The sequence below is a fragment of the Streptomyces sp. NPDC094147 genome (assembly GCF_044764265.1).
Taxonomy (GTDB): domain Bacteria; phylum Actinomycetota; class Actinomycetes; order Streptomycetales; family Streptomycetaceae; genus Streptomyces.
Map to the genome: position 1 here is coordinate 1 of NZ_JBIWHT010000020.1, position 111,714 is coordinate 111,714.

Annotated in this window: 105 protein-coding genes and 2 pseudogenes (1 of these 107 only partly in view); 45 read left to right on the forward strand and 62 right to left on the reverse strand. The window is 71.8% G+C overall.

The window, feature by feature from the left end:
- Window positions 1-512 precede the first annotated feature (512 nt).
- Together ACIQ8J_RS25235 and ACIQ8J_RS25240 are read right to left on the reverse strand one after the other, a co-directional pair.
- Window positions 513-962 carry a hypothetical protein gene (locus tag ACIQ8J_RS25235; RefSeq protein ID WP_403274248.1) on the reverse strand — a complete coding sequence of 150 codons (450 nt, stop codon included), beginning with the start codon at window positions 960-962 and terminating at the stop codon, window positions 513-515.
- A 429-nt stretch (window positions 963-1,391) separates the two neighbouring features.
- The gene (locus tag ACIQ8J_RS25240) at window positions 1,392-1,655 is read right to left on the reverse strand and encodes a peptidase (protein ID WP_403274233.1); all 264 of its coding nucleotides are present in this window, start codon (window positions 1,653-1,655) and stop codon (window positions 1,392-1,394) included.
- A 110-nt stretch (window positions 1,656-1,765) separates the two neighbouring features.
- On the opposite strand from ACIQ8J_RS25240, the gene ACIQ8J_RS25245 reads away from it, so the two are divergent.
- Window positions 1,766-3,961: a PQQ-binding-like beta-propeller repeat protein gene (locus ACIQ8J_RS25245; protein WP_403274232.1), complete on the forward strand. Its 2,196-nt coding sequence runs from the start codon at window positions 1,766-1,768 to the stop codon at window positions 3,959-3,961.
- Window positions 3,962-3,991: 30 nt separating this feature from the next.
- On the opposite strand, the gene ilvD is transcribed toward ACIQ8J_RS25245, so the two are convergent.
- From ilvD to ACIQ8J_RS25265, 4 genes are all read right to left on the reverse strand, one after another.
- Window positions 3,992-5,842 carry a dihydroxy-acid dehydratase gene (gene ilvD, locus ACIQ8J_RS25250; protein WP_403274231.1) on the reverse strand — a complete coding sequence of 617 codons (1,851 nt, stop codon included), beginning with the start codon at window positions 5,840-5,842 and terminating at the stop codon, window positions 3,992-3,994.
- Between the two features lie 208 nt (window positions 5,843-6,050).
- Window positions 6,051-6,683, reverse strand: coding sequence for a TetR family transcriptional regulator (locus tag ACIQ8J_RS25255; protein WP_403274229.1), 633 nt, complete (start codon window positions 6,681-6,683; stop codon window positions 6,051-6,053).
- On the reverse strand, window positions 6,680-7,501 hold the full coding sequence (locus tag ACIQ8J_RS25260) for a sugar phosphate isomerase/epimerase family protein (protein WP_403274228.1): 822 nt from the start codon (window positions 7,499-7,501) through the stop codon (window positions 6,680-6,682). The genes ACIQ8J_RS25255 and ACIQ8J_RS25260 overlap by 4 nt, the downstream gene beginning before the upstream one ends.
- A gap of 111 nt (window positions 7,502-7,612) precedes the next feature.
- Window positions 7,613-8,545 (reverse strand): Ppx/GppA family phosphatase, encoded by a 933-nt coding sequence (locus tag ACIQ8J_RS25265; protein ID WP_403274227.1) that lies wholly within the window; start codon window positions 8,543-8,545, stop codon window positions 7,613-7,615.
- 52 nt (window positions 8,546-8,597) lie between these two features.
- Between ACIQ8J_RS25265 and ACIQ8J_RS25270 the strand changes: the two genes are divergently transcribed.
- Complete coding sequence (locus tag ACIQ8J_RS25270; protein ID WP_403274226.1) at window positions 8,598-9,413, forward strand: hypothetical protein; 816 nt, start codon at window positions 8,598-8,600, stop codon at window positions 9,411-9,413.
- A 36-nt stretch (window positions 9,414-9,449) separates the two neighbouring features.
- Here ACIQ8J_RS25270 and ACIQ8J_RS25275 read toward each other — a convergent pair whose 3' ends face one another.
- The gene (locus tag ACIQ8J_RS25275) at window positions 9,450-11,117 is read right to left on the reverse strand and encodes a hypothetical protein (protein ID WP_403274225.1); all 1,668 of its coding nucleotides are present in this window, start codon (window positions 11,115-11,117) and stop codon (window positions 9,450-9,452) included.
- A 305-nt stretch (window positions 11,118-11,422) separates the two neighbouring features.
- Here ACIQ8J_RS25275 and radA point away from each other — a divergent pair, with 305 nt between their 5' ends.
- Both radA and disA read left to right on the forward strand, forming a co-directional pair.
- Complete coding sequence (gene radA / locus ACIQ8J_RS25280; protein ID WP_403274224.1) at window positions 11,423-12,820, forward strand: DNA repair protein RadA; 1,398 nt, start codon at window positions 11,423-11,425, stop codon at window positions 12,818-12,820.
- Between the two features lie 90 nt (window positions 12,821-12,910).
- The gene (gene disA / locus ACIQ8J_RS25285; protein WP_403274222.1) at window positions 12,911-14,035 is read left to right on the forward strand and encodes a DNA integrity scanning diadenylate cyclase DisA; all 1,125 of its coding nucleotides are present in this window, start codon (window positions 12,911-12,913) and stop codon (window positions 14,033-14,035) included.
- Window positions 14,036-14,119: 84 nt separating this feature from the next.
- Here disA and ACIQ8J_RS25290 read toward each other — a convergent pair whose 3' ends face one another.
- Window positions 14,120-14,932 carry a hypothetical protein gene (locus ACIQ8J_RS25290; protein ID WP_403274220.1) on the reverse strand — a complete coding sequence of 271 codons (813 nt, stop codon included), beginning with the start codon at window positions 14,930-14,932 and terminating at the stop codon, window positions 14,120-14,122.
- A 161-nt stretch (window positions 14,933-15,093) separates the two neighbouring features.
- On the opposite strand from ACIQ8J_RS25290, the gene ACIQ8J_RS25295 reads away from it, so the two are divergent.
- The 6 genes from ACIQ8J_RS25295 (at window position 15,094) to cseC (ending at window position 20,278) form a co-directional block, all read left to right on the forward strand.
- Entirely contained in the window at window positions 15,094-15,720 is a 627-nt protein-coding gene (locus tag ACIQ8J_RS25295) for a phosphatase PAP2 family protein (RefSeq protein WP_403274218.1), read from the forward strand.
- 52 nt (window positions 15,721-15,772) lie between these two features.
- A complete protein-coding gene (locus tag ACIQ8J_RS25300; RefSeq protein WP_403274217.1) occupies window positions 15,773-16,696 on the forward strand; it encodes an A/G-specific adenine glycosylase in 924 nt (307 codons plus the stop codon).
- A gap of 218 nt (window positions 16,697-16,914) precedes the next feature.
- On the forward strand, window positions 16,915-17,472 hold the full coding sequence (locus tag ACIQ8J_RS25305) for a SigE family RNA polymerase sigma factor (RefSeq protein WP_329463728.1): 558 nt from the start codon (window positions 16,915-16,917) through the stop codon (window positions 17,470-17,472).
- Window positions 17,460-18,119 (forward strand): hypothetical protein, encoded by a 660-nt coding sequence (locus tag ACIQ8J_RS25310; RefSeq protein ID WP_403274216.1) that lies wholly within the window; start codon window positions 17,460-17,462, stop codon window positions 18,117-18,119. Before ACIQ8J_RS25305 ends, ACIQ8J_RS25310 begins: the two co-directional genes overlap by 13 nt.
- 121 nt (window positions 18,120-18,240) lie before the next feature.
- Window positions 18,241-18,945 (forward strand): two-component system response regulator CseB, encoded by a 705-nt coding sequence (cseB, locus tag ACIQ8J_RS25315; protein ID WP_403274214.1) that lies wholly within the window; start codon window positions 18,241-18,243, stop codon window positions 18,943-18,945.
- 7 nt (window positions 18,946-18,952) lie between these two features.
- The gene (cseC, locus tag ACIQ8J_RS25320; RefSeq protein WP_403274213.1) at window positions 18,953-20,278 is read left to right on the forward strand and encodes a two-component system sensor histidine kinase CseC; all 1,326 of its coding nucleotides are present in this window, start codon (window positions 18,953-18,955) and stop codon (window positions 20,276-20,278) included.
- 866 nt (window positions 20,279-21,144) lie between these two features.
- Here the strand turns inward: cseC and ACIQ8J_RS25325 are convergent.
- The 3 genes from ACIQ8J_RS25325 to ACIQ8J_RS25335 all read right to left on the reverse strand — a co-directional run bounded on the left by ACIQ8J_RS25325 (window position 21,145) and on the right by ACIQ8J_RS25335 (window position 24,026).
- On the reverse strand, window positions 21,145-21,555 hold the full coding sequence (locus ACIQ8J_RS25325; protein ID WP_403274211.1) for a VOC family protein: 411 nt from the start codon (window positions 21,553-21,555) through the stop codon (window positions 21,145-21,147).
- Window positions 21,556-21,565: 10 nt separating this feature from the next.
- On the reverse strand, window positions 21,566-22,006 hold the full coding sequence (locus ACIQ8J_RS25330; RefSeq protein WP_403274209.1) for a helix-turn-helix transcriptional regulator: 441 nt from the start codon (window positions 22,004-22,006) through the stop codon (window positions 21,566-21,568).
- 418 nt (window positions 22,007-22,424) lie between these two features.
- Complete coding sequence (locus ACIQ8J_RS25335; RefSeq protein WP_403274207.1) at window positions 22,425-24,026, reverse strand: MDR family MFS transporter; 1,602 nt, start codon at window positions 24,024-24,026, stop codon at window positions 22,425-22,427.
- Between the two features lie 179 nt (window positions 24,027-24,205).
- On the opposite strand from ACIQ8J_RS25335, the gene ACIQ8J_RS25340 reads away from it, so the two are divergent.
- Window positions 24,206-24,805 carry a TetR/AcrR family transcriptional regulator gene (locus ACIQ8J_RS25340; RefSeq protein ID WP_403274205.1) on the forward strand — a complete coding sequence of 200 codons (600 nt, stop codon included), beginning with the start codon at window positions 24,206-24,208 and terminating at the stop codon, window positions 24,803-24,805.
- Here ACIQ8J_RS25340 and ACIQ8J_RS25345 read toward each other — a convergent pair.
- Window positions 24,802-25,464, reverse strand: coding sequence for a M23 family metallopeptidase (locus tag ACIQ8J_RS25345; protein WP_403274203.1), 663 nt, complete (start codon window positions 25,462-25,464; stop codon window positions 24,802-24,804). The two genes, ACIQ8J_RS25340 and ACIQ8J_RS25345, sit on opposite strands and share 4 nt — an antisense overlap.
- 310 nt (window positions 25,465-25,774) lie before the next feature.
- Between ACIQ8J_RS25345 and ACIQ8J_RS25350 the strand changes: the two genes are divergently transcribed.
- From ACIQ8J_RS25350 to ACIQ8J_RS25360, 3 genes are all read left to right on the forward strand, one after another.
- A complete protein-coding gene (locus ACIQ8J_RS25350) occupies window positions 25,775-29,065 on the forward strand; it encodes an NACHT domain-containing protein (RefSeq protein ID WP_403274202.1) in 3,291 nt (1,096 codons plus the stop codon).
- 70 nt (window positions 29,066-29,135) lie between these two features.
- Entirely contained in the window at window positions 29,136-29,477 is a 342-nt protein-coding gene (locus ACIQ8J_RS25355; protein ID WP_403274201.1) for a trypco2 family protein, read from the forward strand.
- Window positions 29,474-32,707, forward strand: a complete 3,234-nt coding sequence (locus ACIQ8J_RS25360) for an NACHT domain-containing protein (protein WP_403274199.1) — start codon at window positions 29,474-29,476, stop codon at window positions 32,705-32,707. Before ACIQ8J_RS25355 ends, ACIQ8J_RS25360 begins: the two co-directional genes overlap by 4 nt.
- Window positions 32,708-32,806: 99 nt before the next feature.
- Here ACIQ8J_RS25360 and ACIQ8J_RS25365 read toward each other — a convergent pair whose 3' ends face one another.
- A complete protein-coding gene (locus ACIQ8J_RS25365; protein ID WP_403274197.1) occupies window positions 32,807-35,335 on the reverse strand; it encodes an ATP-dependent Clp protease ATP-binding subunit in 2,529 nt (842 codons plus the stop codon).
- A gap of 430 nt (window positions 35,336-35,765) precedes the next feature.
- On the opposite strand from ACIQ8J_RS25365, the gene ACIQ8J_RS25370 reads away from it, so the two are divergent.
- On the forward strand, window positions 35,766-36,482 hold the full coding sequence (locus ACIQ8J_RS25370; RefSeq protein ID WP_403274195.1) for an SCO3374 family protein: 717 nt from the start codon (window positions 35,766-35,768) through the stop codon (window positions 36,480-36,482).
- Here ACIQ8J_RS25370 and ACIQ8J_RS25375 read toward each other — a convergent pair.
- The 10 genes from ACIQ8J_RS25375 to ACIQ8J_RS25420 form a co-directional block, all read right to left on the reverse strand.
- Window positions 36,461-36,802: an Lsr2 family protein gene (locus ACIQ8J_RS25375; RefSeq protein WP_403274194.1), complete on the reverse strand. Its 342-nt coding sequence runs from the start codon at window positions 36,800-36,802 to the stop codon at window positions 36,461-36,463. The two genes, ACIQ8J_RS25370 and ACIQ8J_RS25375, sit on opposite strands and share 22 nt — an antisense overlap.
- 153 nt (window positions 36,803-36,955) lie before the next feature.
- Complete coding sequence (locus ACIQ8J_RS25380; RefSeq protein WP_403274193.1) at window positions 36,956-37,486, reverse strand: amino-acid N-acetyltransferase; 531 nt, start codon at window positions 37,484-37,486, stop codon at window positions 36,956-36,958.
- A gap of 9 nt (window positions 37,487-37,495) precedes the next feature.
- The gene (locus ACIQ8J_RS25385; protein ID WP_403274192.1) at window positions 37,496-37,936 is read right to left on the reverse strand and encodes a BlaI/MecI/CopY family transcriptional regulator; all 441 of its coding nucleotides are present in this window, start codon (window positions 37,934-37,936) and stop codon (window positions 37,496-37,498) included.
- A 131-nt stretch (window positions 37,937-38,067) separates the two neighbouring features.
- A complete protein-coding gene (locus tag ACIQ8J_RS25390) occupies window positions 38,068-38,238 on the reverse strand; it encodes a hypothetical protein (protein ID WP_403274190.1) in 171 nt (56 codons plus the stop codon).
- A 13-nt stretch (window positions 38,239-38,251) separates the two neighbouring features.
- Entirely contained in the window at window positions 38,252-38,827 is a 576-nt protein-coding gene (locus ACIQ8J_RS25395) for a hypothetical protein (RefSeq protein WP_403274246.1), read from the reverse strand.
- A 170-nt stretch (window positions 38,828-38,997) separates the two neighbouring features.
- A complete protein-coding gene (locus tag ACIQ8J_RS25400) occupies window positions 38,998-39,804 on the reverse strand; it encodes a type III pantothenate kinase (protein WP_403274188.1) in 807 nt (268 codons plus the stop codon).
- Window positions 39,804-40,829, reverse strand: a complete 1,026-nt coding sequence (gene nadC, locus ACIQ8J_RS25405) for a carboxylating nicotinate-nucleotide diphosphorylase (protein ID WP_403274187.1) — start codon at window positions 40,827-40,829, stop codon at window positions 39,804-39,806. The genes ACIQ8J_RS25400 and nadC overlap by 1 nt, the downstream gene beginning before the upstream one ends.
- A 2-nt stretch (window positions 40,830-40,831) precedes the next feature.
- Complete coding sequence (locus ACIQ8J_RS25410; protein ID WP_403274185.1) at window positions 40,832-42,517, reverse strand: L-aspartate oxidase; 1,686 nt, start codon at window positions 42,515-42,517, stop codon at window positions 40,832-40,834.
- Complete coding sequence (gene panC, locus ACIQ8J_RS25415) at window positions 42,514-43,500, reverse strand: pantoate--beta-alanine ligase (RefSeq protein WP_403274184.1); 987 nt, start codon at window positions 43,498-43,500, stop codon at window positions 42,514-42,516. The genes ACIQ8J_RS25410 and panC overlap by 4 nt, the downstream gene beginning before the upstream one ends.
- Window positions 43,497-44,420 (reverse strand): Rossmann-like and DUF2520 domain-containing protein, encoded by a 924-nt coding sequence (locus ACIQ8J_RS25420; protein ID WP_403274183.1) that lies wholly within the window; start codon window positions 44,418-44,420, stop codon window positions 43,497-43,499. The genes panC and ACIQ8J_RS25420 overlap by 4 nt, the downstream gene beginning before the upstream one ends.
- Before the next feature lie 131 nt (window positions 44,421-44,551).
- On the opposite strand from ACIQ8J_RS25420, the gene ACIQ8J_RS25425 reads away from it, so the two are divergent.
- On the forward strand, window positions 44,552-45,754 hold the full coding sequence (locus ACIQ8J_RS25425) for a threonine aldolase family protein (protein ID WP_403274182.1): 1,203 nt from the start codon (window positions 44,552-44,554) through the stop codon (window positions 45,752-45,754).
- 25 nt (window positions 45,755-45,779) lie between these two features.
- Here the strand turns inward: ACIQ8J_RS25425 and ACIQ8J_RS25430 are convergent, their stop codons facing one another.
- Window positions 45,780-46,010: a hypothetical protein gene (locus ACIQ8J_RS25430; protein WP_403274180.1), complete on the reverse strand. Its 231-nt coding sequence runs from the start codon at window positions 46,008-46,010 to the stop codon at window positions 45,780-45,782.
- Between the two features lie 185 nt (window positions 46,011-46,195).
- Between ACIQ8J_RS25430 and ACIQ8J_RS25435 the strand changes: the two genes are divergently transcribed.
- A complete protein-coding gene (locus ACIQ8J_RS25435) occupies window positions 46,196-47,308 on the forward strand; it encodes a DUF5937 family protein (RefSeq protein ID WP_403274245.1) in 1,113 nt (370 codons plus the stop codon).
- 109 nt (window positions 47,309-47,417) lie between these two features.
- Here the strand turns inward: ACIQ8J_RS25435 and ACIQ8J_RS25440 are convergent, their stop codons facing one another.
- The 4 genes from ACIQ8J_RS25440 to ACIQ8J_RS25455 all read right to left on the reverse strand — a co-directional run bounded on the left by ACIQ8J_RS25440 (window position 47,418) and on the right by ACIQ8J_RS25455 (window position 51,145).
- Entirely contained in the window at window positions 47,418-48,395 is a 978-nt protein-coding gene (locus ACIQ8J_RS25440) for a zinc-binding alcohol dehydrogenase family protein (protein ID WP_403274179.1), read from the reverse strand.
- A gap of 129 nt (window positions 48,396-48,524) precedes the next feature.
- On the reverse strand, window positions 48,525-49,130 hold the full coding sequence (locus ACIQ8J_RS25445; protein WP_403274177.1) for an AAA family ATPase: 606 nt from the start codon (window positions 49,128-49,130) through the stop codon (window positions 48,525-48,527).
- Window positions 49,131-49,210: 80 nt separating this feature from the next.
- The gene (locus tag ACIQ8J_RS25450) at window positions 49,211-49,885 is read right to left on the reverse strand and encodes a response regulator (protein ID WP_403274176.1); all 675 of its coding nucleotides are present in this window, start codon (window positions 49,883-49,885) and stop codon (window positions 49,211-49,213) included.
- A 54-nt stretch (window positions 49,886-49,939) separates the two neighbouring features.
- Entirely contained in the window at window positions 49,940-51,145 is a 1,206-nt protein-coding gene (locus ACIQ8J_RS25455) for a sensor histidine kinase (RefSeq protein ID WP_403274175.1), read from the reverse strand.
- Window positions 51,146-51,241: 96 nt separating this feature from the next.
- Between ACIQ8J_RS25455 and ACIQ8J_RS25460 the strand changes: the two genes are divergently transcribed.
- Together ACIQ8J_RS25460 and ACIQ8J_RS25465 are read left to right on the forward strand one after the other, a co-directional pair.
- Complete coding sequence (locus tag ACIQ8J_RS25460; protein WP_403274174.1) at window positions 51,242-52,240, forward strand: SAM-dependent methyltransferase; 999 nt, start codon at window positions 51,242-51,244, stop codon at window positions 52,238-52,240.
- Window positions 52,241-52,332: 92 nt separating this feature from the next.
- Window positions 52,333-53,475, forward strand: a complete 1,143-nt coding sequence (locus tag ACIQ8J_RS25465) for an NADH-quinone oxidoreductase subunit D (protein ID WP_403274173.1) — start codon at window positions 52,333-52,335, stop codon at window positions 53,473-53,475.
- A gap of 48 nt (window positions 53,476-53,523) precedes the next feature.
- Here the strand turns inward: ACIQ8J_RS25465 and ACIQ8J_RS25470 are convergent, their stop codons facing one another.
- The 5 genes from ACIQ8J_RS25470 to ACIQ8J_RS25490 form a co-directional block, all read right to left on the reverse strand.
- Window positions 53,524-54,543, reverse strand: coding sequence for a PhlD (locus ACIQ8J_RS25470; protein ID WP_403274171.1), 1,020 nt, complete (start codon window positions 54,541-54,543; stop codon window positions 53,524-53,526).
- 269 nt (window positions 54,544-54,812) lie between these two features.
- Entirely contained in the window at window positions 54,813-55,826 is a 1,014-nt protein-coding gene (locus ACIQ8J_RS25475) for a hypothetical protein (RefSeq protein WP_403274169.1), read from the reverse strand.
- A gap of 86 nt (window positions 55,827-55,912) precedes the next feature.
- Window positions 55,913-56,899: an ABC transporter substrate-binding protein gene (locus tag ACIQ8J_RS25480; RefSeq protein ID WP_403274167.1), complete on the reverse strand. Its 987-nt coding sequence runs from the start codon at window positions 56,897-56,899 to the stop codon at window positions 55,913-55,915.
- A gap of 74 nt (window positions 56,900-56,973) precedes the next feature.
- Entirely contained in the window at window positions 56,974-57,642 is a 669-nt protein-coding gene (locus ACIQ8J_RS25485) for an ABC transporter permease (protein ID WP_403274166.1), read from the reverse strand.
- Window positions 57,643-57,645: 3 nt separating this feature from the next.
- Window positions 57,646-58,326, reverse strand: a complete 681-nt coding sequence (locus tag ACIQ8J_RS25490; protein ID WP_403274164.1) for an ABC transporter permease — start codon at window positions 58,324-58,326, stop codon at window positions 57,646-57,648.
- A gap of 138 nt (window positions 58,327-58,464) precedes the next feature.
- On the opposite strand from ACIQ8J_RS25490, the gene ACIQ8J_RS25495 reads away from it, so the two are divergent.
- The gene (locus ACIQ8J_RS25495) at window positions 58,465-59,610 is read left to right on the forward strand and encodes an ABC transporter ATP-binding protein (protein ID WP_403274163.1); all 1,146 of its coding nucleotides are present in this window, start codon (window positions 58,465-58,467) and stop codon (window positions 59,608-59,610) included.
- Here the strand turns inward: ACIQ8J_RS25495 and ACIQ8J_RS25500 are convergent.
- A complete protein-coding gene (locus ACIQ8J_RS25500) occupies window positions 59,597-60,709 on the reverse strand; it encodes an alpha/beta hydrolase (RefSeq protein WP_403274161.1) in 1,113 nt (370 codons plus the stop codon). The two genes, ACIQ8J_RS25495 and ACIQ8J_RS25500, sit on opposite strands and share 14 nt — an antisense overlap.
- Before the next feature lie 150 nt (window positions 60,710-60,859).
- Here ACIQ8J_RS25500 and ACIQ8J_RS25505 point away from each other — a divergent pair, with 150 nt between their 5' ends.
- Entirely contained in the window at window positions 60,860-62,704 is a 1,845-nt protein-coding gene (locus tag ACIQ8J_RS25505; protein ID WP_403274159.1) for a phosphatidylglycerol lysyltransferase domain-containing protein, read from the forward strand.
- A 273-nt stretch (window positions 62,705-62,977) separates the two neighbouring features.
- Here ACIQ8J_RS25505 and ACIQ8J_RS25510 read toward each other — a convergent pair whose 3' ends face one another.
- Window positions 62,978-64,453 carry an MFS transporter gene (locus ACIQ8J_RS25510; RefSeq protein WP_403274158.1) on the reverse strand — a complete coding sequence of 492 codons (1,476 nt, stop codon included), beginning with the start codon at window positions 64,451-64,453 and terminating at the stop codon, window positions 62,978-62,980.
- A gap of 130 nt (window positions 64,454-64,583) precedes the next feature.
- On the opposite strand from ACIQ8J_RS25510, the gene ACIQ8J_RS25515 reads away from it, so the two are divergent.
- From ACIQ8J_RS25515 to ACIQ8J_RS25540, 6 genes are all read left to right on the forward strand, one after another.
- Window positions 64,584-65,042 (forward strand): MarR family winged helix-turn-helix transcriptional regulator, encoded by a 459-nt coding sequence (locus tag ACIQ8J_RS25515; RefSeq protein WP_403274157.1) that lies wholly within the window; start codon window positions 64,584-64,586, stop codon window positions 65,040-65,042.
- Between the two features lie 16 nt (window positions 65,043-65,058).
- Complete coding sequence (gene folP, locus ACIQ8J_RS25520) at window positions 65,059-65,919, forward strand: dihydropteroate synthase (RefSeq protein WP_403274156.1); 861 nt, start codon at window positions 65,059-65,061, stop codon at window positions 65,917-65,919.
- Window positions 65,916-66,377, forward strand: coding sequence for a nuclear transport factor 2 family protein (locus tag ACIQ8J_RS25525; RefSeq protein WP_403274155.1), 462 nt, complete (start codon window positions 65,916-65,918; stop codon window positions 66,375-66,377). The genes folP and ACIQ8J_RS25525 overlap by 4 nt, the downstream gene beginning before the upstream one ends.
- 197 nt (window positions 66,378-66,574) lie before the next feature.
- Entirely contained in the window at window positions 66,575-66,934 is a 360-nt protein-coding gene (gene folB / locus ACIQ8J_RS25530; protein WP_399052839.1) for a dihydroneopterin aldolase, read from the forward strand.
- Window positions 66,931-67,539 (forward strand): 2-amino-4-hydroxy-6-hydroxymethyldihydropteridine diphosphokinase, encoded by a 609-nt coding sequence (gene folK / locus ACIQ8J_RS25535; protein WP_403274154.1) that lies wholly within the window; start codon window positions 66,931-66,933, stop codon window positions 67,537-67,539. The genes folB and folK overlap by 4 nt, the downstream gene beginning before the upstream one ends.
- A gap of 49 nt (window positions 67,540-67,588) precedes the next feature.
- Entirely contained in the window at window positions 67,589-68,068 is a 480-nt protein-coding gene (locus tag ACIQ8J_RS25540; RefSeq protein WP_403274153.1) for a DUF3180 domain-containing protein, read from the forward strand.
- Window positions 68,069-68,199: 131 nt separating this feature from the next.
- On the opposite strand, the gene folE is transcribed toward ACIQ8J_RS25540, so the two are convergent.
- The 6 genes from folE to dacB all read right to left on the reverse strand — a co-directional run bounded on the left by folE (window position 68,200) and on the right by dacB (window position 75,625).
- Complete coding sequence (gene folE, locus ACIQ8J_RS25545; protein WP_403274152.1) at window positions 68,200-68,805, reverse strand: GTP cyclohydrolase I FolE; 606 nt, start codon at window positions 68,803-68,805, stop codon at window positions 68,200-68,202.
- Window positions 68,806-68,921: 116 nt separating this feature from the next.
- Window positions 68,922-70,946 (reverse strand): ATP-dependent zinc metalloprotease FtsH, encoded by a 2,025-nt coding sequence (gene ftsH / locus ACIQ8J_RS25550; protein WP_403274150.1) that lies wholly within the window; start codon window positions 70,944-70,946, stop codon window positions 68,922-68,924.
- Window positions 70,947-71,151: 205 nt separating this feature from the next.
- Window positions 71,152-71,691: a hypoxanthine phosphoribosyltransferase gene (hpt, locus tag ACIQ8J_RS25555; protein WP_399053050.1), complete on the reverse strand. Its 540-nt coding sequence runs from the start codon at window positions 71,689-71,691 to the stop codon at window positions 71,152-71,154.
- 75 nt (window positions 71,692-71,766) lie between these two features.
- Entirely contained in the window at window positions 71,767-72,807 is a 1,041-nt protein-coding gene (tilS, locus tag ACIQ8J_RS25560; RefSeq protein ID WP_403274149.1) for a tRNA lysidine(34) synthetase TilS, read from the reverse strand.
- A gap of 219 nt (window positions 72,808-73,026) precedes the next feature.
- A complete protein-coding gene (locus ACIQ8J_RS25565) occupies window positions 73,027-74,166 on the reverse strand; it encodes a zinc-dependent metalloprotease (protein ID WP_403274148.1) in 1,140 nt (379 codons plus the stop codon).
- Window positions 74,167-74,215: 49 nt separating this feature from the next.
- Window positions 74,216-75,625 carry a D-alanyl-D-alanine carboxypeptidase/D-alanyl-D-alanine-endopeptidase gene (dacB, locus tag ACIQ8J_RS25570; RefSeq protein WP_403274146.1) on the reverse strand — a complete coding sequence of 470 codons (1,410 nt, stop codon included), beginning with the start codon at window positions 75,623-75,625 and terminating at the stop codon, window positions 74,216-74,218.
- A gap of 134 nt (window positions 75,626-75,759) precedes the next feature.
- On the opposite strand from dacB, the gene ACIQ8J_RS25575 reads away from it, so the two are divergent.
- Both ACIQ8J_RS25575 and ACIQ8J_RS25580 read left to right on the forward strand, forming a co-directional pair.
- Window positions 75,760-76,254, forward strand: coding sequence for an inorganic diphosphatase (locus ACIQ8J_RS25575; RefSeq protein WP_100577700.1), 495 nt, complete (start codon window positions 75,760-75,762; stop codon window positions 76,252-76,254).
- 128 nt (window positions 76,255-76,382) lie between these two features.
- Window positions 76,383-78,032: a threonine/serine exporter ThrE family protein gene (locus ACIQ8J_RS25580; RefSeq protein WP_403274145.1), complete on the forward strand. Its 1,650-nt coding sequence runs from the start codon at window positions 76,383-76,385 to the stop codon at window positions 78,030-78,032.
- An 18-nt stretch (window positions 78,033-78,050) separates the two neighbouring features.
- Here ACIQ8J_RS25580 and ACIQ8J_RS25585 read toward each other — a convergent pair whose 3' ends face one another.
- Complete coding sequence (locus tag ACIQ8J_RS25585; protein ID WP_403274143.1) at window positions 78,051-78,740, reverse strand: DedA family protein; 690 nt, start codon at window positions 78,738-78,740, stop codon at window positions 78,051-78,053.
- A gap of 139 nt (window positions 78,741-78,879) precedes the next feature.
- Here ACIQ8J_RS25585 and ACIQ8J_RS25590 point away from each other — a divergent pair, with 139 nt between their 5' ends.
- Together ACIQ8J_RS25590 and ACIQ8J_RS25595 are read left to right on the forward strand one after the other, a co-directional pair.
- Complete coding sequence (locus ACIQ8J_RS25590; RefSeq protein WP_403274142.1) at window positions 78,880-79,245, forward strand: YbjQ family protein; 366 nt, start codon at window positions 78,880-78,882, stop codon at window positions 79,243-79,245.
- 92 nt (window positions 79,246-79,337) lie between these two features.
- Complete coding sequence (locus tag ACIQ8J_RS25595) at window positions 79,338-80,768, forward strand: glutamate decarboxylase (protein WP_403274141.1); 1,431 nt, start codon at window positions 79,338-79,340, stop codon at window positions 80,766-80,768.
- A gap of 138 nt (window positions 80,769-80,906) precedes the next feature.
- Here the strand turns inward: ACIQ8J_RS25595 and ACIQ8J_RS25600 are convergent, their stop codons facing one another.
- The 4 genes from ACIQ8J_RS25600 to ACIQ8J_RS25615 form a co-directional block, all read right to left on the reverse strand.
- Window positions 80,907-81,515, reverse strand: a complete 609-nt coding sequence (locus tag ACIQ8J_RS25600) for a PadR family transcriptional regulator (RefSeq protein ID WP_403274139.1) — start codon at window positions 81,513-81,515, stop codon at window positions 80,907-80,909.
- 17 nt (window positions 81,516-81,532) lie between these two features.
- Window positions 81,533-82,069 carry a DinB family protein gene (locus tag ACIQ8J_RS25605; protein ID WP_403274138.1) on the reverse strand — a complete coding sequence of 179 codons (537 nt, stop codon included), beginning with the start codon at window positions 82,067-82,069 and terminating at the stop codon, window positions 81,533-81,535.
- A 102-nt stretch (window positions 82,070-82,171) separates the two neighbouring features.
- On the reverse strand, window positions 82,172-83,629 hold the full coding sequence (locus tag ACIQ8J_RS25610; RefSeq protein ID WP_403274137.1) for an aldehyde dehydrogenase family protein: 1,458 nt from the start codon (window positions 83,627-83,629) through the stop codon (window positions 82,172-82,174).
- 46 nt (window positions 83,630-83,675) lie between these two features.
- Window positions 83,676-84,575 (reverse strand): helix-turn-helix domain-containing protein, encoded by a 900-nt coding sequence (locus tag ACIQ8J_RS25615; protein ID WP_403274136.1) that lies wholly within the window; start codon window positions 84,573-84,575, stop codon window positions 83,676-83,678.
- Window positions 84,576-84,866: 291 nt separating this feature from the next.
- Between ACIQ8J_RS25615 and ACIQ8J_RS25620 the strand changes: the two genes are divergently transcribed.
- Window positions 84,867-85,367 (forward strand): ATP-binding protein, encoded by a 501-nt coding sequence (locus ACIQ8J_RS25620; protein WP_403274133.1) that lies wholly within the window; start codon window positions 84,867-84,869, stop codon window positions 85,365-85,367.
- Between the two features lie 104 nt (window positions 85,368-85,471).
- Here the strand turns inward: ACIQ8J_RS25620 and ACIQ8J_RS25625 are convergent, their stop codons facing one another.
- From ACIQ8J_RS25625 to rpmG, 7 genes and pseudogenes are all read right to left on the reverse strand, one after another.
- Window positions 85,472-85,711 carry a DUF397 domain-containing protein gene (locus tag ACIQ8J_RS25625; protein ID WP_403274132.1) on the reverse strand — a complete coding sequence of 80 codons (240 nt, stop codon included), beginning with the start codon at window positions 85,709-85,711 and terminating at the stop codon, window positions 85,472-85,474.
- Window positions 85,712-85,827: 116 nt separating this feature from the next.
- Window positions 85,828-86,015: pseudogene (locus ACIQ8J_RS25630) on the reverse strand (SRPBCC domain-containing protein); the annotation flags it as partial.
- Window positions 86,016-86,088: 73 nt separating this feature from the next.
- Window positions 86,089-86,294 (reverse strand): annotated as a pseudogene (locus ACIQ8J_RS25635) (helix-turn-helix domain-containing protein); the annotation flags it as partial.
- A gap of 5 nt (window positions 86,295-86,299) precedes the next feature.
- Window positions 86,300-86,536 carry a 30S ribosomal protein S18 gene (gene rpsR / locus ACIQ8J_RS25640; RefSeq protein WP_403274131.1) on the reverse strand — a complete coding sequence of 79 codons (237 nt, stop codon included), beginning with the start codon at window positions 86,534-86,536 and terminating at the stop codon, window positions 86,300-86,302.
- 3 nt (window positions 86,537-86,539) lie between these two features.
- The gene (locus ACIQ8J_RS25645; RefSeq protein ID WP_403274130.1) at window positions 86,540-87,682 is read right to left on the reverse strand and encodes a CobW family GTP-binding protein; all 1,143 of its coding nucleotides are present in this window, start codon (window positions 87,680-87,682) and stop codon (window positions 86,540-86,542) included.
- On the reverse strand, window positions 87,679-87,930 hold the full coding sequence (locus ACIQ8J_RS25650; protein ID WP_403274128.1) for a type B 50S ribosomal protein L31: 252 nt from the start codon (window positions 87,928-87,930) through the stop codon (window positions 87,679-87,681). The genes ACIQ8J_RS25645 and ACIQ8J_RS25650 overlap by 4 nt, the downstream gene beginning before the upstream one ends.
- A gap of 6 nt (window positions 87,931-87,936) precedes the next feature.
- On the reverse strand, window positions 87,937-88,101 hold the full coding sequence (gene rpmG, locus ACIQ8J_RS25655; protein WP_399052861.1) for a 50S ribosomal protein L33: 165 nt from the start codon (window positions 88,099-88,101) through the stop codon (window positions 87,937-87,939).
- Window positions 88,102-88,213: 112 nt separating this feature from the next.
- Here rpmG and rpmB point away from each other — a divergent pair, with 112 nt between their 5' ends.
- The 3 genes from rpmB to ACIQ8J_RS25670 all read left to right on the forward strand — a co-directional run bounded on the left by rpmB (window position 88,214) and on the right by ACIQ8J_RS25670 (window position 89,306).
- Window positions 88,214-88,450 carry a 50S ribosomal protein L28 gene (gene rpmB / locus ACIQ8J_RS25660; RefSeq protein ID WP_403274127.1) on the forward strand — a complete coding sequence of 79 codons (237 nt, stop codon included), beginning with the start codon at window positions 88,214-88,216 and terminating at the stop codon, window positions 88,448-88,450.
- Window positions 88,450-88,755 (forward strand): 30S ribosomal protein S14, encoded by a 306-nt coding sequence (gene rpsN / locus ACIQ8J_RS25665; protein ID WP_403274125.1) that lies wholly within the window; start codon window positions 88,450-88,452, stop codon window positions 88,753-88,755. The genes rpmB and rpsN overlap by 1 nt, the downstream gene beginning before the upstream one ends.
- Before the next feature lie 65 nt (window positions 88,756-88,820).
- Complete coding sequence (locus tag ACIQ8J_RS25670) at window positions 88,821-89,306, forward strand: hypothetical protein (protein ID WP_403274124.1); 486 nt, start codon at window positions 88,821-88,823, stop codon at window positions 89,304-89,306.
- Window positions 89,307-89,317: 11 nt separating this feature from the next.
- Here ACIQ8J_RS25670 and ACIQ8J_RS25675 read toward each other — a convergent pair whose 3' ends face one another.
- Window positions 89,318-91,372, reverse strand: coding sequence for an FUSC family protein (locus tag ACIQ8J_RS25675; protein WP_403274123.1), 2,055 nt, complete (start codon window positions 91,370-91,372; stop codon window positions 89,318-89,320).
- A gap of 64 nt (window positions 91,373-91,436) precedes the next feature.
- Window positions 91,437-92,585, reverse strand: a complete 1,149-nt coding sequence (locus ACIQ8J_RS25680; RefSeq protein WP_403607947.1) for a DUF2786 domain-containing protein — start codon at window positions 92,583-92,585, stop codon at window positions 91,437-91,439.
- A gap of 441 nt (window positions 92,586-93,026) precedes the next feature.
- Between ACIQ8J_RS25680 and ACIQ8J_RS25685 the strand changes: the two genes are divergently transcribed.
- The gene (locus ACIQ8J_RS25685; protein ID WP_403274120.1) at window positions 93,027-93,686 is read left to right on the forward strand and encodes a DUF4232 domain-containing protein; all 660 of its coding nucleotides are present in this window, start codon (window positions 93,027-93,029) and stop codon (window positions 93,684-93,686) included.
- Between the two features lie 25 nt (window positions 93,687-93,711).
- Here the strand turns inward: ACIQ8J_RS25685 and ACIQ8J_RS25690 are convergent, their stop codons facing one another.
- On the reverse strand, window positions 93,712-94,224 hold the full coding sequence (locus ACIQ8J_RS25690; RefSeq protein WP_403274119.1) for a carboxymuconolactone decarboxylase family protein: 513 nt from the start codon (window positions 94,222-94,224) through the stop codon (window positions 93,712-93,714).
- Between the two features lie 54 nt (window positions 94,225-94,278).
- On the opposite strand from ACIQ8J_RS25690, the gene ACIQ8J_RS25695 reads away from it, so the two are divergent.
- From ACIQ8J_RS25695 to ACIQ8J_RS25705, 3 genes are all read left to right on the forward strand, one after another.
- Window positions 94,279-94,848 carry a MarR family winged helix-turn-helix transcriptional regulator gene (locus tag ACIQ8J_RS25695; RefSeq protein WP_403274117.1) on the forward strand — a complete coding sequence of 190 codons (570 nt, stop codon included), beginning with the start codon at window positions 94,279-94,281 and terminating at the stop codon, window positions 94,846-94,848.
- A 46-nt stretch (window positions 94,849-94,894) separates the two neighbouring features.
- Window positions 94,895-95,902 (forward strand): aldo/keto reductase, encoded by a 1,008-nt coding sequence (locus ACIQ8J_RS25700; protein WP_403274116.1) that lies wholly within the window; start codon window positions 94,895-94,897, stop codon window positions 95,900-95,902.
- Between the two features lie 86 nt (window positions 95,903-95,988).
- Window positions 95,989-96,981 (forward strand): aldo/keto reductase, encoded by a 993-nt coding sequence (locus ACIQ8J_RS25705; RefSeq protein WP_403274114.1) that lies wholly within the window; start codon window positions 95,989-95,991, stop codon window positions 96,979-96,981.
- Between the two features lie 119 nt (window positions 96,982-97,100).
- Here the strand turns inward: ACIQ8J_RS25705 and thpR are convergent, their stop codons facing one another.
- From thpR to ACIQ8J_RS25720, 3 genes are all read right to left on the reverse strand, one after another.
- The gene (thpR, locus tag ACIQ8J_RS25710; RefSeq protein ID WP_403274112.1) at window positions 97,101-97,670 is read right to left on the reverse strand and encodes an RNA 2',3'-cyclic phosphodiesterase; all 570 of its coding nucleotides are present in this window, start codon (window positions 97,668-97,670) and stop codon (window positions 97,101-97,103) included.
- A gap of 128 nt (window positions 97,671-97,798) precedes the next feature.
- Entirely contained in the window at window positions 97,799-99,136 is a 1,338-nt protein-coding gene (locus tag ACIQ8J_RS25715) for an MFS transporter (RefSeq protein ID WP_403274110.1), read from the reverse strand.
- Between the two features lie 27 nt (window positions 99,137-99,163).
- A complete protein-coding gene (locus tag ACIQ8J_RS25720; RefSeq protein WP_403274109.1) occupies window positions 99,164-99,607 on the reverse strand; it encodes a MarR family winged helix-turn-helix transcriptional regulator in 444 nt (147 codons plus the stop codon).
- A gap of 156 nt (window positions 99,608-99,763) precedes the next feature.
- Here ACIQ8J_RS25720 and ACIQ8J_RS25725 point away from each other — a divergent pair, with 156 nt between their 5' ends.
- A complete protein-coding gene (locus ACIQ8J_RS25725; protein WP_403274107.1) occupies window positions 99,764-99,946 on the forward strand; it encodes a ribbon-helix-helix protein, CopG family in 183 nt (60 codons plus the stop codon).
- A 1-nt stretch (window position 99,947) separates the two neighbouring features.
- On the opposite strand, the gene ACIQ8J_RS25730 is transcribed toward ACIQ8J_RS25725, so the two are convergent.
- Window positions 99,948-101,339: an NCS2 family permease gene (locus ACIQ8J_RS25730; protein WP_403274105.1), complete on the reverse strand. Its 1,392-nt coding sequence runs from the start codon at window positions 101,337-101,339 to the stop codon at window positions 99,948-99,950.
- A gap of 205 nt (window positions 101,340-101,544) precedes the next feature.
- Between ACIQ8J_RS25730 and ACIQ8J_RS25735 the strand changes: the two genes are divergently transcribed.
- Together ACIQ8J_RS25735 and ACIQ8J_RS25740 are read left to right on the forward strand one after the other, a co-directional pair.
- Complete coding sequence (locus ACIQ8J_RS25735; RefSeq protein WP_403274104.1) at window positions 101,545-101,820, forward strand: DUF2530 domain-containing protein; 276 nt, start codon at window positions 101,545-101,547, stop codon at window positions 101,818-101,820.
- Window positions 101,821-101,950: 130 nt separating this feature from the next.
- A complete protein-coding gene (locus ACIQ8J_RS25740) occupies window positions 101,951-104,368 on the forward strand; it encodes a cation-translocating P-type ATPase (RefSeq protein WP_403274103.1) in 2,418 nt (805 codons plus the stop codon).
- 165 nt (window positions 104,369-104,533) lie between these two features.
- Here ACIQ8J_RS25740 and ACIQ8J_RS25745 read toward each other — a convergent pair whose 3' ends face one another.
- Together ACIQ8J_RS25745 and ACIQ8J_RS25750 are read right to left on the reverse strand one after the other, a co-directional pair.
- Window positions 104,534-107,623, reverse strand: a complete 3,090-nt coding sequence (locus tag ACIQ8J_RS25745; RefSeq protein ID WP_403274244.1) for a sacsin N-terminal ATP-binding-like domain-containing protein — start codon at window positions 107,621-107,623, stop codon at window positions 104,534-104,536.
- Between the two features lie 771 nt (window positions 107,624-108,394).
- The gene (locus ACIQ8J_RS25750) at window positions 108,395-109,303 is read right to left on the reverse strand and encodes a DUF3027 domain-containing protein (RefSeq protein ID WP_403274102.1); all 909 of its coding nucleotides are present in this window, start codon (window positions 109,301-109,303) and stop codon (window positions 108,395-108,397) included.
- A gap of 318 nt (window positions 109,304-109,621) precedes the next feature.
- On the opposite strand from ACIQ8J_RS25750, the gene ACIQ8J_RS25755 reads away from it, so the two are divergent.
- The 3 genes from ACIQ8J_RS25755 to ACIQ8J_RS25765 all read left to right on the forward strand — a co-directional run.
- Window positions 109,622-110,995 (forward strand): MFS transporter, encoded by a 1,374-nt coding sequence (locus ACIQ8J_RS25755; protein WP_403274100.1) that lies wholly within the window; start codon window positions 109,622-109,624, stop codon window positions 110,993-110,995.
- A 93-nt stretch (window positions 110,996-111,088) separates the two neighbouring features.
- Window positions 111,089-111,583, forward strand: coding sequence for a DUF2771 domain-containing protein (locus ACIQ8J_RS25760; protein ID WP_403274099.1), 495 nt, complete (start codon window positions 111,089-111,091; stop codon window positions 111,581-111,583).
- A 17-nt stretch (window positions 111,584-111,600) separates the two neighbouring features.
- Window positions 111,601-111,714: the start of a futalosine hydrolase gene (locus ACIQ8J_RS25765; RefSeq protein WP_403274098.1), read on the forward strand. The gene runs 666 nt beyond the window's last position; only the first 114 of its 780 coding nucleotides appear in the window; its start codon is at window positions 111,601-111,603; the stop codon falls past the right edge of the window.

The window sequence follows — 111,714 nt, forward strand, 5'->3', positions numbered from 1 at the left end:
AGACCCTCACCGAAGCCACCCGCTTCACCGACACCTGGGTCGACTTCGCCATCACCCGCAAGTCCTGGGGCTACGACGCCGACCAGCGGCCCTCCCCCCCCCCCCCCCCCCCCCCCCCCCCCCCCCGCCCCCCCCCCCCCCCCCCCCGGCCGGGGGGGGGGGGGCGGGGTGGGTGTTTTCCCACCCGCCCGCCCGTTCTGCCCGCTGCCTGGGTGAGGGACCAGTGGGTGGTGGCCCGCCGTTGACGGCGTGCGCGCCATGCATGGACGCCCACCTTCGGCGAGCCTCGCTTCCCACCCCACCCGCCCGTCCTGCCCCCTGACACAAGCCGAGCAACCACTGGGTAGCGGACCGCCATCGGCCACCCGCGCGCCATGCATGGACGCCCACCTTCGGCCGGCCTCGCTTCCCACCCCGCCCGCCCGTCCTGCCCCCTGACACAAGCCGAGCAACCACTGGGTGATGCCCCGCCATTGGCCACCCGCGCGCCGTGCGAGGGCTCGCGGGGCTGCCTACTTTCGCTTTGGCTTTTTGCGTGCCGCCGGGTTCCCCGTGCGGGTGCCTCGGCGGCGTTCGTACTGGGTTCGGGCCGTTTCGTATTCCGTGCGGTGCAGGGCTTCGCCGGGGGCCTCTGTGAACGTACGGAAGAAGTAGGCCAGCAGCGAGCCGATGAAGCCGATGGCCTTCAGGCCCTGGAGCGAGCGGTCCGCGTCGGGGTCGGCGGGGCGGGTCGAGAAGCCCTCCCAGGTCTTGCGGAACGCCAGCGCGCTGCAGATCGCGAACATCACCACGACCAGCACGTTCACGAATCCGCCGGTGTTCGCGATCTGCAGGCCCTCGTACGCGAGGCGCAGCACGAAGCACGCCGCCACCGCCGCGGCCAGCGAGCCGATCGCCGCGCCGGCTCGGCGCAGGCCGTATCCGTTGTCGTGGTCGACCCACGTCGTGCCGAAGAAACGGATCGGCTCGGGCTGCGGTCCGGTCGCGGCAGTCGCAGCGGGTGCCGCCTTGCCGTTTCGGGCATCGGCCGCGTTGCCTTCGTCGGCCCCGCTCCGGTCGACGGCGCCGCTGCCGGAAACGGCCTCCCTGCCGTCACCAGGCCCCTTCCGGCCGACGGCCCGCCCGCCGTCACCGAGCCCCGTCCCGGCACCGGCCCCGTTCCCGCCGTCCTCGGCCCCCTTGCCGCCCGCGGCGCTGTTCTCGCTCATGGGGTCGATTATCCCGGACCGGGGCGGCCGGAAGGCGCGGGGCGCAAGGCGCTTCGCGGGAAGTGGGGTTCGTCGGCTGCGGGCCGGTCGTGACTGATCGTGCCCATCGCGGCGGAGCCGCACGATGTCACAGCCCCGCGCCCCTTCAGGGCGCGGTATCGCACCGGACTTCCACAAGACCCCTCAGCCGCAGCGCGCCGCCACGTACCCGTCGCTTCCCGTCTTCACGTACGCGTCCGACACAAAGCGGCCGTTGCCGATATTGTCCCAGATGTTCGAGGTGCCGTACGGGCCCGAGACCGTCGTGCCCGGGGTCTGGCAGTTCACCGGGACCGTTGCGCCCTGGGGCAGGACGTCGACCACGGCGTAACCCGTGCCGGGGCCGCTGCGTACGTTCAGTTCGCAGCCCGGCGCCACCGGATAACGTGACATTTGCATCTCCCCCATCCGCTTCACTCTGTGTGCAACACGCAGGCTAGCAAGCCCCTCGGACCCGTACGCCCCATCGACTAGGCTCCGTCGGACGCGGGCGTACAACGGACACATGGGGGTGGGCCATGGCGTCGCCTCGCAGTATCGGGTTCGGGGCGGAGAGTGCCGAGGATCCGGAATCCGTCGGGGCCTACCGGCTCGAATCCGTACTCGGGTCGGGCGGCATGGGTGTGGTGCATCTGGCCACCTCCCCCTCCGGCATGCGGCTCGCCGTCAAGGTCGTGCACGCCCAGCACGCCGCCGATCCGGAATTCCGGGCGCGGTTCCGGCAGGAGGTGTCGGCGGCCCGGCGGGTCAGCGGGGCCTTCACCGCCTCCGTCGTGGACGCCGATCCGGATGCCGCCCGGCCCTGGATGGCCACCCTGCACATTCCGGGGCCCACCCTCGCCGAACGGGTCAAGGACAGCGGGCCGTTGGCCGCCGCGGAGGTGCGCCGGCTCGGGGCCGGGCTCGCCGAGGCGCTGCGCGACATCCACCGGGCCGGGGTGGTGCACCGCGACCTCAAGCCGAGCAACGTGCTGCTCGCCGCCGACGGGCCCAAGGTCATCGACTTCGGGATCTCGCGTCCGTACGACAGTGATCTGCGGACGGAGACCGGAAAGCTGATCGGTACGCCGCCGTTCATGGCTCCCGAGCAGTTCCAGCGGCCCCGCGAGGTCGGGCCCGCCGCGGACGTGTTCGCCATGGGGGCGGTACTCGTGCACGCCGCCACCGGCAGCGGGCCCTTCGACTCGGAGTCGCCGTACGTCGTCGCGTACCAAGTGGTGCACAACGAGCCGGACTTGGGCGGCGTGCCCGAGGATCTCGTACCGGTGCTCCGCGGCTGCCTCGCCAAGAATCCCGCCGACCGGCCCACCCCGGACGAGCTGATGTCCGCACTGCGGTCCGCCGCGTACGGGTCAGAGGCCTCCATCCCGACGCAGCGGTTCCAGAACCCGGTGCGGGACGAGGGTTCCTCCGGCGAGGAACGTTCCTCCGGTGGCGGCAGGAAGGGGCCGGCACGCCGTCGTACCCGCTGGGTCCTCGCCGCGCTCGCGCTCGTAGGGGTCGCCGGCGCAGGTCTGGCGGGCGTGCAGGCGCTGCCCGACGGGACCGGTACCGAGACCGCGGCCGCCGCCCCCAAGCAGGCCGGTGCTCCTCAATTCCGGCCCTGGACAGTGCAGTTGCCCGGAAGCGGTGGCGAGAACCGGGTGGCCTTCTGCTCCGTCGGCGGCCATGGCGACGACGGCCGCTCGCTCTACTGCGCCGCGCCCGGCGTCTCCGTCGCCCGGCTCGATCCCTTCAGCGGGAAGGTGCTGTGGTCCGTGCCCGGGGCGGGCGCCGCCATACTCTCCGACGACCTCGCCCCGGTCGTCGCCGGCGGCCGGGTGCTCGTGCGGGTTCCCGGGGGCGGGGCCCTGCGCGCCTACGACCCCGGCACCGGGAAGCAGGTGTGGTCCGCGGACGTTTCGGCGTACTCCGGAGTGCATCCCGCGGGCGACACCGTGCTGCTGTCCACCGCCGACGGGCAGGTCACCGCGCTCAACTCCCTTACCGGGGTGGAGAAATGGCGGAAGCGGGTCGGGGACCGGCGGTCGCAGTGGCTGATGTCCGGCGAAGGTGAGGGGGGTACGCCCGGCAACGGCAAGGCGGCCGGGGCCCAGACCGGCGACGGCAAGGGGCTCGCGTTCGTCGCCACGCCCTCCGCCGACGGCGCCTCGACCTCCGTCGCCGCCGTTGATCCGGCCACCGGCGCCGTGCGGTGGCAGAGCCGCGTCGACGGGCGGCTCCACCCGGTCGCGGCCGACGCCAAGGCCCTGTTCCTGCTGACGACCGACCCCAGCGGGTTCACCTCGGCCGTCGTACGCCTCGACACCGCCACCCGTGCCGTCCGCCGCACCCCGCTCGCCGCACCGCTCGACCAGGCGCAGGCCGGGGCCGAAGGGGACACGGTGTACGTCTTCGGGGCGGGCGGGGCGCTCGTCGCGGTGGACTCGGTACGCGGCGGAGAGAGGTGGCGGCTCGACACCGGCGTGGCTCGCGCCTCGCGGCCCGTCGCCTCGGACGGCCGGGTGTATCTGACCGGCGCCGACGGCAGGCTGCTCGCCTTCGACGCCCGCAAGGGCGTGCTCGCCGGGCAGACCAACCCCCGTATGAACGGCGGGCGTTACACCTTCACGCCCGCCCTTCCCGCACCGCTCACCGCCGGGGGCAAGGTGTATGCCGCCGCCCCCGACGGGTCGGTGTTCGCGGTCGATCCCGGTGATGTCGCCACCTGGTAGGGCGGCGACAGCCGTACCGGGACCGCCGCGTCAGCCCAGTTTCGAGACGTCGCGGACCGCGCCGCGGTCGGCGCTGGTGGCCATCGCCGCGTAGGCGCGCAGCGCGGCCGAGACCTTGCGCTCGCGGTCCTTCGGGGCGTACACCCCGTTCAGCGCCTCGCGGCGGGTCGCCAACTCGGCGTCGGGGACCAGGAGTTGGATCGTACGGTTCGGGATGTCGATCCGGATGCGGTCGCCGTCCTCGACCAGCGCGATGGTGCCGCCGGACGCCGCCTCGGGCGAGGCGTGGCCGATGGAGAGGCCCGAGGTGCCGCCGGAGAAGCGGCCGTCGGTGATCAGCGCGCAGGTCTTGCCGAGGCCGCGGCCCTTGAGGAACGACGTCGGGTACAGCATCTCCTGCATGCCGGGGCCGCCCTTGGGGCCCTCGTAGCGGATCACCACGACGTCGCCGTGCGTGATCTCCTTGCGGAGGATCTTGTCGACGGCCTCCTCCTGCGACTCGCAGACGACCGCGGGCCCCTCGAAGGTCCAGATCGACTCGTCGACGCCGGCCGTCTTCACGACGCAGCCGTCCTCGGCGAGGTTGCCGTGCAGGACCGCGAGGCCGCCGTCCTTGCTGTACGCGTGGGCCGCGTCCCGGATGCAGCCCTCGGCGGCGTCGGTGTCCAGGGTGTCCCAGCGCTCGGACTGCGAGAACGCCGTGGCGGAGCGGACGCAGCCGGGGGCCGCGTGCCACAGCTCGACCGCCTCGGCGGACGGGGAGCCTCCGCGCACGTCCCAGGTGTCCAGCCACTCCTTGATGGAGCGGGAGTGGACGGTGTGCACGTCCTCGTTGAGCAGGCCCGCGCGGTACAGCTCGCCGAGGATCGCGGGGATGCCGCCGGCGCGGTGCACGTCCTCCATGTAGTACGTGCGGTTCTTGGCGACGTTCGGGGCGACCTTGGCCAGGCACGGGACGCGGCGGCTGATGGCGTCCATGTCCGCGAGGCCGTAGTCCAGCTCGGCCTCCTGGGCGGCGGCCAGCAGGTGCAGGATCGTGTTGGTGGAGCCGCCCATGGCGATGTCGAGCGCCATGGCGTTCTCGAACGCGGCGCGGGTCGCGATGGAGCGCGGGAGGACCGAGTGGTCGTCCTGCTCGTAGTGCCGCTTGGTGATCTCGACGACCGTGCGGGCCGCGTTCTCGTACAGGGCGCGGCGGGCGGTGTGGGTCGCCAGGACCGAGCCGTTGCCGGGCAGGCTCAGGCCGATGGCCTCGGTCAGGCAGTTCATCGAGTTGGCGGTGAACATGCCGGAACAGGAGCCGCAGGTGGGGCAGGCGTTCTCCTCGATGCGGAGGATGTCCTCGTCGGAGATCTTGTCGTTGACGGCGTCCGAGATCGCGTCGACCAGGTCGAGCGTACGGACCGTGCCGTCGACCAGGGTCGCCTTGCCGGCCTCCATCGGGCCGCCGGAGACGAAGACGGTGGGGATGTTGAGGCGGAGCGCCGCCATCAGCATGCCGGGGGTGATCTTGTCGCAGTTGGAGATGCAGATCAGGGCGTCCGCGCAGTGCGCCTCGACCATGTACTCCACGCTGTCCGCGATGAGGTCGCGGGAGGGGAGGCTGTAGAGCATGCCGCCGTGGCCCATCGCGATGCCGTCGTCCACGGCGATCGTGTTGAACTCGCGGGGCACCGCGCCAGCGGCCAGGATGGCCTCGCTCACGATGCGGCCGACCGGGGCGAGGTGGGTGTGGCCCGGCACGAACTCGGTGAAGCTGTTCGCCACGGCGATGATCGGCTTGCCGATGTCCTCGCTCGCTACACCGGAGGCCCGCATAAGGGCGCGGGCGCCCGCCATGTTGCGGCCGTGGGTGACTGTGCGGGACCTCAGCTCGGGCATCGTCGCTCGTCTCCTTCAGACAGGGTGGGCTGTCTGCGAGCCTACGCCGGTGCTCCAAGATTTGGACAGGGTGTCTGGATGCCGAGACGGCCGGCTCGCCCTTTGGTCAGGGGGCTGCGCGGGCCGAGGGCCAGGGGGAACCCCCATGACGGGCTGGGAACTGCGGCGGGCCTCAGCCGAAAACCAAGCCCCTCCGGCGAGTGCCGGCTCAGGCCTCCGTCAAGTACCTCTGGAGCGTCGGTGCGACCAGGGTCACGATCGACTCCGGGTCCGCCGAGGCCAGGGGCTCCACCTCCAGTACGTACCGCAGGATCGCGATTCCGATCATGTGGGACGCCGCCAGTTCCGCGCGGAAGCGGGGGTCGGGGACCTTCAGGTCGGCCGCCACGCGCTCCAGGAGGCGGCGCAGCACGAACCCGCGCAGGACCTTCGCCGCCGCCTCGTGGGTGAGCGCCGAGCGGATCACGGCGATCAGCGGGGTGCGCGTCGCCGGGTTCTCCCAGACGGAGAGGAAGTAGCGGGCGAGGCGTTCGCCCACGCCGTCGAGGTCGCGGCCGAGGACCGCCGACAGCGTCAGCGCCGGTTCGAAGTCGACTTCGACGGCCGCCGCGAAGACCTCGTCCTTCGTGCCGAAGTAGTGGTGGACGAGCGCCGCGTCGACCCCGGCCGCCTTGGCGATGCCGCGCACGGACGTCTTGTCGTAGCCCCGGCCGGAGAACTCGGCGCGGGCCGCGGCCAGGATGCGTTCGCGGGCGCCGGGTCCCGCCTCGACGGAGGCCCGCGGCGGGCGGCCGCGGCGGCGCGGGGTGGCCGGGCCCGTGCCGTCCGGGTAGTCCGTCATGCGCGGCGGGCCGGGGCGGACGCCAGGTGCAGCCGGGTGAAGGCGAGCGCCTCCGCGAGGTCGGCCTCGCGTTCGGCCGCGGACATGGCGCGCCGGGTGTTGACCTCGATGACGACGTGTCCGCCGAAGCCGGTCAGGGCGAGGCGTTCGAGGAGTTCCGCGCACGGCTGGGTGCCGCGGCCCGGCACCAGGTGTTCGTCCTTGGCCGAGCCGCGCCCGTCGGCGAGGTGGACGTGGGCGAGCCGGTCGCCCATCCGGTCGACCATGGCCAGCGCGTCCGTACGGGAGGTCGCGGCGTGCGAGAGGTCGACCGTGAAGTTGCGGTAGTCGTCCTTGGTGACGTCCCAGTCGGGGGCGTACGCCAGCATTTCGCGGTCCCGGTAGCGCCACGGGTACATGTTCTCGACGGCGAATCGCACATCGGTCTCGTCGGCCATCCGCCAGATGCCGCTGACGAAGTCGCGGGAGTACTGGCGCTGCCAGCGGAACGGGGGATGGACCACCACCGTGGAGGCGCCGAGCCGCTCCGCCGCCGACCGGGCCCGCTGGAGCTTGACCCAGGGATCGGTGGACCAGACCCGCTGGGTGATCAGCAGACACGGCGCGTGGACGGCCAGGATCGGCACCTGGTGGTAGTCGGAGAGCCGCCGCAGGGCTTCGATGTCCTGGCTGACGGGGTCGGTCCAGACCATGACCTCGACGCCGTCGTAGCCCAGGCGCGCGGCGATCTCGAAGGCCGTCGCCGTCGACTCCGGATAGACCGAGGCCGTCGACAGGGCGACCTTCGCATCCGGGATGCGCACCACTGGATCTGCCACGGAGACAGGGTACGGGCCCCCGCCGCCGGGCGGGGAGGCGGTCCGGGGAGCCCGACGAACGTCACACTCACCGGTAACGACGAACGTCGCACTCGCCGGTATCCGAACCCGTCACTCCGCCGGAAGGTGGTCGAGGTGGCGCAGGATCACGCCCTCGCGCAGCGCCCAGGGGCAGACCTCCAGCTCATCGATGGCGAACAGGTCCATCGCGCCCTCCGCGACCAGCGCCCCGGCGAGCAGCTGGCGCGCCCGGCCCTCGGAGACACCGGGCAGCGTGGCGCGCTGCTCGGCCGTCATGGCGGCGAGCTTGGGCACCCACTCCTCAAGTGAGCCACGACTCAGAGTGCGCTGGACGTAGGCCCCCTCACTGGACCGGGCGGCCCCCGCGATCCGGGCGAGCTGCTTGAACGTCTTCGACGTGGCCACCACGTGGTCGGGCCGGCCCGAGCGCGTGAACTCGCCGACGGTCCCCGCGATCTGGGCCCGTACGTGCCGGCGCAGCGCCCGTACGTCGGCCGGGTCCGGCGGGTCGCCCGGCAGCCAGGCGGCGGTCAGCCGTCCGGCGCCCAGCGGCAGCGACACCGCCGCGTCGGGATCCTCGTCGATGCCGTACGCGACTTCGAGGGAGCCGCCGCCGATGTCGAGCAGGAGCAGCTTCCCGGCCGACCAGCCGTACCAGCGGCGGGCCGCCAGAAAGGTGAGCCGGGCCTCCTCCTCGCCGGACAGGACCGGCAGCTCCACGCCGGTCTCGTCGCGGACCCGGGCGATCACCTGGTCGATGTTGCTGGCCTCGCGGACCGCGGAGGTCGCGAAGGGCAGCAGTTCCTGGACACCCTTGTCCTCGGCGGCCATAAGCGCGCCGCTGATCGTGGCGACCAGCCGGTCTACGCCTTCCGGTCCGATCGCACCGTCCCCGTCGAGGAGTTCGGCGAGCCGCAGCTCCGCCTTGTGCGAGTGCGCGGGCAGCGGCGCGGCACCGGCGTGCGCGTCCACCACCAGCAGATGAACCGTGTTCGACCCCACATCGAGGACTCCGAGTCTCATGGAGTGAACGCTACTGCGCGTGCGGACACGGGCTCGGACATACGCTTGACCCGTGCCAAAGACGAAAAAGGCGAAGCCGGGCAAAGCCGGGGCCGCGAAGAACCCCGCCCAGCGGACCCAGGACGAGCAGGGGATCGACTTCCCGCGCGCCTGGGTCGAATTCCCCGACCCCGCCGACGACGAGCAGGTCTTCCGCTGCGACCTGACCTGGCTCACCTCGCGGTGGACCTGCATCTTCGGCAGCGGCTGCCAGGGCATCGAGGCGGGCCGGGCCGACGACGGCTGCTGCACGCTGGGTGCCCACTTCTCCGAGAAGGACGACGAGAAGCGGGTGGCCGGGCACGTGGCGCGGCTCACCCCTGAGCTGTGGCAGTTCCACGACGTGGGCACCGAGTCGGGCTGGATCCAGACCGACGACGACGGCGAGCGCCAGACCCGCCGCTGGAAGGGTTCCTGCATCTTCCAGAACCGGCCGGGTTTCGCGGGCGGCGCCGGCTGCTCGCTGCACATCCTGGCCCTGAAGGAGGGCAAGGAGCCGCTGGAGACCAAGCCGGACGTGTGCTGGCAGCTGCCGGTGCGCCGGACGTACGACTGGATCGAGCGGCCCGACGACACCAAGGTGCTGCAGATCTCGATCGGCGAGTACGACCGCCGCGGCTGGGGTCCGGGCGGCCACGACCTGCACTGGTGGTGCACCTCGGCGACCTCCGCCCACGGCGCGGGCGAGCCGGTGTACGTGACGTACAAGCCGGAGCTGACCGAGCTCATGGGCAAGAAGGCGTACGGCGTGCTCGTGGAGCAGTGCGAGGCGCGGCTCGCCTCGCAGCTGCCGCTGGTCGCCCCCCACCCGGCCGACCCCAAGCGGTAACCGGCTTACGGATTACGGCAGTTGGGCCCCTCCCGGTCAGCCCTTGTGGGTGGCCGGGGGTGGCGGCGGGGTCCGGGTCGGCGAGGCGGGCGGGGTCGGCGTCGGGCTGGACGTCGGCCGTGGCGGCGTGGGCGCGGGGCTGCTCGGCGGGCTCTGCGCGGGCGGGGTCGACGGCGGCGCGCTGGATCCGGGCGGGCCGGGGTGGCCCGGGTCGCCGGGGCTGGGCGAGGCCGGCGGGCCGACCGGGGTGCCGTCGCCCGAGATGCGTACCGCGGCGCCCGAGGGCTCGACCTCGACCCGTACCGACCAGGCGTGGTGCGGCTCCTGGGCGTGCTCGACGCGGATGTACACGGTGACGCTGCGGCCGGGCGCGAGCCGGCCCGCGCTCTGGCTGAAGGAGAGCCAGGGGGCGTGGCTGCGCAGCGACCAGTCGACCGGTGAGCCCCCGGTCGAGGTGAGCGTGAGCACGGTCGTGTCGCCCGCCGAGCTCGCCGCGACCGCGAGCCGGCCGGGGCCCGCCGGGGCGGCCGAGGGGCTGATGACCTCGACGGAGACGTCGGGGGCGCGGCTGCCGGCGGTGAAGCGGCCGTCGGGTTCGCTGCGGGCGTTGCCCGCGTTCTCGTAGCGGTCGTACGGGTGCCCGTTCAGCCCGCCCGGAGTGTCGGCCTCGCTGGCGGTGACCTTCGTGCCGCCGTGGGTCTCGCCGGTGGACGGGGCGCCGCGGTAGGCGGCCCAGAGCGCGAAGACGGGCGCCGCGACGACGGTCGCCACGACGGTGGTGGTCACCGCCCTCGCCCGCAGCCGGTCGCGCCGGGCGGCCCGGTCCTTGGGGTCCATCGGGAACCCGGTCCGGTCGAAGCGCGGGGCCCCGCCGCGCGTCCGCGGCACATTCAGCATCGCGGCCTGCGCGGCGGCCCGCGGCGCCTCGGCCAGCGGCAGCGCGGCCGGGGTGACGGTCGAGCCGGGCCAGGGGCTGCCCGCGCCCGCGCGTTCGGCGGCGCGGCGGCAGCGGGGGCAGTCGTCCACGTGCCGGACCAGTTCCCGGCGCAGCGCGGCGGAGAGCAACACCTGGTGGTCGCCGGTCAGTTGGGCGACCGTGGGGCAGCCGCCCATCTCCACGACGGCGAGCGCGGCCCGGGTCCGCTCGACCTCGCAGGCGCCCGCGGCGAGGAGTTCGCGGGCGGCCGGGTAGGTCATGCCGAGCACGGCGGCGACCTCGCGGGCACCCAGCTGGTGGCGGACCGCGAGTTCGAGGGCCTCGCGCTGCTCAGGGGTGGTGCCGGCGGCCTCGGGCCAGGCGAGCAGGGCGAGTTCGCGGCGGCGGCGCTCGTGCTCCTCCTCGGAGACCGCGGCGGCGGGGGCCTCTTCGGGCACGCGTCCCGTGTGGGCGCCCTGCCGGTTGCGTCTGCGCTCGGCCAGCTTGCGCAGACAGGCCCAGCGGGCCAGCGCGTACAGCCATGCCCTGCGTTCGGCCTCGCCCTCGGGACATCGCGCGTACTGGCGCTCGGAGACGGCGAGTATGTCGCCGAGGGCTGCGGTCGCCTCGTCGTGGTCGCACAGGACGGACAGGCAGTACGTGAACAGGCCGTCGAGATGGGCCTCGTAACGCGCGGGCGGGCGCTGGGCCAACGTGCGGGGCCCACGGTCGTGCGCCCGGTGTGCGCCGGTGTCGTGCGCTGGTTGATCCCGTCTGCTGCTCGTCACGCGAGCGACCGTAGGGGGAGGATCAGAGCTTCTTCGTACCGGTTGAACACATTTAATCCTTACGGGTGAACGTATCCCTCAAAAGAGGACAGGAACCGGGGCTTCCATGGCATTCCATGGCGGACCCCTCACGCACAGTGCAAACGGACGCAAGCAGTCGGGGCGGTGCGGGGCGGAGCAGGACCACCCGAACGGCGGGGCGCGGACATGCCGGACCCCGCGCCCGGAAGGCGGAAGGCACCCCGCACCACCGGCCGACCGGCGGCCCGTACGGGAATGTCAGTGGCCCCCTATACGGTGACGACATGGCTGCCCGTACTAAATCCGCGAAGGACCGGCCGTCCTACCGCTGCACCGAATGCGGCTGGACCACCGCCAAGTGGCTCGGCCGCTGCCCCGAGTGCCAGGCCTGGGGGACGGTCGAGGAGTACGGCGCGCCCGCGGTCCGTACGACGGCGGCGGGCCGGGTCTCCACGGCCGCGCTGCCCATCGGCCAGGTGGACGGCCGCCAGGCGACCGCCCGCACCACCGGCGTGGCCGAGCTGGACCGCGTCCTGGGCGGCGGCCTGGTGCCCGGCGCGGTGGTGCTGCTCGCGGGCGAGCCCGGCGTCGGCAAGTCCACGCTGCTCCTGGACGTCGCGGCGAAGGCGGCCACCGACGACCACCGCACGCTGTACATCACGGGCGAGGAGTCGGCGAGCCAGGTCCGGCTGCGCGCCGACCGCATCAAGGCGCTCAACGACCACCTCTACCTGGCGGCCGAGACGGACCTGTCCGCCGTCCTCGGCCACCTCGACGCGGTGAAGCCGTCCCTGCTCGTCCTCGACTCCGTGCAGACCGTCGCGTCGCCCGAGATCGACGGCGCACCCGGCGGCATGGCCCAGGTCCGCGAGGTCGCGGGCGCGCTGATCCGCGCCTCCAAGGAGCGTGGCATGTCCACGCTCCTGGTCGGCCACGTCACGAAGGACGGCGCGATCGCGGGCCCCCGCCTGCTGGAGCACCTCGTGGACGTGGTGCTCTCCTTCGAGGGCGACCGGCACGCGCGCCTGCGTCTCGTACGAGGCGTCAAGAACCGGTACGGGGCGACCGACGAGGTCGGCTGCTTCGAACTGCACGACGAGGGCATCACCGGACTCGCCGACCCCAGCGGCCTGTTCCTCACCCGCCGCGACGTGGCCGTGCCCGGCACCTGTCTGACGGTCACCCTCGAAGGCCGCCGCCCCCTGGTCGCCGAGGTCCAGGCGCTCACGGTCGACTCGCAGATCCCCTCCCCCCGCCGCACCACCTCCGGTCTGGAGACCTCCCGCGTCTCGATGATGCTCGCGGTGCTCGAACAGCGCGGCCGCATCACCGCGCTCGGCAAGCGCGACATCTACAGCGCGACGGTCGGCGGGGTGAAGCTCTCCGAGCCCGCCGCGGACCTGGCGATCGCGCTGGCCCTGGCCTCGGCGGCCAGCGACACCCCGCTGCCCAAGAACCTGGTCGCGATCGGCGAGGTGGGCCTGGCGGGCGAGGTCAGAAGGGTCACCGGGGTCCAGCGCCGGCTCGCCGAAGCACACCGGCTCGGCTTCACCCACGCCCTGGTGCCGACCGACCCGGGCAAGGTCCCGGCCGGTATGAAGGTCACGGAAGTCGCCGACATGGGGGACGCGCTGCGGGTGCTCCCGCGCGGGCGTCGTGCACAGGCCCCACGGGAGGAGTAGCCGCGCCGGTAGACTTTGCCCTGGTCTCGCCCGTCCGTACGAGCAGTACGCGAGCAGTACGCGCCGTATGAGCAACACCGGAGGAGTGCAGTGGCAGCCAACGACCGGGCATCAGCACCCGGAAAGTCCGGCACAGGCTCCGGTAACGAAGCACTGATGCGCGCCGCCCTGAGCGCCGTCGCGCCCGGCACCGCGCTCCGCGACGGCCTGGAGCGCATCCTGCGCGGCAACACCGGCGGTCTGATCGTCCTCGGCCTGGACAAGACCGTCGACTCGATGTGCACGGGCGGCTTCGTCCTGGACGTCGAATTCACCGCGACGCGGCTGCGCGAGCTGTGCAAGCTCGACGGCGCGCTCGTGCTCGACAAGGACATCACCAAGATCCACCGGGCCGGTGTGCAGCTGGTCCCGGACGCCGGCATCCCCACCGAGGAGACCGGCACCCGCCACCGCACCGCGGACCGCGTCTCCAAGCAGTGCAACTTCCCGGTCGTCTCGGTCTCCCAGTCGATGCGCCTGATCGCGCTGTACGTGAACGGGGAGCGCCGGGTCCTGGAGGAGTCGGCGGCGATCCTGTCCCGCGCCAACCAGGCCCTCGCCACCCTGGAGCGCTACAAGCTCCGCCTGGACGAGGTGGCGGGCACGCTGTCCGCGCTCGAAATCGAGGACCTGGTGACGGTCCGGGACGTCACGGCGGTCGCCCAGCGCCTGGAGATGGTCCGCCGCATCGCGACGGAAATCGCCGAGTACGTAGTGGAGTTGGGCACCGACGGGCGGCTGCTCTCCCTCCAGCTGGACGAGTTGATCGCGGGCGTCGAGCCCGAGCGCGAACTGGTGGTCCGGGACTACGTCCCCGAGCCCACCGCCAAGCGCTCCCGCACGGTCGACGAGGCGCTGCGAGAGCTCAACGACCTCACCCACGCCGAGCTCCTCGAACTGCCCATAGTGGCAAGGGCGTTGGGCTACAGCGGCTCGCCCGAGACGCTGGACTCGGCGGTGTCGCCGCGCGGGTACCGGCTGCTCGCGAAGGTGCCGCGGCTGCCGGGCGCGATCATCGAGCGGCTCGTGGAGCACTTCGGCGGCCTCCAGAAGCTGCTCGCCGCCTCGGTGGACGACCTCCAGACCGTCGACGGGGTCGGCGAGGCGCGGGCGCGGAGCGTGCGCGAGGGGCTCTCGCGGCTGGCGGAGTCCTCCATCCTGGAGCGGTACGTCTAGCTCACCCCGGACCCCTGGGGGCTCCGCCCCTCAATCTCCCCCAGGGTCTGAAGGGCCAGGGGGACCCCCCATGAGGGGCGGGGCCTAATCCTTGGCCAGACCGAAGGACGCCCTCGCCACCGGCAGGCCCGGGAACCTCGCCTCGACCAGGTATGTGCCCGCGCCCACCGCCCCCACCGGCGGAGTCGCACACGTCGGCATGCTCTTCGTGCGGTCCCACTCCACGGTGTGGATGATCGAGTCGTCCCCCGGCACCTGGAAGAACACGCTGCCGTCCCCGACCGCGCAGTCGTCCGTCGACCACACCCGGTCGTTGCCGGTGGAGGTGACCGTCACGACCGCCCCCTTGGGCCCGAGGTCCGCCTTGCAGGTGGACGCCGAGTTGTTCTTGAGGACGACTTCGAGGCGGGGCTTCTCCCCCAGCGGGTACGAGGTCTTGGTGGTGCGCAGCGTCAGGGTCAGCGAGCCGGGCGCACAGGTGGGCAGGCTGGACCCGGCCGGCACCTGACGGCCGGTGTTGCCGCTGCCCGAACTCCCGCCGCCGGAGCCTGAGTTGGAGCCGGACGAGCCGCCCGATCCGCTACTCGTACCGCCGTCGCCGGAGCTGCCGCCACCCGAGCCGCCGGAACCTCCGGAGCCGCCCGAACCGCTGGACTCGTCGCGGCCGCCCGGCGCGGTGCTGACGGCGGGTCCGGAGCCGGACGGCCCCGGGGTGATCGAGTGCGTGGGAAGCGGGCCCTTGTCGTTGCCGGCGCTCTTGCTGCCGCTGCCACCACCGGAAGTGACGACCCATAGGACGAGGATCGCGAGCAACGCGATCAAGGACAGCGCGACCGCCCTCCGTCGCCAGTAGATGGAGGAGGGAAGCGGCCCGACCGGATTGCGCAGAGATCCCACGTACCGAACCTTACGAGAGATCGGCGCCAACTCCCGCCCCACCCGCCGCCTCTCGTACCAAGTTTTCCGGATCATCATTCTGGAGGAGGGTCCGCGGCGGGTTCGGCGCCTCCCCGCCGTTCGTGGTCGGCCCCCGGGAATGATCCATACTGTCCGTCACCATGGATAGTGAGCTCTACCGCAACATCACCGACTTCGCCCACGACACGCCGTCCTGGGTGCAGCACATCGTCGAGGTCTGGACGGAGTTCGGCCTGCTCCTGTTCGGCGCGCTGTTCGTCGTCGCCTGGTGGCGGGCCCGCCGCCGCGACACGGCCTCGCTCGCGCTCGCCGTGCTGGCGCCACTGGCGACGGCGGTCGCCTACCTCTGCAGCGAGGTGATCAAGTCGCTGATCGACGAGGAGCGGCCCTGCCGGGCGGTGGCGGGCGCGGCGGCCTCGCTGATCGCCTGCCCGGTCAACGGCGACTGGTCGTTCCCCTCCAACCACGCCACCATCGCGGGCGCCGCCGCCCTCGCGCTGGCGCTCGCCTGGTCCCGGATCTGGCTGCTCACCGTGCCGATGGCGCTGGCGATGGCCTTCTCGCGGGTCTTCGTCGGGGTGCACTATCCGCACGACGTGGCGGTCGGCCTGGCACTCGGCGTGGTCGTCGCGCTGCTCGTCGTCAAGGCGGGCACCAGGCCCGTGCGGGCGCTGGCCGAGGCGATGCGTACGAGCGACGTCTCGGCGGTCGCCTGGTTCGCCGGACCCGGCGCACCGCTGCACGCGCGGCAGCACGCGCGCCGCTGAGCGCCCTCGCGCGCCCCCTTCGCGGGCCGATCGTGCCAGGATCGGCCCTGCGATGAACATTCAGCCGACGATGCCCACCGTGCCCATGAACGAGACGACCGAGCCCGCCGTCCTCCACGAATCCGTCATCGGATGGTTCGGCGAGCACGCCCGCGACCTGCCCTGGCGGCGCCCCGAGGCGGGCGCCTGGGGTGTGATGGTCAGCGAGTTCATGCTCCAGCAGACCCCGGTCAGCCGGGTGCTCCCGGTGTACGAGCAGTGGCTGGCCCGCTGGCCGCGCCCGGCCGACCTGGCCGCCGAGGCCCCCGGCGAGGCGGTACGCGCCTGGGGCCGGCTCGGCTACCCGCGCCGCGCGCTGCGGCTGCACGGCGCGGCCCTCGCCATAACGGAGCGGCACGGCGGCGACGTACCGGCCGATCACGGTCAGCTGCTCGCGCTGCCCGGCATCGGCGAGTACACGGCGGCCGCGGTCGCCTCGTTCGCGTACGGGCAGCGGCACGCGGTCCTGGACACCAATGTGCGCCGGGTCTTCGCACGGGCGGTGACCGGTGTGCAGTACCCGCCGACCGCCACCACCGCGGCCGAGCGGCGCCTGGCCCGCGCGCTGCTGCCCGAGGACGAGGCCACCGCGGCCCGCTGGGCGGCGGCCTCCATGGAGCTCGGCGCGCTGGTCTGCACGGCGAAGAACGAGACGTGCGTACGCTGCCCGATCGCCGCTCAGTGCGCCTGGCGGCTGGCCGACAAGCCCGCGCACGAGGGCCCGGCGCGGCGCGGGCAGACCTATGCGGGCACCGACCGCCAGGTGCGCGGCAGGCTGCTCGCGGTGCTGCGCGAGGCCACTGATCCGGTACCGCAGTCGGCGCTCGACGCGGTGTGGCACGAGCCGGTGCAGCGGGCCAGGGCGCTCGACACTCTGGTCGCGGACGGTCTCGTGGAGCCCCTCGCCGACGGTTTCTACCGGTTGCCGCACTCCTGATCCCGGGCGTGTCCGAGTGTGTCCGTAACGCCCGAAACGGCGGCCTTACCCCTGGGAAACGGCGGTAAACCTCGGCTGTTACACAACCGATGGCTCTCCGTGCGTCTGCCGACGGCTCCTCCGCACAGCCCCGTGACAAGTCCTCCGTAGCTTCATTCCGGTAAGCGACCAGCAGGACGAGCTGGACCAGCTCACGGGGACGACGGAGGCGGTTGGGTATGGCGCAGGGCGAGGTGCTTGAGTTCGAAGAGTACGTACGCACCCGGCAGGATGCTCTTCTGCGCAGTGCCCGGCGGCTCGTTCCGGACCCGGTGGACGCACAGGACCTGCTGCAGACCGCGCTGGCCCGCACCTACGGCCGCTGGGACGGCATCGCCGACAAGACGCTCGCCGACGCCTACCTGCGCCGGGTCATGATCAACACCCGGACCGAGTGGTGGCGGGCCCGCAAGCTCGAAGAGGTTCCGACCGAGCAGCTGCCCGACGCCCGCGTCGAGGACGGCTCCGAGCAGCGCGCCGACCGCGCCCTGCTGATGGACGTCCTGAAGGTGCTCGCCCCCAAGCAGCGCAGCGTGGTCGTGCTCCGCCACTGGGAGCAGATGAGCACCGAGGAGACCGCCGCGGCGCTCGGCATGTCGGCCGGCACCGTCAAGAGCACGCTGCACCGCGCGCTGGCCCGGCTCCGCCAGGAGCTGGAGAGCCGCGAGCTGGACTTCCGTGCCCTGGAGCACGGCACGGTGCGCGAGGTAAAGGGGCGGGAGCGGTGCGCGGCCTAGGCAACGGCAGAGGCGGCGCGCGCGCTCTGACGGCGGGGACCACGGCACTGGCCGGGCTCTCCGCCCTCGGGCTGCTGATGGCCGGCTGCTCCACCGGCGGCACCGGCACCCGGGACGAGGGCGAGGCCCCCCGTACCGACAAGGCCGCCCACGCCTCGCCGTCGCCGAGCGCGTCGAGCGCGGCCCCGTTCAACAAGGTCGACCCGGTGCAGCTGCTCAAGGCCGACCCGAAGGTCAGCGCCCGCGTCAAGGCCGACCTCAAGCCCTGCACCAAGAACGAGTACCCGGTGGACGTGACGTACGGGCACCTGACCGGCACGACCGGCCAGGACGTCATAGTGAACGTCATGAACTGCGGCGACGCCGTCGGACTCGGCACGTACGTGTACCGCGCCTCGGGCACCTCGTACGACAACGTCTTCACCGCCGAGGAGGCGCCGGTCTACGCCGAGATCGACCGGGGCGAGCTGGTGGTGACCCGGCAGATGTACGCGCCGGGCGACAAGCCGGCCTTCGCGTCCAGCGAGATCGTGACCACCTACCGCTGGTCGGGCAGCAAATTCGCCCAGCAGGACGAGGTGGAGAACGACTACAGCAAGGCGGTCGGCGGCAACGAGACCACGCCCCCGGTGCCCGCGGCGCCCTGACCCGGGCCGCCGGGCCGGCGACCGGGGACACGGCCATGCCGCAGACTGGTACTGCGCCCGGACCCACCGCACGACCGCCGGGCGACGGAAACGACCGCCGGAGAACTGAGAGAGCAGCGCGATGGCCGAAACCCATGTTCTGTTCGTCGAGGACGACGACGTCATCCGTGAAGCCACCCAACTCGCCCTGGAGCGCGACGGCTTCACCGTGACCGCCATGCCCGACGGGCTCTCCGGCCTGGAGGCGTTCCGCGCCGACCGGCCGGACATCGCCCTGCTCGACGTGATGCTGCCGGGCCTGGACGGCGTCAGCCTGTGCCGCCGGATCCGCGACGAGTCGACCGTGCCGGTGATCATGCTGTCCGCGCGCGCCGACTCCATCGATGTCGTCCTCGGCCTGGAGGCCGGTGCCGACGACTACGTCACCAAGCCCTTCGACGGCGCCGTCCTGGTCGCCCGGATCCGCGCCGTGCTGCGCCGTTTCGGCCATGCGGCGGGCGGCCCCGGCACCGTCGAGACGGTCGAGGAGGCGCCCGAGCGCGGGGTGCTCGCCTTCGGCGACATCGAGATCGACACCGAGGGCATGGAGGTCCGCAAGGGCGGCGAGACCGTCGCGCTGACCCCGACCGAGATGCGGCTGCTGCTCGAATTCTCCTCGGCGCCCGGCACCGTGCTCTCCCGCGACAAGCTCCTTGAGCGCGTGTGGGACTACGGCTGGGGCGGCGACACCCGGGTCGTGGACGTGCACGTACAGCGGCTGCGCACCAAGATCGGGCAGGACCGGATCGAGACCGTGCGTGGCTTCGGCTACAAGTTGAAGGCGTGAGGGGGCGATGAGGCGCCCCGCCCTGCGGACCGGCATCCGGTGGAAGATCAGCATCGCCATCACGGCGGTCGGCGCGCTCACCGTGATGGCGCTGAGCCTCGTCGTGCACAACGCGGCGCGCGTCTCGATGCTCGACAACGCCCGCGAGGTGCAGGTCGAGCGGCTCAACTTCGCGCAGAACTACTACGAGACCAGCAACAAGCGGGTCCGCTTCGGCACCAAGCTCAACGATCCCGCGCTGCCTGCCGCCCTGAAGGCCAAGGCCCTCCAGGGGCGCAAGGTCTCCTCCGTACAGGACCACGACAGCGGCGCGCCCGACATCTGGGCCGCCGTGCCCGTCGGCAACGGCGACGTCCTGTCGCTGCACTCCAGCTTCACCGACCGCAGCTCCAGCGTGATAGCGGACCTCGACCGCGCCCTGGTCATCGGCTCGGTCGCGGTCGTCTTCGGCGGCTGCGCGCTCGGCATCCTCATCGGCGGCCAGATCTCGCGCCGGCTGCGCAAGGCGGCCGACGCGGCGGGCAAGGTCGCCGAGGGCAACACGGAAGTACGGGTACGGGACGCCATCGGCGGCTTCGTACGCGACGAGACCGACGAGCTCGCCCGTGCCGTGGACGCGCTCACCGATGCGCTCCAGGAGCGCATCGAGGCCGAGCGCCGGGTCACCGCGGACATCGCGCACGAGCTGCGCACCCCGGTCACCGGGCTGCTCACCGCGGCCGAACTGCTGCCGCCCGGCCGCCCCACCGAGCTCGTGCGCAACCGGGCGCAGGCCATGCGCACGCTGGTCGAGGACGTGCTTGAGGTGGCCCGGCTGGACAGCGCCTCCGAGCGGGCCGAGCTGCAGGAGATCGCGCTCGGCGAGTTCGTCAGCCGGCGGGTCGCCGTGTTCGACCCCGAGGTGAAGGTGCTGGTCGTCCACGAGTCCTCGGTCAACACCGACCCGCGGCGCCTGGAACGCATTCTGGGCAACCTCCTGGGCAATGCCGCCAAGCACGGCAAGGGGCCGGTCGAGGTCACCGTCGAGGGCCGGGTCGTACGGATCCGCGACCACGGGCCCGGCTTCCCCGAGGCGCTGCTGCGCGACGGGCCGAGCCGGTTCCGCACCGGGTCGAGCGACCGGGCGGGCAACGGGCACGGCCTGGGCCTGACGATCGCCGCGGGCCAGGCGAGGGTGCTCGGCGCCCGGCTCACCTTCCGCAACGCGGCGCCCGAGGGCGCACCCAACGCGGAGGGCACCGGCGGCGCGATCGCCGTCCTCTGGCTCCCCGAACACGCCCCGACGAACACGGGCAGCTTCCCGGCCCAGCCGCCGGGCGGCAACGGGCGCTAGCGGCCAACCGTCCTGCGCTGACCGGGATCGGGAAGGCGCCAACCGCGGTCAGCGACAAGGCTGTTGACCGTGCATGCGGGCAAGCACACGGGCGAGCACACCTCCCCTCCCCTCCCCTTCCCGAACGGGCGCCGGTCCCCGGAAGCACCCTGAACTTCCCTTCCCAGAGGGGGAGTTGAAGGCTCCGGAGGCCGAACGGCGGGGCACCTGGTTCGAGTTGTTCTGCGATTGTTCGCGGGCAGCGTGGGGACCTCCGACAGCGCGGACAGGGGCTTCGCGCTGTCGTACCTGGGCGCACGCCTCGGCGCTGTTCTGGGCGGGCGGGGCACTGCTCGCGCCTTTGGGGCCGGTACGGTACGGGATCTGGGCGGGCGGAATGGTGGTCGACCCGGTCACCCCGCTGGTCTCGGGCGGCCGGATCGCGCGCGCCCCGCACCATGCCGAGCATCTGCGGTGGCAGCGGAGCCGAGCCATCGGCCCCGCGCACCAGAACCGCCCTGGCCCCTGGGGGCTGCCCACCCGCCCACCCGTGACTCGGAGTTGAGAAGGCTGACCCCTGGGGCTGCGCCCCAGACCCCCTGAGGGGCTCCGCCCCTCGAACCCCGGCGGGGGCTCCGCCCCCTGCACCCCCTTCGGGGGGGCGCCACTTGGGCCCGCCGAAGGGTAGGGGCGATGGCGCCGACGCCCTTACCCTTCGGCGGGGTGCGACCGCCGGACGGGGTTCCGGTCAACTGGGGGGGGCGGCCGACGGCCGAGTACGCGTCGGCGGGGGCGGCCGACCGCCAGGCCATAGGTCAGCCAAGGTACGGCCAACCGCCGGGCACTCGGGGGCGGCCGTTGGACGGGGTCGGGTCAGCCGGAGGTGGTTACTCCTTCGCCGCCTGCTGGATCCGTACCAGGTTGCCCGACGGGTCGCGGAAGGCGCAGTCACGCGGCCCCCAGGGCTGGTCGATGGGCTCCTGCAGTACCTCGGCGCCCGATGCCCGTACCTTCTCGAAGGTCGCGTCAAGATCGTCGGTCCTGAAGACCCACATCGGCAGAACGCCCTTGGTGAGCAGTTCCTGCAGCGCGTCGCCGTCGCCCTGGGAGCGGCCGGCGTGCGGTTCCGAGAGCACCATTTCGAGGCCCGGCTGAGTCGTGCTGCCGAGGGTGACCCAGCGGAATCCGCCGGAAGCGACGTCGTTGCGCACTTCGAGGCCGAGCGCGTCGCGGTAGAACGCGAGCGACTCGTCGAGGTCGTTGACGGTGATGTGGCAGTACTGGAGTGCGATGGTCATGCCGCCAACGCTAAGCGGCGGTGTCGCCGCCCGCTTCTCGAATCCTGCTCGGCGGATTCCTCGTCGGGCGGGTCCGCACCTTCGCCACGCACGCGGGCATCGCGGCCACGGCGGAGTGCTCCCGGACGCGGTACGCGCTCGGCGTCTCCCCCACCACCTCGGTGAACCGCGAGCTGAACGAACCGAGCGAGGTACAGCCGACCGTCATGCACGCGTCGGTCACGCTCATCCCCCCGCGCAGCAGCGCCATCGCGCGCTCGATGCGGCGGGTCATGAGGTAGCTGTACGGCGTCTCGCCGTAGGCGGCCCGGAACCGTCGCGAGAAGTGCGCCGGCGACATGAGCGCATGCCGAGCCATCGTCGGCACATCGAGCGGCTGCGCGTACTCCCGGTCGATCAGATCCCGCGCTCGGCGCAGATGCGCGAGGTTGGCGAGCTCTTCGGGAGTCATGAAACGAAGCTACCACCGGGGGCGGAAGGTACGAGGCGAGTCTCAGGACGACGCCTCATCCAAGTGCCGCACGGGCGGGGGCTAGGGGCGCAGGGGGTCTGGGGCGCAGCCCCAGAGACACTTTCCCACCCCGCCGAACGGACGGGTGGGCCCCCGGGCGCAGGAGCCGAAGCCCCCGCAAGGGGTCTGGGGCGCAGCCCCAGCAAGCCCTTCCCACCCTGCCGAACGGACGGGCGGGACCACCCGGGGGCGCAGGGGGCGGAGCCCCCGCAGGGGGTCTGGGGCGGAGCCCCAGGAGCACCTTTCCATCCTGCCGAACGGGCGGGTGGGCGGGAAACCCCCCGGGGGCGAAGCCCCGCAGGGGGTCCGGGGCGGAGCCCCGGGAACACCGCCCCGCCGCTCGGGCGGAGCGCCCCGGTCAGGCCACCCGCTCCGACGGCACCGCATCCGCCACCGGCGCCGCCTTGTCCGACACCTCCGGCCCGGAACCCCGCAGCGGCACCTCCTTCACGAACAGCGCCGCCACGAACATCGCCACCGCGATCACCGAGCCGACCAGGAACGTCCCGTGCGTACCGGAGGAGACGGCGTACTGGTACGCCTCCCGGACCGGCGCCGGCAGCTTCGCCAGGCTCGCCGCGTCCAGCTGCGCCGAGGCCAGCTTGCCCGCGCCGGACGACGCCGCGGAGCCGAGGCGCCGGGCCATCTCGTCGCCCACCCGGTTCGTGAAGATCGCGCCCATGATCGAGACGCCGAAGGAGGAGCCGAGCGTACGGAACAGGGTCGTGGAGGACGAGGCGACGCCCATGTCCTTCATCTCGACGCTGTTCTGCGCGACCAGCATGGTGATCTGCATCAGGAAGCCCATGCCCGCGCCGAGCACCGCCATGTAGACGCCCGACATGAGGCGGGTCGTGGTGGTGTCCATCGTGGAGAGCAGGAACAGGCCGACCACGACCAGCGCGCCGCCCAGGATCGGGAAGATCTTGTACTTGCCGCTGTTGGTGGTGACCCGGCCCGCGATCAGCGAGACGACCATCATCGAGAGCAGCATCGGCAGCAGCAGCAGACCGGAGTTGGTGGCGGAGGCACCCTGCACGGTCTGCTGGTACAGCGGCAGGAACAGCATCGCGCCGAACATCACGAAGCCGGTGAGGAAGCCGATCCCGGACATGAGCGAGAAGTTGCGGTTGCGGAAGATGTGCAGCGGCACGATCGGCTCGGCGGCCCTGGTCTCGACGAACAGGAAGCCGACGACCGCGACGACGCCGAGCGCGATGAGCTCCATGATGATCGCGGAGCCCCAGGCGTACTGCGAGCCGCCCCAGGTGGTGACCAGGACGATCGAGGTGATGCCGACGGTCAGCAGGATCGTACCGAGGTAGTCGATCCGGCCGCGGGAGCGCTTCTTGGGCAGGTGCAGTACGGCGGTGACCATGGCGAGCGCGACCGCGCCCAGCGGGAGGTTGATGTAGAAGGTCCAGCGCCAGCCGAGGTGGTCGGTGATGGCGCCGCCGACCAGCGGCCCGCCGATCATCGCGAGCGCCATGACGCCGGCCATCATGCCCTGGTACTTGCCGCGGTCCCGGGGCGGAATCAGGTCGCCGATGATCGCCATGACGCCGACCATGAGGCCGCCCGCGCCGAGGCCCTGCACCGCGCGGAAGCCGATGAGCTGGGTCATGTCCTGCGCCATGCCGCTGAGCGCGGAGCCGAGCAGGAAGATCGCGATGGAGGTGAGGAAGGCGCCCTTGCGCCCGTACATGTCGCCGAGCTTGCCCCAGATCGGCGTGGACGCGGCGGTGGCCAGGGTGTAGGCGGTCACCACCCAGGACAGGTGCTCAAGGCCTCCGAGCTCGCCCACGATCGTCGGCATCGCCGTGTTGACGATCATGTTGTCCAGCATGGCGAGCAGCATCGCGATCATGAGCGCGAGCAGGACGACCCGCACGCTGCGTGGCTGCGGTGCTTCGGACACCCCCGCCCCGGTCGCCTTCTCGTCCGGTATCCCCGTAGCCATCGTCCCCAACTCCCTGAAGCGTCTTGCCTGCCGTTCACCGGGCGGGGCACTTACTTGCCGCCCGGCTAGTTACCACTACACTGGGGAAGGTAGACCCCAACTTGCCGGGCGTCAAGCAAGTTACTGACAAACGGCACGGCCGCCGGGGGACGGCGACCGCACGTATTCGGGAGAGCGGCATGGCCAGAGGAAACACCCGCCAGCGGATCCAGGACGTTGCCCTGGAGCTCTTCGGTGAGCAGGGGTACGAGAAGACCTCGCTGCGCGAGATCGCCGAGCGGCTCGATGTGACGAAGGCCGCCCTCTACTACCACTTCAAAACCAAGGAAGACATCATCATCAGCCTCTTCCAGGACCTCACCAGGCCCATGGACGAGGTGATCGAGTGGGGGCGGGAGCGGCCGCAGACCCTGGAGACCAAGCTGGAGATCCTGCGCCGCTACAGCGAGGCCCTCGTCGGGGCGGAACCGCTGTTCCGGTTCATGCAGGAGAACCAGGCGGCCATGCGCGAGCTGAGCATCGGCGAGATGTTCAAGAAGCGGATGCACGCGATGGTCGACCTGCTGAAGGATCCGGACGCCTCCTTGTCCGACCAGATCCGCTGCTTCACGGCGCTGTTCTCGATGCACGCCGGAATGTTCGTCCTCAAGGAGGTGGAGGGCGACCCCGAGGACAAGCGCAAGAGCATCCTCGAAGTCGCGGGCGACCTGGTCGTCCAGGCCCACCACGGCGTGGACCAGGGCAAGGAAGAGAAGGACCAGGCGGACCAGACGGACTAGACGGTCACGCCCACCGTCCGCAGGAAGGCGACCGGATTGACGGCCGAGCCGTAGTTCGGCGTCGTACGGATCTCGAAGTGCAGGTGCGGGCCGCTGGAGTTGCCGGTGTTGCCGGACAGCGCGATCCGCTGGCCGGTGGTCACGCCCTGGCCGACGCGTACGTCGATCCGCGAGAGGTGGGCGTACTGCGAGTACGTGTTGTCGGCGTGCCTGATGACGATCGCGTTGCCGTACGCGGGGCCGTCACCCGCGCCGCCCGGTCCCGCCTTGACGACGGTGCCGCCGTGCGCGGCCGCGACGCTCGTGCCGCTCGGCACCGCGAAGTCCTGCCCGGAGTGCTTGTGCGACCACATCGAACCGCCCAGGCCGAAGCTCGCGCTCAGCGCGTAGTGCTCGACCGGCTGCGCCCAGGACGCGGCCTTGGCGGCCACCGCCTGCCGCACCGCGGCGGCCGCCTTGGTCTGCGCCCTGGCCTGGTCGGCGACGGCGGTCGTGATGGCGGCGCTCGTGACGGGACCGGCGGCGTACACCTCGTCGGCGACCGCGACACCCGTACCGAGAACCGTCACGGCCCCCAGTCCGGCGAGGGCGGCGACGCCCTCGGCGCGGCGGCGGAACGTGGACGGGCGGGTGGGCTGGGAGGTGGTGCGCTGGGGCATGCGGGGGCTCTTCCGTACGGCGACAGGGACCGCCACCGGTCGTGGCCCGGCGGCATGCGCCGACCCGGCACGCACAGGGCACACCGGGTCGGCCCCACCTTGGTAACCCGCACCCCCATCTCATCCCAAAACGCCCATCTACTAACGAAAGCCGTAACGATCAGCGAGGGAATGCCCGCAGCCCCCGGCCAACGGCCCCTATGGCGCGTAGTAGGCCCCGAACCCCCTGTGCGCCTTGTCACCGCAACTGGGCCCTAGGTCCTTCCCATTCAGGACCAACGGCCCTCAACCCTCGCTACGCTGACGCGTCGTGGACCCCGCGCAGTTAGGCCTCAAGCTCGCGACGAGCGTCGTCGGCCCCCTGGTGAAGAAGCTCTTCGTGACCGAGGGGCCGGGCGCCGGCCTGGTGGACCGGCCGGTCCGCCTCTCCTCGTACGTCTCCTTCCGCGGCGAGAAACGCACCCTGACCGAACCCGATCTGCGCAGACTCGCGGCCGCCCTGGTCAGGGAGGGCCTGCGCACCGGCGAGCGGCCCATTCCGGCCGACGAGGAGCAGGCCGTCACCGACGCGCTCGCCCGGACGCTGTACGCCCTCGGCGAGCTCCGCCTCAGCGATGTCGAGGCGGTCGCGCTCGGCCCCGAGGCGCTGGCCCGCGAACTGCGCCGGTCCTGCGACCACCCCGAGCGCCACCTGTCCGCCGACGCGGCCCACTTCTACGAGCGCCTGCTGCTCGCCACCTGTCTGCACATCCTGCACTTCTTCACCCAGCGGACGACGTTCGTCCCGGCCACCGTCGTCCAGCAGAGCCGACGTCAGGCCGAACTCGCCTCCAAAGTCGATGAGTTGATCGCCAGAACTCCGCGCGCCGACGGCCGGGACGCCGAGTTCGAGCGCCGCTACCTCGCCCATGTCGCCCACAAGCACGGCAAGTTGACGATCTACGGGCTCGACCTCACCAACTCGCCCGGCACCTGGCCCCTGGACGCCGCCTATCTGAGCCTGGAGGCGACCGCCGCCGGACCGCGCGCCGAGCTCGCCGACCAGCTGCGCGCCTCCGCCACCCGCTACGAACGGCACCCGGGGCTGCTCGCCTCCCGCTTCCGCTCCGACCGCCTCCCCCGCCGGGGCGGCCCGGCCGAAGAGCCCGTCCCCGTTCTGCCGATGCCCGCCGACCAGGCCCTCGCCGACCGCGAGCGCGTGCTGCTGCGCGGCGAGGCGGGCTCCGGCAAGACCACTCTGGTCCAGTGGCTCGCCGTCTCCGCGGCCCGGCAGGACACGGCGGCCCCGGACGGCCGGATGGCGTACCTCCGCGACCGCGTCCCCTTCGTGCTGCCCCTGCGCACCCTGACCCGGCACGGCGAACGGCTGCCCGCCCCCCAGGGCTTCCTCGCCGCGGTCGGCTCCCCGCTGGCCGGGGAGCAGCCCACCGGCTGGGAGTCCCGGGTGCTCGCCGCGGGCCGGGGCCTGGTCCTGGTCGACGGCATCGACGAGATCCCCGACGCCGAACGCGCCCGTACCCGCGACTGGCTCGGCGACCTCATCGGCGCCTTCCCCGGCAACCGCTGGCTCGTCACCTCCCGCCCCTCCGCCGTCCGCGAGGACTGGCTCGGCGACGAGGACTTCGCGGAGCTGACCATGTCCACGATGAGCCCGTCGGGCGTGGCCGCCTTCATCGGCCGCTGGCACACCGCCGCCCGCACCGGCGCCGAGGAGGAGGACGCGGTCCTCGCGGCGTACGAGTCCCAGCTCCTGGACTCCGTACGCACCAAGTCCGACCTCGGGCGCCTGGCCACCAACCCCCTGATGTGCGGCCTGATCTGCGCCCTGCACCGCGACCGCCGCGGGTTCCTGCCGTACGGCCGCAAGGACCTGTACGACGCGGCCCTCACCATGCTTCTGACCCGCCGCGACCGCGAGCGCAGCATGGACCTTCCCGAGCTGCGCGAGGAGCCCCAGATCCAGCTGCTCCAGCGCGTCGCGTACTGGCTGATCCGCAACGGCCGTACCGAGATGGACCGTTCGCGCGCGGAGCAGATCATCGGCGAGCTGCTCCCGGCGGTCCCCGAGATCGCCCGCATCGGCGACGCGGCGGCCGTCTACGCCCACTTCCTGCACCGCAGCGGCCTGCTGCGCGAACCGGGCCCCGACACTGTCGAGTTCGTCCACCGCACCTTCCAGGACTTCCTGGGCGCGCGGGCCGCGGTGGACGAGGGCGCGTGGGGCGAGCTCGTCCGGCACGCCGGGGACGACCAGTGGGAGGACGTCGTACGGATGGCCGTCGCCCACGCCCGCCCGCGTGAACGCCGGGAGCTCTTCGGCGAGTTGCTGGCCTTCGGGGACGATCACGAGTCCTCGGCCGTCCGCATGCGGGTGCACATGCTGGCCGCGACCTGCCTGGAGCACGCGGCGGAGCTCGACCCCCAGACGCGCGCCGAGGTCGAGCGGCGCACCATCGGGCTGATCCCGCCCGCCAGTTCCCGCGCGGCCCAGGCCCTGGCGAAGGCGGGCCCGCTGATCCTGGACCTGCTGCCGGGGCCGGAGGACCTGGAGTGGGACACCGCCGAGCATGTCGTCACGGCCGCGTCGCACACGGGCTCCGAGCGCGCCATCCCCTTCCTGGCGCGCTTCGCCCGCCATCCGGCGATCGGGGTGCGCTCCCAACTCGCCTGGTCCTGGGGCCGGTTCGACACCCAGCAGTACGCCGACGACATCATCGCCCGCCTGGATCCGACCGACCTGTACTTCTGCGCGACGTCGGAGGAGCAGCTGGCAGCTCTGCGGACACTGGGGACCCGTCCGCTGCTGGACGCCCGCAATGACCTGTCGGCCACGGCGCTGCGCGACTACGCGGCCGCCGCCAGGCTGACGGGGCTGAGGATCCGCGACAACGCAGCCCTGCGGGACGCATCGTTCCTGGAGGGGCAGGACGCGCTGAGCACTCTGTCGATCGCGGGCTGCCCGCGGCTCACCGACATCACGCACCTGGCGGGGCTTCCGCTGACCGCGCTCGCGCTGGAAGCGGGGACCCGGGTCGACCCGCGCCAGCTGGCGAACCTGCACGGTCTGGAACGCCTCACCCTTGAGGGAACCAACTGGGAGTGGCGCCTGGCCGACCTGCCGACCGGGGCACCGCTGACGACGCTCGTCCTGTCCTGGGCCGACAGGCCCGTCGACAGCCTTGGTGGCATCAGCCGGTTCGAGGCTCTGCGCACCCTCTTTCTCGGTCTGCACAGCAGCCCGCGGGACTCCGCCGAATGGACCGCCCTCGCCCGGCTGCCCCGGCTCGATCACTTGGCCGTCTCCGACCGGGCCGTGGGCCTGGCCCCCTCTTCGGCCCGCGTCGCCTCCCCCACCGCGATCCGGCTCTACGGGCATACAACCCAGCCCGCCCTCGCGCGGATCCCCGAACTCTTCCCCGCCACCAGGGAACTGATCGTCCGCGACCGTGCGGAGGGGCTCGATGTCACGCCGCTGGCCGGGGCGGAGCGACTGGAAGCGCTGCACTTCCAGTCAGGGATCAAGGCGGTGCACGGAATCGACGCCCTCGCCCCCGACGTCGAGATCACCGTGGAAGGCCGACCCTTCCCCAGGTCCCGGTGAACCACGCCCCACCCCTGTCCCAACTGCCGTGCACGGAGCCAGAATTGGGGTCGAGGCGAGGGGGCGCACCATGACCGAGGACACCCATGCATTCGACGGCATCGAACTGGCCGACGCCATCGAGTCCGTACGCGATCAGCTCACCGAGGCCGCCGGCCGGGCGGCCGGGCAGCCGCTGGTCTTCGAACTCGGTGACATCCACATGGAGTTCACGCTCGAACTCCGCAAGGAACTCAAGGGCGGCGCCAAGGTCCGGGCCTGGGTGGTGGACGCGGGCGCGGACGCCGGGCGCAGCACGGGGCGTACGCACAAGGTGTCCTTCACCCTGAAGCCGCACGCCGCCGACGGCGGATCCGCCTGGAAGGTCGGCAACGACGGCCCCGGCGGGCGCTTCGGGGCCGGGCCGCGGTGAGTACGGGCGCGCCGACCACCGCCGACCGGGTGGTGGCGGTGCTGTCCGACGGGCGGCAGGGCAGCGGCGTCATCGTCTCGCCCTGGCTGGTGCTGACCTGTGCGCACAATCTGGTCGGCGCCTCCCCGGTCCGGCTCGCCCACCCCGCCATCGGCGAGGTGACCGCCCAAGTCCTGTGGCAGGACGTCGAGTTGGACGCCGCGCTGATCTACAGCGACGAGGAGCTGCTGCCCGGCCTGCTGCGCCTGGGCACGGTCGACACCGCGCAGTCGCTGCCCGGCTGCGAGATCATCGGCTTCCCCGACATCCAGCGCTACGGCCCCGACCACCACCTCGACTACGACCAGTTCGTCGGTACCGTCCTGCCGGTCGCGGGCAGCCTGCGCGAGGACCTGGTGTGCGAGCTGCACCGGCCCCCGGCCGCCGAGCGCGCCGACGGCAGCTCGCCGCTCGCGGGCCTCTCGGGCGGGCCGCTCTTCGCGGCGGCGACCCTGCTCGGCCTGGTCAAGGAGATACCGCGCGGCCGCGGCCACCGCAGGGTGGTGTGCGTGCCGCTGCGTACCGTCTTCGACTCGGACGGGTTCCGCGCCGCGTTCGCCACCCTGGCCGCGGTGCCGAGCCTCGAACTGGTCACCGGCGTACCCCCGGAGGACCAGCGCTACGAGCGCGAGTACGCGGAGGCGATCGGCGCCTCGTACCGCAAGACGAAGATCTTCGGTCTGGACGAGCTGAACAAGCGGGACTCCGAGTGGGACCTGGACACCGCCTACCTCAGCCTGGAGGCGAGGCCCAAGGCGACCGAGCCGCCGCAGGCGGGACGGCCGCTGATGGACAGCGCGCCGCAGCGCATCGACGCCCTGCTCGCCTCCCGCCCCCGGGTCCTCATCCGCGGCGAGGCGGGCGCGGGCAAGACCACCCTGGTGTGGTGGCTCGCGGCGCACGCGGCGGCCGGCCGGCTCGGCCCCGGCCTCGCCGACCTCAACGCGCTCGTCCCGTTCGTGGTGCCGCTGCGCACCCTGCGCGCCCAGGGCGCCACCTTCCCGCTGCCCGCCCAACTCCCCACCGCCGCACGGCTCGTGGTGGACGCGGCACCCGAGGGCTGGGCCGGGCGGGTCCTGAAGACCGGGCAGGCGCTGCTCTTGGTGGACGGCCTCGACGAGGTTCCCCAGGAGGACCGCGAAGAGGCGCACCGCTGGCTCGCCGCCCTGCTCGACCGCTATCCGCGGACCCGCTGCGTCGTCACCGTACGGCCGATGGCGGTCGAGCCGGACTGGCTCAAGTACGCGGGCTTCGAGGAGCTCAGACTGCTCCCGATGAACGACGAGGACATCTCCGCGTTCATCGCCGCCTGGCACCGCGCGGCCCGGCTCGACAGCGGCCCGCACGAGGACCTGGACGAGCTGGAGCGCGACCTGTCCGAGCAGTTCAAGCAGAACAGCGCCCTGCGGGGCCTGGCCCGCACCCCGCTGCTGTGCGCCGTCATCTGCGCCCTGCACCGGCTGCGCCAGGGCTTCCTGCCGGACACCCGCTGGAAGCTGTACGAGGCCGCGCTCAGGATGCTGCTCGGCAACCGGGACCAGCAGCGCAAGGTCGAGGCGCCCGAGGGCATCGAGATCAGCGCCGAGGAGTGCACCGAACTGCTCCAGCGGATCGCGGTGTGGCTGGTGCGCGAGGGCCAGTCGGAGTTCTCCCGCGACCAGGCGCTGCGCCAGCTGAAGCGGGCCCTGTCCGGCATGGAGAACGTACGCGGCCAGGGCACCCCCGAGGATGTGCTGCGGCATCTACTCAACCGCAGCGGGCTGCTCCAGGAGCGCGCCGACGGCGTCTTCCAGTTCACCCACCGCACCTTCCAGGACTTCCTCGCCGCCAAGGAGTTCGTGGAGGACGGCCACCTCAACGAGTTGCTGCGGCATGCCTCGGAGGAGCAGCAGTGGCAGGACGTGATCCTGCTCGCCGCCGGGCACTGCGGCCGCCGCGACCGGCCCGTCCTGGTCAACGGCCTCATCGACTCGGGCTCCCGGCAGGAGAGCCACCAGGACAAGGCGAAGATCCACGTGCTCGCGGCCCGCTGCGCCCAGCACGCCGCCTATCTGGACGAGACGACCGCCCGCCGGGTCCGCGAGCGCGTCGCGGCGCTGCTCCCGCCGCGCGACCTGGAGACCGTCACCCTGCTCGCCCGCCTCGGCCCGTCCGTACTCGGCCACCTTCCGGACCCCGTGGACACGGCTCCCGAGGCGCTGGTGAACGTCGTCGGGCTCATCAACCGGGTCGGCGGCGCGGAGGCCGTCGACCACGCCCGCGCCTGGGCAGCCGCCCATCCCGGCGCGGCCGACCTGTTCGCCACCGAGTGGTCGCGCTACCCGGCCGAGCGGTACGCCCGCGAGGTGCTCGCCCGCCTCGACCTGCGCGAGGCCCGGCTGCACATGGAGACCCGCTGGCAGCTCGCCCAGCTCCCGCACGTCCCCGACGCCCGCCGCCTGTGGATCACCGTCCCGCCGGACCTCGGCGCGGACGAGCTCCACGCGGCGCTGCGCGGCCGCGAGGTGGCCTCCCTGCGCCTGAACGGCACCGACCACCTCAGCGGCCTCGGTTTCCTGCGGGACAGCGCGCACCACCTCGAAGACCTGGAGGTACTGCGGGGCTCGGGCCTGCGCGACCTGTCCCAGCTCGCCCGGCTGCCCCGCCTTGCCTCGCTCGGACTGCTCGACGTGTCCGCGCAGGAGGTCGACCTGGCGCCGCTCGGCGCGGTCCCGGCCCTGCGCACCCTGCTGTTCGGCAGCAGCACCGACCTCCACCTCGCCCAGCTGCCCGTCCTGGAGAGCGTCACCACCCTGCATCTGGAGGCGGACCAGGTCGCCGGCTTCGACGCCCTGAACCGCTGGCCGGCGCTCAGCTACCTGGAGCTCGCCCCCTCCGCCTCGGCCACCACCAGAAGACTGCTCGCGTACGTGCGCGGCCGGCCCGGCATCACCCGGCTCGGCGTGGCGCTCAGCTCGGTCGCCGCGCTCGCCGGGGTGGCGCCGCTGCCCACCGTCCGCCACCTCGACCTGTGGCTGGCCAACTCCGACGGCGACCTCGGCGCGGTCCTCGCGGTGTTCCCGGCGCTGACGACGGTGGACCTCGCGGTGGGCACCGTCCAGGCCGGCTCGTGGAACCCGGCCGCCCTGCTGCGCCGCCCCGGCCTGACCGTCACCGTCAACGGCGGACCCCCGCCACCCGAACTCACCTGAGAAGGCAGGGGAGTTGGAGAACACGGAAAAGGGGCTGCCCCGGCTCGTACGGTGCGTACGAGCCGGGGCAGCCCCTGAGGGCAAGGCCTCCGAAGAGGACTAGGCCTCCTTGCTCAGGTTCGGACCCGTGCCGCCGGCGGCCGCGTCCTCGATCGGCGGGACGTCGGGCAGGGCCGACTTCTCCTCACCTCGGAAGGTGAACTTCTTGTCCTCACCCTCGCCCTCGGTGCCGATGACCACGATGTGACCGGGGCGCAGCTCACCGAAGAGGATCTTCTCGGAGAGGATGTCCTCGATCTCCCGCTGGATCGTCCGGCGCAGCGGCCGGGCGCCCATGATCGGGTCGTAGCCCTTCTTGGCGAGCAGCGACTTGGCCTCGGCATTGAGCTCGATGCCCATGTCGCGGTCCTTGAGGCGCTCGTCCACCTTGGCGATCATGAGGTCGACGATCTGGATGATGTCTTCCTCGGTGAGCTGGTGGAAGACCACCGTGTCGTCCACACGGTTCAGGAACTCGGGGCGGAAGTGCTGCTTCAGCTCCTCGTTGACCTTGGCCTTCATGCGGTCGTACCCGGTCTTGACGTCGCCCTGGGCGGCGAAGCCCAGGTTGAAGCCCTTGGAGATGTCCCGGGTCCCGAGGTTGGTCGTCATGATGATGACCGTGTTCTTGAAGTCCACGACCCGGCCCTGGGAGTCGGTCAGGCGACCGTCTTCCAGAATCTGGAGCAGGGAATTGAAGATATCGGGGTGGGCCTTCTCGACCTCGTCGAACAGGACGACGGAGAACGGCTTGCGGCGCACCTTCTCAGTGAGCTGGCCGCCCTCTTCGTAACCCACGTAACCGGGGGGCGAACCGAAGAGGCGGGAAACCGTGTGCTTCTCGCTGAACTCCGACATGTCGAGGGAGATCAGCGCGTCCTCGTCGCCGAAGAGGAATTCCGCGAGGGTCTTCGACAGCTCGGTCTTACCGACACCGGACGGGCCCGCGAAGATGAACGAACCGCCGGGGCGCTTCGGGTCCTTCAGGCCTGCACGGGTACGGCGGATGGCCTGCGAGAGCGCCTTGATGGCGTCCTTCTGGCCGATGACGCGCTTGTGCAGCTCGTCCTCCATGCGGAGCAGTCGCGAGGACTCCTCCTCGGTGAGCTTGAAGACCGGGATGCCCGTGGCCGTGGCCAGCACCTCGGCGATCAGCTCGCCGTCCACCTCGGCGACGACGTCCATGTCGCCGGCCTTCCACTCCTTCTCGCGCTTGGCCTTCGCCGCCAGCAGCTGCTTCTCCTTGTCGCGGAGGGAAGCCGCCTTCTCGAAGTCCTGGGAGTCGATGGCCGACTCCTTGTCGCGACGCACGCCCGCGATCTTCTCGTCGAACTCGCGGAGGTCCGGCGGCGCGGTCATCCGGCGGATGCGCATCCGGGAACCGGCCTCGTCGATCAGGTCGATCGCCTTGTCCGGCAGGAAGCGGTCCGAGATGTACCGGTCGGCCAGCGTCGCGGCCTGGACCAGCGCCTCGTCGGTGATGGAGACGCGGTGGTGGGCCTCGTAGCGGTCGCGCAGACCCTTGAGGATCTCGATGGTGTGCGGCAGCGACGGCTCGGCGACCTGGATGGGCTGGAAGCGGCGCTCAAGAGCGGCGTCCTTCTCCAGGTGCTTGCGGTACTCGTCCAGCGTGGTGGCACCGATGGTCTGGAGCTCACCACGTGCCAGCATCGGCTTGAGGATGCTCGCCGCGTCGATCGCGCCCTCGGCGGCACCCGCACCCACCAGGGTGTGGAGCTCGTCGATGAACAGGATGATGTCGCCGCGGGTGCGGATCTCCTTGAGGACCTTCTTCAGGCGCTCCTCGAAGTCACCGCGGTAGCGGGAACCGGCGACCAGGGCGCCGAGGTCCAGCGTGTAGAGGTGCTTGTCCTTGAGCGTCTCGGGCACCTCGCCCTTGACGATCGCCTGGGCCAGGCCCTCGACGACGGCGGTCTTGCCGACGCCGGGCTCGCCGATGAGCACCGGGTTGTTCTTGGTGCGGCGGGACAGCACCTGCATGACCCGCTCGATCTCCTTCTCGCGCCCGATGACCGGGTCGAGCTTGGATTCGCGGGCGGCCTGCGTCAGGTTGCGCCCGAACTGGTCGAGCACCAGGGACGTGGAGGGCGTGCCCTCCGCAGGGCCGCCGGCCGTGGCGGCTTCCTTGCCCTGGTAGCCGGAGAGCAGCTGGATGACCTGCTGCCGCACCCGGTTGAGATCGGCGCCCAGCTTCACGAGGACCTGGGCGGCGACGCCCTCGCCCTCGCGGATCAGGCCGAGCAGGATGTGCTCGGTGCCGATGTAGTTGTGGCCGAGCTGGAGGGCCTCGCGGAGCGACAGCTCCAGGACCTTCTTGGCACGGGGCGTGAAGGGAATGTGCCCGGACGGGGCCTGCTGGCCCTGGCCGATGATCTCCTCCACCTGCTGGCGGACCGCCTCGAGCGAAATCCCGAGGCTCTCCAGGGCCTTAGCGGCGACACCCTCACCCTCGTGGATCAGGCCCAGGAGGATGTGCTCGGTGCCGATGTAGTTGTGGTTGAGCATCCGGGCTTCTTCCTGAGCCAGGACGACAACCCGCCGCGCGCGGTCGGTGAACCTCTCGAACATCGTTAATCGCTCCTCAGAGCGGTCGGGCAGTAAGGGGGCGGTCCCCTCCCTGTCCTTCCGCATGCTAGTCCCGCAGGGCGGGACAGCTCATTCCAACTGCCGACACCCGTTCATTGCCTCCCGGCCCGAACAGCCGACAACTGCTCCAACCCGATGGTGCGAGACGATGTTCCCGCAGGCCAGGCAGATACCCCTGTCTCCACTACGCCGATGGCGAACGTGAGACCGCCTGACGAGCGTGTCGCCCCTCCCCACTAGGAATGTCTTACCCGTAAACGCGCACACTCCATGCGGCGCACCCCGGTTCCGTAAGCTACGGGCGAACACTCTTGCGCCCGCTCACACCCCCACGCGCCCCAGAAACCGCAACGCAGCGCAGTCGTCCGGGAACTCTGCGTAACTCCGCGCCGTTTCTTCAGTTGCTCCGGACATGGCCCTCACCGTCCCGGCACCCCGCACCCCCCTGGATGGCCCGCTCGCGCAGTGGTACGAACGCGAGCTCGGCTGGGCCGTCTCGGCGGGTCCCCCCGTCCAACTGCTGACCGGTCTGCGCTTCGACGTCCTGGAGCTCCCGGCGACCGCCGGTTTCGCCCTGCTGGAGCGGTACGAGCACACCGGCCCGGTCGCCCTGATGGGGCGCCGGATGCGGCTGCTCGTCGCCGCCGGAAGCGCGGACGAGCTGCCGGGGCTGCTCGACTGGCTGGAGTGGGGCGGGGTCGGCCTCGATCTGACGGCCATCGGATCCGGCGGCCGGATCACCGCCCCGCTGCCCCCGGGCCGGTCCGGCTCGCAGGGGGCCGCCGTATGGCTGCGGCCCCCCGAGCCCGGGTGCGAGGTGGAGGCGCGGCTCCCGGCGTTCACCGGATTCACCGTCCCGGCACCCGGTTCGGGAAGCACGGGAACCACCGGAAGTACGGGAACCACAGCAATCACGGAATACGGTGACGCCGGTGCGGACGGCGTTTCCGGGGGCCCGGGGACCGGGTCTGCCGGCTCCCCCGGATCCCGCAGTGGCCGCGCCGCGGGCCTCAGCCTGGTGAGGCTGGTGGCCGCGGCGGCGACGGAATGCCACCGGGCCCGGCTGTTTCACACAAAATCCCCAGGTGGTGCGGGGAGTGCGGGAACTCAGCCGTTCTGCTTCTCGTAGGCCTCACGGATATCGGCCGGGACGCGTCCGCGGTCGTTCACGTTGTAACCCTGCTCCTTGGCCCACTTGCGGATCTCGGCGGTGTTCTGGTTGCCGGTGCCGAGGACCGTGGCGCGGGCCTTGCCGCGACCGCCCGCCGCGCGGCCACCGGTGCGCCGGCCGCTCTTGACGTACGGCTCAAGGAGGCCGCGGAGCTTGTCCGCGTTGGCGGTGGTGAGGTCGATCTCGAAGCTCTTCCCGTCAAGAGCGAACGTCACGGTCTCGTCAGCCTCGCCACCGTCGAGGTCATCGACAAGAAGGACCTGAACCTTCTGTGCCACCGGATTTCCTTTCATCGAAAATGCAGTACGCGGAAAGGAAACCGCTTTTGACTGGAAAACACAAACCCCCTGGAGAGGTTCAGGATCCTTGCCCGGCGGGAAACGTACGCGATTCGGACATAGGGTTCCCACAGCTTCCTGCCGCTTCCCCGATCACAGGTGCAGAAGCATCCGGGTGTTGCCCAAGGTGTTCGGCTTCACTCGTTCGAGACCGAGGAACTCCGCGACGCCCTCGTCATAGGAGCGCAAGAGCTCGCTGTAGACATCTGTGTCCACGGTATCGACCGGAGTCTCCCCGATCTCGGTGAAGCCGTGCTTCGCGAAGAACGCGACTTCGAAGGTGAGGCAGAAAACCCGGCGCACTCCGAGCCTGCGCGCCGTCCTCAGCAGCTCGCCGAGCACAAGATGTCCTACGCCGGCGCCCTTGGACCCGGGGTCCACGGCGAGAGTGCGCACTTCGGCGAGGTCTTCCCACATCACGTGCAGCGCCCCGCAGCCGACCACCCGGCCGTCCGAGTGGCGTTCCGCCACCCAGAACTCCTGGATGGACTCGTAAAGCGTGACGGTTGCTTTGTCGAGCAGGATCCCGGCCCCGACGTACGCGTCGAGAAGGCTTCGCACGGCCCGTACATCGCTCGTCCTGGCCCGGCGGACGGTGACGGCATTAGCGGCGGGATAAGACATGCCTGGACGCTATCGCCCCGCCCCGTCCCCGGACGCATCGCCCTCTTCGGATCCGTGTTCGGCTTCGGGATCGGGTTCAGCTTCGGGTTCCGGCTGCTGCACCATGCGTACGGCATCACGGAGCGCCTCGCGCTCCTCGGCGGACATCATGCCGAAGAAGGCGACCAGAGCGGCCGCCGGGTTGTCGCTCTGGGACCAGGCTTCGTTCATCAGCGCGGCGGCGTACGCGGCGCGCGTGGAGACCGCCGTATATCGATAGGCCCGGCCGTCGACTTCCCTGCGGACCCAGCCCTTCTGATGGAGATTGTCCATTACGGTCATGACCGTCGTGTACGCGATCGACCGTTCCTGCTGAAGGTCTTCGAGGACTTCCCGGACGGTCACCGGTCGGTTCCACTGCCAGACGCGGGTCATGACGGCGTCTTCCAGCTCTCCCAATTGGCGGGGCACATCTGCACCATAGTGGGAGATGTCGCGAATGGCTGGTTATTTACTGCCAGTGCGCAGCAAAAAGGGCGCACGTCGGGAAATACCCCGTGCGCCCCTGCTGAGTGTGCCTGTGTGCCGTCCGGACCGAGGGGTCAGGAGGCGGGCTTCTGCTGTGCGGCCTCGGCGCGCGCGAGCGCGATGTCCACGGCCGCGTCCTCCTTGCCCTTGTTGGGACCACCCTGGCTCTTCACGATCGTCACGACGAGCGCGATGAAGAAGATGGCCATCACCACGGGGGGCAGAAGCGCGGAAACGTAGTCCATACCGACAGGGTAGCTACCCGGCCGCGCGCTGCGCGGGCGGGGGCGCCGGACGGCGGCGTGGCGGGAAGACCTCGGACGGCTTGGGTACGGGCCGCTCGGGCGCGGGCACCGGGCGGGCCGGGGTCCCCGGACGCGGCTCCGCGGCCTTGCCCTTGTCCGCGGCGCCTCCGCCGACCAGCGTGAGCAGCCGGGTGCGCGGCCCCGGCGCGGTGACGGCGCGGCCGGCCAGGCGGGCCCGCAGGGAGCGTTCGGCGAGGAGCCGGCAGCGGTCGAGCAGGGCCGCGCAGACCGGGTTCGAGCGCAGCGCGCGCAGGGCGGCCAAGTCGTCGGGCCCGGGGTCGTAGCCGGCCGCCAGGGCGTCCTGGAGCAGCTCCGTGTAGCCGGGCAGCGAGCCGGGGAGCGCTTCGCGGTAGCGGGCCAGGTCGGCCAGGAGGAAGGCGCGCAGCCGGTCCGCCTCGTGGACGGCCTCGTCCACGGAGTCGGCGAGCCGCAGGCAGTCCTGGACGTCCTCGTCCTGCACGGCGCTGGGGTGGAGGGCGATGGCGAGGGCGCGTCGGAGCACACGCAGCTCGTCTGCGCCGAACGCCATGCCGCCGCGGGATCCGTATGGCGTGGGCATGCGGTGACGATACGTGCTAAATGGACAAAATCCGCTTAATGCTCCGATATTGGGCGCGTTGGCGGAGATGCAGACAATCCGGGGGCGCGTAGGGCGGCGGCGCATTCAGCGCTGCCGCTCTACGCACCCCCGGAGCCGCCTCAGGAGCGCGACACGTTGCGCTCGTACACCAGCCGCAGGCCGATCAGGGTCAGCCACGGCTCGTGCTCGTCGATCTCCTCGGCCTCGCCGAGGACCATCGGGGCCAGGCCGCCGGTCGCGATGACCGTGACGTCGTCCGGGTCGCCGTCGGGGCCGACCAGCTCGCGCTTCATGCGCCGCACCACGCCGTCGACCTGCCCGGCGAACCCGTACACGATGCCGGACTGCATGGCCTCGACGGTGTTCTTGCCGATCACCGAGCGGGGGCGGGCCAGCTCGATCTTGCGGAGCTGGGCGCCCCTGATGCCGAGCGCCTCCACCGAGATCTCGATGCCGGGGGCGATCACGCCGCCGATGTACTCGCCGCGCGCGCTCACCGGGTCGAAGGTCGTCGCCGTGCCGAAGTCGACGACGATGGCCGGGCCGCCGTACAGCTCGTGGGCCGCGACCGAGTTGACGATGCGGTCGGCGCCGACCTCCTTCGGGTTGTCCATCAGGATCGGCACGCCCGTCTTGATGCCGGGCTCCACCAGCACCGCGGGGACGTCGCCGTAGTAGCGGCGGGTCACCTCGCGCAGCTCGTGCAGTACGGACGGGACGGTCGAGCAGATCGCGATGCCCTCGATGCCGTCGCCCAGCTCCGCGCCGAGCAGCGGGTGGGTGCCCATCAGGCCGTTGAGCAGGACGGCCAGCTCGTCGGCGGTGCGGCGGGCGTCGGTGGAGATCCGCCAGTGCTCGACGACCTCCTCGCCGTCGAACAGGCCGAGGACGGTGTGGGTGTTGCCGACGTCGATCGTGAGCAGCATCAGGCCGAGCCCTCTCGGGTGGCCTCGCGCAGGTCCAGGCCGATGTCGAGGATCGGCGAGGAGTGCGTGAGGGCCCCCACCGCGAGGTAGTCGACGCCCGTCGCTGCGTACGCGGCGGCGTTCGCCAGGGTGAGGCGGCCCGACGATTCGAGCATCGCGCGGCCGGCGACCAGCGCGACCGCCTCGGCCGTCTGCTCCGGGGTGAAGTTGTCGAGCAGGATCAAGTCGGCCCCGGCGTCCAGGACTTCGGTGACCTGGGCGAGGGTGTCGACCTCGACCTCGATCGCCAGGTCCGGGAAGCGGTCGCGGACGGCCTTGAAGGCCTCGGCGACGCCGCCCGCGGCCACCACGTGGTTGTCCTTGACCAGGGCCGCGTCCGAGAGCGACATCCGGTGGTTGACGCCGCCGCCGCAGCGGACCGCGTACTTCTCCAGGGCGCGCAGGCCCGGGGTGGTCTTGCGGGTGTCGCGGACCTTGGCGCCGGTGCCTTCCAGGGCGTCCGCCCAGGCCCGGGTGGCGGTCGCGATGCCGGACAGGCGGCACAGCAGGTTCAGCGCGCTGCGCTCGCCGGTCAGCAGGTCGCGGGTGCGGGTGGTGACGCTGAGCAGCTTCTGCCCGGCCGCGACCCGGTCGCCGTCGGCGACGTGCCGCTCGACCTCGAACTCCTCAGTGCAGACGATGGACAGGATCGCCTCGGCGACCCTCAGGCCCGCGACCGTACCGGCCTCGCGGGCCGTGAAGTCGCCGGTGGCGACGGCGTCCTGGGGGACGGTCGCGGCCGAGGTGACGTCCAGACCGCCGTCCAGGTCCTCCTCGATGGCGAGGTGGGCGATGTCCTCGACCTGTACGGGGTCGAGGCCGGACTCGGCGAGCAGCGCGGCGAGCGCGGGGTCGAGCCCGCACTCGTACACCTCCTCGCCGCCGCAGCCGCAGTCGTCGCCGCAGCCGCCGCCCTGGGCGGGCGCACCGATCTGGATCAGGGGGACGTCCACCGGCTGGGGACGGAGTTCCTCGGGCGTGCTCACGGTTACGGCTCCAGGGGGGTGGCGTCGAGGGTCGGGGGGAAGGTGGCGCTGTCGGTGGGGCGGATGTCCAGGGCCCGCCCGGGGGTGATGCTCACGACGAGGTGGCGCCGCCAGGCCGCGTCGTCGCGGTCGGGGCGGTCCTCGCGCCAGTGGCAGCCGCGGGTCTCCTCGCGGGCGGCGGCCGCGGCGACCAGGACGCGGGAGACGAGCAGCAGGTTGGTGGTCTCCCACGCCTCGACGCCCGGCACGGCGGCCTTGTGCTCGTCGGCGCGGATCGCCTCCAGGCGGGCGGCCGCCTCGGCGAGGCTCTCGGCGGACCGCAGCACCCCGGCGCCCGTCGTCATGGTCCGCTGGATATGGATGCGGGCGGCCGGGTCGAGCAGCGGCACCGCCTCGCCCTGCGGCTCGGCGTCAACTGCCGTGCGCGGAGCGGACGTTGACATACCGGCGATGTCCTTCGCGATGTTCTCCGCGAAGACCAGGCCCTCCAGGAGGGAGTTGGAGGCGAGCCGGTTGGCGCCGTGGACGCCGGTGCAGGCCGCCTCGCCGCAGGCGTACAGGCCGGGCACGGTGGTGCGGCCGCGCAGATCGGTGCGGATGCCGCCGGACGCGTAGTGCGCGGCGGGGGCGACCGGGATCGGCTCGGTCACCGGGTCGATGCCGTGCGAGCGGCAGGCGGCCAGGATGGTCGGGAAGCGCTGCTCCCACATCTCGGCGCCGAAGTGCCGCGCGTCCAGGTACATGTGCTCGGCGCCCCGCGCCTGCATCTGGCGGGTGATGGCCTTGGCGACGATGTCGCGCGGGGCCAGCTCCGCCAGCTCGTGCTGTCCCAGCATGAAGCGGGTTCCGGACGCGTCGACGAGATGCGCTCCTTCGCCGCGTACGGCCTCCGAGACCAGCGGCTGCTGGCCCTCCGAGTCCGCGCCGAGGAACAGCACCGTGGGGTGGAACTGGACGAATTCGAGGTCGGAGATCTCGGCGCCCGCGCGCAGCGCGAGGGCCACGCCGTCGCCCGTGGACACCGACGGGTTGGTGGTCGCCGAGAACACCTGGCCCATGCCGCCGGTCGCCAGGACCACCGCGGGCGCGCGGACCGCGCCCACGCCGTCGTGCTGGCCCTCCCCCATGACGTGCAGGGTGATGCCGGCGGTGCGGCCGTCCGCGTCCTTGAGGAGGTCGAGGACCAGGGCGTTCTCGATGGTCCGGACGGCCGTCGTGCGGACGGCCTCGACCAGCGCGCGGGAGATCTCGGCGCCGGTCGCGTCCCCGCCCGCGTGCGCGATGCGGCGGCGGTGGTGGCCGCCCTCGCGGGTCAGCGAGATCGTGCCGGAGTCGTCGGTGTCGAAGTGGGCGCCGGTGGCGATCAGCCGCCGTACGGCGTCCGGGCCCTCGGTCACCAGGAGGCGCACCGCGTCCTCGTCGCACAGGCCGACGCCCGCGACCAGGGTGTCGTCCAGGTGCTGCCCGGGGGTGTCGCCCTCGCCGAGCGCGGCCGCGATGCCGCCCTGCGCCCAGCGCGTCGAGCCGTCGTCCAGGCGGGCCTTGGTGACGACGACCGTGGCGAGGCCCGCCGCCGTGCAGCGCAGGGCGGCGGTCAGGCCCGCGACGCCGGAGCCGACGACCACGACGTCAGCGTCGATGGCCCAGCCGGCTGCGGGGGCGTCAAGGCGTATGCCGGTGCTTGTCATTCCAGTGCTCCGAACGTGAGCGGGATGTTGTCGATGAGGCGTGTGGTGCCGACGCGGGCGGCGACCGCGAGGATCGCCTCCCCGCGGAAACCTTCGGGGGCCTCGGTGAACGTCGCCGGGTCCACGAGCGCCAAGTAGTCGGCCGTGACCGGGGGTTCGGCCTTCGCCGCGCTGTCGAGCACGCCCTGGGCGACGGCCTTGATGGCCGCGGGGGACGGCGCCGCCACGGCGACCGCGTAGGCGTCGGCGGCCGCGCGGGCCTCGCCGATCGCGGTCAGCGCGTCGGCCCGGCCCGTGACCGCGCCGCCGGCGGCGGCCCGCGCGTGCAGGGCGTGCTCGGCGGCGAGCCGGTCGCGGGCCGCGAACAGGGCGCGGGAGAGCGCGCGGGCCGCGGTCCGCTCGGCCGGGGCGAGGTAGCGGTTGCGGCTGGAGAGGGCGAGGCCGTCGTCCTCGCGCACCGTCGGTACGCCGACGATCTCCACCGGGAAGTTCAGATCGCGCACCATGCGCCGGATCAGCGCCAGCTGCTGGGCGTCCTTCTGCCCGTACAGCGCGAGGTCGGGCGCGGTCAGGTGGAGCAGCTTGGCGACGACGGTCAGCATGCCGTCGAAGTGGCCGGGCCGTGAGGCGCCTTCGAGGCGCTCACCCATGGGGCCCGCGGTGATGCGCACCTGGGGCTCGCCGCCGGGATAGACCTCATCGGCCGAGGGCGCGAACACGACGTCGGCGCCCGCCCGTTCGGCGATCGCGCGGTCCGCGTCCAGCGTACGCGGATAGCGCTCCAGGTCCTCGCCCGCGCCGAACTGCAGCGGGTTGACGAACACGGTGACCACCAACTGGCCGTCTGCGCCGACCAGTTGGCGTGCGGTACGGATCAGGGTGGCATGGCCCTCGTGGAGCGCGCCCATGGTCATGACGACGGCGCGGCGGCCTGCCTTGGCCGGCGCCGCGAGCTCCGCCGACGTACGGACGAGGGCGGTCATCGATCGTCTCCTTCGGCGAGCACGCCGAGCAGGTCCTCGGCGAGCTCGGGCTTGAGCAGTCCGTGGGCGAGCGCCCGGTCGGCGGTCGTACGGGCCATCGCGAGGTATCCGGCGACGGTGCCCGGCGCGTGCTTGCGCAGCTCGGCGACGTGCGCGGCGACCGTGCCGGCGTCACCGCGCGCGACCGGTCCGGTCAGGGCCGCGTCGCCGGAGCGCAGCGCGTTGTCGAGGGCGGCGCCCAGGAGCGGGCCGAGCATGCGGTCGGGGGCCGCGACACCGGCCTGGCGCAGCAGTTCCATGGACTGGGCGACCAGCGTGACCAGGTGGTTCGCGCCGAGGGCGAGGGCGGCGTGGTAGAGCGGGCGGGCCGCCTCCTCGATCCACTCCGGTTCGCCGCCCATCTCGATGACCAGCGCCTCGGCGGCGAGCCGCAGCTCCTCGGGGGCGGTCACGCCGAACGAGCAGCCCGCGAGCCGCTGGACGTCCACGCTCGTCCCGGTGAACGTCATCGCCGGGTGCAGGGCGAGGGGCAGTGCGCCGGCCCGCCGGGCGGGGTCGAGGACGGCCGTGCCGTACCGCCCGGAGGTGTGCACCACGAGCTGGCCCGGCCGGATCGCGCCGGTCCCGGCGAGGCCCTCGACCAGGCCGGGCAGCGCGTCGTCGGGGACGGTGAGCAGCACGAGGTCGGCGCGCTCCAGGACCTGGGCGGGCGACACCAGCGGCACGTCGGGCAGCAGGGCCGCGGCCCGGCGCACGGAGGCGTCGGAGACGCCGGAGACCGCGACCGGGCGGTGACCGGCGAGCTGGAGCGCCGCGGCGAGCGCGGGGCCGACCCGGCCCGCGCCGACGACGCCCACGGCGAGGCGGGCGGGGCGGTCCGCCGGGCTGTGGTCGAAGCGGTGCTCTGGTGGTGCGTTCACGCGTGGGGGCCTTCCGTTCCAGTCCGCGAGGGGTACCGGACGCCAAACCAAAATCAAACGGCCCCGTCATGCTACGCCCCGGGCCCGAAAACCCCTTGGGTTGTCCACAGGCTGTGGGCGATCATCCCGTCATGGCAGATTCCGAGCTCAATCCCCTCCCCGGATCCACCGCCGACACCCCCGGCGGGACGCCGGAGGAAACCCCGGAACAGGCCCGGCAGCACCGCCTGGCCGTCTACCGGGGCGCCAAGCGGCGGCTGGCGGACCAGACGGTCGACCACACCCTCCAGGAGCGCCTGACGGCCCTCCTGGAGGACGGCGCCGAGGTCTACGACCTGGACGAGTTCAGCGACGTCTACGGCAACGGCGCCGTCACCGAGCTGGAGCGGCGCACCGCTCAGGCGCTCGGCTTCCCCGCCGCCGCCTTCTTCCCGACCGGCACCATGGCCCAGCAGGTCGCCCTGCGCTGCTGGGCCTCGCGCACCGGCGACCCGACGGTCGCCCTGCACCCGATGTCGCATCCCGAGGTCCATGAGCGCAGCGCGTTCAGCCAGGTGAGCGGCCTGCGCACGGTCCACCCGACGGACGAGCCGAGGCTGCCGACCGCCGACGAGGTACGGGGCTTCGAGGAGCCCTTCGGCACCCTGATGCTGGAACTTCCGCTGCGCGACGCGGGGTATGTCCTGCCGACCTGGGACGAACTGGTCGCCGTGGTCGAGGCGGCCCGGGAGCGCGGCGCGGTGGTGCACTTCGACGGCGCCAGGATCTGGGAGACCACCGCCCACTTCGGCCGTTCCCTGCCGGAGATCGCGGGCCTCGCGGACAGCGTGTACGTGTCCTTCTACAAGACGCTGGGCGGTCTGTCGGGCGCGGTCCTGGTGGGCTCCGAGTCGCTGATCGAGCAGGCCCGCACCTGGCGGCACCGCTACGGCGGCCAGCTCTTCCAGCAGTTCCCCGCCGCCCTCGCGGGTCTGCTCGGCCTGCGCAAGGAACTGCCCGAGCTCCCTTCGTACGTCGCCCACGCCAAGGTCGTGGCGAAGGCGATCGCGGAGGGCCTCACCGAGGCGGGCGTGCCGTGGTTCCGGGTGAACCCCGAGCCGCCGCACACGCACGAGTTCCAGGTGTGGCTGCCGTACGACGCCGACGTGCTGAGCGCCGCCGCGCTGCGGCAGGCCGAGGAGACCGGGACCTGCCTGTTCCGCCGCTGGTTCGCCGGCCCCTGGGGACCGGCCGGCCTCGCCGTCACCGAGGTGACGGTGAACGCGCCGGGCCTGGCGTGGACCGCCGAGGACGTACGGGCCGCGGTGGCCGACTTCGTACGACGGCTGCCGTAGCCGGGGCGCCTGGGCGGGCGCCCGCTCAGCGGCAGGCGGGCGGGTGCTGCCGGGGGTGGTGCGGGGCGAACAGGTGGGCCAGAGCCGCCCGCAGCCGGCCGGTGGCGAGCCGGCCCGCCAGGACCGCCTCGAAGCGGCGGTAGTCCCGCAGCTCCCGCAGGGTGGCCACGTCGTGGGTGCCGGGGAGCGGCGGCGCGGGCTCGGCGTGCTGTGCCGCGCGGTATCTGTCGATCATGTGCTGCTGCATCGCGTCCATGCCTCAACGGTGATCCTGTTCCGGCCCCGCGTCGCGCCGATTGACGAGCCGCGTCAAATGGCGCTCCGACGCGGCGCCCGGCGGCACCGACGCCCCCGTGCCGGCGCCCCGCCGCCGCCGATTGACCGGGACCGTCAATCGGCGGCGGCGTTGTCAGTGGCCCGGTGCACCATGGGGCCATGAGCGTGACCATCGACATCACGGGCCTGCCGCCCGAGCGCATCGGCTTCGCGATCTCCCCGCTGGCCGAGCTGGGCCTGGCCCTGCACGCGCTCTCCGAGCCCGGCCACCACCCGGGCCTGCACGGCTGGGCGACGGCGACCTCGGCCGCGCTGAAGCCGGACCTCGCCGACCGGCTGCACGAGGCCGACTTCCTGTGGCGCAACACCTTCTCCGACGTGTTCATGCCCTTCGCGGGCATACCCGGCCGGGACGGCAGCACCGGCGCCACGCTCGCCGAGGACCTGGACCTGCTCGACCGGCTCTCCGACGAGCGCTTCACCTCCGCCGCCCTGGAGTTCACCTGCTCCAGCCTGTACGGGGCCAGGACGCCGTCCCCGCTGCACGACCCGGCGCTGCGCGTGCGCGCCCTGGAGATGGCGGCGACCCGCGGCCCGCGCCAAGTGGAGTTCACCCAGCGGCTGTTGAGCGATCCGGCGGCCGTGCGGGCCTGGGTGCGGCGGCTCCTGGAGGACTGCGAGGAGGCCTTCTTCGCGGACACCTGGCAGCGGGTCCGGGTGCAACTGGCCGCCGACGCCCGGCACAAGGCGGAGCTGCTGCGCCGCAAGGGGCTCGGCGAGGCCGTCCGCGCGGTGTCGGCCGCCCTGAGCCTGGACGAGGGCGGGACGCTGATCAGCGCGGACAAGATGACCGAGGGCCGCACGACCGCCACCGACCCGGAGCCCGGCGCCGGGCTCACCTTCGTGCCGACCTCGTTCGGCTGGCCGCACCTGATGGTGCTGCACGCCCCGGGCTGGCGGCCGGTGATCCACTACCCGGTGCACGGGCCCGAACTGCCCTCACCCGCCTCGGTCGAGATCCTCAAGCTGCGGATGGAGGCCCTCGCACACCCGATGCGGATGCGTCTGTGCCGCAACCTGGCCCGCTCCCCGTACACGACGGGCGAACTGGCCGACTCCAACGGCATCACCGCGCCCGAGGTCTCCCGGCACCTGTCCGTCCTGAAGAAGGCCGGGCTCCTCACGACCCGGCGGCGCGGCCGCTACGTACTGCACCAATTGGACCTGACGGTGGTGGCCCGCCTGGGCAGCGACTTCCTTGAGGGGGTGCTGCGGTAGCGCTCCGGGGGGAGTGCGGGTGAGCTCCGAGGGAGGCGCGGGTGATTCGACCGCGGGCCGCCGGGGGCCGATCGCGCAGTTCCCAGCGCCCCCCTCAGAGCGCTCGGCGCTAGGACACCCTCAGCAGGAGCTTGCCCGTCGAGGTGCGGCCCTCCATCAACTCATGGGCGGCCGCGGCCTCTTCGAGGGTGAACTCGGCGGTGATCGGCAGCTCCACCTGGCCGGTGGTGGCCAGGCTCAGCGCCCGGTCCGCGATCTCGCGCAGCGCCTCGCGGTCACCGGCGGCGGCGAGGCCCAGGATCGAGAAGCCGGAGACCGTGCGGCCGCGCCCGTACAGCTCGGACTGCCCGACCTGCCAGGCCTCCTCGCCGCTCGCGTTGCCGTACGAGACGAGCCGGCCGAACAGGGCGAGCGATTCCAGGCCGCGGCGCAGGGTCTCGCCGCCGACCGGGTCGAGCACCAGGTCCACGCCCCGGCCGCCGGTGGCCCGCAGGACGTCCGCGTCGAACGTGTCGGTCAGGAAGGCGTCGTCGTAGCCGTGCTTGCGGGCGTAGTCGGCCTTGGCCTCGCTCGACACCACGCCGTACACCGCGCCCGCACCGGCCAGCTTGGCGATCTGCCCGGCGACGGTGCCGACACCGCCCGCGGCGCCCTGGACCAGGACGCTCTCGCCGGGCTGGAGCCGGCCCACCTCGTGGATGAGGGCGTGCGCGGTCGGCAGCACGGTGGGCAGGGCGGCCGCGGTGCGCAGGCTCACGCCCTCGGGCACGGGGAAGACGGTGACGGCGGAGGCGACGACCACCTCCGCGTAGGCGCCGCCCTCGGTCATCGCGGCGACCTCCTGGCCGACCGCGAGGCCCTCGACCCCGGCGCCGATCGCCCGGATGCGGCCGGAGAGTTCGAGACCGGGCACGAAGGGCAGCGAGGCGACCCGGTATCCCGCCGAACGCGCCTTCAGATCGGCGAAGTTGACGCCGACGTACGCGACATCGATGCTCACCTCGCCGCGCCCCGGCCGCGGAACCTCCGCCTCCACCAGCTGGAGAACCTCCGGACCACCGAACTCGTCGAATCGAATCGCACGCATGACGCCACTCCCCGTACCGGAAACGCACTGAGTACCGAACGGGCTCGATAGTACGATGGTCGTCGTACTAAGGCAACGGGGCCGGGGTCGGGAGCCCGCCCGGGACACTCAGAAGCCCGGCTCGGGCGCTCAGTCGAAGCGGATGTGGCTCAGGCCGATCCGGGTGCGCCGCAGCCGGTGCCGCAGCGGGCCGTCGGTATTGGGCAGCAGCCGCAGCCCGGCGGACGCGGCGACCCGGTCGGCGACCTGCGGCACGGTGAGCCGGTCGGTGTGGATGTGCTCGGCGAACTCGGGGCCCCGCAGCCGCTCCAGACAACGGTCCAGCTGACGCACCGCGAAACCGTCCCGCCTCAGGCCGCGCCCCCACCCGCGCTCGCTGAGCCGGCGCAGCACCAGACGACGATCCGCCAGCAGCGCGACATGGTCCACCTGGTGGCCGCCCTCGGCGCGGAGCCGGCCGATGATCTCCTCGAAGTAGCGCGGCTCGACCAGCGTCATCGGGACGATCACCGGCCCCTCGCAGCTGCTCAGCGCCAGGTCGAGCACCTCGTACACGCCCTGCCGCCAGGCCCGCAGGTCCTGGAAGTCCCCGCGGAGTTCGGGCGGCAGCATGCGGTGCAGCCCGAAGCCGACGTGCTCCGGGTCGCACACGGTGCTGCCGGGCAGCCTGCGGCGCAGTTCGTACGCGGTCTGCGTCTTGCCGCCGCCGTAGGGGCCGTTGATCCAGATCAACATGCCCCCCGAGCGTAGTGGCCGGGCCCGTGGGCCGGGCGGGCTTCAAACCAGAAGGCGGCGCGTGCTCGTGGCGCTCGCGGTCAGCCGGCTCCGCCGCCCGCCCGCACCAGCCCCGTCTCGTACGCCAGGACCACGACCTGCACGCGGTCGCGCAGGCCCAGCTTGGTCAGGATGCGGCCCACATGGGTCTTCACGGTGGCCTCCGAGAGGACCAGGCGGGCGGCGATCTCGCCGTTCGACAGGCCCTGGGCGACCAGCATCATGACCTCGCGCTCGCGCTCGGTCAGCTTCTCCAGCTGCTTGTGCTCCGGCTCCTTGCCGCCGGTCGGGAGCAACGGGGCGAACCGGTCCAGGAGGCGCCGGGTCGTGGACGGGGCGACCACCGCGTCCCCGCTGTGCACCGAGCGGATCGCGCCGAGCAGTTCGGCCGGCGGCACGTCCTTCAGCATGAAGCCGCTCGCGCCCGCCTTCAGCCCGGAGAAGGCGTACTCGTCCAGGTCGAAGGTGGTCAGGATCAGCACCTTGGGGGGATTCGGCGCCTCGCAGATGCGCCGCGTCGCCTCCACGCCGTCCAGCCTCGGCATGCGCACGTCCATCAGGACCACGTCCACGTCGGTGGCGCGGAGCACCTCGATGGCCTCCGCCCCGTCGCCCGCCTCCGCGACGACGTCCATGTCCGGCTGCGCGGCGAGCACCATCCGGAACCCGGTGCGCAGCAGCATCTGGTCGTCGACGAGCATCACGCGGATCGTCATCGTTCCCTCTCCATCACGGCGTACATCGGTACACGCACCAGCGCGTACAGGAAATCAGTGGGCCGGCTTCAGGGGCAGCAGGGCGCTGATCCGGAAGCCGCCGCCGGGGCGCGGTCCCGCGTCCAGCGTGCCCCCGACCATGCCGATCCGCTCGCGCATGCCGATCAGGCCGTGGCCCTGGCCGTCGGCGCCGCCGTCCTCGTACATCTCGTGGGCGGCGCCCCGGCCGTCGTCCTCGACCAGCAGGCCGAGCCCGTCGTCGAAGTACACGAGCCGCACGCTCGCCCCCGCGTCCGGGCCGCCGTGCTTGCGGGTGTTGGTGAGCGCTTCCTGCACGATGCGGTACGCCGTCAGCTCGACGCCGCTGGGCAGCGGGCGGGGAGTGCCCTCGATCTTGAAGTCGACGGTGAGGCCGGCCCCGCGGACCGTCTCGACCAGGTCCTCGATCTGCTGGACGTCGGGCTGCGGAACGTACTCCCCCGCCTCCTGGTGCTCGCCGGTGCGCAGCACGCCGAGCAGCCTGCGCATCTCGGCGAGCGCCTGGCGCCCGGTCATCGAGATGGTCTCCAGGGCGGTCTTCGCCTGGTCCGGCGAGGTGTCCATCACGTACGCCGCGCCGTCGGCCTGCACGACCATCACCGACACGTTGTGCGCCACCACGTCGTGCAGCTCGCGGGCGATGCGGGCCCGCTCGGCCGCGACCGCGACCTTGGCCTGCGCCTCGCGCTCCCGCTCCAGGCGCGCGGCCCGCTCCTCCAGCTGCGCGAGGTACGCCTTGCGGGTCCGCATCGAGTCGCCGAGCACCCAGGCGAGCACGAACGGGACCGTCATCATGATGACGAAGAAGACCTTCTCCGTACCGCTTTGGGGGCCGGTGTCCAGCCAGCGCACATGGGCCAGCGGGGCCGCGCACAGCCCCGCGACGAGCGCGGTCCGCGAGGCCCAGCGCTTGCCCACGGAGGCCACCGTGTAGACGATGACCAGCATCGCGAAGTCCTGGATCTGGGGCTGGACGTTCAGCACCAGCTGGGCGAGGCCCGTGCCGATCGCGAGCAGCAGCATCTTCTCGGGGGCGCGGCGGCGCAGCGCCACGGAGACGCTCATCCCGAGCACCACCAGGAGCTGGATGCCCCAGCCCGCCTGGCGCGGATCGTGGTGCGCCGCCACGACCTGAATGCCGGAGAACCCGAACAGGATGACGGCCCAGAAGGTGTCGACCCCGGTCGGGTGTCTGCGGAGGAAGTCGTAGAGGCGCTGCACGTAACCCAGCGTAGGGAAAGCAGATAGGTGCAGGGGTCAACCGCCGGGGCGATCCTGATCCCGGCGGCGTACTCCGCAAGGTGGAGACTTGAGCCCGTGACGGATGAGACGTGTCAACAGTTCCCGGGTGCGCGGGACGGAGAACCGGGGCCTTCGGCCGCCCCCGTCGGCTGGCGCGCGGCCACCGAGCGGGCCCTCTACGGGGCGGGCGGTTTCTATCTGCGGCCCGAGGGACCGGCCGGGCATTTCCGTACGTCGGTCCACGCCTCGCCGCTCTTCGCGCAGGCCGTCGCCCGCCTCCTTACGGAGGTCGCGGCCGGGCTCGGCCCGGGACCGGTCGACCTGGTGGACGTGGGCGCCGGGCGCGGGGAACTGCTCACCGGGGTGCTGGCCGCGCTGCCCGCCGGCTTCCCGGTCCGGGCGTACGCCGTGGAGCGCGCGGGCCGTCCGGCCGGGCTCGACGAGCGGATCGCCTGGCGCGCGGAGGTGCCCTCGGGCGTCCGCGGGCTGCTCTTCGCCAACGAATGGCTCGACAACGTGCCGGTGGAGGTCGCGGAGGTCGATCCGGACGGGGTGGCCAGGCTCGTGCTCGTACGACCCGACGGGGCCGAGACCCTCGGCGAGCCGGTGTCGGGCGCGGACGCCGCGTGGCTGGACCGCTGGTGGCCGCTGGGCGAGCCGGGCACCCGGGCGGAGATCGGGCGGCCGCGCGACGAGGCGTGGGCGGCGGCGGTCGCGGCGCTGGACGCGGGGCTCGCGGTGGCCGTCGATTACGCCCATACGAAGGACGCGCGGCCGCTGTTCGGGACGCTGAGCGGGTTCCGGGGCGGGCGGGAGGTGGCGCCGGTGCCGGACGGGTCCTGCGACATCACCGCGCATGTCGCGCTGGACGCGTGCGCGGGGGCGTCCGGGGAGCTGACCTCCCAGCGCGAGGCGCTGGCCCGCCTCGGCGTCTCGGGCACGCGGCCCCCGCTGGCCCTGGCATCCTCGGACCCGGCGGGGTACGTCCGCGCGCTGGCCTGCGCGGGCGAGGCGGCGGAGCTGACGGCGCGGGGCGGGCTGGGGGACTTCGGGTGGCTGACGCAACAGGTGTGACTTTCCCCCACCCCGCCCCTTCCCGAACGGTCCGCAGGTGGGCGGCGGGGGCTGGGGCGGAGTCCCGGGGGCCGCAGGGGATACTTGCGCCCATGACGGAGACGACGGTCGGCATCGGGGGCGGGGCGGAGAGCACCGACATGGTGCTCAACATCGGCCCCCAGCACCCCTCCACCCACGGCGTGCTGCGGCTGAAGCTCGTGCTGGACGGCGAGCGCATCCAGCAGGCCGAGCCGGTCATCGGCTACATGCACCGCGGCGCCGAGAAGCTCTTCGAGGCCCGCGACTACCGCCAGATCGTGATGCTGGCCAACCGCCACGACTGGCTCTCCGCGTTCTCCAACGAGCTCGGCGTGGTCATGGCCGTCGAGCGGATGCTCGGCATGGAGGTCCCCGAGCGCGCGGTGTGGACCCGCACCCTGCTCGCCGAGCTGAACCGGGTCCTCAACCACCTGATGTTCCTCGGCTCGTACCCGCTGGAGCTCGGCGGCATCACCCCCGTCTTCCACGCCTTCCGCGAGCGCGAGGAGCTCCAGGCGGTGATGGAGGAGGTCTCCGGCGGCCGCATGCACTACATGTTCAACCGGGTCGGCGGCCTGAAGGAGGACCTGCCGCTGGGGTGGCTCGGCCGGGTGCGGCACGCCGTCGCCTCGGTGCGTTCGCGGATGGACGTGTACGACCGGCTCGTGCTCGGCAACGAGATCTTCCGGGCGCGCACCCGCGGCGTGGGCAGGCTGTCCGCCGGCGCGGTGCACGCGTACGGCGTGAGCGGGCCCATCGCGCGGGCCTCCGGCGTCGACTTCGACCTGCGCCGCGACGAGCCGTACCTCGCGTACGGGGAGCTCCAGGACACCCTGAAGGTCGTCACCCGGACCGAGGGCGACTGCCTGGCGCGCTTCGAGTGCCTGCTTGAGCAGACCCACAACGCGCTCGACCTCGCCGACGCGTGCCTGGACCGGATGGCCGAGCTGCCGCCCGGCCCCATCAACCAGCGGCTGCCCAAGGTCCTCAAGGCGCCCGAGGGCCACACCTACGCCTGGACCGAGAACCCGCTCGGCATCAACGGCTACTACCTCGTCAGCAAGGGCGAGAAGACGCCGTACCGGCTGAAGCTGCGGTCGGCCTCGTACAACAACATCCAGGCGCTCGCCGTGCTGCTGCCGGGGACGCTGGTCGCCGACATGGTGGCGATCCTCGGGTCGCTGTTCTTCGTCGTGGGCGACATCGACAAGTAGGCCGACGAGCGGGCGGCGGCAGACGGTCCAACTGGCAGGCGGAACGCCTCAGTTGGACCAGTGGCCCCGCACGGCCGCGAGGACGAAACCCGGGCCGAAGCCGATGATCAGTCCCGACTCCGCGTCGGCGGGCGGCTCGGTGAACGTACGGGACAGGACGTCGAGGACCGCCGAGCCGCCCAGGTTGCCGTTCTCGGCGAGGCTGGCCCAGGCGTGCCGCAGGGCGCCGTGTTCGCGGTCGCCGTCGAGCTGGAGGCCCGCGGCCGCGTCGTCCAGGATGCGCGGGCCGCCGGGGTGCACCACCGCCGAGTCGAGCGGCCGGCCGACCGCGGCGAGCCACTTGCGGACGGCGGGCAGGCAGTCGTTGAAGGCCGCGGTGGCGGCGCGGGTGGAGTCGAAGTGCAGCCCGGCGCCGGTCAGTCGGCCCTGGTAGCGGTCGACGCTGTCGGGCAGCGCGTACTCGAAGATGTCCTCGACCACGAAGCTCGGCCCGTCCCAGGCGGGGTGCGCGGCGACGACCGCGGCGGCGGCGCCGTCCCCGAACAGGATCTTGTAGACCATGGATTCGCGGCTGGTGTCCTCGTGGTTGTACGTCGCCGCCGACAGGCATTCCGAGGTGACGACCAGGACGTTGCTGCCGGGATGGGCGGCGATGTGGTCGTGGGCGCGGACCAGGCCCTGGGCGCCGCCCGCGCAGCCGACCGAGGCCATGGGATGGCGCCGCACGTCGGGCCGCAGGCCGAGTTCACCGATCAGGTGGATGTCGAGGCTGGGCACGGCCCAGGAGGTGGTGTGGCTGGTGACGACGCAGTCGATGTCCTCGGGGTGCAGCCGCGCCTTCTCCAGCGCCCGCCGGCCCGCCGCGACGGCCAGCGCCGACGCGTCCTCATATGCGGCGCGGTTGCGCTCTTCGACAAGGGCATTTCCGGCCACGGTCCGCGCGCCCAACGGGCGGGTGAAATGCCGGGTCTCGACGGTCGTCGCCCGAGCGATCCGCAGGAAGGCTTCCAGGCGCGGCAGGGCCGGGTGGGCCCGGCGGATGTCGGCACAGATCTCGTCGGTCGTCACGGTGTTCCCCGGGAGAGCGACACAGGGAGGGGCTATGTGAGCGGGCACGGACGAACTCCCTCGAAAATCGAAAAGGGCAGATCCTAAACGTACGTCAGGCGGCCTGAATCAATCCCCGAAACGGAAAAACTTGGTCAACTGGCTGCCCGGACAGACAGGGTGTGGCTCGCGGGCGATACGCCCCGGGCAGCAGCCAGCATGCCCCCGGCGCCCGGAAAAGTGACCGGCCCGGCGGCGCGTGTGAGCAACTCGGCCGATGGGGCGGCCGACTACGAGATGGCGGTGCGCAGTTCGGCGACGTCGAGCTGCTCGGTCTCGTCGTGCGCGGTCAGATCGACCACCTCGCCGACGACCTTCTCGGGGCCCTGCTGCACACGGCCGGCCAGGACCTCCTCGCCCACCACGTCCGCGAGGTCCTCGTCCTGCACGGCCTCGATCGCGGCGGCGGCCACCTTCTGCTCGGCGCCCTGGCCCGCGCCGGTGCCGAAGAAGTCGAAGCTGCCCTCCGGGCGCACCGCGGGGCGCGCCACATAGGGCACCACGGCGGAGGCGACCGGCGCGGGCGGCGCGGGCAGTTCGGCCCGCCGGGGCCTGGCGGTGAGGGCGGACGACGGGCGGACGTGCTGCCCGCTGCCGACGGCCGCCGAGAGCTTCCCCTGCGGCTCCTCCGCCTCCCCCGACTCGGCGCGGGGGCCGGCCGATGGCGCCTCGGCCCGTGCCTTCGCCTGGCGTTCGGCGCTGAGCGAGAGGCGATCCAGGGCGCGGGCGGCCGCGAGATAGGAGGCCGGCGTCGGCGTGCTGCCCGACGGCATCAGCTCCTTGGGGCTCGCGCTCTCCAGGGCGAGCTGACGCCGCCCCTCCAGGGCGCTGGCCCGCTCGGTCTCGGCGTTGGCGTAGCGCCGCAGCAGCGCCGCGTGCTCGCCGCGCAGACCAGCCAGCTCCATGCGCTTGGTGCGCAGCTTGGCGTCGAGGCGTCCGCGCAGCTCGCGCGACTCCTCCAACTCGGTCTCCAGCTCGGCGATCCGCTCCTCGGTGCGCCACTGGTCGGCGGCGCGCGAGCGGGTCAGCTCGGCGACCCGGCGGCCCGCGGCCCGGTCCCAGCCGCGCATCAGCACCGAGCCGGTGACACAGGCCGCCGCCGCGGCGGCGGCCAGCGCCCTGAGCACCGTGGGCTGATCGAAGAGCCAGGCACCACCGGCGCAGATGACCGAGACGCCGGCGACGGCCGACGGCTGAAGGAGCCGGTGCAGCGGAGGGGAATGACGGTGGCGTCCACGTGGCATGGCCTGAAATTTACCGTGCGTAGGCGTCACATGGAGCCCCGCCCGCCAATCTGTTCCCCCGCAGTTCCGCCGATCGCCAAATTCGGCTACTTCTTGATCAGCCCCTTCGACTGGAGATACTGCTTGGCGACATCGGCCGGCTTGGCCCGCTCGGCATCGACCTTGCGGTTGAGATCGACCAGATCGGCGGTCGTCAGGGCCTTGGTCAGCTTGCCGAGCGCATCGGCAATCTCCTGGCCGCCCGCGTGCTTCGCATTGAGGACGGGCAGCACGTTGTCCGCGTTCTGCAGCGACTTGTCGTCCTGGAGCAGGACGAGTCCGTAGGTGTCCAGGGTCGCGTCCGTCGTGGTGGTCAGCACCAGTTGGTCGACGCCGTCCTTGACCGCCTGCTTGGCCTGCGGGGTGCCGACGCCCTTGGGGTCGATGCCGGTGACGCCGATGCCGTACTTGGACGTCAGACCCGGCGCGCAGAATGGCCGGATCTTGCACTCGTCACCGGCGGCGATCTTCACCTTGGCCTTGGACGCGCCCAGGTCCGAAAGGGACTTGAGGTTGTTCTTGGCCGCGAATTCCTTGGTCACCGCGAACGCGTTCTGATCCACCGCCGCGCCGGCCGGGAGAACCTTCAGACCGCGGGGCCCCGCGAGCTTGGCCAGTTCGGCCACGGTGGCGGTGACATCGCTGGAGGCGAGCGGCTTGTCCTTCGCCTTGTCGCCGTTCACCTTGGCATTGAGGAATTCGGTGAGCGTGGCCGCGTATTCCGGAACGACGTCGATCTCGCCCTTCTCCAGGGCCGGTTCGTACAGTTCGCGGTTCTTCACCGTGGTGACCGAGGTCGAGTACCCGGCGTCCGCGAGCACCTGGGAGTACAGCTCGGCGAGGACCGCGGACTCGGTGAAGCCGGCCGCGCCGATGACCAGCGAGCCCTTCTTCCCGCCGCCGGTACTGCTCGACCCGCTCGAACTGCTTGTGTCCTTGCTCTTCTCCAGGCTGTCGCCACCGCACGCGGCGAGCGAGCCCGCCAGTGCCACCGTGCCGAGCACCGCACCGGCCGTGCGCAGGATCTTGCTCATGAGGGTTCACCATCCAGGGAGTTACGGGGTAACGGACCGCGGGGTCGCGGATCACGAGTCAGCGGATCACGGGGTCACGGGCGCTTGCGCAGCGGGCTGAACAGCCGGTCCACCGCCACCAGCACGCCCTCCACGAGCAGGGCGAGCGCCGCCACGAGCATCGCCCCGGCCACCACCTGCGGGGTGTTGTACACCGCGAACCCCTCGGTGACTATCCGGCCGAGCCCGCCGAGCCCGGCCATCGCGGCGATCGTCGCCGTGGCGATGATCTGCACCGCCGCCGAGCGCAGACCGGTCATGATCAGCGGGTAGGCGAGCGGCAGTTCGACCTGGAGGAAGAGCTGGCGCCCCGACATCCCCATGCCGCGGGCCGCCTCCACCGCCGCCCGGTCCACCTCGCGCATGCCGACGTAGGCGTTGGTCAGCAGCGGCGGCACCGCGAAGAGCACCAGCGCGATCACCGTCGGCAGATAGCCCGCGTTGCGCAGCGGGGTCACCATGAACAGGGCGAGCACCGCGAAGACGGGTATCGCCCGGCCGATGTTGGAGAGGTTGACCGCGAGCGCGCCGCCCTTGCCGATGTGCCCGAGCCACAGCGCGAGCGGCAGGGCGACCAGGCAGGACACGACGAGGGCGAGCGCGCTGACGTACACGTGCTCACCGAGCCGGTGCCAGGCGCCGTCCTCCCCCGACCAGTTGGCGCCCGTCGTCAGCCATGTCCAGGCCTGCGCGAAGACTCCCATGGCTCAGCCCGCCTTCGCCGTACGGATGCGGGTCCAGGGGGTGAGCAGCCGCTGGAGCCCGAGCAGCAGCAGATCGGCGGCGACCGCGAGCACCACGCACAGCACCGACGCGGTCAGGATCTGCGCCTTGAAGAAGGTGGGCAGGCCCTGCTCGATGAGGTTGCCCAGGCCCCCGTGGTCGACGAGCGAGCCGATCGTGGTCAGCGCGACCGTGGCGACCGTCGCGATCCGGAGCCCGGCCATCAGCGCGGGCAGCGCCAGCGGCAGTTCGACCTCGAAGAGCAGCCGTATGCGCCCGTACCCCATGCCGCGCGCCGCCTCCAGCGCGTCGGCGGGCACCGATTCGAGGCCGGCCAGGATGTTCCGCACCAGGATCGTCAGGGAGTACAGCACGAGGCCGGTGATGACCAGGCCGGCCGAGAGGCCGAAGACCGGGAGCAGCAGGGCGAACATCGCGAGCGAAGGGATCGTGTACAGCACCGTCGTGAAGCCGAGGACGGTCGCCGCGACACCCTTGCGGCCGCGCGCGAGCAGCGCGAGGGGGAAGGCGACGAGCAGCCCGATCAGCACCGACACCGCGGTGATCCAGACGTGCTGGACCGTGGCGTCGGTCAGCTCCTGGCTGCGGGAACTCACGTACTCCCAGCAGATCCAGTCGTTCGCCGCCAGGCAGTTCCCGGCCACTCCCCCACCTCCCCCGGCCCGTACCGTACGTATGTCTGAAGACCCTAACCCTGACCACTGACAATCGCCTCGGGCCTTCGCATTACAGCAACATGGGCTTCACACAAGCGCGGTCGCCGCCCGGCACAATGGGGAATCATGATCCGGTTCGAGCACGTCACCAAGCGGTACGCCGACGGCACCACCGCCGTGGACGACCTTTCCTTCGAGGTGGCCGAGGGTGAACTGGTCACCCTCGTCGGCCCGTCCGGCTGCGGCAAGACCACCACGATGAAAATGGTCAACCGGCTCATCGAGCCGACCAGCGGGCGGATATTCCTGGACGGCGAGGACATATCGACCGTCGATCCGGTTCAACTGCGGCGCCGTATCGGCTATGTGATCCAGCAGGTCGGGCTCTTCCCGCACAAGACGGTCCTGGAGAACACCGCGACCGTCCCGCATCTGCTCGGCGTCAAGAAGGCCAAGGCCCGCGAGCGCGCGGCCGAGCTGCTCGATCTGGTGGGGCTCGACCCCAGGACGTACGGCTCGCGCTACCCGGAGCAGCTCTCCGGCGGTCAGCGCCAACGGGTGGGCGTGGCAAGGGCGTTGGCGGCGGATCCGCCGGTGCTCCTGATGGACGAGCCGTTCGGCGCGGTCGACCCGGTGGTGCGCGAGCGGCTGCAGAACGAGTTCCTCAGGCTCCAGTCGCAGGTGCGCAAGACGGTCCTGTTCGTCACCCACGACATCGAGGAGGCGGTCCGGCTCGGGGACCGCATCGCCGTCTACGGGCAGGGCGCCATCGAGCAGTTCGACGCCCCCGCCGCCGTGCTCGGCGCCCCCGCCACCCCGTACGTCGCGGACTTCGTGGGCGCCGACCGGGGTCTCAAGCGGCTCTCCGTCACCCCCATCGAGGAGGCCGACCTGGAGCAGCCGCCGGTGGTCCACCTCGACGATCCGCTGCCGGCCGACGTCCCGCGCTGGGCCGTGGTCCTGGACGGCGAGGACAATCTGCACGGCTGGATCTCCGCCGAGCAGGCCCGGCTCGGCAAGGGCACGGTCCGCGAGCACGCCCGGCGGATGGAGGCCTGGCTGCCGGTGGGCGCCTCGCTGAAGCAGGCCTTCGCCACGATGCTCCAGCACGACGCCGGGTGGATCGCGGTGATCGACCGCGCGGAGACCGGCCGCTTCCTCGGTGTCCTCACCCCGGCCCGGCTCCACGAGGCGCTGCGCCGCTCCATCGACGCGGACGCCCAGGACGTGCCCCGCACCGAGGTGACGGTCGAGACGGTCAGCTCGCGCTGAGCCGGCCGCTGATCCAGTCCAGGGTCGGCGGGATCTCGCGCCGCCAGGTGTTGAAGTTGTGCCCGCCGCTGTCGAGGGTGATGGACGACACGCGGCCGGGCGCCTTCACCTTGTCGATGAAGGACTGGGTCGGCTTGAAGTTGTCCTCGCCGGTCAGCGAGCTGGTGACCAGGAAGGACGACTTGCCCGGCGCCAGGTGGTCCAGGCTCCACAGCAGGTTGGCGCGGTTCTCCTCGTTCTTGTTGCCGTGGAAGAGGTCACCGGTCGTCGGGTCGTCCGCCGCCTTGTAGTACGCGGACAGGCCCGCGCTCGCCGCGAACTGCTCGGGGTGGTGCATGCCGATCTTCAGAGCGCAGTAGCCGCCGGTCGAATTGCCGATGAAGCCCCAGTTCTGCGGCTTGGTGCCGACCCGGTAGTTCGCGGAGATCGCGCCCGGCACGTCCTTGGCGAAGAACGTCTCGGTCTGCGGGCCGCCGGGTATGTCGACGCACTCGGTGTCCCGCTGGCCCGCCACCGTCGGGCGCATCATGACCAGGATCATGGGCTGCGCCTTCTTCTGCTTGGCCTGCGTCCACGCCGTCTTCGGGTACGCGAGCCCCTTGAGCAGGTTCTCCGCGGTGCCCGGGTAGCCGGTGAGCACGATCGAGGCCGGGAACGTCTTGTTCTCGTACGCCTTCTGGAAGTACTCCGGGGGCAGGTAGACGTAGGCGGGGCTGGTTATCTTCGACTTCTCGCCGGCCAGCACGATCTTCTGGATCTCGCCGCCCAGCTGCGGCTTGCCCGCGCCCGGGGTCTCCGGCTTCTGCTTGCTAAGGACCCGGATGTTCTTGCCGCCCGCCGAGTGGTCGACGACCTTGCCCATGTCCTGCTCCTGGCCGAACAGGTCCGCCCAGGATCCGTAGAACAGGAACGAATTGTTGGCTGCCAGGCCGACCGAGGCGAAGATCGCCAGCTGGGTCGCGAGCAGCAGTCCGACCCGGCCCACGACGGCCTTCCAGCTGCGCCGTGCCAGTCGCGGCCACAGCCAGATGGTGACCGCGAACAGCACTACCGCCAGGAACACGGCGAGTGCCAGAACCTTGTTGCTCGTGAGACCCATGAGTCGATGAAACTTTCTGACTGAGATTTTCCTGAGACCGAGGGAACCCGCCCCCCGGATGTGCCGTCCTAGAGGGCGCAAATTGTCCGGCCGGACGGTATGTACGCCGTCCCCCGGCCAACTGAATCTCTCGCGGAGCCACGGGAAGCGATGTCTGTCAGGATAGATGGGGACAAAAACGGATCGGTTCCGACTCGTGTACGAAAGGTCCTCCGCGGGCCGCGCCCCGAGTCGGTTCCCAAGGTGGTCGGTACGGCCTGCACGATCGTAGGGCTCCTGGACGTCGCGGCCGGAGTCTTCGATCGCGTCCGGCACAGTCGGTTCCACACCGTCAGCGAGGTCCTGCCGGGCACCTTCGGCCCCTTCGCGGCGGCCGTGGCGCTCAGCGCCGGCATCCTCCTGCTGCTCCTCGCGCACGGCCTGAAGCGCCGCAAGCGGCGGGCCTGGCGGGCCGCGGTGGTACTGCTGCCGATCGGGGCGGTGGCCCAGTTCTGGTACCGGCACTCGGTGGTCGGCGTGCTGATCTCCTTGGTACTTCTCACATTGCTCGTCGTCCACCGGAGCGAGTTCAACGCACTGCCCGACCCGCGCAGCCGCTGGAAGGCCGTCGCGAACTTCTTCCTGATGGGCGCCGGATCGCTGGGCCTCGGCCTGGTCATCGTGAGCGTCCACCCGAACCGCACGGTCGGCAACCCGAGCATCGTGGACCGCATCCAGCACGTGATGTTCGGTCTCTTCGGCTTCGAGGGACCGGTCGAGTACCAGGGCAAGACCAGCTGGACCGTCGGCTACTCGCTCGGCGCGCTCGGCCTGCTGACCGCCGTCACCACGATCTACCTGGCGTTCCGGCCCGAGCACCCGGCCGCCCGGCTCACCGAGGACGACGAGCACAAGCTGCGCGAGCTGCTCGCCAAGCACGGCGCCCGCGACTCGCTCGGCCACTTCGCGCTCCGCCGCGACAAGGCCGTCGTCTTCTCGCCCAGCGGCAAGGCGGCCGTCACCTACCGCGTGGTCTCCGGTGTGATGCTTGCCTCGGGCGACCCGATCGGCGACGTCGAGGCCTGGCCCGGCGCCATCGAGCGCTTCATGGACGAGGCCAAGGCGCACTCCTGGACCCCGGCGGTCGTCGGCTGCTCGGAGACCGGCGGCGAGGTCTGGACCCGCGAGACCGGACTCGACGCGCTGGAGCTCGGCGACGAGGCGGTGGTGGACGTCGCGGATTTCTCGCTGGCCGGACGCGCCATGCGGAACGTACGCCAGATGGTCAAGCGCATCGAGCGCAATGGCTACGAAACCCGCGTACGGCGCGTCCGTGACCTCTCGGACGGTGAGCTGGAGCGGGTCCGCCGGGCCGCCGAGGACTGGCGCGGCACCGACACCGAGCGCGGCTTCTCCATGGCGCTCGGCCGCATCGGCGACCCCAACGACGGCGACTGCGTGATCGCCACCGCCCACAAGGCGGACGACGACGAGTCCGGTGCGCCGGGTCCGTACGGCGACCTGAAGGCCATCCTGCACTTCGTGCCCTGGGGCAAGGACGGAATGTCGCTGGAGATGATGCGCCGCGACCGCTCCGCCGACCCCGGCATGAACGAGCTCCTGATCGTGGCCTCGCTCCAGGCCTGCGAGAAGATCGGGATCAAGCAGGTGTCGCTCAACTTCGCGATGTTCCGCTCGGCGCTGGCGCGCGGCGAGAAGATCGGGGCCGGGCCGGTCCTGCGCATGTGGCGGGGCCTGCTGGTCTTCCTGTCGCGCTGGTTCCAGATCGAGTCGCTGTACAAGTTCAACGCGAAGTTCCAGCCCCGGTGGGAGCCGCGCTTCATGGTGTACCGGGCCAACACCGACCTTCCCCGCATCGGCTTCGCCGTGATGCAGGCCGAGGGCTTCGTGAACCTGGGCCTCCCGGGCCCGCTGGCCCGCCTGACCCGCGCCGCCCGCCGCGATCGCGCCTGCGCGCACGTGACGACCCCGGACCACGAGGTCAGCGCGGCGTAGCGCCGCCCTGGGAGACCCCGCTCCCCAACAAACGCCGGAGGGGCGGGGCCAAACCCGGGGGGGGGTGTGCCGCCCCGCCGGGGGGTGGGGGGCGGAAGAAAGGGGCGCACCACCGCCGCCCCCCGGGCCGGCCGCGACCCCCCCCCGCCCCCCCCGGGGTGCGGGCGCCGCCCCCCCCGCGCGGGCCCCCCCCCCCCCCCAACCCCGGGGGGGGGCCGCCCCCCCCGCGGGGGGGGGCCCCCCCCCCCCCCTCCGGCGTTGCTGTCCGGAAGATCAGGCGCTCTCCAGCTCCGCCTCCGGCGCGTCCTGCGACGACGCCGCGACCCGCCGGGCCCGCGCCTTGTCCGAGGACAGGCCCACCAGCGCCACGCCCACGACCAGCACGAACGCGATCCCCGCCAGCGCGAAGCTCAGCGTGAACTGGCTCTCGGCCGGCAGCGGAGGCACACCCTTCGGCAGCCCCTCGATCACCTTCGAGGCGAGCAGAGACGTGATCACCGCGCTGGCGATCGCCGAGCCCACGGAGCGCGAGATCGAGTTGATGCCGTTCGCGATGCCCGTCTGGTGATGCGGGACGCTCGCCACGATGAGCGCCGGCATCGCCGCGTACCCGAAGCTGATCGCGGCACCGATCAGCATGCCCGCGAGGATCACGGACGCCGTCGAGTCGTGGGCGCCGGTCAGCCAGGCGAAGCCGAGGACACCGAAGGCCGCGCCCGCCGCGAGCGTGAAGCGCGCTCCGATCCGCCCCACCAGCTGCCCGCCGAGCGGCGCGGCGACCAGCGAGACGAGCGTGGTGGGCAGCAGGTACTCGACGGAGGCCCGCAGCACGGACGCCGAGAAGCCGTAGCCGGTCAGCTTGTCCGGCATCTGCACCAGGTAGGAGACGCCGATGAACTGCGAGAACATCGCGAAGCCGAGCAGCAGCCCGGCCAGGTTGGTGAAGAGCACCGGCCGGTGCGCGAACATCCGCATGTCCACCATGGGCGCCTTCACGTTGCGCTCGACCAGGACCCAGACCCCGGCCATCACCACGGCGCCGACGAAGAACCCGATCGTGCGGCCGGAGCCCCAGCCCCACTCGTGACCCTGCGAGATCGGCAGCAGGAGCAGCACGAGGAAGGCGGCGAGGGTGCCCGCGCCGAGCCAGTCGGTGCGCCCGCCCGTCTTGGTGCGGGAGGCGGGCACGACCGCGATGACCGCGATCAGGGCGACGACCGCGAGGATCACGGCGAGCCAGAACACCCGGTGGTAGTCGGGGTGCGAGCCCTGCGTGAGCAGGCCGGCCCCGACGAGGGCGAGACCGCTGCCGAACGCGAGCGTGCCGCTGACCAGCGCCATCGCCCCGTGCAGCTTCTGCGGCGGGATCTCCTCGCGCAGTACGGAAAGAGCCAGCGGGAAGATCGCGGTCGCCGCGCCCTGGAGCACTCGGCCGACGATCAGCAGGGTGAGCGAGCTGGTGGTGGCGGCGAGCACGGAGCCCGCGACCATGACCACGAGCACGCCGATCAGGGTCGGCTTCTTGCCGTGCATGTCGCCGAAGCGGCCGAGCAGCGGGGTGAAGACGGCCGCGGAGAGCAGGGTCGCGGTGGTGACCCAGCTGACGCCCGACGTGGAGGTGCCGAGGTCGTTCTGGATGATCCCGAGGATCGGCACGACCAGCGTCTGCATCATCGAGACGACCATGGCGGCGAGGCCGAGGACGAGGACGAGCCCGGTGCCGCCGCGGGGGCGTTGGTTAGTGGTCACTTTTTCTTCCGTACGGCAGGAGGAGGTACTTGAGTCGATGAAGCTTGATTACCTCAAGCAACTTAAAGAAGGTAAACATCAAAGGTTGAGGTAGTCAAGTTTCACTCGAATCGCGGGTACAGTGGACGGCATGCCTGGAACCAGCCGCCCGACCGCCGTCAGCAACGTCACGCTCATGGACGCCATCTGGGACTCCCTGGCCAGCTTCTACGGCGACTTCTCCTCGGCGTCCGCCGAGGAGGGCCTCACCTCCAGCCAGGCCAAGACCCTGACCGTGCTGCGCCGCGGTCCCGCCTCCATGCGCTCGCTCGCCACCACGCTGCACTGCGACGCCTCCAACGTCACCGGAATCGTCGACCGCCTGGAGGCGCGCGCCCTGGTGCGCCGCGAGCCGAGCCCCACCGACCGCCGGGTCAAGAACGTCGTCCTGACCGACGACGGCATGCGGACCGTGGAGACCGTGCGGACCGGCATGCTCGCCACCCACGCCGCCCTCGACGCCCTGCCCGACGCCGACCGCGTCGCCCTGCACGATCTGCTCCAGCGCCTTTTCGCCACCCCCGAGCGTGGTCCGGGAACCTCCGGCTGACGCCTACGCTTGACGTATGAGTACGTTGAACGGGCGGGGGTCCGTCGAAGGCCTGCCCGAGTGGGGCCGCTGCGCGGTCATGGGCGTGGTCAATGTGACGCCCGACTCCTTCTCCGACGGTGGCCGGTGGTTCGACACCTCCACCGCCGTCAAGCACGGCCTCGACCTCGTCACCGAAGGCGCCGACCTCGTCGACGTCGGCGGCGAGTCCACCCGCCCCGGCGCCTCCCGCGTGGACGAGGACGAGGAGCTGCGCCGTGTCATCCCGGTCGTACGGGGCCTGGCCGCCGAGGGCGTCACCGTCTCCGTCGACACCATGCGCGCCCGCGTCGCCGAGCAGGCGATCGCCGCCGGCGCGGTCCTGGTCAACGACGTCAGCGGCGGTCTCGCGGACCCCGCGATGATCCCCGCCGTCGCCGCCACCGGCGCCCCCTTCGTCGTCATGCACTGGCGCGGCTTCAGCCAGGACATGAACAGCCGCGCGGTGTACGCGGACGTGGTGGCCGAAGTCGTGGCCGAACTGCGCCTGCGTACGGAGGCCGTCATCGAGGGCGGCATCGCCCCCGAGCGCCTCGTCATCGACCCCGGCCTCGGCTTCGCCAAGCAGGCCGAGCACGACCTCGCGCTCGTCGCCCACCTGGCCGACCTGCGCGCGCTCGGCCGTCCCGTCCTGGTCGCCGCCTCCCGCAAGCGGTTCCTCGGCCGCGTACTGGCCGGCGACGAGGGCGCGCCGCCGCCCGCCCGCGAACGCGACGCGGCCACCGCCGCCGTCTCCGCCATCGCCGCGCACGAGGGCGCCTGGGCGGTCCGCGTCCACGAGGTGCGGGCCACCGCCGACGCCGTCCGCGTGGCGCGCGCCGTCGAGGGAGCCCGGTGAGTTCACGTACCGACATCGAGGCGGTCGAGCGCGCCAACACGGCGTTCTACGAGACGCTGGAGCGGGGCGACTTCGACGAGCTGTCCGAGCTGTGGCTGAGCGCCACCGTCGCCGGCGACACCGGGATCTCCTGCGTCCACCCGGGCTGGCCGGTGCTCTCCGGGCGCGGCGAGGTGCTCCGCTCGTACGCGCTGATCATGGCGAACACCGAGTACATCCAGTTCTTCCTGACCGATGTGAAGGTCGTCATCCTGGGCGACACCGCGCTGGTCACCTGCACCGAGAACATCCTCAGCGGCGGCCCCGCCGAGGAGAGCGGCGAGCTGGGGCCGCTCGTCGGGCAGCTCGTGGTCGCCACCAATGTGTTCCGCCGCACATCCGACGGCTGGCGGCTCTGGTCCCACCACGGCTCACCGGTACTCGCCGAATCGGGCGAGGAAGAGCCGGAAGAGGACTGAATCCGGGCACGATTGGGGGCTTCGGAGGATTGAATCCCCGGCCATGGGGTAGGGGCGGCTACCAGCCCTTTGAGGATCTGTCCATAGCCCCCGTGGGCGAGCACTGTCAGTGCCCGCAGGTAGATTCGATTGTGGGCACCGTGCCGCCCGCACGCGGCCGCATGTCCGTCTGACCAACGACAGCAGGAGTGATTCGCGTGGATCGTGTCGCGCTGCGCGGCCTCAAGGCCCGTGGGCACCATGGCGTCTTCCCCCGGGAGCGCGAGGAGGGCCAGACCTTCATCGTGGACCTGGTGCTCGGCCTCGACACCCGCCTCGCGGCGGCCGACGACGACCTGGCGAAGACCGTGCACTACGGCGTGGTGGCCGAGGAAGTCGTGGACGTCGTCCGGGGCGAGCCCGTCGACCTGATCGAGACGCTCGCCGAGCGGATCGCCCAGCAGTGCCTCAAGCACGAAGGCGTCCAGGAGGTGGAAGTGGTCGTCCACAAGCCGGACGCGCCGATCACCGTCCCGTTCGACGACGTGACCATCACCATCACCCGGAGCCGAGTATGACCGTGTTCTCGCAGGGCCAGAGCGACCCGACCGTACAGCCGGTGCCCGCCTCCGTGGTCGAGCAGGTGGACGCGGCCGACGTCACCCTCTCCAACCCCCGCCGGGCCGTGATCGCCCTCGGCTCCAATCTGGGCAACCGCCTGGAGACCCTGCAGGGCGCCATCGACGCCCTGGAGGACACCCCGGGCCTGCGCGTCAAAGCCGTCTCGCCGGTGTACGAGACCGAGCCCTGGGGCGTCGACCCGGGATCGCAGCCCTCGTACTTCAACGCGGTGGTCGTCGTGAAGACGACGCTGCCGCCGGCCTCGCTCCTGGAGCGAGGCCACGCCATCGAGGAGGCCTTCGACCGGGTGCGCGACGAGCGCTGGGGCCCGCGCACCATCGACGTGGACATCGTCGCGTACGCGGACATCGTCTCCGACGACCCGGTCCTGACGCTCCCGCACCCGCGCGCCCACCAGCGGGCGTTCGTGCTCGCACCCTGGCACGACGTGGAGCCCGAGGCCCAGCTGCCCGGCCACGGCCCGGTCGCCGACCTGCTGACCGGAGTGGGCCACGACGGCGTACTGCCCCGCGCCGATCTGGAACTCCGCCTGCCCGAGTAGTCGTTACGCTTCTGAGGTCGACCACCCGAGACGCGAAGGGCACTACTCCGTGAAGCAACTGCGGCTGGGCGTACTGGCCGGACTGTTCGTCATTGCCGGAGTGCTCTCCTGGGCGGGCGCCCGGCTGTGGGACTCGGTCGGCACCCTGCCCGGCGTGCCGATCGCGGCACCGATCGTGCTCGGGGTGATCGCAGTCATCCTGCTGGCGACCGCCCTGTCCATCCGCTCCCGGCTGCGTGCCCAGCGCGAGCGCCGCCCGGGAGCCAAGGGCGTGGAGCCGCTGATGGCCGCCCGCGCGGTGGTCTTCGGCCAGGCCAGCGCCCTGGTGGCGGCCCTGGTGTGCGGGATGTACGGCGGCACCGGCGTCTATCTCCTGAGCTACCTCGACATCCCGGCCCGCCGCGACCAGGCGATCTACGCCGGGTTCTCGGTGGTGGCCGGCATCGGCGTCATCGCGGCGGCCCTGTTCCTGGAACGCATCTGCAAGCTCCCGGACGACGAGGACGACAACAAGGCGCCCGTCTTGTGAGAGTCCGGCGCGGTACCGCGCCCTGAAGGGGCGCGGGCAGCTGCGCGACCAGCTCCCCCAAGCTCTCAACTTCGTTCGAGCAGGGGGACCCCCATCGCCCCGCAGCCGACAAACCACGTCCCGCGGAGCGCTCAGCGCGCCATGATCAGGCTCATCGCCTCGTTGCGGGTCGCCGGGTCGCGCAGCTGGCCGCGCACCGCCGAGGTGATCGTCTTGGCGCCGGGCTTGCGGACCCCCCGCATGGTCATGCACATGTGCTCGCACTCGATGACCACGATCACGCCCCGCGGCTCCAGGATCTCCATCAGGGAGTCCGCGATCTGCGTGGTGAGACGCTCCTGCACCTGCGGCCTGCGCGCGTACACGTCCACCAGTCGGGCCAGCTTGGACAGGCCGGTGATCTTCCCGTCCGTGGACGGGATGTAGCCGACGTGGGCGACGCCCACGAACGGGACGAGGTGGTGCTCGCAGGAGCTCATGACCTCGATGTCCTTCACCAGGACCATCTCGTCGTGGCCCAGGTCGAACGTCGTCGTCAGCACGTCCTCCGGCTTCTGCCACAGGCCGGCGAATATCTCCCGGTAGGCCCGCGCCACCCGCCCCGGCGTCTCCTGGAGTCCTTCGCGGTCCGGGTCCTCGCCGACGGCGATGAGGAGCTCGCGCACGGCGTTCTCGGCCCGCTTCTCGTCGAACTCGCCGATCTTGGCCTCGCCGTACAGCGTCACCGGGTCGGTCATCTGTGCCTCGTTCCTCGACTGTCTTCCATGGCGCGTGGCCGAAAAACACCCGCGCCCCCACAGGCTAAAACCTGGGGGGCGCGGCATGCATTCCGGGTCCTGTGAGGGCCCCGGGCTCAGCTCTCGGGACGGTCCTCGGGGGCCGGGACGGCGTCCGCCGTCTTGTCCAGCGGCACGGAACCGTTGGCGCTCGCGGCACCGTTGGTCAGCGCCAGCTCCTTCGGCGAGAGGACCGGCGGCCGGGTCGACGGCGTACGCCGCGAGGAGCCGGTCCAGGCCGGACGGGCCGGGCGCTTGACGATCCCGGAGAAGACCTCGGCGATCTGCTCCTTGCTGAGGGTCTCCTTCTCCAGGAGCTCCAGGACCAGCTTGTCGAGGATGTCGCGGTTCTCGACCAGGATCTCCCAGGCCTCGTTGTGCGCCGTCTCGATGAGCTTCTTGACCTCTTCGTCGACGAGCGCCGCGACCTCTTCCGAGTAGTCGCGCTGGTGCGCCATCTCACGGCCGAGGAACGGCTCGGTGTTGTCGCCACCGAACTTGATCGCGCCGAGACGCTCGGTCATGCCGTACTGCGTGACCATCGCGCGGGCGGTGGCCGTGGCCTTCTCGATGTCGTTGGCCGCACCCGTCGTCGGGTCGTGGAAGACGAGCTCCTCGGCCGCGCGCCCGCCCAGCATGTACGCCAGCTGGTCGAGCATTTCGTTGCGCGTGGTCGAGTACTTGTCCTCGTCCGGCAGGACCATGGTGTAACCCAGGGCCCGGCCGCGCGACAGGATCGTGATCTTGTGGACCGGGTCCGAGTTGGGCGAAGCCGCGGCGACCAGGGCGTGACCGCCCTCGTGGTACGCGGTGATCTTCTTTTCCTTCTCGGACATGATCCTGGTCCGCTTCTGCGGGCCCGCCACGACGCGGTCGATCGCCTCGTCCAGCGCGTTGTTGTCGATCAGCTTCCGGTCGCTGCGCGCCGTCAGGAGCGCCGCTTCGTTCAGCACGTTCGCCAGGTCGGCGCCGGTGAAGCCCGGGGTGCGCCGCGCCACGGCCGACAGGTCGACGTCCGGAGCGACCGGCTTGCCCTTCTGGTGGACCTTGAGGATCTCCAGACGGCCCTGCATGTCCGGGCGGTCGACCGCGATCTGGCGGTCGAAGCGGCCGGGGCGCAGCAGTGCCGGGTCCAGGATGTCGGGCCGGTTCGTGGCAGCGATCAGGATGACGCCGCCCTTCACGTCGAAGCCGTCCATCTCCACGAGCAGCTGGTTGAGGGTCTGCTCGCGCTCGTCGTGGCCGCCGCCGAGGCCCGCGCCGCGGTGGCGCCCCACGGCGTCGATCTCGTCGACGAAGACGATCGCCGGGGCGTTCGCCTTGGCCTGCTCGAACAGGTCGCGCACCCGGGAGGCGCCGACACCGACGAACATCTCCACGAAGTCGGAGCCGGAGATCGAGTAGAACGGAACACCGGCCTCACCCGCGACGGCGCGGGCGAGCAGCGTCTTGCCCGTGCCGGGCGGGCCGTACAGCAGCACGCCCTTCGGGATCTTGGCGCCGACGGCCTGGAACTTCGCCGGCTCCTGGAGGAACTCCTTGATCTCGTGGAGCTCCTCGACTGCCTCGTCGGACCCCGCCACATCGGCGAAGGTCGTCTTCGGGGTGTCCTTGGTGATGAGCTTGGCCTTGGACTTCCCGAAGTTCATGACTCGGGAGCCGCCGCCCTGCATCTGGTTCATCAGGAACAGGAAGACCACGACGATGAGGACGAAGGGCAGCAGGGAGAGCAGGATCCCGAGGAACGGGTTCTGCTTGTCGGGCGAGACCGTGTACCCCTTGGGGATGTCACCGGCCTTGACGCTGGTCTGCAGCTGCTCGGCCAGCGAGCTCGCCTGGATGTCCCCGATGTAGTTCGCCTGGACCTTGCTGCTGCCCTTGACCTTCTGGCCGTCCTTCAGGTCGATCTTGATGACCTGACTGTCACCTGTGGTGATCTTGGCCTGTTCGACCTGCTTGTTGCTGATCGCCTGAACGACATCGGATGTGTCGACCGCCTTGTAGCCGCCACCCGAGCCGACGACCTGCATCAGCACGACCACGGCGAGGACGGCCAGCACGATCCACATGACCGGCCCACGGAAGTATCGCTTCACGTCCATCCATACGGAGCGCGAGAACGCCCCGTCCCTCCTGCCCGTAGGTAAATGCTGCTGTGAGTATGACTAAGACTGTGTGTAAAGACTGTTCTTCGGACGGTACCCCAGCATTGTCACCCGTGGCCGCACGGTACGGCTGACAAAGGCCCCTTCCCCTGCTCCAACGGCGGGAGGCGCGCTGTGGTTCCCCGAACGGGCCGGGGCTGTGTCAGCCGCCGTACACGTGCGGCGCGAGCGTCCCGACAAACGGGAGGTTGCGGTACTTCTCGGCATAGTCGAGGCCGTAACCCACGACGAATTCATTGGGAATGTCGAACCCGATCCACTTCACGTCGATCGCGACCTTTGCGGCATCCGGCTTACGGAGCAGCGTGCACACCTCAAGCGACGCGGGCTCGCGCGATCCGAGGTTCGAAAGCAGCCAGGACAGGGTCAGACCCGAGTCGATGATGTCCTCGACGATCAGGACGTGCTTGCCCTTGATGTCGGTGTCGAGGTCCTTGAGGATCCGTACGACGCCGGAGGACTGGGTGCCGGCACCGTATGAGGAGACGGCCATCCAGTCCATGGTGACCGGGGTGGACAGCGCGCGGGCCAGGTCCGCCATGACCATCACTGCGCCCTTGAGGACACCGACGATGAGCAGGTCCTTGCCCGCGTACTCCGCGTCGATCTTCCCGGCCAGCTCCGCCAGCTTCGAGTCGATCTCTTCCTTGGTGATGAGCACCGACTGAAGGTCGGTGCCCATGTCCTTCTCGTTCACCCGGGCCGCTTTCTTGGGGGATTTCATTGTCCGTGCGCGAGCCGAGTTACGTGTGTGAGCTCAGCCCTGCCGAATGACCAGTCTGCCACCCTGACGACGCGCGACGACGCGGCCCGGGAGATTGATGGCCCGCTGGCCGCGCCAGCCGGTGATCAGCTTGTCGACCTCCTCCACATGACGGGCGAAGAGCGAACCGGCGGGCGAGCCCGCGTCGATGACCGCCCGGCGCACGATGCGGCGGCGCACGGCGGGCGGCAGCGCGAAGAGCTTGGCGCACTCAAGGAGCCCGGCGTCGTCACGTACGGTCGCGTCCGCCTGGACGGCCCAGGCGTCCAGTGCGTCGGCGTCGTCGCGGGAGAGCTGGGCGGTGCGGGCCAGCGCCTCGACGACGCCCTTGCCGAGCGCCTTCTCCAGCGCGGGCAGGCCCTCCTGGCGCAGTCGCGAGCGGGTGTAGGCGGGGTCGGCGTTGTGCGGATCGTCCCAGACGGGCAGCGACTGGACCATGCAGGCCTTGCGGGCGGTCTGCCGGTCGATCTCCAGGAAGGGGCGCCGGTAGCGGCCGGACGCCCCGGAGACGGCGGCCATGCCGGACAGCGAGCGGGTGCCGGAGCCGCGGGCGAGGCCGAGCAGCACGGTCTCGGCCTGGTCGTCGCGGGTGTGGCCGAGCAGGACGGCGGCGGCGCCGTGGCGCTCCGCGGCGGCGTCCAGGGCGGCGTAGCGGGCGTCCCGGGCGGCGGCCTCGGGTCCGCCTTCGCGGCCCACGCGGACGGCGACGGCCTCGGCCGGCGCGAGCCCCAGGCCGGTCATGCGGGAGACGACTTCGGCGGCCCGCAGGTCGGAGCCGTGCTGGAGACCGTGGTCGATGGTGATGCCGCCGGCGCGCAGCGAGAGCTTGCGGGATTCGAAGGCGAGGGCGGAGGCGAGCGCCATGGAGTCGGCGCCGCCGGAGCAGGCCACGAGCACGAGGGGCTCGGCGGCGGTGCGGGCGCCGGTCTCGGCTGCCCGGTCGGTCTCGGTGTCGCGGGACTGTTCGTTCAGTACGTCGTGGAGTACGCGGCGAACCGCCAGGCGTATCGCTGCGACCGCAGGATGGGGACCCATGTCCGGTGCCCTTCGGTGAAGTTGGGGGGTGCCTCTGGCGCGGAGAGGAAGCGGGGGGAACAGTGGGAGCAGGAGGAGCAGGAGAGTCGTTCAGTCACACAGAGTGCGTAGATGGTGACAGAACAGAGCCGTTACCCGAGCATTGCACGCCTACCCATGCCCCACGGTCCCTCGGATGGGTGATTCCCGCGTTGACACCTTCCACCGGCGGCTTTCGCGTCAGGAGTCCGCCTTGCGGTGCACCCGCGCCACCCAGTCCGCCGGCTTGGCGATCTCAGCCTTGGTCGGAAGCGTGTTCGGGGAAGTCCACACCCGGTTGAAGCCGTCCATTCCCACCTCCTCCACCACGGCCCGCACGAATCGCTCGCCGTCACGGTACTGGCGCAGCTTGGCGTCCAGGCCGAGCAGCTTGCGCAGCGCCATGTCGAGCCGGGACGCGCCCTTGGCCCGGCGCTCCCTGAACTTCTCGCGGATTTCGCCCACCGACGGCACGACCTGCGGGCCGACCCCGTCCATCACGTAGTCCGCGTGCCCTTCGAGTAGCGACATCACGGCGGTGAGCCGGCTCAGGATCTCGCGCTGGGCCGGGGTCTGCACCAGCTCGACCAGGGAGCGCCCGCTCTCACCCTCCTCACCCTCGGGCCGGCCGCCGCTGAGCGACTGGGCGGCCTCGCGCAACCGCTCCAGAACGGTCATCGGGTCGACCTCGGTCTCGCCGAGGAATGACTGGATCTCGCCCTCCAGGTGGTCGCGCAGCCAGGGCACGGCCGTGAACTGGGTGCGGTGGGTCTCCTCGTGGAGGCACACCCAGAGCCTGAAGTCGTGCGGGTCCACGTCGAGTTCGCGCTCGACGTGCACGATGTTCGGCGCCACGAGCAGCAGCCGGCCCCCGCCGCCCGGCGCCGCCGGGAACTCCCGGCTCGCGGGCGCGAAGGTCTCGTACTGGCCGAGGACCCGGGAGGACAGGAAGCTGAGCAGCATGCCGAGCTCGACTCCGGTGACCTTGCCGCCGACCGCGCCGAGCACGGCCCCGCCGGGCGTGTTCCCGCGGCGTTCCTGCATCTTGTCGAGCAGCGGCCGCAGCACCTCGCGGAAGCCCGCGACGTTGGCCCGCACCCAGCCGGCCCGGTCGACGACCAGGACCGGGGTGTCCTCCGGTTCGACGCCCTCCGGGATCATCCGGGTGAACGTCCGCACGTGTTCCTCGGCGGCCTTGGCGTGCCGGCGCAGCTCGGCGACGACGGCGCGTGCCTCGTCGCGGGTCACGTCGGGACCCGGCCGCACCAGTCGGGTCGCGGTCGCGACCGCGAGGTTCCAGTCGACCATCCCAGAGGTACCTGCACCGCCGATGCCAGTCATGCGTCAACCGTACGTTGTCGGCCCGGCGAGGGGACCCGGTTGGCGGGGCTCAGTGCGCCACGAGGCGGGTGGCCAGCTTGTCGAGTGCCTTCTGGGTGGGGAGCGGGTCGGCCCCGGGGGTGCCGGCCGACAGGAAGGCGAACGCGAGGAGGTGGCCGCTCGCGTCCACGACCGTCCCGGCCAGGGTGTTGACCCCGGCGCCGCCCAGGGTGCCGGTCTTCGCGCGGACCAGGCCGGTCGCGGCCGAGCCGGTGCCGTAACGGCCGCTGAGGGTGCCGGTGAAGCCGGCGACGGGCAGGCCCGTGAGGATCGGCCGCAGTTCGGGGCGGGCCGGGTCGGCGGCCCTGGCGAGCAGTTGGGCGAGCAGCCCCGCGGTGACCTTGTCGGCGCGGTTGAGCCCGCTGCCGTCGGCGAACTTGGCTCCGTCCAGCGGGAGTTGGAGCTTGGCGAGCTGGACGGGCACGGCCTCGGCGCCGCCGTCGAAGCTCGCGGGCTTCCCGGCGGCGAGCGCGGTCTGGCGGTTCAGGGCCTCCGCGATGTCGTTGTCGCTGTTGGTCAGCATCCGCTCGACGATCGCGGGCAGCGGCGCGGACAGGGTGCTCGCCACCGGCTTGGCGCCCGCCGGTGCGGTGCCCGGCGCCGGGGCGGTCGCCTGCACGCCGTGCCGGTGCAGGAGTTCGGCGAAGGCGCGGGCGGTGTCGCCCGCCGGGTCCGCGGTGCGCGCCGCGGGCCCGCTGTCGGATCCGGCGGAGCTGTCGAGGCGTCCCTCGTCGGTCATCAGGGCGACGACCGGCGCGAGGTTCTCGTTCGGCCCGATCGGATGCACCGAAGGCCCGCTGAACAGCGAGGTGTCGTACGCCAGTTGTACCTGGTCGAGCGAGCGGGCGCGCAGCGCGCGGGCGGTGTCGTCGGCGAGCGCCGCCAGGCGCGCCGTGTCCAGGGTGGGGTCACCGCCGCCGACGAGGGTGAGCGCGGTGGAGCCGGCCGGAGCGACCACGGTGGTGGCGAGGCGGTGGTCGGGGGCGAACGCGGTGAGGACCGCGGCCGCCGTCGCGATCTTGACGGTGGAGGCCGGGGTCATGGCCGCGTCCGCGCGGGCCCCGTACACCTCCTTGCCGGTCGCGGTGTCCACGACCGAGGCGGCCGGGCTCGGGCCGAGCGCCGGGTCGCCGAGCAGCGGCGCGAGCGCGGCGGGCAGCCCGGCCGGGACGGGGGCGCCGGCCGGAGCGCCCAGCGCGGCGAGGACGGCGGGCGCGCTCGGGGCCGGAGCGGGAGCGTCCGGATCCACCGGCTGCTGGTGATGTGCGCCACCCCGGGCGTCCCGCGCTGCGGCCCGCTCACGCTCGGCCGTACGCTGGCCTGAGTCCCACGGTCCGGCCGCGGCCACCGTCCCGGCCGCGACTGCCAGGCCGACCGCCGCCGCACCCGCCGTGAGCTGCCATGTCTTGGGTCCCGGCACCGAGGACCAGCCCCTTTCGCGATCACACACCTGCGTGAGGGACACTTAATCACCAGAACTGCGTCTTGCCGCGAACATGGCACCCGACGCAGCACCCGTCCGATGCATCTGCTGATCATGGAGGAGAGCCACCCGTGGAGTTCGACGTCACCATCGAGATCCCGAAGGGATCGCGGAACAAGTACGAGGTCGACCACGAGACCGGCCGGATCCGCCTGGACCGTCGACTCTTCACCTCGACCAGCTACCCGGCCGACTACGGCTTCGTCGAGAACACCCTGGGCGAGGACGGCGACCCGCTGGACGCCCTGGTCCTCCTGGACGAGCCGACCTTCCCCGGCTGTGTCATCAAGTGCCGCGCGATCGGCATGTTCCGGATGACCGACGAGGCCGGCGGCGACGACAAGCTGCTGTGCGTCCCGGCGTCCGACCCGCGCGTCGAGCACCTGCGCGACATCCACCACGTCTCCGAGTTCGACCGCCTGGAGATCCAGCACTTCTTCGAGGTCTACAAGGACCTGGAGCCCGGCAAGTCCGTCGAGGGCGCCGACTGGGTCGGCCGTGTCGAGGCCGAGGCCGAGGTCGAGGCCTCCTACAAGCGCCTTGAGGCGCAGGGCGGCGCGCACTGACGCGCGTCCTTCCGCAGCGAGCGGGCGGTGCACCCCTCCGGGGGTGCGCCGCCCGTTGTCGTACCAGCCGATAATCGCCCACATACTGGGCACACGCACCGAAGCGGCCGAAGGGAGGCACGGGAAACGTGGTGGCTGAGCAGCCGGAGTCCGAGGACCGCAAGCCGCAGTCCGACGAGGCGCGCAGCGCGTTCGCACCGCCCGAGGGAGTGGAGCAGCCGCAGCCGCCCGAGGAGGACTCGCCGACCTCCGAGTTCGCACTGCCCGCCGGACTCGCCGCCCCGCCCGCCGAGCCGGTCGCCGACCAGCCCGCCTCCGCGTTCGCGACGCCCAGCACCTACACCGCGCGCGACGTGCCCTCCGCCCTGATCACCACCGCCGGCCTCCCGCTGGTGCGGCTCTCCAAGGACGCGCCCTGGCAGGACCGGATGCGCACCATGCTGCGGATGCCGGTCGGCGAGCGGCCGGTGCCCGAGCCGGTGCAGAAGTCCGACGAGACGGGCCCCGCCGTGCCGCGCGTGCTCGACCTGACGCTGCGTATCGGCGAGCTGCTGCTCGCGGGCGGCGAGGGCGCCGAGGACGTCGAGGCCGCGATGTTCGCGATCTGTCGCAGCTACGGGCTCGACCACTGCGAGCCGACGGTCACCTTCACCATGCTGGCCATCACCCACCAGCCCTCCCTCGTGGACGACCCGGTGACGGCCAACCGCACGGTGCGCCGCCGGGGCACCGACTACACCCGCCTCGCGGCCGTGCACCGGCTCGTCACGGACATGACCAGCGCCGACCACGACGTCTCCCTCGAAGAGGCCTACCGCCGCCTCGCCGAGATCCGCCGCAACCGCCACCCCTACCCCGGCTGGGTGCTGACCACCGCCTGCGGGCTGCTGGCCGGTGCGGCTTCCGTGCTGCTCGGCGGCGGTGTCGCGGTGTTCCTGGTGGCGGCGGTCGGCGCGGTGCTCGGCGACCGGCTCGCCTGGCTGTGCGCGGCGCGCGGGCTCCCGGAGTTCTACCAGTTCGTGGTGGCCGCGATGCCGCCCGCCGCGATGGGCGTCGCGCTCAGCCTGCTCTCCTGGAACCTCAGCCCGACCGCCGTGATCACCGGTGGCCTGTTCGCGCTGATCCCCGGGCGGGCCCTGGTGGCGGCCGTCCAGGACGGTCTGACCGGCTTCTACGTCACCGCCTCGGCGCGGCTGCTCGAAGTCGGGTACTTCTTCGTCGCGATCGTCGTGGGCGTCCTGACCGTGCTGTACGGCGGGCTCCAGATCCACGCCGAGCTCAACCCGGAGGGCACCTTCAGCCCCATCGACCGCCCGGTCGTCCAGATCCTCGCGTCGATGGTGCTCTGTCTGACCTTCGCGGTGCTGCTCCAGCAGGACCGTTCCACCGTGCTGATCGTGGCCGCGAACGGCGGGGTCGCCTGGGTGGTGTACGCCGCGATCGCGGTCACCGCGAAGGGCTCGCCGATCATGGCGACGGCGGTCGCGGCCGGCCTGGTCGGCCTGTTCGGCCAGCTGCTCTCGCGGTACTGGAACACCACGGCCCTGCTGTACGTCACCGCCGCCATCGGCCCGCTGCTGCCCGGCAGCGCCATGTACTTCGGGGTCCTCTCGATCGCCCAGAACCACCTGGACCAGGGCATCGCCTCCCTCGCGAAGGCGGCGGCCCTGGCCCTGGCGATCGCGATCGGCGTGAACCTCGGCAACGAGGTCGCCCGGCTCTTCCTCAGGGCGCCGGGCGTGAGCCGCGCGGCGGCCAAGCGCACCCGCGGCTTCTAGCCGCCCGGGACGGACCGGTCAGCGCTTGGCGTGGCGGCCGCCGCGCTGCGAGGCCGCGCCGGGGCCGCCGGCCGCCGGCGGGTTCTTCTTCGCCTTGCCGCGGGCCCGCAGGAACTCGATGGCGATCGGCACGACCGAGATCAGCACGATCGCGACCAGGATCAGCTCGATGTTCTTGTGTACGAAGTCGACGTTGCCCAGGGCCGCGCCGAGCAGCGTGACGCCCGCGCCCCAGAGGGTGCCGCCGACGACGTTGAAGGTGACGAACGAGCGGTAGTTCATGCCGCTGACGCCCGCGACGATCGGCGTGAACGTGCGCACGATCGGCACGAAGCGGGCCAGGACCAGCGACTTCGGGCCGTACTTCTCGAAGAATTCGTGGGCCTTCTCGACGTTCTCCTGCTTGAAGAGCTTCGAGTCGGGCCGGCTGAAGAGGGACGGGCCCACCTTCTTGCCGAAGAGATAGCCCACCTGGTCGCCGAGGACCGCGGCGAGCACCACGAGCACGCAGACCAGCCACAGCGGGGTGCCCAGCTTGCCGGTGGTGACCAGGAGGCCGGTGGTGAACAGCAGCGAGTCGCCCGGCAGGAAGAAGCCGATCAGCAGTCCGGACTCGGCGAACACGACGATCAGCAGTCCGGTCAGACCGAAGGTCTGGAGCAGATGGTCCGGGTCCAGCCAGCTCGGTCCGAGGGCGAGGTCAGTCACGGGTACCGGGCTCCTGGGTGTGGGTGTCGGGCGGGCTGTCCGCCGTCGGCAGCCAAAGTTATCAACGTAGCGCGCGAAAGCATGGTTCCAGAGGCAGGCTGGGTAGGGCCGACAAGGGCGACCGGAAGGAATGGACCACATGGGCATCGAGGAGTACGGCGGCGGGCAGGGTCCGCAGTCGGACGTACTGGTCGTGACCACGAACGACGTACCCGGGTACACGGTGCAGCAGGTGATCGGGGAGGTCTTCGGGCTCACCGTACGCTCCCGCCACCTGGGCAGCCAGATCGGCGCCGGCCTGAAGTCCATGATCGGCGGCGAGCTGAAGGGCCTGACCAAGACGCTGGTCGAGACGCGGAACCAGGCGATGGCGCGGCTCGTGGAGCAGGCGAAGGCGCGGGGGGCCAACGCGGTCCTGATGATGCGCTTCGACGTGACCGAGGCGGCGGACGTCGGTACGGAGGTGTGCGCGTACGGCACCGCGGTGGTCCTCTCCCGCAACTGAGCACGCAGTTGGGCACGTAGCTGAGCGAGCAACCGAGCACGGTCGCCCACCCCTCCGGCAACTCCCCTTCCAGGAAAGGACGTTGACACCTCATGGCACTGCATCGCGGCGGCAGCGAGAAGGAGCAGGCCGACGAGAAGGAGGGCGGGCGGCTCGCCCTCAACCCGTTCTACGGGGAGGCCGACCCCACCGGCTCGATGACCTCCGCGCCGCCCCGGCACCGGCTGCCCGACCGGCCGCTGGCGCCGGCCACCGCGTACCAGCTGGTCCATGACGAGCTGATGCTCGACGGCAACTCCCGCCTGAACCTGGCGACCTTCGTCACCACCTGGATGGAGCCGCAGGCCGGGGTGCTGATGGCGGAGTGCCGGGACAAGAACATGATCGACAAGGACGAGTACCCGCGGACGGCGGAGCTGGAGCGGCGGTGCGTGGCGATGCTCGCCGACCTCTGGCACGCCCCGGATCCGGCCACCGCGGTCGGCTGCTCCACCACCGGCTCCAGCGAGGCCTGCATGCTGGCGGGGCTCGCCCTCAAACGGCGCTGGGCGCTGCGGAACGCGGACCGCTATCCCTCGCGCGAGGCCCGCCCCAATCTCGTCATGGGCATCAATGTGCAGGTCTGCTGGGAGAAGTTCTGCACCTTCTGGGAGGTCGAGGCGCGCCAGGTGCCCATGGAGGGCGACCGCTTCCACCTCGACCCCGAGGCCGCCGCCGCGCTCTGCGACGAGAACACGATCGGGGTCGTCGGGGTGCTCGGCTCCACCTTCGACGGGTCGTACGAGCCGATCGCCGCACTGTGCGCGGCGCTGGACGATTTGCAGGAGCGTACGGGTCTGGACATCCCGGTGCATGTCGACGGGGCGTCGGGCGCGATGGTCGCGCCGTTCGTGGACGAGGACCTGGTGTGGGACTTCCGGCTGCCCCGGGTGTCCTCGATCAACACCTCCGGGCACAAGTACGGGCTCGTGTACCCGGGGGTCGGCTGGGCGCTGTGGCGCTCGGCCGAGGAACTCCCCGAGGAACTGGTCTTCCGGGTGAACTACCTCGGCGGCGACATGCCGACGTTCGCGCTGAACTTCTCCCGGCCGGGGGCGCAGGTGGTGGCGCAGTACTACACGTTCCTGCGGCTCGGGCGGGAGGGGTACCGGGCGGTGCAGCAGACGACGCGGGACGTCGCGCGGGGCCTCGCGGAGCGGGTGGAGGCCTTCGGCGACTTCCAACTCCTCACCCGGGGCGAGGAGTTGCCGGTCTTCGCCTTCACCACGGCGCCGGACGTCAGCCGGTACGACGTGTTCGACGTGTCGCGGCGCCTGCGCGAGCGGGGCTGGCTGGTGCCCGCGTACAGCTTCCCGGCGAACCGGGAGGACCTGTCGGTGCTGCGGGTGGTCTGCCGCAACGGCTTCTCCTCCGACCTGGCGGCCCTGCTCATCGAGGACCTGAGCCGACTCCTGCCGGAACTGAGGCGCCAGTCCGCCCCACTGGGCCGGGACGAGTCGGTGTCAACGGCGTTCCATCACTGAGCCTCTTGGCTGCGCCCGCCCGCTGCCCGAGCGACCTCAGCCAAAATCAAGCCCCTCATGGGGGTCCCCCCTGGCCCTTTGGGCCTTGGGGGAGATTGAGGAGCGGGGGTCTGGGGGCAGAGCCCCCAGTGGCGCCGGTCAGGCGGGCGCGGGGTCCGGGGCGGAGCCCCAGTTCGGGGTCCAGCCGGGCTCGCCCGCGAAGGCGTACGCCCCGCCCTCGATCCGCCCGATCAGCCCCCGCGTCCACTCCGCCCCCGCATCCGACGAGTGGACCCACATGTTCATGATCTCGCCGATGTGGCCGAACTGATCCGGCCCCTCCCCCACCATGTAGTACTCCACCACCGAACGGCGCCACTCCGCCAGCTTCTCCAGCCGGTCGCGCAGCAGGGCGATGACCTCCGCGCGCGGCAGGTCCACCATGAAGCCGATCGCCGCCGACATCACGTCCATCTTCTGGTTGTACGAGACCAGCGCCTCGCGCACCAGCCGGAAGTACTCCTCGCGGCCCGCCTCCGTCAGCTCGTACTCGGTGCGCGGCGGCCCCCCGGCCGTGCTGGGCGCCACCTCGTGGGCCAGGAGGACGCCCTGCTTCGCCATCTGCTTGAGCGCGTGGTAGATCGAACCGGGCTTGGCGTTGGACCACTCGTGGGCGCCCCAGTACTCCAGGTCGCTGCGCACCTGGTAGCCGTGCGCCCGGCCGTGCTGACGTACCGCACCGAGGACGAGGAGACGGATCGCTGACATGGCGCCAGCCTATGACCTCAGGTATTTGCGAGCGCCACCAGCTCGAACGCCGTCCTGCCGTCCAGGGATTCGCGGATGACGTCCGCGTGCCCCGCATGCCGGGCGAACTCCTCGACCAGGTGCAGCATCAGCCAGCGCATCGAGACCCGGCCCTCCTTCGGGAACCACGGCATGTCCGGCAGCGGGAAGGTGTCGTCCAGGGAGGGGACCTTGCGGATGAACTCCTCGGTCTCGCGGGCCACTTCGTCCCAGAAGGCCAGCACGCCCTCGGTCGTCTCGTCGCCGCTCAGCCGGAAGCTCTCGTGCCAGTTCGACTGGTCGCGCTGCTTCTCGTTGGGCCGCTGCTGGGCCATCCGCAGCCAGTTCAGCTCGCACTCGGCCACGTGCTTGACGAGTCCCGACAGGGACAGCTCGCTGGCGCTGGGGCGGCTCGCGGCCTGCTCCTCGGTGAGGCCGATGAGCGCGCGGCGCAGCCCGCCCCGCTGGGCCTCGACAAAGGCCAGGAGCGCCCCGCGCTCGTCGCCCTGGGCTTCCGCGGGAACGTGAGTAACCATGATCCGGACCGCCTTCGTTCGTGTTCTGCCGTGCTGACAAGAACCACGTTAGGGAGGATTGAGGTCAGAGCCTGTCCTCAATGGGCGCCGCTCTTCGGGAAATCAGAACGGGAACGGGCTGCGCTCGTGCTGGACCGAGATCCACTTCTGGGTGGTGAACGCCTCGACCGTCGAATCGCCGTTCAGCCGGCCGAGCCCGGAGTACTTCTCGCCGCCGAAGGCCACCAGCGGCTCGTCCTGGATGGTCGAGTCGTTGACGTGCATCATCCCGGTGACGATCCGCTTGGCGAACCGCACCCCGCGCTCCACATTGGCGGTGTGCACCGCGCCGCTGAGGCCGTACGGGCTGTCGTTCGCCATGCGTACGGCCTCCTCCTCCCCGTCGAAGGGGATGAGCAGCGCCACCGGGCCGAAGATCTCCTGGCGCAGTACGGGGGAGTCGGCGGGCAGGCCGGCGAGCACGGTGGGCTCCACCAGGTTGCCGCGCGTGCGGCCCCGTACCAGCGCGGTGGCGCCCTCGGCGAGGGCCTGGTCCACGAGTGAAGTCAGCGCCTCCGCCTGGGAGTTGTTGATGACGGGGCCGATGTCGGTGGCGGGGTCGGCCGGGTCTCCGGTCCGCAGCGAGGTCACCTTGTCGAGGAACTTGGCGGTGAACTCCTCCTCGATCGACCGGTCGACCAGGATCCGGTTGGCGGCCATGCAGACCTGGCCCTGGTAGACGAAGCGGCTGAAAACCGCCGCGTCCACCGCGTAGTCGAGGTCCGCGTCGTCCAGGACGACCAGCGCGCTGTTGCCGCTCAGCTCCAGGATGACGCGCTTGAAGTGGCTGCCGGCGACCGAGGCGACGTGGCGGCCGGTGCGGTCGGAGCCCGCGAACGAGATCACCTTGGCGACCGGATGCTCTATCAACGCGTCGCCGATCTCGGCGATGTCGGTGACCAGGACGTTCAGGAGCCCGGCGGGCAGCCCCGCGTCCTTGAAGATCTTCGCGATGAGCCCGCCGCCGACCACGGGCGCGTTCTGGTTCGGCTTGATGACGACCGCGTTGCCCAACGCCAGTGCGGGGGCCACCGACTTCATGGTCACCAGGAACGGGAAGTTGAACGGGCTGATCACCCCGATCACACCGACCGGGAGCCGGTAGACGCGGTTCTCCTTGCCGTCGACCGGCGAGGGCAGGATGCGGCCCTCGGGGCGCAGCGCCAGCTGTATCGCCTCGCGCAGGAACTCCTTGGCGAGGTGGACCTCGTACACCGCCTTGAGCCGGGTGCCGCCGAGCTCGCTGATCATCGCCCCGATGATCTCCGGCTCGCGCTCCTCGATGATGCGCAGGGCGCGCTCGAAGACGAGTCTGCGGGTGTACGGATTGGTCTCGGCCCACTCCCGCTGCGCGCGCTCGGCCACGCGGTAGGCCTCGTCGACCTCCTCGACGGTGGCCACGGTGATGGCGGCGAGCTTCTCCCCGTTGTACGGATCGAAGTCGATGATGTCCCACGACCCGCTGCCGGTGCGCCACTGGCCGTCTATGAACTGGTGGGCGAGGTCGGTGAAGAAGGACATGCCATCCCTAACTACTGGCCTGATGTGACGTCATCCTACTGATGAGTCAGCTGAGTTGGAGGAGTCCGCGCAGAAGATCGCGGCTTTCCTCCGGGCCGGGGCTGTCCTTCTGGAGGCGTGCCATCGCCCGTTCGTACTGCGCGACCTCCTCCGCCTTGTCCAAATACAGTGCGGAGGTGAGCTGTTCGAGATAGACGATGTCCGACAGGTCCGACTCGGGGAACCGCAGCATCGTGAAGGCACCGCTCTCCCCGGCGTGCCCGCCGAAGCTGAACGGCATGACCTGGAGGTTGATGTTGGGCTGCTCGGACATCTCGATGAGATGCTTCAACTGGCCCCGCATCACGTCCCGTTCGCCGTACGGGCGGCGCAGCGCGGCCTCGTCCAGAACGGCGTGGAACTGCGGGGCGCGCTCCGAGACCAGGGCCTTCTGCCGCTCCAGACGCAGCGCGACCCGGCGCTCGATCTCGGCGGCGGGCGCACCCTGCATTCCGCGCGAGACCACCGCGTGCGCATAGGCCTCGGTCTGCAACAGGCCGTGCACGAACTGGACTTCGTAGATCCTGATGAGCGAGGCGGCGCCCTCCAGACCGATGTACGTCTGGAACCATCCGGGCAGCACATCGCCGAAGCTGTGCCACCAGCCCGCGATGTTGGCCTCCTTGGCGAGGCCGAGCAGTGACATGCGCTCGGACTCGTCGCCGACGCCGTAGAGCGTGAGCAGGTCCTCGACATCCCTGGCCTTGAAGCTCACCCGCCCCAACTCCATACGACTGATCTTGGACTCGGACGCCCGGATCGAATAGCCGGCTGCTTCCCGCGTGATGCCGCGCGACTCGCGCAGGCGCCTGAGCTGTGAGCCGAGCAGAATGCGCCGGACCACCGAACCTCCGCCGGCCTCGACTGCGCTCGGCCGGGGGGATCCCCATGCCTCCCCTGCGGTCACTTCGCCGTCCTCCCCATCCGAATGTGGTGCGCAGTCTGCCATCAAAACGCTTCAGCCCGTACCCGAGCGATTACGGAAATGGTCAAGGAGCGAAATCGGCCTGAGGAACTTCTCGGGAAGAAATGAGCAAGAAACGGCACGGTGTTGGACAGGTCGGTCGCGTGCACGTGCATCTGCCCTTGCATCGGGCCGAAGCATTCGGAACCATGGTCCCCGCGCACCTGCGTGCTCAACTGCGTCTAGTTGCTTGCGTCCTGTTCCGCCACGGCCGCGAACCCGGGAGTGCCTCGCATGGGGACGAATGGATCAACCATGCTGGAGCCTTGTGAGCCCTTAAGGCAGGCGCTTCCCTCCATCGACCCCTCGACGGTCTCGGGTTCGGCGTCCTGTGCGCTGCCCGCCCGTTACGAAGCGGTGCGCGGGGCACGGAAGTTCACCAGGTCGACGCTCACGCAGTGGGGCCTCGGCGACCGCTTCGACGATGTCGCCCTGGTCGTCTCGGAACTCGTCACCAACGCGCTGCGGCACGCGCTGCCGGCCGACACCCCGCGCGAGAGCGAGGTTCCGGTGCGGCTGCATCTGATGCGGTGGACCAGCCGTCTGGTGTGCGCGGTGCGCGACCCCAGCGAGGAGAGCCCCGTCGAGCGGGAGGGCGACGACTTCGGCGCCGAGTGCGGGCGCGGCCTCTTCCTGGTGGACTCGTTCGCCGACAGCTGGGGCTGGCACCCGCTGTCGGGCGCGCTCGGCGGCAAGGTCGTCTGGGCGCTGTTCCGCCTCCAGCCCGCCGAGTAGCCGTTCCCCCGGCTTCGAGGCGGGCCCGGCCCCTCACAGGCCCGGCCCCTCACAGGCCCGGCCCCTCACGGGCCCAGCCCCCTGCGGATTCAGCCCCTACGGGCTCAGTCCCTCACGAGGTGGTCGAACTCGCCGTCCTTGATGCCGAGCAGCATCGCCTCGATCTCGGCCCTGGTGTAGACCAGGGCCGGCCCGTCCGGGTGGCGTGAGTTGCGTACCGCCACCCCTCCGCCCGGCAGTTTGGCGAATTCCACGCAGGATCCCTGCGAGTTGCTGTGCCGGCTCTTCTGCCACGCGACACCCTGAAGCTCCGCTGCCGCCATGCCGTTGTATGCGTGGTGCAAGGTCGCTCCCGGGATGTGCAGACGTGCATCTGTGAATGGTCAACTGCCCCGGATCATAGCTGTGTTCATGTGCGCCTGCATGGGAAGATGCACGTGCACGCGGGGTGCCCGCGCGGTTACAGCCGCTCCGGCACACCCCGTAGCGCGTCCATGACGTACGAGCGCCGGCCCCGCCCATGATCTTGCGTGCCATCAGCTGGGCCGGGTCGTCCGGGCCGAATCCCTCGTGCACGAGGAAGAGACGCGTTCCGCGGCCCTCCGGTTCAGGCGTCCACGTGATCGTCCGGTCGGCCGGGCGCCCGGCGAGGGCGGCGGCCCGGCGAAACCTTCGCAGCCTTCAGAGTCTTCACAACTGGAATTCATGACTCATCGTCGGGCGGCGCGGCCTCCGGGCGGTGGATGCGCTGCCGCCCGACCGCTCCTCCCATACGAGACCGGCCTCCCGCAGCACCTTGAGGTGCTGCGGGAGGCCGGGTCTGCGCATGTCGAAGTGGTCGGCGAGGGCCTGTACGGGCTGCGGGCCGCGTTCGCGAAGGAGCCGCTCCCGGGCCCACCGAGCGTGGAGACGGTCGGAACGATCGATGGGCCCTACCGCGCGGTCGAGGAGTACGGCAGCAGGGCCATCTCGCGGGCGTTCTTGATCGCGCGGGCCAGCGCGCGCTGCTGCTGGGACGAGACCCGGGTGACCCGGCGGCTGCGGATCTTGCCGCGGTCGGAGATGAACCTCCGCAGCAGGTCGGTGTCCTTGTAGTCGATGTACGTGATGCCGTCGCGGTCCAGCGGATTGGGCCGGGACTTCGCGGGCGTGCGGGGTGACTTGGGCACGGGTCAGACCTCCAGGAGGGAGTCGAAGGCGGGCGGCAGGCGCTTCCAGGCCTCGCGGCCCGCGGCGTACTCCGCGTCGGTGAGCAGGCAGGAGTCGAGCAGCGCGGCGAGGCCGTCGCGGTCCAGGCCCGGCGAGGTGAAGACGAGGTGCTGGCAGCAGTCGCCGTGCTCGGGGTGCCAGTCCAGGGCGGCCGCGGCCCGGCGCACCGGCGGGACCATCTCCCAGGCGGCGTCCGGCAGCGAGGCGAGCCAGGGGCCGGCGTTCTCCACGCAGAGCGCGCCGCCCGCCGAGTCCCAGGCGAGCAGGGTGTCGGGCCGGTCGGCGAGCCAGAACCGGCCCCGGCTGCGGGCGGCCGCACAGCACAGGTCCTCAAGCGCCTCGTACAGCCGCTCCGGGTGGAAGGGGCGGGTGCGGTGCCAGACGTACGTGCCGACGCCGGCCTCGTCCGCGTCCTGCGGCAGCAGCGCGCAGGCCGGATGCTGGCGGGCGGCGGCCGCCTCCACATCGAACCCGGCGAGGGCGGCCTGCGCCAACTCCCCCGATTCGTACGGGACATGGCGGGCCGTCGGGTGGAGCTGGGCGAGCAGGGCGCGGTCCTCATCGTCGGCCTGCTCGGAGTCGACGATGGCCAGGACCGTCGCGTACTCCAGCTGGCGGGCCCAGGTGTCGGCGACCGTGCGCTGGTCGGACGCGGCCGCGGCGAGACCGGCCTCGGCGAGGTCGTCTCCGTTGCCCAGGCACGGCAGCAGGAGCGCCGGGTCGACGGCGGTGATGACCGAGGTGACCGCCAGGGACTCGGCGTGGGCGGCGACGACCTCGGCCATCGCCTTCGGCTCGACCGAGTCCCAGAGCTCCACGACCGCGAGCCGGGTGAGGCCGGCGGCGGCGAGGCGCTCCAGCTCGGGGACCAGGTCCTCGCGCAGGGCGCAGCAGGCGCAGTCGTTGACCAGCGGGGCCTCGCCCGCGTCGCGTACGCCCAGGGTGTCGCGGACCGTGCGGCGGACGGTGCCTTCGGCGGCCGACGCCAGGTCGTGGTGGAGCGCGACGCTGCCGGGCACGAGGCGCAGCAGCCGCTCCACCACGGCCCGGCGGGCGTCCGCGTGCAGCCCGCCGACGATCGCGACGGGCAGCTTCTGATCGGTCATGCCTTTCCGTACCGCCGCTCGAAGCGCTCGACGCGGCCCGCCGTGTCCATCACGCGGGCGTTGCCCGTATAGAAGGGGTGGCTCAGGCTGGAGATCTCCACGTCGACGACGGGGTAGACGTTGCCGTCCTCCCACTCGATGCGCTTCGCCGCGCTCGATACGAGCGTGGAGCGGGTCAGGAAGGCGTGGCCCGCGGCCCTGTCACGGAAGACGACGGGTCCGTACTCGGGGTGGACAGAGGGCTTCATCGCTGGTCAGCGCTCCTCTCGGAAGTCGACGTGGCGGCCGGCCACGGGGTCGTACTTGCGGATGGTCAGGCGGTCCGGGTCGTTGCGCCGGTTCTTGCGGGTGACGTACGTGTAGCCGGTCCCCGCTGTGGAGCGGAGCTTGATGACCGGGCGGAGTTCGTTGCGTGCCATGACGGCCAGTATATGGAAATGGTTTTCATTTGCAAGAGGGGCTATGGTGGCCCAGGCCTCATCGGCCCCGTCGAGCGTGAGCACCATCCATCGACCCCAGAGAGGAACGGACATGTCCGCCCACTGCCAACTGACCGGCGCCCAGCCGGGATTCGGCAACCGCATCTCGCACTCCCACCGGCGCACCTCCCGCCGCTTCGACCCCAACATCCAGCGCAAGCGGTACTGGCTGCCGAGCGAGGGCCGCCATGTGCGCCTCGTGCTCAGCACCAAGGCGATCAAGACCGTCGACGTCATCGGCATCGAGGCCGCCGTGGCGCGGATCCGTGCGCGGGGAGTGAAGGTCTGATGGCGAAGAAGAGCAAGATCGCGAAGAACGAGAAGCGCAAGGCCGTCGTCGCCCGCTACGCGGCGCGCAGGGCCGTGCTGACGGCGGTCATCCGCAGCACGTCGTCCGGCGAGTCCGAACGCGCCGCCGCCCAGCGCGAGTTGCAGCGCCAGCCGCGGGACGCGAGCGCCACGCGGGTGCGCAACCGCGATGCCGTGGACGGCCGGCCGCGCGGACATTTCCGGAAGTTCGGCCTCTCCCGGGTACGGCTGCGGGAGGAGGCCCACGCCGGGTTCCTGCCGGGTGTGCGCAAGTCCTCCTGGTAGGGCTCCCAGGCTCGGCTGGTAGCTTGTCGCGGTCCCGAACACCGTTCACAGGGGGAAGACAAGCCGTGCACAGGCACATACGTACCGCCGGATTCGCCGCCGCCGGGCTCTCGGTCGCACTCGTTCTGACCGGCTGCGGCAGCAGCAAGAAGTCCGACCCGCCGGCCGCCAAGTCCCCGGCGGGGAGCAGCAGCGCGCCGTCCGCCTCGGACGGCGGCGGAACTCCGGCCAAGAGCAGTGATCTGCAAGGGAGTTGGACCGCGACCACCGGCGGCAAGACCGTCACGATGGCCATCGCGGGCAAGGCCGCGGCCCTGCTCTCGCCGCATGTGTGCTCCGGCACCGCGGCCGAGGCCGGGGGCATGATGATGCTCACCCTGAAGTGCGCGGACCGGAACACCGAGCGCACCCAGGGCATGGTCACGGTCAAGGGCGACACCCTTGAGGTCAAGTGGGAGGGCTCCGGTACGGACACGTTCACCCGGGGCAAGGCGGGCACGCTCCCGAGCAACCTCCCCACGGCCGGACTGCCGACCCCGCCGGCCCCGTAACTCCCCTGTCTCTAACGGGAGTTGGGCGGCGTGAGGGCGTCGGTCAGATCGTCCAGGCAGTGCAGGACCAGACCGGCTCCCCGGCGCACCACCCGGTCGGGCACGCCCTCGCCGTCCCAGGCGGCCAGGGCCTGCTCGACCTCCTCCCAGCGCGGCACCCGCCGCTCGCGCACCGCCTTGGCACCCTGCTCGGTGGCGCCCCGCAGCGCCTCGGCGAGCTTCGCGGCGGCCGGCACCGGTACCGCGTCCCGGTCCGGCAGATGCGCCTCCATCAGCATGGCCGTACGCCCCAACTGGCGCAGCGCGCGGGCCGCTTCGTCGGCCGCCGAGCGCGACAGGCCCCGGTGGCGGACCGGCTCGTGCCGGGCCTTGTCGAGGGCCTCCTGCCAGGCGATCCGGGCCGCCCGGGTGCCGAGCAGCGCCTGGCGGATCTCGTCGGGGCCGCGGCCCGGGTCGGCGTACTGGTCGATGACCGCGGCGGCGTACCGGCCGTCCGCGGCCAGCCAGTCGGCGAGCCGGGTGCGCAGCCTCGGCGTCTCCCAGGCCGGGTAGACGGCGTACGAGACCATCGCGAGCGCCCCGCCGAGCAGGGTCAGGAACACCCGGTCGGGCACCGTCTGGGTCCACTGGACACCGCCCATGCCGAGCAGGAAGACGACGTACGCCGAGACGCAGCCGCTCAGCACCGCATACCCCGTGGTCATCAGCAGGTACGCCAGGAACGCGCAGGTCACCGCGATGGCGGCGGAGGTGGCGGTGTCCGGGTGGGTGAGCTGCACGATGCCGGTCGCGAGCGCCACGCCGACGAGGGTGCCGCCGAAGCGGGCGACCGCGCGGGCGTACGTGAGCGAGAAGTCCGGCCGCATCACCATCACGGAGGCCATCGGGGCCCAGTATCCGTGGCCGAGCGGCAGGGCGTGGCCGAGGAGGTAGCCGGCCGTCGCCGCCGCGCAGACCCGCACCGCGTGCCGGAAGACCGGCGAGTCGCGGCGGCCCAGCTCGGCGCGCATGGTGCGCAGCGCGACCGGCACCAGGCGGGGCAGGGTGGGCCGGAGCAGCGGGGCCGCGCCCTCGCCGGTGCCGCCGGCGCCCGCCGTCTCCACCACATCGGCGAGCAGCGCGGTGAGCCGGGCGGCCGCACGGCGGGCGGGCCCGGTGAGGATGGCGCCGGTGTCGGGGGTGGCGAGCGCGGCCTTGGCCGCGGGCGGGATGCGGACGGGCTCGCCGTGCCGCACGGCCCGCGCGGCGGCGTCCAGGACGGTCGCGGCGGCGGCGAGCAACTCCCTGACCCGGTCGCGTTCCACGCCCTCGTCGGGGACGCCGAGCGCCGGGTCGGCGAGCGAGGCGACGACCGGCCTGATCCGCTCGGCGACGCCCCGGGCGCCGTGCAGTTCGGCGGGACGGCGGCGGGCCTCGCGCGGGGTGACGGCGGCCGCGAGCCGGGCGGTCATCAGCGGCTGCGGGTCGAAATGGGCGACCGGGTCGTGCCGCAGCCGGCGCGCGTAGTCGGCCACCGCGGCCAGCGCGTCGGCGAGCGCGTCGCGCTGCGCGCCCCATCTACGGACCGGGAAGAGCACGACCAGGGCGGCCTGCACGACCCCGCCGAACGCGATCATCGCGGCGTGGCCCGCGGCGTCGGCGAGCGAGCTGGGCAGGGTGACCGTGACCAGCATGATCGCCACGTTCGACGAGGCGATCACGCCGACGGTCGGGCCGACCGCCCACGACAGGCCCGCCCCGAACGTCCACACGGCGAGCAGCAGCAGGAAGAACGGCGAGTGGGTGCCGACGAGATAGCCGAGGAACGTCGAGATCGCGAGGGAGAGGCCGGAGGCGAGCGCCAGTACGGGACGTGGGCGCCAACTGCGCTGGTACGTGGCGATGGCGCCCTGGAACGCGCCGAACGCGGAGCTCGCGGCGACGGCGGGGGTGAAGAGGGTGAGGCTGATGCCGACGACGATGGCGAGGCCGGTCGCTCCGCGCAGGGCCACGAGGGGTTCGAGTCGGCGGCGCTCGACCGTGAGACCCGAGCGCGTGGTCTCCTTCAGCGCGCGGAGCCAGCCCATGATCTTGAGGGTAGTGGGAGCCTCCCCTCCCTGCCTGGGGGCTCTGCCCCCAGACCCCCGCTCCTCAATCGCCGGAGGGGCTCAATTTCTGCTTGCCACCCCGGTGCGCCCGGTCCGCGGCCGCTCGGCCGTGGGTCCAGCCGTCCTCGTCCGTCGCGCCGCGCACCCTCGTCTTCACCGTCTTCGGGAACATCTCCTCCGCCCGGCCCGCCACCGCCACCGCGCGGGTGGCCAGGACCGGCAGGAGGTCGCCGCCGAACTCCTCCTCCACATGGCGGGCCGTCGCCGCCAGGAGGTCGCCGAGGCGGCCCGCGTAGGCGAGGAGGAAGGACTGGCGGAAGGTCTTGGTGCGCTTGCGGCCGCCCGCCCGCTGCGCGGCCTCCGCCCGCGTCATCGCGGCCGTGCCCTGCACGAGGAGCGAGGTGTAGAGGAGTTCCACCGCCTCCAGGTCGCCCTCGAAACCGACGACCGTCGAGAAGCCGAGCTCCGAACTCCACACCGCCCGGCAGTGGTTGGCGCCGGCGACCGCGTCGAGCAGGATCGCCTTCGCCGTCTCGTACGGCGCGTCCACCCCGATCCGGCAGGCCCCCGGCACCTCGCCGCCCGGCCCGCGCCCCGCGAGCAGCGCCTCGTCCACGCTGTGCCGCGCCATCAGTTCCTGCGCCTTGGCGCTGAGCGCCTCCGCCTCCTCGGGGAACCCGGTCGCCTCGGCCTTCGCCAGCAGCGCCCGGATCCGGGCCAGCATCTTCGGCTCGCCGTGCACCGGCGGCCCGATCGGCGAGGCCCCCGGCACCGGGCCGACCGGCTCGATCGCGGGCAGCCGCAGCAGCAGCCGGTACAGCTCCAGTACGGCGGTGGCGTACGAGAAGCGGTCCGCGCGCCAGGCCTCCCCCGGCAGCTCGTCGACCTGCTCCTGCCAGCGGGCGGGCAGCCGCTCGTAGCGGGCGAGCTCGGCGCGGACCAGGGTGCTCAGGATGCGCACCTGCGGCTCGTCCAGGTCGCGGCGTACGATCCGTACGACATCGGCGGGCTGCCAGCCCCGCTCCCAGGCACGCCGGACGAACTCCCGCCCCCGCAGGGCGAGTTCACCGTCCGCGTCCGGTGCGGCGGCGAGCAGTGAGGCGCCGGTGTCCAGGCCCGCGTCGCCCTCGGTGTAGAGCGCCGCCGCGAACGCCCGGTCCACGGCCTCCTCGGCCTCGACGGCTTCCACCACGTACCTCCCGCGTCCTCGCGACAGGCGTTTCCCGTTCCCGTGCCGCTTCACCGACTCTATGACGAGGCGCGGAGGTGCGTGACGGCCGGATGCGCGGGGGGCATGCGGTGAAGTCGTCCACAGGCTGTGGACAAACTATCGGGGTTCGAACTGTCGCGTCGGGCGCGGTCGTACGCCATGGTGGCCCGGATGCCGTCGAGGCCGGGGGAACCGCGCCTCGACGGGGCGTCGCGGATCCCCGGACCCTCGCGGCCGGGGCCCGCCCCGGCGCGCCGAGCGCCGGATGCGGATTCGCGGTGCAACCGTCTGGCGGTACGGAGCGTCCAACGGCCCGGAGCGCCCGGCTCCGTACCCCGGCGCACCGCGCGTCCCGGCGCGCTTGACATCCGGGTCCGCTGGGCAGCCGAACGGACAACGAAGGAGAGGATCGCCGTGTTTCGCATGCGTACCGCACCGGTGGCCGCGATCGCCGTACTCACCGCCGGACTGGCCCTGACCGCCTGCGGCGGCAGCGGCTCCGGCAAAGTGGCCGGCAGCGACACCCCGAGCAGCACCGGCTCGGGCAGCACCGGCACCGCGGCCGGCTCGACCGGCGCCGACGGCGGCCGGAGCATGGCGCCCTCCGGCGGCGGCACCGGAGGCGGCACCAACGCGGGCACGGACACCGGGGCCGACCACGGCGGCAACCACTGCTCGACCGCGCAGCTCGCCTTCGGCGTCAGCCCCAGCAGCGGCGCCAGGTCGGACGGCTCGCAGGGCACGGTGACCGTCACGCTCACCAACAAGGGCACCAAGTCCTGTGCGATGAAGGGCTATCCCGAGGTCGATCTGGTGGGCGGCGCCACCAGGTGGCCGCTGACCCGGGGGACCGCCGAGTCCCCGTCGACGGTCACGGTCCGGCCGGGCGCGACGACCACCTTCAACATCTTCTACCTGCCGTTCACCAAGGGCGGCGGCCAGGAGTTCCAGCCGAAGAGCATCGTGATCACCCCGCCGAACGAGACCCACTCCCACACCTTGCCCTGGACCTACTCCTCGGTCCTGCTCCAGGACGGGGCGACTCATCCGGGGACTTACATCAGCCCCGTGGGATCCAAGTAGCGTCCACAGCAGCCGAGTTGACGCCTTACAGGCTCGCGCCCGTGAGGCGGTTGGCGAAGGTGGACAGCGTGTAGGTGCCGATGCCGAGGACGACTTCGAGGGCGTTCTGCTCGGTGTACCCGTACGAGAGGAAGTCCTTGACCGTCTCGTCCTCGACCCCGCCCGCCTTCGCGAGCACCGCGAGCGCGAAGCGGCGTACGGCATCGAGCTTCGGGTCGGCGAGCGGGCGCTGCTCGTGCAGGGCGTTCACCAGATCCTCGTCCGCGCCCAGGGTGCGCAGCTTGCCGGTGTGCATGGCGACGCAGACGTGGCATTCGTTGCGGACGGCCACCGTCATGACGACGACCTCGCGCGCCGGCGGCTCCAGGGTGGACTGCTCGAAGATCCCGCTCACCGCGAGGAATCCGTCCAGGAGGTGCGGGGAGGTGGCCATCTTGGCGACCGGCGAGGCGAGGCCGCCGAGGTGGCGGATGGTGGCCTCCATCGACTTGCGCGAGGCGGCGGGGGCCGATTCCAGGGTGTGCTCGGTGAATGTCATGCGGCACCTCTTCCGTACGGTCCGGACCCGGCAATCCAGCGGTCCGGAACTAGAATGGACAACGTGGTTGACGAAGAAAAGGTAAACCAGGTTGTCGATTCCCGCAACGCCCCGAGCGCCGGGCGGCACCCAGGCGCGCCCCGGAGCGGCCCCGCACCGCGCCCCGACGCCCCCGGATACGAGCTCCCGCTGCTCCTCTTCGCCGGGTTCCGCTCGCTCATCGACCGGCTGCACGCCGAGCTGGCGCGCCAGGGCCACCCGGACATCCGGCCCGCGCACGGCTTCGCCCTCCAGGCCATCGGGCTTCCCGGATCGACCGCGAGCGAGATCGGGCGGCGGCTCGGCGTCTCCAAGCAGGCGGCGGGCAAGACCGTGGACCGCCTCATCGCCCTGGGCTACGCCGAGCGCGCCGACGACCCCGCAGACGCCCGCCGCAAACTGGTCCGCCTCACTCCGCACGGACTCGACGCGCTCGGCCGCTCGGCCGCCATCTTCGACGACCTGAGGGCGAGTTGGGCCGACACCCTGGGCGGCGACCGGCTGCGCGAGCTCGAAGCGGCGCTGCGTGCGGCCGTCCCGCCGGAGGCCTTCCGCCTCGACGCGTCGAGCTGGCTGGGAAGTTGAGCGCGGACCTTGCGTAGAGCTTGCTCCAACCGGCTTTGATGGGCCCATGAAGTACACACAGCTCGGACGCACCGGACTCCAGGTCAGCCGCCTCGTCCTCGGCACGATGAACTTCGGCGGCGAGACCGACGAGGCCACCAGCCACGCGATCATGGACGCCGCCCTCGACGCGGGCATGAACTTCTTCGACACCGCCGACATCTACGGCGTGGACGAGGAGAAGGGACGCACCGAGAAGATCCTCGGGTCCTGGTTCGCGCAGGGCGGCGACCGCCGCGACAAGGTGGTCCTCGCCACCAAGATGTACGGCGACATGACGCAGGGGGTCGCCTGGAACGGCGAGCCCTGGCCCAACCACAGCAAGCTCTCGGCGGTCAACATCCGCCGCTCCGTCGAGGCCTCGCTCAAGCGCCTCGGCACCGACCACATCGACGTCTACCAGTTCCACCACATCGACCGCGCGACCCCCTTCGAGGAGATCTGGCAAGCCGTCGACGTCCTGGTGCAGCAGGGCAAGATCCTTTACGCGGCCTCCTCCAACTTCCCCGGATACAAGATCGCCCAGGCCAACGAGACCGCCGCCCGCACCGGCCGACTCGGCCTCGTCAGCGAACAGTGCCTCTACAACCTCTTCGAGCGGCGCGCCGAGATGGAGGTCATCCCGGCCGCCCAGGAGTACGGCGTCGGAATCATCGCCTGGTCGCCGCTGCACCAGGGTCTGCTCGGCGGCGCGCTGCGCAAGGAGCGCGCGGGCGCCGGTTCGCGCACCACCACCGGCCGCTCCGGCGCGGGCCTGGCCGATCCGGTCGTACGCGCGCAGATCCAGGCGTACGAGGACCTGCTCGCCAAGCACGACCTCGACCCCGGCGAGACCGCGCTCGCCTGGCTGCTCTCGCGCCCCGGCGTCACCGGCCCCATCGTCGGCCCGCGCACCCCCGCCCACCTCGAATCGGCGCTGCGCGCCGTGGAGTTGGAGCTGAGCGGGGAACTGCTCGCCGCACTGGACGAGATCTTCCCGTCGCCGGGCACCACCCCGGAGGCGTTCGCCTGGTAGGGCGCATACGCCACGACGGGCCGGGACCCGAAGTCCCGGCCCGTCCTCTTGCCTGGAGCGCACTCAAGGACGTTGGCTGGTTTCCCATGAAGTACACGCAGCTCGGACGCACGGGTCTCCAGGTGAGCAGGATCGTCCTGGGGACGATGAACTTCGGACCGCAGACCGACGAGGCCGGCAGCCACGCGATCATGGACGCCGCCCTCGACGCGGGCATCAACTTCTTCGACACCGCCAACGTGTACGGCTGGGGCGAGAACAAGGGCCGTACCGAGGAGATCATCGGCAGCTGGTTCGCCAAGGGCGGCGACCGGCGCGACAAGACCGTCCTCGCCACCAAGCTCAACGGCAACATGGCCGCGGGCGAGCCCTGGCCCAACCACCACAAGCTGTCGGCGGTCAACATCCGCCGCTCCGTCGAGGCCTCGCTCAAGCGCCTCGGCACCGACCGGATCGACGTCTACCAGTTCCACCACATCGACCGCCTGACCCCCTTCGAGGAGATCTGGCAGGCCATTGACGTCCTGATCTCCCAGGGCAAGATCCTGTACGCCGGATCCTCCAACTTCCCCGGATACAAGATCGCCCAGGCCAACGAGACCGCCGCCCGCACCGGCCGACTCGGCCTCGTCAGCGAACAGTGCCTCTACAACCTCGCCGAGCGCCGCGCCGAGATGGAAGTCATCCCGGCCGCCCAGGAATACGGCCTCGGGGTCATCCCCTGGTCGCCGCTGCACGGCGGGATGCTCGGCGGGATCCTGCGCAAGGAGCGGGAGGGCGCGGGCTCGCGTTCCAAGGGCGGCATCGCGGCCCAGTCCCTCGCGGACCCGGCGGTGCGCAATCGGGTCCAGGCGTACGAGGACCTGCTCGCCAAGCACGACCTCGACCCCGGCGAGACCGCGCTCGCCTGGCTGCTCACACGGCCCGGGGTGACCGGACCCATCGTCGGGCCGCGCACCGCGGGGCAGTTGGCGGCGGCGGTGCGGGCGGTCGGGCTTGAGCTGTCCGGGGAGGTGCTGGGCGCGCTCGACGACGTCTTCCCGGGCCCCGGGCCGTCGCCGGAGGCCTTCGCCTGGTAGCGGGTACGAGCGGGCGGCCGCCCTCAGCCGACGGCGGCCGCCACCGCCACGACGACGAACATCAGTACGAGCACACCGGCCATGATCCGGTTCCTGGTCTTCGGGTCCACCCCTTGAGCCTAACCGCCCCCGCCGAGCGGCCAGCGGGCGACCGTCTCGTAGCGGGGCCGTTCGCCCGGCACGCCGCTGCGCGGGAGGGTGCTGCGGATCAGGGCCAGGTCCTCGACCTGCCAGGACGTGCCTTCGAACGCGGCGAGCTCCGCCACGTACGGGCGCAGGTCCACGGGCGTGCGGGACCGGGCCAGGGTGAGGTGCGGCACATAGCGGCGGTGCTCCTCCATCGGGATGCCGGAGCGGCGGGCGGCCGCGTCGGCGCGTTCGGCGAGCAGGCGCAGCGGGTCGAGGGCGCCCGCGACCCCGGCCCACAGGGCGCGCCCGTCGAAGCGGCCGCCGCCGTGCAGCCGCAGCGCGAAGGGCTCGGTGCGGCGGGCCGCCCGGCCGAGCCGCGCGTGCAGCTCGTCGAGCAGCGCCTCGTCGGTCTCCCCCAGGAACGCGAGGGTGAGGTGCCAGCCGTCCCGCCCGGTCCAGCGCAGCGCGTCCGCGCCGGGGAGCGCGCCCAACTCCCTTACAACGAGGCCGAGTTCACGCACGGCCGGGGCTGAGGGAAGTACGGCGGCGAAGAGGCGCATGGGGACAGTTAAGGGCAAGATCGCGCTCGGGTGCGGGCGACCCCCGGAGGCGGCTCGGGCTCGCGCACGCGGAGAAACGGCCCGGCCCCCGTCACCGGGGGCCGGGCCGTTCCGTGTTCCGCGTGCCGTCAGGCGGCCGCCACCAGCGACTGCTTGCGCGGTACGAACTCGACGTGCCGGTGTCCCGGGCGTACGTCGACCTTCAGGCGAAGGTTGGCCGCGCGGGCCAGCATCAGGCCGACGCCGATCGCCGCGGTGCCGCAGATGAGCGCGCCGAGCGCGAGGCTGACGCGCACGCCGTAGACATCGGTCAGCCAGCCGAAGAGCGGGCCGCCCAGCGGGGTGCCGCCGGTGAACACCATCATGAACAGGCTCATGACGCGGCCCCGCATCTCGGGGTCGGTGGCCATCTGCACCGAGGCGTTGGCGGTCACGTTCACCGTCAGACCGAGGATGCCGACCGGGATGAGCAGCGCCATGAACACGCCGAGGTCAGGGGCGCCGGAGGCGACGAGTTCGAGGACCGCGAACAGCAGCGCCGCGAGTGCGAGCACCCGCAGCCGCGAGGTCCCGCGGCGGGCCGCGAGCAGCGCGCCGATCAGCGAGCCGATCGCCATCAGGCTGTTGAACAGGCCGTACATGCCGGATCCGCCGTGGAAGACGTCGGAGGCGAACGCGCTCAGCCAGATCGGGAAGTTGAACCCGAAGGTGCCGACGAAGCCGACGAGCACGATCGGCCAGATCAGCTCGGGCCGTTCGGAGACGTACCCGAGTCCCTCCCGCAGCTGGCCCTTGCCGCGCGGGGCGAGCCTGGTCGGCTGGAGTTCCCTGGTGCGCATCAGCGTCAGGCAGAGCAGCGGGGCGGTGAAGGACAGGCCGTTGGCGAGGAACGCCCAGCCGGGTCCGACGGCCGCCATGACGGCGCCCGCGACGGCGGGGCCGACGAGCCGGGCGGACTGGAAGTTCGCCGAGTTGAGGCTGACCGCGTTGCGCACCCGGTCGGGGCCGACCATCTCGGAGACGAAGGACTGCCGGGTCGGGTTGTCCACGACGGTGACCAGGCCGGTGAAGAAGGCGGTCAGGTAGACGTGCCAGACCTGGACGTTGCCGGACAGGGTCATCACGGCGAGGAAGAGCCCGCCGAGGCCCATCGCGGCCTGCGTCACGAACAGGATGTTCCGCTTGGCGAACCGGTCGGCTATGACGCCGCCGTACAGACCGAACAGGAGCATCGGCAGGAACTGCATGGCGGTGGTGATGCCGACCGCCACGGAGGAGCCGGTGATGGTCAGGACCAGCCAGTCCTGGGTGATCCGGGCCATCCAGGTGCCGATGTTCGACACGATGGCGCCCGAGAAGAACAGCCGGTAGTTGCGGACCGCGAGCGAGGAGAACGTCCCCCCGCCGCGCTTGTTGTAGGTGGGGGTCGGTGCGGGGGCGGATGGTGATCCGGTTCCCGTACTCAAAAAGGGTTCGCCTCCTAGCTATGCGCCTTACAGGTGTGCGAGCTTCTCCAGGACCGGGGCGGCCGCGCGCAGCTTCGCCCACTCGTCCTCGTCCAGGCCTTCCGCGAGGGAAGCCAGCCAGGCGTTGCGCTTGCGGCGGCTCTCTTCGAGCATCGCCTCGGCCTCTTCGGTCTGGCTGACCACCTTCTGCCGGCGGTCGTCGGGATGCGGCTCCAGCCTGACCAGGCCCTTCGCCTCAAGGAGCGCGACGATGCGGGTCATCGACGGCGGCTGGACGTGCTCCTTGCGGGCCAGCTCACCGGGGGTGGCCGAACCGCACCGGGCGAGCGTCCCGAGCACCGACATCTCGGTCGGGCTGAGCGATTCGTCGACGCGCTGGTGCTTGAGGCGCCGGCCCAGCCGCATGACGGCCGAGCGCAGGGAGTTCACGGCGGCGGCATCGGCGCCGCTGTCGTGGGACAGGTCAGACATGTTCGTTAGCATAACTCATTACTCTGGCTAAATACCAACGGGTTAAACCCAGGTGTCCGGCGACACGCCGGCCCCATCGCACCACAATCACTCGAACGAGTGAGACCTACGCGGAAAGTGACGCGCCGGGCCCGGCCGGGCGGCGACCCTCGTCCCATGAGGACCAGCGTGCTCAGCCTGCGGATGGACGGTGAGCTGCTCGAACGGCTCAGGCACCATGCCGCGAAACGCGGAATGAGCGTCCAGGACTATGTGGTCCGGACGCTCATCCGCGACGACTTCGACGAACGCTTCAAGGCGGCGGTCGACGAGACGAAGAAGTTCTACGGGGCGGCGTGAGCTACGTGAGTCCGAGCGCCGGCATCAGGTAGTAGAAGCCGAAGACCGCCGAGACGACGTACATCGCGACCGGGACCTCGCGGGCCCGGCCGGCCACCAGGCGCAGCACCGTGAAGGTGATGAAGCCCATGCCGATGCCGTTGGTGATCGAGTACGTGAACGGCATCATCAGCATCGTCACGAACGCCGGAATGGCGATCGTCCAGTCCGCCCAGTCGATCTCCCTGATCGAGGCGGACATGATCAGGAAGCCGACCGCGAGCAGCGCCGGGGTGGCCGCCTGCGAGGGCACCATCGTGGCGAGCGGGGTGAGGAAGAGGGAGACGGTGAAGAGCCCGCCCGTCACCACGTTCGCGAGGCCGGTGCGCGCACCCTCGCCGACACCCGCCGTGGACTCCACGAAGCAGGTGGTGGCGGACGAGGAGGAGGCGCCGCCCGCCGCCACGGCGATGCCGTCGACAAACAGGACGCGGTTCATACCGGGCATGTTGCCCTCGGCGTCGGTCAGGCCCGCCTCGTCGCTGATGCCCATGATCGTGCCCATCGCGTCGAAGAACGTCGAGAGCAGCACGGTGAAGACGAAGAGGATGCCGGTCAGCAGGCCGACCTTGGAGAACCCGCCGAAGAGGCTGACGTGGCCGACGAGTCCGAAGTCCGGGGTGTCGATCGGGTTGCCCGGCCACTTCGGGGTGGTCAGGCCCCAGGACGGCACGGTGGCCACCGCGTTGATGATCATCGCGAGGCCGGTCATCGCGACGATGGAGATCAGGATCGCGCCGGGCACCTTGCGGACCATCAGCGCGAGCGTGAGCAGCACGCCGAGGACGAAGACGAGGACCGGCCAGCCGAGCAGGTGCCCGTTGCCGCCGAGTTCGAGCGGCACGGTGGTGTGCGCGGCGTCCGGGATGCGCGAGACGAAGCCGGAGTCGACCAGGCCGATCAGCATGATGAACAGGCCGATGCCGATCGCGATGCCCTTGCGCAGTCCGAGCGGCACCGCGTTCATGACGCGCTCGCGCAGACCGGTGGCGACCAGGAGCATCACCACGAAGCCGGCCAGGACGACCATGCCCATGGCGTCGGGCCAGCTCATCCGGGGGGCGAGCTGGAGGGCGACCACGGTGTTGACGCCGAGCCCCGCCGCGAGCGCGATCGGCACATTGCCGATGACGCCCATGAGCAGCGTGGTGAAGGCGGCGGTGAGCACGGTGGCGGTGACCAGCTGCCCGCTGTCGAGCTGGTGCCCGTACATGTCCTTCGCGCTGCCGAGGATGATCGGGTTCAGCACGATGATGTACGCCATCGCGAAGAAGGTCGCGAATCCGCCACGGATCTCGCGGGCGACGGTGGAACCCCGCTCGGAGATCTTGAAGTAGCGGTCCAGGCCGTTCATGCGGAACCTCAGTCGTGACGGGGGCGGGGAAACGGCACGTACCCGAGCTTCTTTGGACGTTTTAACGAACAGAATGAGTCAGCCGTAAGCCGTTTCAGTATGAATACATAAGGCGAAGATCACCATCTCCGCGCGTAGACCCAAGGGGGACCTGTGCGCGGCCGTCCACCAGGGGTGCGGAAAAGCCGCGCCCTACACTGATCGCATGCCTGCGTTTCCCAAGGGATCACCCCAGCACGAGGCGCCGGAGCCCCTTGAGGGCCCCGTGGTCGCCACCATCACCGGCGGCACGATCCTCTGGTTCGTCCTCTTCCTCGTCCAGCTGCCCTTCTACGGCTGGTTCGACTCGCACGGCCATCTGTGGTGGGTGTGGACCTGTCTGGCCGGCGGCGGCCTCGGCCTCATCGGCATCTGGTACGTCCGCGGCCGCGACGCGGCGCTGAAGCGGCACGCCGCCCAACAGGCGGCCGAGAAGGAATAGGGCGCAAGAGCCGAAAGTCACCGGCCCGCGGGACCTGCGTACCGCCAGAGGACCATTCGTCTCCTCCCAGGGTCGGATGTTCGGCCGTCCCGGCAGGTGAAGCGCCCAAACCCCCCGTACCGTCGAAATCATGACGCAGCGCGCCAACATCGACGCCGGGGCGGAACTCGACCCCGTCCATCCCGTGAAGCCGCCCGCACCGGCGGGGCGCGCCGGCGGCCTGAGCACCGCCGAGGTCGCCGAGCGGGTGGCGCGCGGCGAGGTCAACGACGTACCGCTGCGCAGCAGCCGCTCCACCGCCGAGATCGTCCGCGGCAACGTCTTCACCCGGTTCAACGCGATCATCGGCGTGCTCTGGGCGATCATGCTCGTCGTCGCGCCGATCCAGGACAGCCTCTTCGGCTTCGTGATCATCGCCAACACCGGCATCGGCATCATCCAGGAGATGCGGGCCAAGAAGACCCTGGACGGGCTGGCGGTCATCGGCGAGGCCAAGCCGACCGTACGGCGCGACGGCAGGGCCGCCGAGATCTCCACCTCCGAGATCGTGCTCGGCGACGTCATCGAGCTCGGGCCGGGCGACAAGATCGTGGTGGACGGCGAGGCGGTCGAGGCGGACGGCCTGGAGGTCGACGAATCCCTGCTGACCGGCGAGGCCGATCCGGTCCTCAAGAAGCCCGGCGACAGGATGATGTCGGGCTCCTTCGTGGTCGCGGGCGGCGGCGCGTTCACCGCCACCAAGGTCGGCCGCGAGGCGTACGCGGCTCAGCTGGCCGAGGAGGCCAGCCGGTTCACCCTGGTCCACTCCGAACTGCGCAGCGGCATCTCCACCATCCTCAAGTACGTCACATGGATGATGATCCCCACCGCGATGGGCCTGGTCATCAGCCAGCTCGTGGTGAAGAACAACAACTTCAAGGACTCCATCGCCCGCACCGTGGGCGGCATCGTGCCGATGATCCCGGAAGGCCTCGTCCTGCTCACCTCGGTCGCCTTCGCGATCGGCGTCATCCGCCTGGGCCGCAAGCAGTGCCTGGTCCAGGAACTCCCCGCGATCGAGGGCCTGGCCCGCGTCGACGTGGTGTGCCTCGACAAGACGGGCACGCTCACCGAGGGCGGCATGGACGTCACCGAGCTCCGCCCGCTGAACGGCTCGGACGAGACCTACGTACGCAAGGTCCTCGGCGCGCTCGGCGAGTCCGACCCCCGGCCGAACGCCTCCCTCCAGGCGATCATCGACGCCTACCCCGACAGCGAGGTGTGGCGCTGCACCGAGTCGCTGCCGTTCTCCTCGGCCCGCAAGTACAGCGGCGCCGCGTTCAGCGAGGGCGACGGCGAGAACAGCACCTGGCTGCTCGGCGCGCCGGACGTGCTGCTCCCGCCGGGCGACCCGGTACTGAGCGAGATCGACACCCTCAACGAGAAGGGCCTGCGCGTCCTGCTCCTGGCCCGCGCCTCGCGCGAGCTCGACGACCCCGACATCGCGTCCGACACCAGGCCCACCGCGCTGGTCGTCCTCGAACAGAGGCTGCGGCCCGACGCCGCCGACACCCTGCGCTACTTCGAGGAGCAGAACGTCAAGGCCAAGGTCATCTCCGGCGACAACGCGGTGTCGGTCGGCGCGGTGGCCGGAAAGCTCGGCCTGCCCGGCGCGGCGGACACCGTGGACGCCCGCCAACTCCCCACCGACCAGGCCGAGATGGCCGAAGTCCTCGACTCCAACGCGGTCTTCGGCCGGGTCACCCCGCAGCAGAAGCGCGACATGGTCGCCGCCCTCCAGTCCCGCGGCCACACCGTCGCGATGACCGGCGACGGCGTGAACGACGTACTGGCCCTGAAGGACGCCGACATCGGCGTGTCGATGGGCTCGGGCTCCGAGGCGACCCGGGCGGTCGCCCAGATCGTCCTGCTGAACAACAGCTTCTCGACGCTGCCTTCGGTGGTGGCGGAGGGCCGCAGGGTGATCGGCAACATCACCCGGGTCGCCACGCTCTTCCTCACCAAGACGGTGTACTCGGTCCTGCTGGCCGTCCTGGTGGTCTGCTTCCAGGTCGAATACCCCTTCCTGCCCAGGCACTTGACCCTGCTGTCCACCTTCACCATCGGCATCCCGGCGTTCTTCCTGGCCCTGGCCCCCAACAAGGAGCGCGCCAAACCGCACTTCGTGCGGAGGGTGATGCGGTACGCGATCCCCAGCGGGGTCATCGCGGCGGTGGCCACGTTCGTCACGTACATGATCGCGCGGGCGTACTACTCGGGTCCGGGCGAGCTGGACGCGGAGACCAGCGTCACCACGCTCACCCTGTTCCTGGTCTCGATGTGGGTCCTGGCGATCATCGCCCGCCCCTACACGTGGTGGCGGATCGCCCTGGTGGTCTCGATGGGCGTGGCGTTCCTGCTGGTGCTGGCGGTGCCGTGGTTGCAGCACTTCTTCGCGCTGAAGCTGGTGGGGGCGGTCATGCCGTGGACCGCCGTCGGCATAGCGGTGGCGGCGTCCGGCGTGCTGGAACTGGCCTGGCGCTGGGTGGGCCGCCGCTGGCCGGACTAGGGGGTGTCCGGTGGGTCAGGGTCGGGGTCGCGGCGGGGAGCTTTTCCCCTGCCCGCCCCTTCCCGCTGTGACATTTTGCGGCTCCGCCGCGTGGGGGGCTCCGCCCCGGACCCCGCTCCTCAAGCGCCGGAGAGGCTCAACCCGTCGAGCCTCTCCGGCGTTTGACTAGTCGAACCAGCGGTCCCGCGCCAGTTCCTCCGTCCTCGACGGGTCCTCAAGGAGCGCCGCCACCTCGAAGCGGCGCGGCCACTGGCCCGCCGCCCAGGCGAGGCCCGCCGCGACCCCCTCCAGGGTCGCCGCATGCACCGTGCCGTCGACCGGCCGGCGCCAGTCCAGCTCCACCCCGCCCGCCATCAGCGACTCGTGCTCGACGTACGTCGAAGGCGTGGCCGGTCCGAGCAGCACCCGCACCGAATCCGGCACCGCGTGCTCGACCCCCACCGTCGCCACCTCCGCGTCCGCGGACTCGCTCAGCCGCCCCACCTGAAGCAGCTCCGCGAGCTCCGCCGCCCGCGATGGGGCGACCGGCAGCAGGGCCACGCCGCCCGCGAGGGGCAGCAGGTCGGGGGCGTCCGCGACCACCGCGTCGGCCGCGTCGACCACCCGGACCTCGCCGTCCACCACGGCCCGCAGCTCGTCGGGCAGCGTGACCTGCTCGGGGTCGAGGTACGCCAACGCCGCGTACAGCGCGTGCAGTTGGCCCCCCGACACCGGACGGTCCTCGTCGGCCAGACGGCCCAGGAGCTCCGCCGCACCCCCGGGCTCGTCGAGCAGCGCGGCCACCGAGGTGCGTACCCCCAGGGCCCGCAGGACCTGCACATCGTCGAAGCCGGTCGCGTCCGCGGACTCGTACAGACCGGCGAGGAGCGGATCGGAGCCCGCCGCGCGCAGACCGGCGGGGCGCCGACCGCCGAGCACCGGATGGTCGCGCAGCCACCAGGCGGTGTAGGGGCGTACGGACTCGGTCGTGCCGTCGGGGAGCAGCACGCGCACCGGCTGGATCAGGGCGTCGCGCAGCGGCGGCTGGGCGAGCAGGGCCAGGGCCTGCGGCCAGGCGTCGTCGTCCACCAGGTCGAGATCGCGTACGGCGACGATCTCGGTGGCGACCGGCGGGACGGGAGAGTCCGGCAGCCGGTCCAGGACGTCCTCGCACCACACGTCCACCGCGTCGAGCAGGCCCGCGTCGTCCGGTTCGGCGAAGTCGCCCTCGCGGGGCTCCAGTTCGTCCGGGTCCAGGACCACGTCGGTGGCGCGTACGAGGGCGAAGGTGGCGAGCACCCCGCAGGCGGTGAGCGGCTGCTCGCCCCAGCGGTGGGCCAACTCGCGGTCGACCTCGGCGAGTTCACCCTCGCGGATGACGGCGGCGAAGGATGAACCCGGCAGGACCAGCTCCCCCGCGGGCTCGAGTTCACCGTCCTCGTCGGGCAGCGCGAGCGCCCCGAGCCAGGGCTCGTCGCCGGGCGCGAGGTTCGCCTCGCGCACCAACGCCAGTACGGTGTCGGCGAGTTCGTCGGCGTCGAGGGCGTCCTCGTCCCAGGTGTCGTTGTCCAGCGAGGCGGCGACGGCGGCCCGCACCTGAGGGGTCGTCAGGACGGCGCGCGGGGTGGCGGGCAGCGCGCCCAGCTTTTCGAGCAGGGGGTGCGCGGCGTCCGGGTGCGCGACCTTCAGGCCGAGGCGGGCGAGGTCGCGCGGGGTGTCGGCGAGCGGCAGCAGGATCTGCCGGGGGCCGATCGCGGTACGACCGCCCGCGAGCGGTACGGGAAGGCCGGACAGCCGGTCGGGGTCCACCCCGGCGAGCGTGTCGTAGAGCCGGTACCACCACTCGGGGGCGCGCTCGGCTCCGGCGATCCGCTCGATGGCGTCGCCGAGCGAGAGCCGGCCGACCTCCAACGCCCGCAGTTCCGCGCGGCGTTCGAGGCCGGCGGGCAGCAGGGTGGGCAGGACCTCGGCGAGGACGCGTACCGTGTCGGCGCCCGCGCCCTCGACGACCTCCGCCTCGAACGGGCGCAGCGCGAGAAGTTCCTCGGTGGGCGCGGCGGGCGCCAGGAACGCGGTGCGGGGCAGCCGTTCCAGGACCGCCGCGCGCAGGGCGCCGTCCAGCTCGCCCCGGCCGAGCGGACCCGGCACCAGGTCGACGGTGGCGGTGGACACCGGCCGCCAGGCGCCCAGGAGTTCGGCGTACGCGTCGGCCGCGCGGGCCACCAGGAAGTCGGTGAGCGGGCCGGGCGCGGGGTGGCGGCGCGCGGTGTCCAGCGGGAACGACGCGATGAGCAGCGCCGGTACGCCCAGCGGCTCGTCGGTGGGGGTGGGCGCGTGCACGACGGCGGCGGTACGGGGCCGCACGGGCGCCCCCTCCTCGTCCACCGGCACCGCCCACGTCACCGTCCAGTGCGGGCGCAGCCGCTCCTCGACCGGACGGTCGGCGAGCAGCTCCTTGCCGATCGGCCCGTGGTGGCTGACGGTCCGCCAGCGGTGGGTGCGCTCGTCACGGCTGTCCTCGATGTGCACGTACTCCTCGTGCACCGAGCGCCGCAACACCCGCGTCGTGTCCGGGGTTTCGATGACAATCTCGGTGAGCCCGGGGAGTGTGAGCAGCAGGGCGTCGTCGATGCCGTCGAGGAGGCGGCGGACCAAATCCTCGGCGGTGCCGTCGCGCAGCGGCAGCACCACGACGGTGTCGTACCCCTCGGGAGCGGGGCCCTCGGCGGGCAGCGGGAGCCTGAGCAGCGGTACGTGTCCGTCCCGGCGGCGCAGTTCGTCGCCCAGGCCGGGGCTGGCGTGGGCGGCCTCGGCGGCCAGTTCGCGGGCCTCGGCGAGCGACCACCGCACGCCGCCGGTGCGGCCCACCAGGGCGGGCTCGTCGCTGACGGCGAGCACGGCGGCGAATCCGACGCCGAACCGGCCCACGGCGGCCTCGGTGTCGGCGCGCTTGGCCGAGGCGCGCAGCGTGGACAGCGACTCGACGCCGGCGGCGTCCAGCGGGGCGCCGGTGTTCGCGGCGGCGAGCACGGCGGGGGTGTCGTGGTCTGCGGGGTGCAGGGTCAGCCGCAGCCGGCCGGTGGTGTGCGCGCGGGCGGCGGCGTCTGCGGCGTTCTGGGCCAGCTCCACGACGAGGCGGTCGCGGTAGCCGCCGAGGGCGAGGTCCTCCTCGGCGTTGGCGTCCTCGCGGAATCTGGCCGGGCCCGCGCCCCAGGCGTTCAGCACCCCGCGCCGTAGCCGTGCCGTCCCGAAGGGGTCGGCCCCTCCGGCCGCCATCGCCTTGACGATCACGCCGTACTCCGCTCTGTCCGTCCCGGCGGGCCGGGAAGTGAATGCGGCCCGAAGGTACCGTGCGGGCGGGTCCGGGCTTCAATTCCCCCCACCCCGCCCCTCCCCAAAACCGGCGGCACCGCCCCCGGCCCCCCGCCCCCGGCCCCCCGCTCCTCAAACGCCGGAGGGGCTGGTTTTCCGGGCCGGCCGGGTCCGACACGCCGGGGGTGGGGCGGAGCCCGGAGGGCGGGCGAGGGCGGAGCCCAGAGGGGGTGCGAGAGCCGAGCCCAGAGGGGCAGGGGGCGAAGGCCAAAGGGGTGCAGGGGGCGGAGCCCCCGCCGGGGTTCGAGGGGCGGAGCCCCTCAGGGGGTCTAGGGGGCGAAGCCCCCCAGGGGTCAGCCTTCCCAACCCGCTGCACAGGCGGGCGGGAGGGCAAACCCCCAGGGGTCCGGGGGCGAAGCCCCCGAAGGGGGTGCAGGGGGCAAAGCCCCCGCCAGGGTTCGAGGGGCGAAGCCCCTCAGGGGGTCTGGGGCGCAGCCCCAGGGCTCAACCTTCCCAACCCCCGTCACGGGCGGGCGGGTGGGCAAACCCCCGGGGGTGCAGGGGGCAGAGCCCCCGCAGGGTCTGGGGCGCAGCCCCAGGGCCGAGCCTTCTCAACCCCGAGTCACGGGCGGGCGGGCGGGCAAACCCCCGGGGGTCCGGGGGCGGAGCCCCCGAGCGGGTCTGGGGCGCAGCCCCAGGGGTCAGCCGTCCCACCCCGTCACAGGCAGGCGTGGGCTACGAGTGCCCCAGGTCCTCCGACACCGCGTCCGGCACCTCCGGCACCGACCCCTCGTCCCGCACCGGATGCAGCGGGAAGGGATCCGCCGCCACCGAGTCCAGCACCGGCGGAGCCGGCCGCGGCGGCTTCGGCATGACCGCCGCCTCGGAGTGGCCGCCGCAGCCGTAGTCCAGGGCCACGACATGCCCGTCCGCCGGACCGAATTCGTTGGCGCAGATGCCGAACGCCTGCGAGAGGGAGCCCGCGATCGGGACCAGGAACGCGCAGGACACGCAGGAGGCCGGAGCCGCCTGGGCCATCGCGGTCTTGCCGCCGTGCGACTCCTCCCAGCGGTCGGCCGCCGCGTGCAGCCCGTACCGCGAGAGGACCCGCGCCCGGCGCATGCCGAGCTCTTCCGCGAGGGCCGCGATGGAGCCGCGGGTGGTGGCCGCCGGGGCCACCAGCTCGGCGTCCTCCGCCTCGACCCGCTCGGCCATCTGCTCGGACACCGCGGAGTTCGGCGGCGGCGCGTCCTCGCCGGAGTACCCGGGCTCAAGACGCAGATCGTCGGCCTCGGTGGGCAGCAGGTCACCCGGGCCCATGTCGCCGGGGCGCAGCCGCTCGCTCCAGGGCACCCACTCGGGGGCCTGGAGGGCGTCCGGGCCGGGCAGCAGGACCGTCTCGTCGAGGGTGACCAGCTTGGCGCGGGAGGCCCGCGCGACGGTCACCGCCCAGCGCCAGCCCCGGTACCCCGGCTCCTTGCACTCGAAGAAGTGCGTAACGACCCGGTCGCCCTCCGAAACCAGGGCCACATGCTCGCCGACCACACCCGGCGCGGCGGCTTCCTCCGCCGCCTCGCGGGCTAGGTCGACCGCCTCGGCGCACAGGCGGTCAGGGGTACGGCTTCGCGTCGTCGCAGCACTCACAGGTCTCGCTTCTCTCCTACGCCGTCTCACGGGTGCGCCGGGGAGCCGAATCCGTACGGGTGGCGGGCGGAGCGGACCAGGGGGCCGCGTCAACGTCCGCGCCCGAGCGATCAACTGCCCAGCAGCTGTCCAGTTCACTGGCCGGGGACCCCTGTAGCTCGTGACGAGCCTGGGGGGCGCACCTTCTGCAATCCATTCTGCGGGATCGCGGGAAGGCGCGCGGCCATGGGCAGCCGCGGGCGGCGCGCCTGTCACGCTACCCCCTTCGTGGCCCCCGGCCCACCTGCACGTCCGAATCCCGGTTCGGGTCGGACGGGGTTGGGGCACTATGACGGGGTGGCAACCGCAAGGTCGTCGGGGTCTTCGGACAGGTCCGGCCGCCTCCGCAGAGCGGGGCGGTCGGTCGGCCGCGCCCTGCATCTGCCCTTCACCGGCACGGCCCGTTCGATCAGAAAAGCCACCCACGCGCACGGCGCCGGTGAGTCGGGTCTCGGCAAACTGATCGAACTGCACGCGGTGAACGGCGCCGGCGACGTCATGATCACCGTGGCGCTCGCCTCGACCGTGTTCTTCTCCGTGCCGACCGACCAGGCGCGCGGCCGCGTCGCCCTGTACCTCGCGATCACCATGGCGCCGTTCACTCTCCTGGCGCCCGTGATCGGCCCGCTGCTCGACCGGATGCCGCACGGCCGCCGTGCCGCGATGGCCGGCGCGATGCTGGCCCGCGCCGTCCTCGCCCTCACCATGTCCGCCGCGGTCGCCACCGGCGGCCTGGAGCTCTACCCGGCGGCCCTCGGCGTACTGGTCGCGTCGAAGGCGTACGGAGTCGTCAGGAGCGCCGTGGTGCCGCGGCTGCTGCCACCCCGCTTCTCGCTGGTGAAGGCGAACTCGCGGGTCACCCTCGCCGGGCTGCTCGCGACGGGCGCCGCCGCCCCGATCGGCGCCGGGCTCTCCCGCATCGGGCCCGAGTGGCCGCTGTACGGGGCGTTCTGCGTCTTCGCGGGCGGTACGTTCCTGGCCTTCACGCTGCCGCACAAGGTCGACTCGGCCAAGGGCGAGCACAAGGCGCGGCTCTCCGACCGGGGCGGCCAGAAACCCAGCCTGCGCACGGTCGGCGTATCCGTCCAGAACGGTCTGTACGCCAATGCCGCGCTCCGCTCGCTCTCCGGGTTCCTGATCTTCTTCCTGGCGTTCCTGCTGCGCGAGCACCCGCTCGCCGGGCAGAGCGCGGCGGTCTCCCTCGGCATCGTCGGCGTATCGGCCGGGGTCGGCAACGCGCTGGGCACGGCGGTCGGCTCGCTGCTGCGGGCGCGCGGGCCCGAGGTGCTGATCGTGACGATGCTGGCGATCGCGCTGGGTGCCGCGGTGCTGTCCGCCGCGTTCTTCAGCGGCGTGATGGTGGCCGTGCTCGGCGCGACCGCCGGGTTCACCCAGGCACTGGCCAAGCTGTCCCTGGACGCGATGATCCAGCGAGACGTACCGGAGGAGGTCCGCACGTCCGCGTTCGCCCGCTCCGAGACGCTGCTCCAGATGGCCTGGGTCCTCGGCGGCGCCATCGGCATCGCGCTGCCGCTCAACGGCGTCCTGGGCATGTCGGTGGCCGCGTCCCTGCTCGCCCTGGGCGCGGCCGTCTCGGTACGCGCCCTGCTCGGCGCGGCCCGCCGCGGCACCCCGCTTCCACGCGTGGCGTGAACAGGGCCGGGATCCTCGCGCGGGCGGGGCGTCCGACACACCACTCCGCACCCCCGCGCGGCTTGGCTCGGGGCGACCGATAGCCTTCGGCCCATGACCGTTGCGTTCACTTCCGGTAGGACCCGCCGGGCCGGCGTCGCACTCGCCGCCGCCTCCGCCGGACTCCTCGTCCTCTCCGCCTGCGACAAGCCGACGCCTCTCGCGACCGTGACGGTCGGCACGAACTCCGTCAACACCGAGGCTTCCTGCCGCGGCGACGGCAAGCCGCTCGCCGAGGACAAGCTCACCAGCTGCCTGAGCGGCGTCAAGAACGCCAAGTCGATCGACTACGCGCCCGGCGCGACCCTGCGCCTCGGCGTCGACCCCAAGGTCGTCGAGAACGGCAGCAAGTGGATCGCGCTGCTCGACGGCAGCCCGATCACCGAGGCCTCCAGCCAGACGTACCGGAGCTTCCCCGGCGCCGACGTCTTCTCCACCGGCGGGCAGGGTGCCGCACCGAAGGAGAAGAAGGTCAGCATCGTGCAGGTCGACAAGGACAACAAGCCCGAGTCGGTCTGGAGCTTCACGCTCAAGCGCACCAACTCCTGACGGCCGGGCTCCGCCTGATGCGCGTACTGGTGGTGACCGCGGTGGCGGCGGAGGCGGACTCCGTCGCCGCCGGCCTCGCCCGCGCCGGCTACGCCCCGCCGGACACGGACCCCGGTCCCGTACACGCACCC

Excerpts from the sequence above, each read along its gene's own strand:
- ACIQ8J_RS25240 (WP_403274233.1), bottom strand. The coding sequence starts at position 1,655 with ATGGGGGAGATGCAAATGTCACGTTATCCGGTGGCGCCGGGCTGCGAA.
- ACIQ8J_RS25245 (WP_403274232.1), top strand. The coding sequence starts at position 1,766 with ATGGCGTCGCCTCGCAGTATCGGGTTCGGGGCGGAGAGTGCCGAGGAT.
- ilvD (WP_403274231.1), bottom strand. The coding sequence starts at position 5,842 with ATGCCCGAGCTGAGGTCCCGCACAGTCACCCACGGCCGCAACATGGCG.
- ACIQ8J_RS25255 (WP_403274229.1), bottom strand. The coding sequence starts at position 6,683 with ATGACGGACTACCCGGACGGCACGGGCCCGGCCACCCCGCGCCGCCGC.
- ACIQ8J_RS25265 (WP_403274227.1), bottom strand. The coding sequence starts at position 8,545 with ATGAGACTCGGAGTCCTCGATGTGGGGTCGAACACGGTTCATCTGCTG.
- radA (WP_403274224.1), top strand. The coding sequence starts at position 11,423 with ATGGCTGCCCGTACTAAATCCGCGAAGGACCGGCCGTCCTACCGCTGC.
- ACIQ8J_RS25295 (WP_403274218.1), top strand. The coding sequence starts at position 15,094 with ATGGATAGTGAGCTCTACCGCAACATCACCGACTTCGCCCACGACACG.
- ACIQ8J_RS25300 (WP_403274217.1), top strand. The coding sequence starts at position 15,773 with ATGAACATTCAGCCGACGATGCCCACCGTGCCCATGAACGAGACGACC.
- ACIQ8J_RS25305 (WP_329463728.1), top strand. The coding sequence starts at position 16,915 with ATGGCGCAGGGCGAGGTGCTTGAGTTCGAAGAGTACGTACGCACCCGG.
- cseB (WP_403274214.1), top strand. The coding sequence starts at position 18,241 with ATGGCCGAAACCCATGTTCTGTTCGTCGAGGACGACGACGTCATCCGT.
- cseC (WP_403274213.1), top strand. The coding sequence starts at position 18,953 with ATGAGGCGCCCCGCCCTGCGGACCGGCATCCGGTGGAAGATCAGCATC.
- ACIQ8J_RS25325 (WP_403274211.1), bottom strand. The coding sequence starts at position 21,555 with ATGACCATCGCACTCCAGTACTGCCACATCACCGTCAACGACCTCGAC.
- ACIQ8J_RS25330 (WP_403274209.1), bottom strand. The coding sequence starts at position 22,006 with ATGACTCCCGAAGAGCTCGCCAACCTCGCGCATCTGCGCCGAGCGCGG.
- ACIQ8J_RS25335 (WP_403274207.1), bottom strand. The coding sequence starts at position 24,026 with ATGGCTACGGGGATACCGGACGAGAAGGCGACCGGGGCGGGGGTGTCC.
- ACIQ8J_RS25340 (WP_403274205.1), top strand. The coding sequence starts at position 24,206 with ATGGCCAGAGGAAACACCCGCCAGCGGATCCAGGACGTTGCCCTGGAG.
- ACIQ8J_RS25345 (WP_403274203.1), bottom strand. The coding sequence starts at position 25,464 with ATGCCCCAGCGCACCACCTCCCAGCCCACCCGCCCGTCCACGTTCCGC.
- ACIQ8J_RS25355 (WP_403274201.1), top strand. The coding sequence starts at position 29,136 with ATGACCGAGGACACCCATGCATTCGACGGCATCGAACTGGCCGACGCC.
- ACIQ8J_RS25365 (WP_403274197.1), bottom strand. The coding sequence starts at position 35,335 with ATGTTCGAGAGGTTCACCGACCGCGCGCGGCGGGTTGTCGTCCTGGCT.
- ACIQ8J_RS25370 (WP_403274195.1), top strand. The coding sequence starts at position 35,766 with ATGGCCCTCACCGTCCCGGCACCCCGCACCCCCCTGGATGGCCCGCTC.
- ACIQ8J_RS25380 (WP_403274193.1), bottom strand. The coding sequence starts at position 37,486 with ATGTCTTATCCCGCCGCTAATGCCGTCACCGTCCGCCGGGCCAGGACG.
- ACIQ8J_RS25390 (WP_403274190.1), bottom strand. The coding sequence starts at position 38,238 with ATGGACTACGTTTCCGCGCTTCTGCCCCCCGTGGTGATGGCCATCTTC.
- ACIQ8J_RS25395 (WP_403274246.1), bottom strand. The coding sequence starts at position 38,827 with ATGGCGTTCGGCGCAGACGAGCTGCGTGTGCTCCGACGCGCCCTCGCC.
- ACIQ8J_RS25400 (WP_403274188.1), bottom strand. The coding sequence starts at position 39,804 with ATGCTGCTCACGATCGACGTCGGCAACACCCACACCGTCCTCGGCCTG.
- ACIQ8J_RS25410 (WP_403274185.1), bottom strand. The coding sequence starts at position 42,517 with ATGACAAGCACCGGCATACGCCTTGACGCCCCCGCAGCCGGCTGGGCC.
- panC (WP_403274184.1), bottom strand. The coding sequence starts at position 43,500 with ATGACCGCCCTCGTCCGTACGTCGGCGGAGCTCGCGGCGCCGGCCAAG.
- ACIQ8J_RS25425 (WP_403274182.1), top strand. The coding sequence starts at position 44,552 with ATGGCAGATTCCGAGCTCAATCCCCTCCCCGGATCCACCGCCGACACC.
- ACIQ8J_RS25430 (WP_403274180.1), bottom strand. The coding sequence starts at position 46,010 with ATGGACGCGATGCAGCAGCACATGATCGACAGATACCGCGCGGCACAG.
- ACIQ8J_RS25440 (WP_403274179.1), bottom strand. The coding sequence starts at position 48,395 with ATGCGTGCGATTCGATTCGACGAGTTCGGTGGTCCGGAGGTTCTCCAG.
- ACIQ8J_RS25445 (WP_403274177.1), bottom strand. The coding sequence starts at position 49,130 with ATGTTGATCTGGATCAACGGCCCCTACGGCGGCGGCAAGACGCAGACC.
- ACIQ8J_RS25450 (WP_403274176.1), bottom strand. The coding sequence starts at position 49,885 with ATGACGATCCGCGTGATGCTCGTCGACGACCAGATGCTGCTGCGCACC.
- ACIQ8J_RS25465 (WP_403274173.1), top strand. The coding sequence starts at position 52,333 with ATGACGGAGACGACGGTCGGCATCGGGGGCGGGGCGGAGAGCACCGAC.
- ACIQ8J_RS25475 (WP_403274169.1), bottom strand. The coding sequence starts at position 55,826 with ATGCCACGTGGACGCCACCGTCATTCCCCTCCGCTGCACCGGCTCCTT.
- ACIQ8J_RS25480 (WP_403274167.1), bottom strand. The coding sequence starts at position 56,899 with ATGAGCAAGATCCTGCGCACGGCCGGTGCGGTGCTCGGCACGGTGGCA.
- ACIQ8J_RS25485 (WP_403274166.1), bottom strand. The coding sequence starts at position 57,642 with ATGGGAGTCTTCGCGCAGGCCTGGACATGGCTGACGACGGGCGCCAAC.
- ACIQ8J_RS25495 (WP_403274163.1), top strand. The coding sequence starts at position 58,465 with ATGATCCGGTTCGAGCACGTCACCAAGCGGTACGCCGACGGCACCACC.
- ACIQ8J_RS25500 (WP_403274161.1), bottom strand. The coding sequence starts at position 60,709 with ATGGGTCTCACGAGCAACAAGGTTCTGGCACTCGCCGTGTTCCTGGCG.
- ACIQ8J_RS25505 (WP_403274159.1), top strand. The coding sequence starts at position 60,860 with ATGTCTGTCAGGATAGATGGGGACAAAAACGGATCGGTTCCGACTCGT.
- ACIQ8J_RS25515 (WP_403274157.1), top strand. The coding sequence starts at position 64,584 with ATGCCTGGAACCAGCCGCCCGACCGCCGTCAGCAACGTCACGCTCATG.
- folP (WP_403274156.1), top strand. The coding sequence starts at position 65,059 with ATGAGTACGTTGAACGGGCGGGGGTCCGTCGAAGGCCTGCCCGAGTGG.
- folK (WP_403274154.1), top strand. The coding sequence starts at position 66,931 with ATGACCGTGTTCTCGCAGGGCCAGAGCGACCCGACCGTACAGCCGGTG.
- folE (WP_403274152.1), bottom strand. The coding sequence starts at position 68,805 with ATGACCGACCCGGTGACGCTGTACGGCGAGGCCAAGATCGGCGAGTTC.
- ftsH (WP_403274150.1), bottom strand. The coding sequence starts at position 70,946 with ATGGACGTGAAGCGATACTTCCGTGGGCCGGTCATGTGGATCGTGCTG.
- hpt (WP_399053050.1), bottom strand. The coding sequence starts at position 71,691 with ATGGGCACCGACCTTCAGTCGGTGCTCATCACCAAGGAAGAGATCGAC.
- tilS (WP_403274149.1), bottom strand. The coding sequence starts at position 72,807 with ATGGGTCCCCATCCTGCGGTCGCAGCGATACGCCTGGCGGTTCGCCGC.
- ACIQ8J_RS25565 (WP_403274148.1), bottom strand. The coding sequence starts at position 74,166 with ATGACTGGCATCGGCGGTGCAGGTACCTCTGGGATGGTCGACTGGAAC.
- ACIQ8J_RS25590 (WP_403274142.1), top strand. The coding sequence starts at position 78,880 with ATGGGCATCGAGGAGTACGGCGGCGGGCAGGGTCCGCAGTCGGACGTA.
- ACIQ8J_RS25595 (WP_403274141.1), top strand. The coding sequence starts at position 79,338 with ATGGCACTGCATCGCGGCGGCAGCGAGAAGGAGCAGGCCGACGAGAAG.
- ACIQ8J_RS25600 (WP_403274139.1), bottom strand. The coding sequence starts at position 81,515 with ATGTCAGCGATCCGTCTCCTCGTCCTCGGTGCGGTACGTCAGCACGGC.
- ACIQ8J_RS25605 (WP_403274138.1), bottom strand. The coding sequence starts at position 82,069 with ATGGTTACTCACGTTCCCGCGGAAGCCCAGGGCGACGAGCGCGGGGCG.
- ACIQ8J_RS25610 (WP_403274137.1), bottom strand. The coding sequence starts at position 83,629 with ATGTCCTTCTTCACCGACCTCGCCCACCAGTTCATAGACGGCCAGTGG.
- ACIQ8J_RS25620 (WP_403274133.1), top strand. The coding sequence starts at position 84,867 with ATGGGGACGAATGGATCAACCATGCTGGAGCCTTGTGAGCCCTTAAGG.
- ACIQ8J_RS25645 (WP_403274130.1), bottom strand. The coding sequence starts at position 87,682 with ATGACCGATCAGAAGCTGCCCGTCGCGATCGTCGGCGGGCTGCACGCG.
- ACIQ8J_RS25650 (WP_403274128.1), bottom strand. The coding sequence starts at position 87,930 with ATGAAGCCCTCTGTCCACCCCGAGTACGGACCCGTCGTCTTCCGTGAC.
- rpmG (WP_399052861.1), bottom strand. The coding sequence starts at position 88,101 with ATGGCACGCAACGAACTCCGCCCGGTCATCAAGCTCCGCTCCACAGCG.
- rpmB (WP_403274127.1), top strand. The coding sequence starts at position 88,214 with ATGTCCGCCCACTGCCAACTGACCGGCGCCCAGCCGGGATTCGGCAAC.
- rpsN (WP_403274125.1), top strand. The coding sequence starts at position 88,450 with ATGGCGAAGAAGAGCAAGATCGCGAAGAACGAGAAGCGCAAGGCCGTC.
- ACIQ8J_RS25675 (WP_403274123.1), bottom strand. The coding sequence starts at position 91,372 with ATGGGCTGGCTCCGCGCGCTGAAGGAGACCACGCGCTCGGGTCTCACG.
- ACIQ8J_RS25685 (WP_403274120.1), top strand. The coding sequence starts at position 93,027 with ATGCGTACCGCACCGGTGGCCGCGATCGCCGTACTCACCGCCGGACTG.
- ACIQ8J_RS25690 (WP_403274119.1), bottom strand. The coding sequence starts at position 94,224 with ATGACATTCACCGAGCACACCCTGGAATCGGCCCCCGCCGCCTCGCGC.
- ACIQ8J_RS25695 (WP_403274117.1), top strand. The coding sequence starts at position 94,279 with ATGGACAACGTGGTTGACGAAGAAAAGGTAAACCAGGTTGTCGATTCC.
- ACIQ8J_RS25700 (WP_403274116.1), top strand. The coding sequence starts at position 94,895 with ATGAAGTACACACAGCTCGGACGCACCGGACTCCAGGTCAGCCGCCTC.
- ACIQ8J_RS25705 (WP_403274114.1), top strand. The coding sequence starts at position 95,989 with ATGAAGTACACGCAGCTCGGACGCACGGGTCTCCAGGTGAGCAGGATC.
- thpR (WP_403274112.1), bottom strand. The coding sequence starts at position 97,670 with ATGCGCCTCTTCGCCGCCGTACTTCCCTCAGCCCCGGCCGTGCGTGAA.
- ACIQ8J_RS25720 (WP_403274109.1), bottom strand. The coding sequence starts at position 99,607 with ATGTCTGACCTGTCCCACGACAGCGGCGCCGATGCCGCCGCCGTGAAC.
- ACIQ8J_RS25725 (WP_403274107.1), top strand. The coding sequence starts at position 99,764 with ATGAGGACCAGCGTGCTCAGCCTGCGGATGGACGGTGAGCTGCTCGAA.
- ACIQ8J_RS25730 (WP_403274105.1), bottom strand. The coding sequence starts at position 101,339 with ATGAACGGCCTGGACCGCTACTTCAAGATCTCCGAGCGGGGTTCCACC.
- ACIQ8J_RS25735 (WP_403274104.1), top strand. The coding sequence starts at position 101,545 with ATGCCTGCGTTTCCCAAGGGATCACCCCAGCACGAGGCGCCGGAGCCC.
- ACIQ8J_RS25740 (WP_403274103.1), top strand. The coding sequence starts at position 101,951 with ATGACGCAGCGCGCCAACATCGACGCCGGGGCGGAACTCGACCCCGTC.
- ACIQ8J_RS25745 (WP_403274244.1), bottom strand. The coding sequence starts at position 107,623 with ATGGCGGCCGGAGGGGCCGACCCCTTCGGGACGGCACGGCTACGGCGC.
- ACIQ8J_RS25760 (WP_403274099.1), top strand. The coding sequence starts at position 111,089 with ATGACCGTTGCGTTCACTTCCGGTAGGACCCGCCGGGCCGGCGTCGCA.